This window comes from Microbulbifer maximicatervae (SeqCode) (genome assembly GCF_056231245.1).
This window is the reverse complement of record NZ_CP174334.1, coordinates 1,345,515-1,460,857: the sequence shown is the minus strand read 5'-3', so window position 1 is coordinate 1,460,857 and position 115,343 is coordinate 1,345,515. Positions and strand designations below refer to the sequence as shown.

General features: G+C 48.2%; 86 protein-coding genes and 3 tRNA genes (2 of these 89 cut by a window edge). 31 read left to right on the top strand and 58 right to left on the bottom strand.

The window, feature by feature from the left end; all coding sequences use genetic code 11:
* The 3 genes from thrS to uvrB all read right to left on the bottom strand — a co-directional run.
* A protein-coding gene (gene thrS, locus ACJJIS_RS06350) for a threonine--tRNA ligase (RefSeq protein ID WP_475709737.1) crosses the window boundary here: on the bottom strand, positions 1-1,358 show its 5' portion. 571 nt of this gene lie to the left of the window's left edge; only the first 1,358 of its 1,929 coding nucleotides appear in the window; the start codon lies at positions 1,356-1,358; its stop codon lies beyond the left edge, outside the window.
* Positions 1,359-1,468: 110 nt separating this feature from the next.
* A tRNA-Val gene (locus ACJJIS_RS06345) sits at positions 1,469-1,545 on the bottom strand.
* 176 nt (positions 1,546-1,721) lie between these two features.
* The gene (gene uvrB, locus ACJJIS_RS06340) at positions 1,722-3,731 is read right to left on the bottom strand and encodes an excinuclease ABC subunit UvrB (RefSeq protein ID WP_475709736.1); all 2,010 of its coding nucleotides are present in this window, start codon (positions 3,729-3,731) and stop codon (positions 1,722-1,724) included.
* Between the two features lie 241 nt (positions 3,732-3,972).
* On the opposite strand from uvrB, the gene ACJJIS_RS06335 reads away from it, so the two are divergent.
* Positions 3,973-4,048 (top strand) — tRNA-Asn (locus ACJJIS_RS06335).
* Positions 4,049-4,094: 46 nt separating this feature from the next.
* Positions 4,095-4,170: transfer RNA gene (locus ACJJIS_RS06330), tRNA-Asn, on the top strand.
* Between the two features lie 121 nt (positions 4,171-4,291).
* Here the strand turns inward: ACJJIS_RS06330 and ACJJIS_RS06325 are convergent.
* The 13 genes from ACJJIS_RS06325 to gyrA form a co-directional block, all read right to left on the bottom strand.
* Positions 4,292-6,244: a polysaccharide biosynthesis protein gene (locus ACJJIS_RS06325; RefSeq protein ID WP_475709735.1), complete on the bottom strand. Its 1,953-nt coding sequence runs from the start codon at positions 6,242-6,244 to the stop codon at positions 4,292-4,294.
* Positions 6,245-6,298: 54 nt separating this feature from the next.
* Positions 6,299-7,180: an MraY family glycosyltransferase gene (locus ACJJIS_RS06320; protein WP_475710336.1), complete on the bottom strand. Its 882-nt coding sequence runs from the start codon at positions 7,178-7,180 to the stop codon at positions 6,299-6,301.
* A gap of 353 nt (positions 7,181-7,533) precedes the next feature.
* Positions 7,534-7,842: a ComEA family DNA-binding protein gene (locus ACJJIS_RS06315; RefSeq protein ID WP_475709734.1), complete on the bottom strand. Its 309-nt coding sequence runs from the start codon at positions 7,840-7,842 to the stop codon at positions 7,534-7,536.
* 141 nt (positions 7,843-7,983) lie between these two features.
* Positions 7,984-8,691: an orotidine-5'-phosphate decarboxylase gene (gene pyrF, locus ACJJIS_RS06310; RefSeq protein ID WP_475709733.1), complete on the bottom strand. Its 708-nt coding sequence runs from the start codon at positions 8,689-8,691 to the stop codon at positions 7,984-7,986.
* 70 nt (positions 8,692-8,761) lie between these two features.
* Entirely contained in the window at positions 8,762-9,955 is a 1,194-nt protein-coding gene (gene lapB, locus ACJJIS_RS06305; RefSeq protein ID WP_413662668.1) for a lipopolysaccharide assembly protein LapB, read from the bottom strand.
* A 1-nt stretch (position 9,956) separates the two neighbouring features.
* Positions 9,957-10,265, bottom strand: coding sequence for a lipopolysaccharide assembly protein LapA domain-containing protein (locus tag ACJJIS_RS06300; RefSeq protein ID WP_413662669.1), 309 nt, complete (start codon positions 10,263-10,265; stop codon positions 9,957-9,959).
* Between the two features lie 92 nt (positions 10,266-10,357).
* Positions 10,358-10,666, bottom strand: a complete 309-nt coding sequence (ihfB, locus tag ACJJIS_RS06295; RefSeq protein ID WP_282932044.1) for an integration host factor subunit beta — start codon at positions 10,664-10,666, stop codon at positions 10,358-10,360.
* 141 nt (positions 10,667-10,807) lie between these two features.
* Positions 10,808-12,487 (bottom strand): 30S ribosomal protein S1, encoded by a 1,680-nt coding sequence (gene rpsA, locus ACJJIS_RS06290; RefSeq protein WP_413662670.1) that lies wholly within the window; start codon positions 12,485-12,487, stop codon positions 10,808-10,810.
* 168 nt (positions 12,488-12,655) lie between these two features.
* Entirely contained in the window at positions 12,656-13,345 is a 690-nt protein-coding gene (gene cmk / locus ACJJIS_RS06285; protein ID WP_413662671.1) for a (d)CMP kinase, read from the bottom strand.
* Between the two features lie 74 nt (positions 13,346-13,419).
* Positions 13,420-15,651 carry a bifunctional prephenate dehydrogenase/3-phosphoshikimate 1-carboxyvinyltransferase gene (locus tag ACJJIS_RS06280; protein WP_475709732.1) on the bottom strand — a complete coding sequence of 744 codons (2,232 nt, stop codon included), beginning with the start codon at positions 15,649-15,651 and terminating at the stop codon, positions 13,420-13,422.
* The gene (gene pheA, locus ACJJIS_RS06275; protein WP_475709731.1) at positions 15,651-16,754 is read right to left on the bottom strand and encodes a prephenate dehydratase; all 1,104 of its coding nucleotides are present in this window, start codon (positions 16,752-16,754) and stop codon (positions 15,651-15,653) included. Before pheA ends, ACJJIS_RS06280 begins: the two co-directional genes overlap by 1 nt.
* A gap of 46 nt (positions 16,755-16,800) precedes the next feature.
* On the bottom strand, positions 16,801-17,880 hold the full coding sequence (gene serC, locus ACJJIS_RS06270) for a 3-phosphoserine/phosphohydroxythreonine transaminase (protein ID WP_475709730.1): 1,080 nt from the start codon (positions 17,878-17,880) through the stop codon (positions 16,801-16,803).
* Between the two features lie 167 nt (positions 17,881-18,047).
* Positions 18,048-20,609, bottom strand: a complete 2,562-nt coding sequence (gyrA, locus tag ACJJIS_RS06265) for a DNA gyrase subunit A (protein WP_444933744.1) — start codon at positions 20,607-20,609, stop codon at positions 18,048-18,050.
* Positions 20,610-20,801: 192 nt separating this feature from the next.
* On the opposite strand from gyrA, the gene ACJJIS_RS06260 reads away from it, so the two are divergent.
* The 4 genes from ACJJIS_RS06260 to ACJJIS_RS06245 all read left to right on the top strand — a co-directional run bounded on the left by ACJJIS_RS06260 (position 20,802) and on the right by ACJJIS_RS06245 (position 24,378).
* Positions 20,802-22,127, top strand: coding sequence for a TRZ/ATZ family hydrolase (locus ACJJIS_RS06260; RefSeq protein WP_475709729.1), 1,326 nt, complete (start codon positions 20,802-20,804; stop codon positions 22,125-22,127).
* Between the two features lie 66 nt (positions 22,128-22,193).
* Complete coding sequence (gene ubiG / locus ACJJIS_RS06255) at positions 22,194-22,895, top strand: bifunctional 2-polyprenyl-6-hydroxyphenol methylase/3-demethylubiquinol 3-O-methyltransferase UbiG (protein ID WP_475709728.1); 702 nt, start codon at positions 22,194-22,196, stop codon at positions 22,893-22,895.
* A 12-nt stretch (positions 22,896-22,907) separates the two neighbouring features.
* The gene (locus ACJJIS_RS06250) at positions 22,908-23,567 is read left to right on the top strand and encodes an HAD family hydrolase (RefSeq protein WP_475709727.1); all 660 of its coding nucleotides are present in this window, start codon (positions 22,908-22,910) and stop codon (positions 23,565-23,567) included.
* A 52-nt stretch (positions 23,568-23,619) separates the two neighbouring features.
* Entirely contained in the window at positions 23,620-24,378 is a 759-nt protein-coding gene (locus ACJJIS_RS06245) for a YciK family oxidoreductase (protein ID WP_444907753.1), read from the top strand.
* Between the two features lie 91 nt (positions 24,379-24,469).
* Here ACJJIS_RS06245 and ACJJIS_RS06240 read toward each other — a convergent pair whose 3' ends face one another.
* The gene (locus ACJJIS_RS06240; RefSeq protein WP_475709726.1) at positions 24,470-24,778 is read right to left on the bottom strand and encodes a hypothetical protein; all 309 of its coding nucleotides are present in this window, start codon (positions 24,776-24,778) and stop codon (positions 24,470-24,472) included.
* Positions 24,779-25,055: 277 nt separating this feature from the next.
* Between ACJJIS_RS06240 and ACJJIS_RS06235 the strand changes: the two genes are divergently transcribed.
* From ACJJIS_RS06235 to ACJJIS_RS06225, 3 genes are all read left to right on the top strand, one after another.
* Positions 25,056-25,478 (top strand): hypothetical protein, encoded by a 423-nt coding sequence (locus tag ACJJIS_RS06235; RefSeq protein ID WP_475709725.1) that lies wholly within the window; start codon positions 25,056-25,058, stop codon positions 25,476-25,478.
* Between the two features lie 191 nt (positions 25,479-25,669).
* A complete protein-coding gene (locus tag ACJJIS_RS06230) occupies positions 25,670-26,818 on the top strand; it encodes a sigma-70 family RNA polymerase sigma factor (RefSeq protein WP_475709724.1) in 1,149 nt (382 codons plus the stop codon).
* 246 nt (positions 26,819-27,064) lie between these two features.
* Positions 27,065-27,502: an acyloxyacyl hydrolase gene (locus ACJJIS_RS06225; protein ID WP_444941201.1), complete on the top strand. Its 438-nt coding sequence runs from the start codon at positions 27,065-27,067 to the stop codon at positions 27,500-27,502.
* A 54-nt stretch (positions 27,503-27,556) separates the two neighbouring features.
* Here ACJJIS_RS06225 and ACJJIS_RS06220 read toward each other — a convergent pair whose 3' ends face one another.
* On the bottom strand, positions 27,557-28,654 hold the full coding sequence (locus ACJJIS_RS06220; protein ID WP_475709723.1) for a glycosyltransferase: 1,098 nt from the start codon (positions 28,652-28,654) through the stop codon (positions 27,557-27,559).
* A gap of 170 nt (positions 28,655-28,824) precedes the next feature.
* On the opposite strand from ACJJIS_RS06220, the gene ACJJIS_RS06215 reads away from it, so the two are divergent.
* Both ACJJIS_RS06215 and ACJJIS_RS06210 read left to right on the top strand, forming a co-directional pair.
* A complete protein-coding gene (locus ACJJIS_RS06215) occupies positions 28,825-29,715 on the top strand; it encodes a TraB/GumN family protein (RefSeq protein WP_475709722.1) in 891 nt (296 codons plus the stop codon).
* A 135-nt stretch (positions 29,716-29,850) separates the two neighbouring features.
* Positions 29,851-31,125 (top strand): OprO/OprP family phosphate-selective porin, encoded by a 1,275-nt coding sequence (locus tag ACJJIS_RS06210; protein WP_475709721.1) that lies wholly within the window; start codon positions 29,851-29,853, stop codon positions 31,123-31,125.
* A gap of 53 nt (positions 31,126-31,178) precedes the next feature.
* On the opposite strand, the gene ACJJIS_RS06205 is transcribed toward ACJJIS_RS06210, so the two are convergent.
* Positions 31,179-34,736, bottom strand: a complete 3,558-nt coding sequence (locus ACJJIS_RS06205; RefSeq protein WP_475709720.1) for an indolepyruvate ferredoxin oxidoreductase family protein — start codon at positions 34,734-34,736, stop codon at positions 31,179-31,181.
* Between the two features lie 277 nt (positions 34,737-35,013).
* On the opposite strand from ACJJIS_RS06205, the gene ACJJIS_RS06200 reads away from it, so the two are divergent.
* Positions 35,014-35,484 carry an Lrp/AsnC family transcriptional regulator gene (locus ACJJIS_RS06200; protein ID WP_020413378.1) on the top strand — a complete coding sequence of 157 codons (471 nt, stop codon included), beginning with the start codon at positions 35,014-35,016 and terminating at the stop codon, positions 35,482-35,484.
* Between the two features lie 63 nt (positions 35,485-35,547).
* Here ACJJIS_RS06200 and ACJJIS_RS06195 read toward each other — a convergent pair whose 3' ends face one another.
* Entirely contained in the window at positions 35,548-36,063 is a 516-nt protein-coding gene (locus tag ACJJIS_RS06195; protein ID WP_475709719.1) for a shikimate kinase, read from the bottom strand.
* Between the two features lie 19 nt (positions 36,064-36,082).
* Positions 36,083-36,805: an acyltransferase gene (locus ACJJIS_RS06190; RefSeq protein ID WP_475709718.1), complete on the bottom strand. Its 723-nt coding sequence runs from the start codon at positions 36,803-36,805 to the stop codon at positions 36,083-36,085.
* A gap of 116 nt (positions 36,806-36,921) precedes the next feature.
* On the opposite strand from ACJJIS_RS06190, the gene ACJJIS_RS06185 reads away from it, so the two are divergent.
* Positions 36,922-37,539: a class I SAM-dependent methyltransferase gene (locus tag ACJJIS_RS06185; RefSeq protein ID WP_475709717.1), complete on the top strand. Its 618-nt coding sequence runs from the start codon at positions 36,922-36,924 to the stop codon at positions 37,537-37,539.
* On the opposite strand, the gene ACJJIS_RS06180 is transcribed toward ACJJIS_RS06185, so the two are convergent.
* From ACJJIS_RS06180 to ACJJIS_RS06145, 8 genes are all read right to left on the bottom strand, one after another.
* Positions 37,468-38,580, bottom strand: a complete 1,113-nt coding sequence (locus ACJJIS_RS06180) for a prenyltransferase/squalene oxidase repeat-containing protein (RefSeq protein ID WP_475709716.1) — start codon at positions 38,578-38,580, stop codon at positions 37,468-37,470. The two genes, ACJJIS_RS06185 and ACJJIS_RS06180, sit on opposite strands and share 72 nt — an antisense overlap.
* Positions 38,577-39,338: a class I SAM-dependent methyltransferase gene (locus ACJJIS_RS06175; protein ID WP_475709715.1), complete on the bottom strand. Its 762-nt coding sequence runs from the start codon at positions 39,336-39,338 to the stop codon at positions 38,577-38,579. The genes ACJJIS_RS06180 and ACJJIS_RS06175 overlap by 4 nt, the downstream gene beginning before the upstream one ends.
* On the bottom strand, positions 39,338-40,714 hold the full coding sequence (locus ACJJIS_RS06170; RefSeq protein WP_475709714.1) for a glycosyltransferase family 4 protein: 1,377 nt from the start codon (positions 40,712-40,714) through the stop codon (positions 39,338-39,340). Before ACJJIS_RS06170 ends, ACJJIS_RS06175 begins: the two co-directional genes overlap by 1 nt.
* A 462-nt stretch (positions 40,715-41,176) precedes the next feature.
* Complete coding sequence (locus ACJJIS_RS06165; RefSeq protein ID WP_475709713.1) at positions 41,177-42,562, bottom strand: glutamine synthetase family protein; 1,386 nt, start codon at positions 42,560-42,562, stop codon at positions 41,177-41,179.
* 116 nt (positions 42,563-42,678) lie between these two features.
* A complete protein-coding gene (locus ACJJIS_RS06160) occupies positions 42,679-44,028 on the bottom strand; it encodes an aspartate aminotransferase family protein (protein ID WP_475709712.1) in 1,350 nt (449 codons plus the stop codon).
* 211 nt (positions 44,029-44,239) lie between these two features.
* Positions 44,240-44,905 carry a GntR family transcriptional regulator gene (locus tag ACJJIS_RS06155; RefSeq protein ID WP_282932023.1) on the bottom strand — a complete coding sequence of 222 codons (666 nt, stop codon included), beginning with the start codon at positions 44,903-44,905 and terminating at the stop codon, positions 44,240-44,242.
* A 2-nt stretch (positions 44,906-44,907) separates the two neighbouring features.
* Entirely contained in the window at positions 44,908-46,011 is a 1,104-nt protein-coding gene (locus ACJJIS_RS06150) for a hypothetical protein (protein ID WP_475709711.1), read from the bottom strand.
* 56 nt (positions 46,012-46,067) lie between these two features.
* On the bottom strand, positions 46,068-46,508 hold the full coding sequence (locus tag ACJJIS_RS06145; protein ID WP_444897960.1) for a VOC family protein: 441 nt from the start codon (positions 46,506-46,508) through the stop codon (positions 46,068-46,070).
* A 75-nt stretch (positions 46,509-46,583) separates the two neighbouring features.
* Here ACJJIS_RS06145 and ACJJIS_RS06140 point away from each other — a divergent pair, with 75 nt between their 5' ends.
* Both ACJJIS_RS06140 and ACJJIS_RS06135 read left to right on the top strand, forming a co-directional pair.
* Positions 46,584-47,750, top strand: a complete 1,167-nt coding sequence (locus tag ACJJIS_RS06140) for an aminotransferase class V-fold PLP-dependent enzyme (protein ID WP_475709710.1) — start codon at positions 46,584-46,586, stop codon at positions 47,748-47,750.
* Between the two features lie 161 nt (positions 47,751-47,911).
* Positions 47,912-48,622, top strand: a complete 711-nt coding sequence (locus ACJJIS_RS06135; RefSeq protein WP_444893270.1) for an SIMPL domain-containing protein — start codon at positions 47,912-47,914, stop codon at positions 48,620-48,622.
* A 183-nt stretch (positions 48,623-48,805) separates the two neighbouring features.
* Here the strand turns inward: ACJJIS_RS06135 and ACJJIS_RS06130 are convergent, their stop codons facing one another.
* Positions 48,806-50,170: a metal-dependent hydrolase family protein gene (locus tag ACJJIS_RS06130; RefSeq protein WP_475709709.1), complete on the bottom strand. Its 1,365-nt coding sequence runs from the start codon at positions 50,168-50,170 to the stop codon at positions 48,806-48,808.
* Between the two features lie 90 nt (positions 50,171-50,260).
* Between ACJJIS_RS06130 and ACJJIS_RS06125 the strand changes: the two genes are divergently transcribed.
* Positions 50,261-50,872: a glutathione S-transferase family protein gene (locus ACJJIS_RS06125; RefSeq protein WP_444897963.1), complete on the top strand. Its 612-nt coding sequence runs from the start codon at positions 50,261-50,263 to the stop codon at positions 50,870-50,872.
* A gap of 42 nt (positions 50,873-50,914) precedes the next feature.
* Here ACJJIS_RS06125 and ACJJIS_RS06120 read toward each other — a convergent pair whose 3' ends face one another.
* Positions 50,915-53,731, bottom strand: a complete 2,817-nt coding sequence (locus tag ACJJIS_RS06120; protein WP_475709708.1) for a M16 family metallopeptidase — start codon at positions 53,729-53,731, stop codon at positions 50,915-50,917.
* Between the two features lie 218 nt (positions 53,732-53,949).
* Positions 53,950-55,038, bottom strand: coding sequence for a Glu/Leu/Phe/Val dehydrogenase dimerization domain-containing protein (locus ACJJIS_RS06115; RefSeq protein WP_475709707.1), 1,089 nt, complete (start codon positions 55,036-55,038; stop codon positions 53,950-53,952).
* A 519-nt stretch (positions 55,039-55,557) separates the two neighbouring features.
* Between ACJJIS_RS06115 and ACJJIS_RS06110 the strand changes: the two genes are divergently transcribed.
* Entirely contained in the window at positions 55,558-57,525 is a 1,968-nt protein-coding gene (locus ACJJIS_RS06110) for a VacB/RNase II family 3'-5' exoribonuclease (protein WP_444907731.1), read from the top strand.
* Positions 57,526-57,649: 124 nt separating this feature from the next.
* Positions 57,650-59,122, top strand: coding sequence for an aminoacyl-histidine dipeptidase (locus ACJJIS_RS06105; protein WP_475709706.1), 1,473 nt, complete (start codon positions 57,650-57,652; stop codon positions 59,120-59,122).
* Positions 59,123-59,402: 280 nt separating this feature from the next.
* On the opposite strand, the gene ACJJIS_RS06100 is transcribed toward ACJJIS_RS06105, so the two are convergent.
* The 3 genes from ACJJIS_RS06100 to ACJJIS_RS06090 are packed head-to-tail and all read right to left on the bottom strand — an operon-like array spanning position 59,403 to position 62,282.
* A complete protein-coding gene (locus ACJJIS_RS06100) occupies positions 59,403-60,302 on the bottom strand; it encodes a polysaccharide deacetylase family protein (RefSeq protein WP_475709705.1) in 900 nt (299 codons plus the stop codon).
* On the bottom strand, positions 60,302-61,174 hold the full coding sequence (locus ACJJIS_RS06095) for a GNAT family N-acetyltransferase (protein WP_444914292.1): 873 nt from the start codon (positions 61,172-61,174) through the stop codon (positions 60,302-60,304). Before ACJJIS_RS06095 ends, ACJJIS_RS06100 begins: the two co-directional genes overlap by 1 nt.
* Positions 61,175-61,205: 31 nt before the next feature.
* Positions 61,206-62,282, bottom strand: coding sequence for a bile salt hydrolase (locus tag ACJJIS_RS06090; RefSeq protein ID WP_444933765.1), 1,077 nt, complete (start codon positions 62,280-62,282; stop codon positions 61,206-61,208).
* A 364-nt stretch (positions 62,283-62,646) separates the two neighbouring features.
* Here ACJJIS_RS06090 and ACJJIS_RS06085 point away from each other — a divergent pair, with 364 nt between their 5' ends.
* From ACJJIS_RS06085 to rdgC, 7 genes are all read left to right on the top strand, one after another.
* Entirely contained in the window at positions 62,647-63,045 is a 399-nt protein-coding gene (locus ACJJIS_RS06085) for a VOC family protein (protein WP_413662705.1), read from the top strand.
* A gap of 435 nt (positions 63,046-63,480) precedes the next feature.
* A complete protein-coding gene (locus ACJJIS_RS06080; RefSeq protein ID WP_444897971.1) occupies positions 63,481-64,575 on the top strand; it encodes an alpha/beta hydrolase family protein in 1,095 nt (364 codons plus the stop codon).
* 89 nt (positions 64,576-64,664) lie between these two features.
* Positions 64,665-65,186 carry a hypothetical protein gene (locus tag ACJJIS_RS06075; protein ID WP_413662707.1) on the top strand — a complete coding sequence of 174 codons (522 nt, stop codon included), beginning with the start codon at positions 64,665-64,667 and terminating at the stop codon, positions 65,184-65,186.
* A gap of 10 nt (positions 65,187-65,196) precedes the next feature.
* Positions 65,197-65,535, top strand: coding sequence for a hypothetical protein (locus ACJJIS_RS06070; protein WP_413662708.1), 339 nt, complete (start codon positions 65,197-65,199; stop codon positions 65,533-65,535).
* Positions 65,536-65,818: 283 nt separating this feature from the next.
* Positions 65,819-68,176: a TonB-dependent receptor domain-containing protein gene (locus tag ACJJIS_RS06065; protein ID WP_475709704.1), complete on the top strand. Its 2,358-nt coding sequence runs from the start codon at positions 65,819-65,821 to the stop codon at positions 68,174-68,176.
* 172 nt (positions 68,177-68,348) lie between these two features.
* Positions 68,349-69,473: an alkaline phosphatase family protein gene (locus ACJJIS_RS06060; protein ID WP_475709703.1), complete on the top strand. Its 1,125-nt coding sequence runs from the start codon at positions 68,349-68,351 to the stop codon at positions 69,471-69,473.
* Between the two features lie 187 nt (positions 69,474-69,660).
* A complete protein-coding gene (rdgC, locus tag ACJJIS_RS06055; RefSeq protein WP_444907720.1) occupies positions 69,661-70,653 on the top strand; it encodes a recombination-associated protein RdgC in 993 nt (330 codons plus the stop codon).
* A gap of 60 nt (positions 70,654-70,713) precedes the next feature.
* Here the strand turns inward: rdgC and gnd are convergent, their stop codons facing one another.
* The 3 genes from gnd to ACJJIS_RS06040 form a co-directional block, all read right to left on the bottom strand.
* Positions 70,714-72,234: an NADP-dependent phosphogluconate dehydrogenase gene (gene gnd / locus ACJJIS_RS06050; RefSeq protein WP_444933768.1), complete on the bottom strand. Its 1,521-nt coding sequence runs from the start codon at positions 72,232-72,234 to the stop codon at positions 70,714-70,716.
* A gap of 1,276 nt (positions 72,235-73,510) precedes the next feature.
* Positions 73,511-76,498, bottom strand: coding sequence for a TonB-dependent receptor (locus ACJJIS_RS06045; RefSeq protein ID WP_444907718.1), 2,988 nt, complete (start codon positions 76,496-76,498; stop codon positions 73,511-73,513).
* Between the two features lie 318 nt (positions 76,499-76,816).
* Entirely contained in the window at positions 76,817-77,332 is a 516-nt protein-coding gene (locus ACJJIS_RS06040; RefSeq protein WP_444907717.1) for an RNA polymerase sigma factor, read from the bottom strand.
* A gap of 2,317 nt (positions 77,333-79,649) precedes the next feature.
* On the opposite strand from ACJJIS_RS06040, the gene ACJJIS_RS06035 reads away from it, so the two are divergent.
* The 5 genes from ACJJIS_RS06035 to ACJJIS_RS06015 all read left to right on the top strand — a co-directional run bounded on the left by ACJJIS_RS06035 (position 79,650) and on the right by ACJJIS_RS06015 (position 84,161).
* A complete protein-coding gene (locus ACJJIS_RS06035; RefSeq protein ID WP_475709702.1) occupies positions 79,650-81,119 on the top strand; it encodes an alpha/beta fold hydrolase in 1,470 nt (489 codons plus the stop codon).
* 123 nt (positions 81,120-81,242) lie between these two features.
* The gene (locus tag ACJJIS_RS06030) at positions 81,243-82,337 is read left to right on the top strand and encodes a PaaI family thioesterase (RefSeq protein WP_413662716.1); all 1,095 of its coding nucleotides are present in this window, start codon (positions 81,243-81,245) and stop codon (positions 82,335-82,337) included.
* Between the two features lie 134 nt (positions 82,338-82,471).
* A complete protein-coding gene (locus ACJJIS_RS06025) occupies positions 82,472-83,005 on the top strand; it encodes a DUF2058 domain-containing protein (protein ID WP_413662717.1) in 534 nt (177 codons plus the stop codon).
* Between the two features lie 8 nt (positions 83,006-83,013).
* Positions 83,014-83,574: a DUF1415 domain-containing protein gene (locus tag ACJJIS_RS06020; protein ID WP_413662718.1), complete on the top strand. Its 561-nt coding sequence runs from the start codon at positions 83,014-83,016 to the stop codon at positions 83,572-83,574.
* Positions 83,574-84,161 carry an endonuclease dU gene (locus ACJJIS_RS06015; protein WP_413662719.1) on the top strand — a complete coding sequence of 196 codons (588 nt, stop codon included), beginning with the start codon at positions 83,574-83,576 and terminating at the stop codon, positions 84,159-84,161. The genes ACJJIS_RS06020 and ACJJIS_RS06015 overlap by 1 nt, the downstream gene beginning before the upstream one ends.
* Positions 84,162-84,229: 68 nt before the next feature.
* On the opposite strand, the gene ACJJIS_RS06010 is transcribed toward ACJJIS_RS06015, so the two are convergent.
* The 10 genes from ACJJIS_RS06010 to ACJJIS_RS05965 form a co-directional block, all read right to left on the bottom strand.
* Positions 84,230-85,099 (bottom strand): alpha/beta hydrolase, encoded by an 870-nt coding sequence (locus ACJJIS_RS06010; RefSeq protein WP_413662720.1) that lies wholly within the window; start codon positions 85,097-85,099, stop codon positions 84,230-84,232.
* A 129-nt stretch (positions 85,100-85,228) separates the two neighbouring features.
* Positions 85,229-86,527 (bottom strand): M23 family metallopeptidase, encoded by a 1,299-nt coding sequence (locus ACJJIS_RS06005; protein ID WP_444907714.1) that lies wholly within the window; start codon positions 86,525-86,527, stop codon positions 85,229-85,231.
* Between the two features lie 90 nt (positions 86,528-86,617).
* On the bottom strand, positions 86,618-88,105 hold the full coding sequence (locus ACJJIS_RS06000; protein ID WP_444907713.1) for a M56 family metallopeptidase: 1,488 nt from the start codon (positions 88,103-88,105) through the stop codon (positions 86,618-86,620).
* 3 nt (positions 88,106-88,108) lie between these two features.
* The gene (locus ACJJIS_RS05995) at positions 88,109-88,507 is read right to left on the bottom strand and encodes a BlaI/MecI/CopY family transcriptional regulator (protein WP_444907712.1); all 399 of its coding nucleotides are present in this window, start codon (positions 88,505-88,507) and stop codon (positions 88,109-88,111) included.
* Positions 88,508-88,722: 215 nt separating this feature from the next.
* On the bottom strand, positions 88,723-89,121 hold the full coding sequence (locus ACJJIS_RS05990) for an MAPEG family protein (protein ID WP_444907711.1): 399 nt from the start codon (positions 89,119-89,121) through the stop codon (positions 88,723-88,725).
* A 103-nt stretch (positions 89,122-89,224) separates the two neighbouring features.
* On the bottom strand, positions 89,225-89,692 hold the full coding sequence (locus tag ACJJIS_RS05985; protein ID WP_444907710.1) for a hypothetical protein: 468 nt from the start codon (positions 89,690-89,692) through the stop codon (positions 89,225-89,227).
* A 167-nt stretch (positions 89,693-89,859) separates the two neighbouring features.
* Positions 89,860-90,345, bottom strand: a complete 486-nt coding sequence (locus ACJJIS_RS05980) for a hotdog fold domain-containing protein (protein ID WP_413662726.1) — start codon at positions 90,343-90,345, stop codon at positions 89,860-89,862.
* A 1,087-nt stretch (positions 90,346-91,432) separates the two neighbouring features.
* Positions 91,433-92,404: a GlxA family transcriptional regulator gene (locus tag ACJJIS_RS05975; protein WP_444907709.1), complete on the bottom strand. Its 972-nt coding sequence runs from the start codon at positions 92,402-92,404 to the stop codon at positions 91,433-91,435.
* A gap of 1,296 nt (positions 92,405-93,700) precedes the next feature.
* Complete coding sequence (locus ACJJIS_RS05970; protein ID WP_475709701.1) at positions 93,701-97,693, bottom strand: DUF6531 domain-containing protein; 3,993 nt, start codon at positions 97,691-97,693, stop codon at positions 93,701-93,703.
* An 857-nt stretch (positions 97,694-98,550) separates the two neighbouring features.
* The gene (locus ACJJIS_RS05965) at positions 98,551-100,632 is read right to left on the bottom strand and encodes a neutral/alkaline ceramidase (protein ID WP_444907707.1); all 2,082 of its coding nucleotides are present in this window, start codon (positions 100,630-100,632) and stop codon (positions 98,551-98,553) included.
* A gap of 757 nt (positions 100,633-101,389) precedes the next feature.
* On the opposite strand from ACJJIS_RS05965, the gene ACJJIS_RS05960 reads away from it, so the two are divergent.
* Positions 101,390-104,413: a cellulose binding domain-containing protein gene (locus ACJJIS_RS05960; protein ID WP_475709700.1), complete on the top strand. Its 3,024-nt coding sequence runs from the start codon at positions 101,390-101,392 to the stop codon at positions 104,411-104,413.
* Positions 104,414-104,518: 105 nt separating this feature from the next.
* Here ACJJIS_RS05960 and ACJJIS_RS05955 read toward each other — a convergent pair whose 3' ends face one another.
* The 10 genes from ACJJIS_RS05955 to cysM all read right to left on the bottom strand — a co-directional run.
* Positions 104,519-105,649, bottom strand: a complete 1,131-nt coding sequence (locus ACJJIS_RS05955) for a tRNA-queuosine alpha-mannosyltransferase domain-containing protein (RefSeq protein WP_475709699.1) — start codon at positions 105,647-105,649, stop codon at positions 104,519-104,521.
* 66 nt (positions 105,650-105,715) lie between these two features.
* Positions 105,716-106,597, bottom strand: a complete 882-nt coding sequence (locus tag ACJJIS_RS05950; RefSeq protein WP_444917770.1) for an NAD(P)-dependent oxidoreductase — start codon at positions 106,595-106,597, stop codon at positions 105,716-105,718.
* 5 nt (positions 106,598-106,602) lie between these two features.
* The gene (locus ACJJIS_RS05945; protein WP_475709698.1) at positions 106,603-107,400 is read right to left on the bottom strand and encodes an undecaprenyl-diphosphate phosphatase; all 798 of its coding nucleotides are present in this window, start codon (positions 107,398-107,400) and stop codon (positions 106,603-106,605) included.
* Between the two features lie 6 nt (positions 107,401-107,406).
* On the bottom strand, positions 107,407-108,105 hold the full coding sequence (gene tsaB, locus ACJJIS_RS05940; protein ID WP_444897996.1) for a tRNA (adenosine(37)-N6)-threonylcarbamoyltransferase complex dimerization subunit type 1 TsaB: 699 nt from the start codon (positions 108,103-108,105) through the stop codon (positions 107,407-107,409).
* Positions 108,106-108,265: 160 nt separating this feature from the next.
* The gene (locus tag ACJJIS_RS05935) at positions 108,266-109,063 is read right to left on the bottom strand and encodes a hypothetical protein (protein ID WP_444897997.1); all 798 of its coding nucleotides are present in this window, start codon (positions 109,061-109,063) and stop codon (positions 108,266-108,268) included.
* Positions 109,064-109,329: 266 nt separating this feature from the next.
* Positions 109,330-110,328: a ferrochelatase gene (gene hemH / locus ACJJIS_RS05930; protein WP_475709697.1), complete on the bottom strand. Its 999-nt coding sequence runs from the start codon at positions 110,326-110,328 to the stop codon at positions 109,330-109,332.
* A 169-nt stretch (positions 110,329-110,497) separates the two neighbouring features.
* Positions 110,498-111,151, bottom strand: coding sequence for an adenylate kinase (gene adk / locus ACJJIS_RS05925; RefSeq protein ID WP_282931972.1), 654 nt, complete (start codon positions 111,149-111,151; stop codon positions 110,498-110,500).
* A 176-nt stretch (positions 111,152-111,327) separates the two neighbouring features.
* The gene (gene mazG, locus ACJJIS_RS05920) at positions 111,328-112,155 is read right to left on the bottom strand and encodes a nucleoside triphosphate pyrophosphohydrolase (RefSeq protein WP_475709696.1); all 828 of its coding nucleotides are present in this window, start codon (positions 112,153-112,155) and stop codon (positions 111,328-111,330) included.
* A gap of 19 nt (positions 112,156-112,174) precedes the next feature.
* A complete protein-coding gene (gene relA / locus ACJJIS_RS05915) occupies positions 112,175-114,421 on the bottom strand; it encodes a GTP diphosphokinase (RefSeq protein WP_475709695.1) in 2,247 nt (748 codons plus the stop codon).
* A gap of 639 nt (positions 114,422-115,060) precedes the next feature.
* Positions 115,061-115,343, bottom strand: the 3' portion of a protein-coding gene (gene cysM, locus ACJJIS_RS05910; RefSeq protein ID WP_475709694.1) for a cysteine synthase CysM. Its footprint extends 614 nt past the window's final position; 283 of the gene's 897 nt are visible here — the last part of the coding sequence; its start codon lies beyond the right edge, outside the window; the stop codon is at positions 115,061-115,063.

Below are 115,343 nucleotides of genomic sequence, written 5' to 3'. Positions count from 1 at the left end.
TCTTCCCACGGCAGGCCAGCGGCATCCAGTGCGTCGGCCAGGGCTTTCTCAGCCTTATCCCAGCTCTCATCGGAACCTACGCGCTTCTCCGGGCGAGTGGAGAGACGGTAGATAACATCCTGGAAACCGAAATCCTTATAAACGGAGTGCAGCAGATCCATAAAGTCAGAAACTTCTGACTGGATTTGATCTTCGCTACAGAATATATGGCCATCATCCTGCACAAAGCCGCGCACACGCATCAGGCCGTGCAGGGAACCGGAGGGCTCGCTGCGGTGACAGGAGCCAAACTCCGCCAGACGCAACGGCAGGTCGCGGTAGCTGCGCAGGCCCTGGTTGAATACCTGTACGTGACAAGGGCAGTTCATCGGCTTAATGGCGAACTGACGCTCTTCACTGGTCAGAGTGAACATGTCATCGCCGAACTTATCGGCATGACCGGACTTACGCCACAGACTGAAATCTACCAGCTGCGGAGTCTTGATTTCTTTGTAGCCGAATTCGCGCTGGCGGCGACGCATGTACTGCTCGATAGTGCTGTAAATGGTCCAGCCGTTCGGGTGCCAGAACACCATGCCGGGGGCCTCTTCCTGGATATGGAAAAGGTCAAATTTCTTCGCCAGCTTGCGGTGATCGCGCTTTTCTGCCTCTTCGATACGACGCAGGTAAGCTTTCAATTCTTTTTTGTTGGCCCAGGCAGTGCCGTAAACACGGGTCAACATTTCATTGTTGGAATCGCCACGCCAGTAGGCACCCGCCACTTTGGTCAGTTTGAACGCTTTCAACCTGCCAGTGGAAGGTACGTGGGGACCGCGACACAAGTCTTCAAAGTCGCCCTGGCGGTAGAGAGAAATATCTTCATCACTGGGGATGCTGTCGATAATCTCAGCCTTGTACTCTTCGCCCATTTCGCGGAAATATTTCACCGCTTCTTTGCGCGGCATCAGGCGGCGACTGACAGTAATGTCTTCTTTGGCCAGCACTTCCATACGCTCTTCGATCTTCTCGAGATCTTCCGGCGTAAACTGGCGCTCGTAGGCGAAATCGTAATAGAAGCCATTTTCTATAACCGGGCCAATGGTGACCTGGGCTGTCGGGTACAGCTGTTTAACTGCTTGTGCCAGCAAGTGCGCTGTGGAGTGACGGATCACTTCCAGGCCTTCGGGCTGACGATCAGTAATAATTGCCAGATTTACGTCGGTATCAATAACGTAACTGGTATCGACTTCCTTGCCGTCTACAACGCCAGCAAGTGCGGCTTTTGCCAAACCAGGGCCGATATCAGCGGCTACATCGTGTACGGAAACCGGAGCAGAAAATTCTCGACGGGAACCATCGGGGAGAGTAACAACGGGCATTGTTTATCCTTTGTTCTCAGTGGCGATCCCTACCAAAGACCGCATGAAACTATCCATGAATTTATTCATGGAACTCTTGATCGGGATGGGCAATCCATCCTTTTGAAAGGTGGTAGACCCGGGCGGATTTGAACCGCCGACCTCTGCCATGTCAAGGCAGCGCTCTAACCAACTGAGCTACGGGTCTAAAGCTCTACAGCGGGGGAACCCTGTGCTGTGAAGAGCGCGAACTTTAGCACCGCTTTTCAGTGTTTTCAACAACTTACTGAACTTTTGTGTGAAATTTTTTAAGAGCGACCAAGCACCAACAAGGCAGTGCGGGACTATCAAAATGTAGATCCAAGTCCCGCCCTTCAGCAAGGATTATTCCACACCTTTTAAGTGGGTAATCTCATCGCGCAATTTTGCTGCTGCTTCAAATTCCAGGTTCTTCGCATGTTGGTACATTTGCTCTTCCAGTTCGGCAATTCGGGCCCAGCGCTGCTTATCGGTAAGGGCCTCAACATCCACCTTGTACTCACCTTTACCCTCGGCAACTTTGCGACGCCCTTTCTTCGGCACACCGGGGGCCACCGCTCCCTCCAGAATATCCGCCACACTCTTGCGGATACCTTTTGGAGTAATGCCGTGCTCCTCATTAAAGGCCAGCTGCTTCTCGCGGCGGCGACGAGTCTCTTCGAGAGCGCGCTCCATAGAGCCGGTGACTTTGTCCGCGTAGAGAATCGCCCTCCCCTCCAGGTTTCGCGCAGCCCGCCCAATGGTCTGGATCAGCGAACGATCGGAACGGAGGAAGCCCTCTTTATCGGCATCGAAAATTGCCACCAGGGCAACTTCCGGCATATCCAGGCCTTCTCGCAGCAAGTTAATGCCAACTAGCACGTCAAACTCGCCAATACGCAGGTCCCGGATAATCTCCACCCTCTCGACAGTATCAATATCGGAGTGTAAGTAGCGGACACGAACACCACTTTCGGAGAGATATTCAGTCAGGTCTTCCGCCATCCGCTTGGTCAATACGGTAATCAGTACTCGCTGATCGGCATCCACGCAGCGATGAATTTCAGACAGGGCATCATCTACCTGGGTCAATGCTGGGCGAACTTCGACTTCCGGGTCCACCAACCCTGTCGGGCGAACCACCTGCTCGACCACTTGCCCCGCATTCTCTTGCTCATAGGCCCCTGGGGTTGCGGACACAAAAACCGTCTGGGGTGCCAACCCCTCCCACTCTTCAAACTTGAGAGGACGATTGTCCAGGGCCGATGGCAGACGAAAGCCATACTCCACCAAAGTTTCCTTGCGCGACCGGTCTCCACGATACATACCGCCGATTTGCGGCACTGTCACGTGACTCTCATCGATAAATAACAGTGCATCATTGGGCAGGTAATCAAAAAGCGTGGGCGGCGGCTGACCAATACCGCGACCGGAGAGGTAGCGGGAATAGTTCTCTACGCCATTGCAGTAGCCAAGCTCCTGCATCATCTCCACATCGTAGCGGGTACGCTGATCTAGCCGCTGCGCTTCGACCAGCTTATTGTTACCACGCAATTGCTCCAGGCGCCCTCGTAACTCATCTTTGATTTCATCGATGGCGCTGACGATGGTCTCTCGCGGCGTCACATAGTGGCTCTTGGGGAAGATGGTCACTCGGGGCACCTTCCTGAGCTGCTCTCCAGTGAGCGGGTCAAATATGGTGATCTCTTCGATCTCTTCATCAAAAAGAGACAGGCGCACCGCTTCCAAATCGGAGTCTGCCGGGTAGATATCGATAATATCGCCGCGCACCCGGTAAGTGGCGCGACGAAAATCTGCATCGTTGCGAGTGTATTGCAGTTCTGCCAGACGCCTGAGGATAGTGCGCTGATCAACGAGATCACCGCGATCCAGATGCAGCACCATCTTCAAATATTTGTCCGGGTCACCCAAACCGTAAATTGCCGAAACTGTGGCGACCACAATCACATCGCGTCGCTCAATAAGTGCCTTGGTGGCCGATAGGCGCATCTGCTCGATATGCTCGTTTACGGATGCATCCTTTTCGATAAAGGTGTCCGAAGAGGGAACGTAAGCTTCCGGCTGGTAGTAGTCGTAGTAAGAAACAAAATATTCCACCGCATTCTTCGGGAAAAACTCTTTAAACTCACCGTAGAGCTGGGCCGCCAGCGTTTTATTGTGAGCCATCACAATGGCCGGCCGCTGCAGGCGCTCAATAATATTCGCCATAGTGAAGGTCTTACCCGAACCGGTAACACCCAGCAGCGTTTGATGGCTGAGGCCATCATCAATTCCTTCTGACAACTGCTCTATCGCCAGAGGCTGATCGCCCGCTGGCTGATACTTGGATTCCACCTTAAAAGGTCGCGACTCCATACACTTCCCCCAACCGCTTAATCATTCATGCAACACAGGATTGTAGGCTGTCGTCATACGACCCACAATTGCAAGAGAATAGCGTCCTACCCTTCCCAACTCTGACCTGCAGCATTTTGCGCATGGCCCCAAAAAATAATTTCCTGACAAATCAATTAGTTAAAGATGAAAAAAGGGGTTGACCTGTTCGGAAGTGCTCTATAATATACGCGCCATCTCAACGGCACAGCCGAAAAGATATTCCGCCTTAGCTCAGTTGGTAGAGCAAATGACTGTTAATCATTGGGTCGCTGGTTCGAGCCCAGCAGGCGGAGCCAAATTTCAAAGCGCAGCTTAATTTGCGCTCTATAAATTAGATTAAATTCCGCCTTAGCTCAGTTGGTAGAGCAAATGACTGTTAATCATTGGGTCGCTGGTTCGAGCCCAGCAGGCGGAGCCAAACAAAAGCCCGGATAGATTCCATCTATCCGGGCTTTTTCTTTTCTGCTCAAATATTTTTAATCTATATGGAGATTGTGAGATAGCGGCCAACCGTATTAGTTAGCCGCCCAAAATATACACTAGCGGGAACCAGCCTCCCCAGCTAAAGGCAACCTCTCCACAGTCGCCCCTCCACTCGCCTTACGCACCTGCCCCTGCCTCGACCAGACAACATCGACCAGCCCCTGCTTGGGTGAATAGCCTTTTACTGCCCGACATAGAATCCTGCGGACCTGCTCGCAATCATGAGAGCCGCACGCATCCCTGAGCTCTGAAACCAGAAGCTGCAAAGCCTCACTGTCGAGACGCTCCTCTTCGGCGCGCATAATCATTGGGTGGTCCGTGCCCAGCACGTTATCCCCCAACAACAATTCTTCGTACAACTTCTCCCCAGGACGCAACCCAGTGAGCTGAATCTCAATATCACCATCAGGGTTTTCTTCATCCCTTACCGTGTGCCCCATCAAACGAATCAAGCGCTCAGCCAGATCGTAGATACGAACCGGTTCACCCATATCGAGAACAAATACATCCCCATTGCGCCCCATACTCCCAGCCTGCAATACCAGCTGAGCCGCCTCGGGAATCGTCATAAAGTAACGGGTTACTTTTGAGTGGGTCACAGTTACCGGACCGCCGGCATTGATCTGATCCGTGAACAAGGGAATTACCGAGCCGGAAGAGCCGATAACATTACCAAACCTGACCATGCACACACGCATCTTGTTGAAGCGGCGACCAAAATCCTGGCAAATCAGCTCAGCAAATCTTTTAGTGGCCCCCATAACATTGGTTGGCCGGACAGCCTTATCAGTAGAGATAAGCACAAACTGCTCAACCCCACACTGCTCCGCAGCCTCAAGCACAGAGAGGGTGCCCAGAACATTATTGTCGGCACCAATAACAACGTTCTGCTCAACTAAGGGCACATGCTTGTATGCGGCCGCATGGTAAATTGTATGCACGGAGAAGCCCTGAATAATTTCCGCCATACGCTCAGTGTTACGCACATCGCCAAGCAGCGCGGTTACTTCAAACTGGACCCCGTCATCCTGATGCTGCTGTCTCAACTCGCGCTCTATCTGATAGAGGGCATATTCAGAGGACTCGACAACAACCAGCCTGGCAGGCTTCCATTGCGATATCTGCCTGCACAATTCTGACCCGATGGACCCACCAGCACCAGTGACCAAAACCACCTTGCCACTGATAGAGCCAGAAACGAGCTCCTTTTGTGGCTCAACAGGAGCGCGCCCCAGGATATTTTCATAGGTTTGTGTGACATCCCCTGCTCGCCCCACACCGTCGAGTAGCTCCTCCACTCCGGGAATCGCCTTCACCACTAGGCCCCGCTCTCTGAGCGCCTTGGTTATCTCCCTGCGCCGCCGCCGGGGCACCCCCGGCATAGCCAAAATAACTTCTGCTATATCTTTACCCGCAACCACTTCAAGAATGTCTGCAGGGTTATACACGAGCAACCCATCAATAAAGGTCTTTTGTTTGGAGGCGTTATCATCAAAAAAAGCAACGGGCTTATATAGCTGCCCGTGAACCAACGCTTTATACATTTGCAGGCCCGCAGTACCAGCACCATAAATGGCCACCCGGGTTTTATGAATCTCAAGTGCTGTCTGATAGTAAAGGCGGACCAACCAGCGGGACCCACCAACCGCAATAAATGCAAAGCACCAGTAGATAACAGGGACAGAGCGGGGAACCCCTGCCGTAGTCAGGTAAGAAAAGAGCGCCAACATCACGGCAGAAAGAGTGACCCCCTGCAGAACCGCGATGATAGCTTTTTGACCCATGTACCGAATAATAGTCCGGTACAAACCGAGCCGTAAGAAAATAAAACTAGTAGCAACTAATGTTAACCCCAAGCAAGCAAACATTCGCCACTCAAGAAATTGTGCGACGCCATTGAGCCGGATTGCCATAGCTAGCAGAAAGGCCAAACTTAACATCAGCATATCAAATGCCAACATCAATACCGGCTTTTGGATTCTCTTTACGCCTCGCCAAACCCTTGTCACATGACTCCCCGAAATCTACCTACAAACAAAAAACCATCCTCTTGTAGAGGCTACTCAGATCTTCTCAAATACGGCAACCGCTAATGCCACTGAAGAGAAGAGCACCATCACACCCAACTGCACTACGAGCGCTTTTTTTACTCCAACCCGAATTGCATATCTTTGATAAAAGTGCTCGCGATGAGCCTCCCACCAACGCTGACCGCCCAACATTCGCTTTAATAGCGTGTAAGTAGCATCCAGCCAAAAAGGTGCAAATATAACCACCGGCACCCAAAGCCCAAACGCTCCCCGTTGCCAGCCATACAAACTGACAGCAACCACCGCCAAACCTATACCTGTTGAGCCGGCATCGCCCAAAAAAATCTTCGCTGAAGGCCAATTGAAGACCAAAAAAACAGATGCACAAACAGCCAACAGCGCACAGAGCCAAGCTAGCTCAACATCTCCATTTAAAGCGCAAACCAATCCCAGAGAAGAAAAGCCGACGAGCGTCATTGACCCCGCCAAGCCATCCATCCCATCCATAAAGTTATAGAGATTGATAGCCCAAGCACCAGCCAAAATGAATATTGGGTAAAACCACCAATCCAACCTTTCCGGCAACGCAATTAACAGCAAGGCTACCGCCAGAAGATGAGCTGAAAAACGAAAGTGTATAGCCACACTCCTCAGGTCATCCAGTGCGGATACAGCTAACAGCAGCGCAAATGCACCCAACACCAACGGAGACAAATTAAGCGGGCTAGCAACTACTGCGACCAAGCAGCCGAATAGGAAAGCCCACCCACCTGTACGAGGAACCGGCACCGAGTGCATCGAACGATTATTTGGAATGTCGAGTGCAAAATTGCGCATTCGCACGATAAACACTGAGGTGGCGCCGTAACTTGTTGCCACAGCCAACAATAACGGAACCACCCAATCCCAAGCCATACTACTCAAGCAATTAACCCTTCATAACTTCTACGCAAGCCAATCTTTCCAGTCACCCTTAACACGGCAAATGTTTGCCTGAAAAGCAATCACGACTTTCTACATCCCCTAAAGGAAAACCCTAGAGGTCGCCTAAACAGAGAACATTCGCCAATAATTAAAGGAAGATCAGAGCGGGAGGCAGAACACCATAAAATATGAGAATCGATGAGTGACACAATCCAAGCGTTACATCTTACCGAGAATTGCAGTTGAACGACACCAAGGCGACTCATCTATTACGACTCTCTTGTTCATCAGTTCAAGATCCCGACCGGAGGCTATAAAAAACCACCAATCGGGATCAGTGTTCACTAGAGCTGAATTACATCCCTGTTTTTATCCAGGGTTGCCGCACCTATCCCTTTGACATTCAACAACTGTTCCACAGAGGTGAACGGACCATGCTCTTCGCGATATTTGACAATCAATTGCGCTCGCGCTTCACCAATACCATCTAACTTCTCGGCAAGCTCAACAGCTGAGGCACTATTGACATTGACTGACAACACAATCTCTTTGGCATCAACACTGTCTGGCTCCCCTGCATATGCAGAAGGATTTAGAAAGAGCGAAACAGCTAATGCAAAAACAACAGAAAACAATCGGTAGGTCAATTTCATGACTAACTCCCAGTGAATTATGAGTTTCACTTTGGGACTACAATTACTTCCCCCAAGCAACGCCATGATATCAACAGGCGACATTCTGTCGGCTCAAGCCTAATTACACATCATTACAAGCTGCGAAGCAAGATAACCATCCTAATTTGCCAGTTCGGCCAGTACTGACTTTAGGGCCGCCAGGGGTTCAGCAGCAGCAGTGATGGGACGACCCACAACCAAATAGTCAGAACCCTGCTCCAAAGCTTCAGCAGGCGTCAAAGTGCGTCGCTGATCCCCAGCATCAGAGCCCGCAGGACGAATCCCCGGCGTCACCAAGGAGAAATCGGCCCCACATTCACTGCGCAGTAGTTGGGCCTCCCGTGCGGAGCAGACTACACCGTCGAGACCGCAGGATTTAGCCTGAGAGGCCAGGTGCAACACCTGCTTTTCCAGCGGAGTAGCCACGCCAACCGCAGCCAGCTCCTCTGCAGTTGTGCTGGTAAGTACGGTAACCGCAATTAATAGAGGCTTACCTTCGCCAAATTCCCGCAGGGCCTCGGCGGCAGCCAACATCATCCGCTCACCACCACTTGCGTGAACATTAACCATCCATACCCCCAATTTCGCAGCAACTTTAACGGCCTTTGCAACAGTATTGGGGATATCGTGAAATTTAAGGTCCAGAAATACCTGGAAGCCCCGGTCAACCAGCGTTTTCACCAGGTCTGGACCAGCGGCAGTAAACAGCTCCTTACCAACTTTGACCCGACACAGCGACGGATCGAGCTGATCTGCCATTGCCAGTGCAGACTCAGCATTGTCGTAATCCAGAGCAACGATAACCGGAGAAGAAACTTTAGACTGCAAGAAAAACCTCATTCATTTCAAAAGCCGCCCCGACCAGGCCGTCAGCCCGGTGAGCAGGACAGTCATTACTTTACTCGCCCTCAATCCCCTTAACGGAGCGTACCGAATCCCAGTGCTTGCAGCTCGGACACAACCAGTGCAACTGATTACCCGAAAACCCACAATTGCTACACCGGTAGTGAGGGCGGCTCGCTATAAGCTGGTCGATTAATGTCTTGAGTAGAGAGAGATTCTCTCTCGCCCTACCCTCTGTACTATCAATATGGAGGTCGAGAAAGCGTCCCAACCCCCTCAAAGACGGGCGCAGCGCCAGCTGCTTCCCCATAAATGCAGCCGCTGCAGCCTCGCTATCCTGCTGCTGAATACGCTCAGTCAGGGCAATCAATACACTATTAGAGGGGTGCTCTTTCAAAAGGGATTCAAGATAGCGATCCAACCCCTTGCCATCCCCTAAATCCCCATAACAAGTAATCAACAACTCAAGGATTTCAGGAATATAGTCCGGGCTCTGCTTGGGGATCCGCTGCAAAACCTTAATGGCCTCTCTTGGCTTACCAAGCAGATATTCGAGGCGACCCCACAGCAAATTTGCCCGCACTGAGCTGCGCTCATAACTCAGGGCAGAATCGATATGCTTCCTCGCACTTAGGTAATCCTTTGCCGCTATTGACTCCTCTGCCAATTCGCAGCAAAAATGAGCCTGAACCGGGGCCCAGTCAGCCGAGAGGCGCTTGAACCGTCGGCCATGCAACAGGTTTACAGCATGGATCGCTTTAGCCCATTCCCTTTCATCCCGGTAGACTTCAATCAGACGCTCAAGGCTAACAGCCTTTAACTCCTGAGAAGTCTCAACCAGCTCTTGTAGCAGACGTTCAGCTCTATCCAGCCAGCCAGCAGAAATATAGTCACAGGCAAGTTCAAGTTGAGCTTTGTTTTGACTAACTCTGGACAAGCTCGGGCGCCCGAGTAAATTTTGATGGACTCGAATCGCCTGATCGTACTCCCCTCTTCGGCGCAACAGACTTCCAAGAGCCAGGTGGGTGTCAAAAGTAGCCTGACTTACTTCCAAAGAGTCAATAAATTTATCGATGGTATCGTCGTGGCGCTCACTCAATAAATAGTTCAAACCCTGGGCATAAGACCTCACCAGCGCATGCTCTTGCTCACTATAATCCGCCACTTTCTTTTTGGCGCTGCCTCGCCCCAGCACCCAGCCGATCGCGATTGCCGCAAGCAGGAAAAAGAAATAGGTAAAATCGAGCAAATCAGTCTCCAGAAGCCTTGCGGTGGGCGGTGTGTAATTCCCGCTCCATTTTCTTCAATTGCTTCTCGAGCGACCGCACTTGGCGACGCTTGGCATAAACAGGCTGCAGGCTAACGACAAAACCCAGCAACAACCCCAGCAACAAGAAACCAATCAACCAAAAGCCTACACTTCCTGCCGGCAGTTGATAGCCCACAATATTTGGCTTGATAGTCTCCGGATTGGCAACTGCGAAATAAATCCCCAAGGCGATGCAAAGCAGGGCGACGACCCCATAGACGATGCGTGTCAGCCAACGCAAAAATGACAAGGGAACCTCCACGTTCCACAAAAACTTTATCGATTAACGACGAAGCTCACCCCGATTAATGGCAGTATTTATACTGCTGCCAGGGAATCTAATCATACTTCGATACTCGCCTCATCGTGCATACTTCGATTCACTCTGTCGCGCAACTCTTTGCCAGGTTTGAAATGCGGGACATATTTCCCGGCGAGATCAACCGCGTCCCCAGTTTTGGGATTCCGGCCCGTACGCGGAGCTCGATAGTGAAGAGAAAAGCTACCAAAGCCGCGTATCTCTATACGCTCACCCTGAGACAGGGCATCTGACATGGTGTCGAGCACCACTTTTACCGCCAGCTCTACATCCTTAACTGGCAGCTGATCCAACCTCAACGCAATCCTTTCGATCAGTTCGGACTTGGTCATGCGCTCCGCAACCTTTGTAAGTCATTGATTATTCTGGAGTAGAGCACCAATCATCTAATAGAAAGCCGGACTGGGCAACCCCAGTCCGGCTTTCGAGTCACTCCAAATGATCCATTTGGAGCTGTGAACACTCAAAGACAATTAGTCTTTGTTGTTCATTTGCGCCTTAATCAGGTCACCGATAGTAGCGGGCTGAACTTGTTCAGACTGCTTCTTGCTGTGATCCTTGATAGCTTGCTTCTCGTCGTCCTGGTCTTTGGCTTTGATAGACAGGCTGATCACGCGGTTCTTGCGATCCACACTGGTGATCTTAGCTTCTACTTCTTCGCCTTCTTTCAGAACGTTGCGAGCATCTTCAACCTTGTCGCGACTGATTTCAGAAGCGCGCAGTACGCCTTCTACTTCGTCCGCCAGGGTGATTACTGCTTGCTTAGCGTCAACTTCCTTAACAGTACCTACAACGATGCTGCCGCGATCGCTGGTGGTAACGTAGTCGGAGAACGGATCGGACTCCAACTGCTTGATGCCCAGGGAGATACGCTCACGCTCGGAATCGATGCCCAGGATAACAGTCTCGATTTCGTCGCCTTTCTTGAACTTGCGAACAGCTTCTTCGCCAGCTTCGTTCCAGGAGATGTCGGACAGGTGAACCAGACCGTCGATGCTGCCGTCGAGACCAATGAAGATACCGAAGTCAGTGATGGACTTGATCTTACCGGAGATCTTGTCGCCCTTAGCAAATTTACGCGCGAAGGCATCCCACGGATTTTCCTGGCACTGCTTGATACCCAGGGAGATACGACGACGCTCTTCGTCGATATCCAGGATCATCACCTCTACCTCGTCGCCAACCTGGACAACTTTGGACGGGTGAATGTTCTTGTTGGTCCAATCCATTTCGGAAACGTGTACCAGACCTTCCACACCTTCTTCCAGCTCGGCAAAGCAGCCGTAGTCGGTCAGGTTGGTTACAACCGCCTTCACGCGGCTGTTCTCTGGGTAACGCTGCTTGATGGATACCCAAGGATCTTCGCCCAACTGCTTCAGGCCAAGGGATACACGGCTGCGCTCGCGGTCGAACTTCAGTACTTTTACTTCGATCTCGTCGCCAACGTTCACGATCTCGCTCGGGTGCTTGATGCGCTTCCAAGCCATATCGGTGATGTGCAGCAGGCCGTCGATGCCGCCCAGGTCTACGAAAGCACCGTAGTCGGTCAGGTTCTTCACGATACCCTTGACGCTCATGCCTTCCTGCAGGCTTTCCAGCAGAGCTTCACGCTCTTCGGAGGTGGCAGCTTCCATAACGGCGCGGCGGGAAACAACTACGTTGTTGCGCTTGGAGTCCAGCTTGATAACTTTGAACTCGAGCTCTTTACCTTCCAGGTGCGCGGTGTCGCGAACCGGACGAACGTCAACCAGAGAGCCGGGCAGGAACGCACGGATATTGGCAACATCAACAGTAAAGCCACCTTTAACCTTACCGCTGATAACACCTTTAACCACTTCGTCAGCTGCGTGAGCTGCGTCGAGGATTTTCCAGGCTTCAGCGCGCTTGGCTTTTTCGCGGGACAGACGGGTTTCACCGAAACCGTCTTCTACAGCTTCCAGGGCAACCTGTACTTCGTCGCCCACCTGCAGCTCAACTTCACCTTTATCGTTGGCGAATTGTGCAGCAGGGATAACGCCTTCAGACTTCAGGCCCGCGTGAACGGTAACCCAGTCTTTATCTACGTCGATTACAACACCAGTAACAATTGCGCCCGGTGCCATTTCAACGCTTTTCAGGCTCTCTTCAAATAGATCAGCAAAGCTCTCGCTCATTACATTACCTATAGTGCTGGGTCCAGCCGTTGGTAACTGTTAAGTCTAGTCAACCGCCAGCCGCGACCCCAACCGCGCTGCCAGCACGCGGGTCGGATTACGATAACGGCCGGGCGATTCTGGCTGATCCCGGCCGCTGTCGTTAGAAAACTATTTACCGCCCGAACTTCAGGGTGAAATACGGTCCTGAACCAAATCGAGCACTTTTCGGAGGACTTCATCGATACCCACCCCCGTACTATCCAGCTCAACCGCATCCTCAGCGGGAGCCAGGGGGGAGGCTTTTCTGTTCATATCCTGTGCATCTCGGGCACGGATGTCCTCCAGCAGGTCGCGGAGGCTAACAGAAACCCCCTTCTCCTGCAACTGAGCGAAACGCCTGTTAGCGCGCTCCTCAGCGCTGGCGGTTAGGTAAACCTTGACCGGCGCGTCGGGAAACACGGTAGTGCCCATATCCCGACCATCGGCAACCAAGCCGGGGGCTTGACGGAAGTCCCGCTGGCGCTGCAGCAGCGCTGCCCGCACTCCGGGAATTGCCGCGACCTTGGAAGCGGCCATGCTTACCCGCTCCATACGGATATCTGCGGTGACGTCACTCTCTTCCAGCCACACCTGCAACTGACCGGCACTCACGGTAAAGCGCACATCGAGATCTTTCGCCAATTCGGTCAGCAACTTGTCATTGGAGAGGTCAACTTCCTTATTAAGTGCGGCCAAAGCTGCAGCCCGATAAAGGGCCCCGGAGTCCAACAAGGAAAATTTCAGGCGATCAGCCAAAAGCTTTGCAATGGTCCCCTTGCCCGAACCACTGGGACCATCAATGGTAACTACTGGTGGCAACCCGTTTGTATCACTCATATTATCTATACAACTCAACATCTCTGGCGGATGCGCTCAAACGAATCACAACCGCCCAAACCTGAATGTCCGTGTCACGCCAACTGCAACTTGAGACCCGCGCCCGTTGCCAGTTCGGCAAAGTTCGGGAATGAGGTCGCCACATTGGCGCAGTGAAGGATGCGGATTGTATCCTTTGCGCGCAGCGATGACACTGCAAACGCCATAGCAATACGGTGATCCCCCAAGCTATCGACGGTGCCTCCAGAAAATACCGCACCCTCTTTGCAGCCCTGGATCACGATACCGTCCGGTGTTGGCTCAGCTTTTACCCCAAGTGCAATCAAGCCATTTGCCATCGCCTGAATCCGGTCACTCTCTTTGACCCGCAACTCCTCCGCACCAGTCAGGACGGTCTCACCTTCTGCACAAGCTGCCGCAACAAACAATGCAGGAAACTCATCAATCGCCAGGGGTACCTGATCCTCAGGGATGCGAATTCCCTTCAAGGGCGCATAGCGAACACGAATATCCGCCACCGGCTCACCGCCCACTTCGCGCATATTCAGCAATTCGACATTGCCGCCCATTGCACGGAGGATATTGATAACCCCATCGCGGGTGGGATTGATCCCCACATGCTCCAGCACAACATCGGAACCGGGAGAGATAGCGGCAGCAACCATAAAGAATGCGGCTGAAGAAATATCGGCAGGCACATCGATGCGACAGGATTTCAGTGAGCCACCGCCCACCAACTTAGCCTGAGCACCATCCCGCTCCACCTTATAACCAAAGCCCTGCAACATGCGCTCGGTATGATCTCTAGTGGGCGCCGGCTCAACGGTAGACGTTTGACCCTCACTATAGAGCCCAGCCAGCAATACCGCTGATTTCACCTGGGCACTGGCCATCGGCAGCGGGTAATCGATCCCTTTCAACGCACTACTACCCTTAATCAAAAGCGGCGGACGACCTTCCGGGCCAGTCTCAATATTTGCACCCATCTCACGCAGGGGGTTAGCCACGCGATTCATCGGGCGCTTTGACAGGGACTCATCGCCAGTGAGTGTTACGTCGAAATCCTGCCCGGCAAGCAATCCAGCCAACAGGCGCATGGAGGTCCCGGAGTTACCGAGATATAGCGGTCCGGGCGGTGCCTGCAAGCCATTAAGACCCACGCCATGAATTACAACCCGACCGTTGTCCGGCCCCTCAATTACAACCCCCATATCGCGGAAAGCCTGCAGGGTTGCCAGTGCATCCTCACCCTCCAGAAAGCCCTCAACTTCTGTAACTCCCTCGGCCAGGGAGCCCAGCATAATTGAGCGGTGCGACATGGATTTGTCCCCCGGCACCCTGAGCTTGCCATTTACAGCATCGCCCGGCTGCACGATAAAAGTAATCTCTTGTTCTTGCATAGGTTCCGAATACGCTTGTTTTGCCAACATTTTGGTAAAGTGATCCCGTGCCGCTTTGGCGCGGGTAAAAACCCCCATCAGGGCTGCGCTATCACCGGAGGCAATAGCGTCGCGCAGGGAAGAAAGGTTGAGGCTGTATAGGTCGATAGCCTTTAAGATGGCATCCCGATTGGCGAGCATAATATCTCGCCACATCACCGGATCACTGGAAGCGATACGAGTAAAGTCACGGAAGCCTCCCGCCGCATAGCGGAAGATATTTTCGTTTTCCGCATCGTGGGCCAAAGTGTCCACAAGGCTAAAAGCGATGACATGGGGAAGATGGCTCGTAGCAGCCAGAACCTCGTCGTGCTCCTCCACTGACATTGTCAGGGGCTCAGCTCCCACGGCCTGCCATGCTCGCTCCACAAGCTGCAAATGAGCAGCCCCTGTATTCGCAAGCGGCGTCAGGATAATGCGGTGATCCCTATAGAGGTCATCTCTCGCCGCGGTAACACCACTTTTTTCAGAACCAGCGATTGGGTGCCCTGGCACCAGAAAACCTGGAGCACTCCCCCACACTTTCTCTGCCGCTGTCACCACGCTACCTTTTACGCTGGCACCATCTGTCACAGCGACTCCCGCCGGCAGGTGTTCTTTCAGCTGCGCGAATACAGACTCAATCGCCAGTGTCGGCACAGCCACAAACACCAAATCGCCCGGCTCCAGCTGCGGCAATACCAGCTCGAGACTGGTGCTGGCCCGATCAACAATACCGAGCGCCCTAGCTTCATCGCAGACACTCTCTTCCAGAGCGACCCCGATAACCTCTCGGCAAGCCCTGGCAGCTTTCAGTGCTAGGGCAAAGCTCCCCCCAATTAAACCGATCCCAACAACCAGCAGTCGGCCAATTTGAGCTTGCCCCATCACAGCACTCCGCGAGGGTAGGAACCCAGCACTTTCAGATCTGAGGCACAGCCTCCAACCTCTTTTAGCGCCTCGGCAATTCCCTGGGTATCGCGGTGGCCGCTAAAATCGATAAAGAACACATAGGTCCAATTGCCAGACTGCGATGGCCGGGTCTCTACCCGGGTCAAATCGACGCTGTAGCGACGAAACGGCTCCAGGAGATCGTGCAGAGCACCTGGCTCATTGCGCATTGATACCATCAATGAGGTCTTATCATCCCCACTCGCAGGCACTTGCTGGGTACCAATAATCAAGAAGCGGGTGGAATTATCCGGGCGATCTTCTATTTTCTCCGACAGCACCTTCAACCCATAGAGTTCCGCTGCCATATCGCCAGCTATCGCCGCAGTATTCCACTCACCCTTAACGCGCTTGGCCGCATCCGCATTGCTGGCAACTGCAACACGCTCCACATTGGGATAATGGGCATCAAGCCATTTGCGGCACTGCGCTAAGCTCTGCGCATGGGAATAAATACGAGTGATTGACTCTGGGCGCGTTACATCTGAGATCATCAAATGATGATGGATACGCAGCTCCACCTCACCGCAGATACTCAGGTTGGAGTGCATAAAGTTGTCCAGGGTGTGGTTGATCACCCCTTCGGTAGAGTTTTCTACCGGCACAACACCGTAACTGACGGCACCTGCTTCTACCTCACGGAAAACTTCATCAATTGCCGCCAGCGGCCGGCTCTGGGCAGAGTTGCCGAAGTGCTTTAATGCCGCCTGCTGGGTAAAGGTACCCTCAGGGCCCAGGTAGGCCACTTTGATGGGCTCTTCCAAGGCCAGGCAGGCCGACATAATTTCGCGAAACAGTCGCGCCATTTCTTCATCAGTCAGCGGACCATTATTGCGCTCCATAGCCTTGCGCAGCACTTGTGCTTCACGCTCCGGCCGATAATAGAGAGCATCCTCGCCAGTAGCTTTCTTAACCTCTGCAACCTCCAGGGCGCAGCGAGCCCGCTCACTAATTAAGCGAGCAATCTCTCCATCAATACTATCGATCTGATTGCGCAGCTCCAGCAGTCGCTGGTCACCATTCACAGTTTCCTCTGCCATTCGTTTATCTACTTTCTCTAGAAATCATCAAGATTGAATTAGCCACCTAAGCCTTGCGCGCTTCAAAATCCGCCATAAATGCCACAAGCGCCTCCACTGCCTCCATGGGAACGGCGTTATATAGCGACGCGCGCATCCCCCCCACAGAGCGGTGCCCCTTTAAGCTCAACAAACCCGCTTCTTCTGACTCAATCAAAAACTGCTTATCCAGGCGGTCGTCAGCCAACACAAAGGGCACATTCATGCGGGAGCGACTTCCCTCCTCAACCGGACTGGAGAAAAAGTCACTGCTGTCGAGGAAGTCGTACAGCATTTTGGATTTAGCATCGGCCTGCTTAGCCATCGCATCAACACCCCCCTGATCTTTCAACCACTGGAAGACAAGACCAGATAAGTACCAAGCGAAAGTAGGTGGCGTGTTATCCATAGAGCCCGCTTCTGCCGCCACCTTCCAGCTCAAACTGCGAGGAATATTTTCCAGTGAGCGATCGAGTAAATCATCCCGAATCAAGGCTACAGCGATACCTGAGGGGCCAATATTTTTCTGCGCGCCGGCATAGATAACGCCGAACTTTTCCACCTCAATCGGTTGAGACAAAATAGTTGAGGACATATCCGCCACTAGCGGGCACTCCACTTCCGGCACATAGCCAAACTCAACACCGCCAATCGTCTCGTTGGGGGTATAGTGGAAATAAGCCGCATCACCACTCGACTGCCAGCTGTCTGCCGCAGGTGCATAGCTGAAGTTGCGATCCTCACTGGATGCAACCACATTAACCTCACCGTAGCGACGAGCTTCTTTAATAGCTTTGGCCGCCCAACTACCGGAGTGTATAAATTCAGCTTTGGATGAGCCGGCACCGAGAAGATTCCAGGGCACGGCACTGAATTGCCCAGTTGCCCCGCCCTGAAGAAACAACACTTTGTAGTTGCTCGGCACACTGAGCAGATCGCGGAGATCCTGTTCGGCCCGCTCAGCTACCTCAACAAACTCTGGAGAACGGTGGCTGACCTCCATTACAGAGCAACCGAGCCCTTGCCAATTGAGCAACTCCCTTTGCGCCTGCTCCAATACGGGCTGCGGTAAAGCGGCAGGGCCTGCACAGAAATTAAACTTCCTCATGAGCTGATTTCCACAATACAAAAAAGGTTTCAAATACAACTAGATGTGTCTACGCACAAATTGCCATTCAGGGGGATAGATATCGCGCCTTTAGCGTTTTTCGCGGGAGCCAAAGGCAAGAAAGGCCGCGATAAACGCAGCCTTTCTTAGTGGTCTGAAGCGGTGGGTCACTCTTCCCCACCGTTTTCTTCACCGTCATCTTCGGTCTCTTCAATGCGACCGAGACCAACCAGCTTCTCGCCAGTCTTCAGGCGAATCACTCGCACCCCCTGCGTGTTGCGCCCAAGTACAGACACTTCATCAACACGGGTACGCACCAGAGTGCCCTGGTCGGAGATCAACATCATCTCCTCACCTGGGTGCACCTGACAGGCCCCAACCAAGGCACCGTTACGTTCACTTTCCGCGATCGCAATAACACCCTGGGTACCGCGTCCCTTAGTGGGGAATTCGCTGATAGCTGTGCGCTTACCGTAACCATTCTCAGTAGCCATCATCACAGAGCCACCCTCTTCAGGGATAACCATAGCGATAACCTGCTGACCTTCCTGCATACGAATACCGCGAACACCACGGGAAACACGGCCCATAGAGCGCACATTGGACTCGGAGAAGCGCGCTGCCTTACCGGCGCTGGTAAACAGCGCTACATCGCGCTCACCATCGGTAATCGCAGTGGCTACCAGGCGATCGCCCTCCTCCAGCTCAATTGCACGTAAACCAACACTGCGGGGGCGGGCAAAAGCGGTGAGGGGGGTTTTCTTCACGGTGCCATTGGCAGTGGTGAAGAAGATAAAGTGATTTTCGTCGTACTCAGACACCGGCATCATGCTACTGATACGCTCGCCCTCTTCCAGGGGCAGCATATTAACCATTGGGCGACCACGGGAGGCTCGGCCAGCGGTGGGCACTTCGTAGACTTTCAGCCAGTACACCTTGCCCTTATTGGAGAAGCACAGAAGGGTGTCATGGGAGTTGGCGATCAATAGATGCTCGACGAAGTCCTCGTCTTTTACCTGGGTCGCGGATTTACCCATACCACCGCGGCGCTGGGCCTGGTAATCGGTCAGAGGCTGGCTCTTGGCGTAACCACCGTGGGAGATAGTTACTACCTTGTCTTCCGGGGTAATCAGGTCTTCAACGGTCAGATCCTGGCGAGACGCAACGATATCGGTACGACGCTCATCGTTAAAGTCCTTTGACAGCTGCTCTAACTCTTCGCGGATCACTTCCATCAGACGCTCGAAGCTGCCGAGGATATGCAGATATTCAGCAATCTGCTCCAGTCGATCCTGGTATTCTGCCAGCAGCTTGTCGTGCTCCATGCCCGTCAGGCGGTGCAGGCGCAATTCGAGAATTGCCTGGGCCTGGGCCGGGGACAAGTAGTAAGCGTCGTCGCGCAGACCAAATTCTTGCGGCAGGTCATCTGGACGGCAGGCATCAGCACCAGCCCGCTCCAGGAACTGCTGTACATTGCCCACAGGCCAGCCTTTAGCCAGCAACGCCTCGCGAGCATCTGCCGGCGTGGCGGAAGATTTGATCAGCTCGATTACCGGATCGATATTGGCAATGGCAATCGCCAGACCTTCCAGAATATGACCGCGCTCGCGGGCTTTGCGCAACAGGTAGACCGTACGGCGGGTAACGACTTCCTGGCGGTGGCGAATAAAGTGCTCGAGCAGCTCTTTGAGATTCAATACCTTGGGCTGGCCATCGACCAGGGCTACCATATTGATACCGAAGACGCTTTCCAGCTGGGTCTGGGAATAGAGGTTATTCAGAACCACATCACCCAGCTCTCCCCGCTTAAGCTCAATCACTACGCGCAAGCCGTCTTTGTCGGACTCGTCGCGCAGCTCAGAGATACCCTCGATCTTTTTCTCTTTCACCAGCTCAGCAATACGCTCGATCAAGCGCGCTTTATTCAGCTGGAAGGGGATCTCAGTAATGATGATGGTTTCGCGATTGGTCTTGTCATCGCGGATCACATCTGCTTTGGCACGGACATAAATGCGCCCACGGCCAGTGCGGTAAGCAAGGAGAATACCGGCGCGGCCATTAATGATGGCGCCCGTGGGGAAGTCCGGCCCGGGGATGTACTCCATCAGGTCGTCGACGGTCAACTCGGAATTATTGATCAGAGCCAGACAAGCCTTGATCACCTCACCCAGGTTATGGGGAGGGATATTGGTGGCCATGCCCACCGCAATACCGGAGGAACCATTGACCAAGAGGTTCGGCACACGCGAAGGCAACACCTCCGGCATTTGCTCAGAACCATCGTAATTATCGACAAAATTAACAGTTTCTTTATCGAGGTCGGACAGCAGCTCATGGGCCAACTTGTCCATACGAATCTCGGTGTATCGCATGGCAGCTGGACTGTCACCATCGATAGAGCCGAAGTTACCCTGGCCATCTACCAAGGTGTAACGCATAGAAAACGGCTGCGCCATACGCACAATAGTGTCGTAGACCGCAGTGTCTCCGTGCGGGTGATACTTACCGATTACATCACCAACGACACGCGCTGATTTCTTGTACGGTTTATTCCAGTCGTTTTTAAGCTCGCTCATCGCGTAGAGCACGCGGCGGTGTACCGGCTTGAGGCCATCGCGTACATCCGGCAGTGCGCGCCCGACAATCACGCTCATGGCATAGTCGAGATAAGACTGCTTGAGTTCTTCTTCGATATTAATCGGAGAGATTTCTTTGGCTAATTCGCCCATGGCTTACGGCGTTCCTTTTATAGCGCGGGCGTACGTACTGTGCCCGGGATAAGCGGGCGATTCTACCATAGTTTGAGATGTTTGGAGCCGCAGGACTATGAGATATAAAACTGCAACCCAAACCACAGTTGTCGCCCCCTTTGACTGCGGCTACAGTAAAACACCCCCACAACAGCCACCAGATAAGTCCTCATGCAACAAGCTGTCGATACCCTGATCCACGCACGCTGGATCATACCCGTCGTACCCGAGAAAAAAGTGTACGAAAACTGTTCGCTCGCGATAGAGAAGGGCAAAATCTCTGCCCTGGTACCCACAGCTGAGGCCTCAATTCGTTTTCAAGCAAAAGATGAAGTCGACCTGGGGCAACACGCATTAATTCCAGGGTTAATTAATACTCACAACCATGCGCCCATGACGCTATTGCGCGGCTACGCTGATGACCGCCCACTTAAAGAGTGGCTGGAGCAGCACATCTGGCCGACAGAGCAACGCTGGGTAGGTCCGCAATTTGTAGCTGACGGCAGCCGGCAAGCGATTGCCGAGATGCTGCGCTCTGGTACTACTACTTTTTCTGATCAGTACTTCTTCCCGGAAGCCGTCGCCATTGCTGCGCGGGAAAGCGGAATCAGGGCCCATATCGCCTTCCCCGTGCTGGATGCCCCAACCCCCTGGAGCCGCAATAGCGACGAGGCTCTGCACAAAGGATTGGCGTTACGCGATGATTACCGTGCGCACGATCGAATTGAGGTGGTATTTGCACCTCACGCCCCCTACACCGTGGGGGATAAAACTCTGGAGAAAATTGCAGTCTGCTCTGCCGAAGCGCAGATCCCCATGCAAATGCACCTCCACGAGACCCACGCTGAAGTTGAAAGTGCCCTGAAAGCTAATGGAGAGCGGCCCACCGAGCGGCTATTCCGCCTTGGGCTATTGGGGCCGCAGACACTTTGTGTACATATGGTGGCCACTAATCAACGAGACATTGAGCTAGTGAGTTCAAGTGGCGCCCATGTTTCTCACTGCCCATCATCTAATCTCAAGCTCGCCTCAGGCTTCTGCCCAGCCTATGACATGCTGGAAGCCGGCATCAACGTATCCCTTGGCACCGATGGCGCTGCGAGCAATAACACCCAAGACCTGTTCTCCGAAGCCAACACAGCCGCACTACTGGCAAAAGCTGTTAGCGGGAACGCAGCAGCCCTACCCGCGCATCAGACACTGAGCATGGCGACCATCAACGGAGCCAAAGCACTGGGAATTGAAGATATAACCGGAAGCCTGGAAGTAGGCAAAAGCGCAGACATTGCTGCTATCAATCTCGGCGGTCTAGAACAGCAGCCTTTGCATGACCCAGTGTCCCAGTTGATTTATGCCAACGGAGGACACAATGTCAGCGATGTCTGGGTTGCAGGGCGACAACTTTTAAAGGAGCGCCAGCTACAAACCTTAAACGAAACTGAGGTTATCCAGCGGGCGCAAATATGGCGTGATAGAATCAGCGGAAATTTACGCTAGATAACTGATTCCGGCCCAATCACTGAAAAATGCCGGTTACGAGCGACGGAGTTTGCAGAGAAGTTCATGAGCAATGTAGATCCCTCAGAAATCGCCAAATTTGAGCAACTTGCCAGCCGCTGGTGGGACAAGGAAGGCGAGTTCAAACCACTACACGAAATCAATCCACTACGTGCAAATTACATTGACCGGTATGCTCCGGTTGCCGGTAAGAAGCTCCTTGATGTGGGCTGCGGTGGTGGCATCCTGGCTGAAGCCATGGCGCAGAGGGGAGCCGATGTCACTGGTATCGATCTAGGGGAAGCCCCACTCAATGTCGCCAAACTCCACGCCCTCGAAAGTGGCGTCAGCGTCAATTATCGCAAAGTGGCAGTAGAGGACCTGGCAGAAGAAGCGCCCGAGAGCTTTGATATTGTTACCTGCCTGGAGATGCTTGAGCATGTACCAGACCCCTCTTCTGTCATTCGCGCCTGCGCAAAACTTGTAAAACCTGGCGGCAAGCTATTTTTCTCTACGATCAACCGCACCCCTAAAGGGTGGCTGTTTGCCGTAGTCGGAGCAGAATATGTCCTACGCTTACTGCCCAAGGGCACTCATGAATACAGTAAGTTTATCCGCCCCTCAGAAATGGGCGCCTGGCTGCGCGATGAGTCCCTGGAAGCGCACGATATAACCGGTATGACTTATAACCCGGTTACCCGAAGCTACAAATTGACCCCCCGGGATGTCGACGTCAATTATTTGATGTATGCCAGCAAACCAGAATAAGTGAACTGCAAAATGAAAGCCGTTTTATTTGACCTGGATGGTACCCTGCTTGATACAGCGCCAGATTTTATTGTTGTATTAAATCAACTGCGCCAACAGGAACAGTTACCTCCACTGCCTGACAAGACGATCCGGGGAACTGTATCCAATGGTTCCAGGGCGCTAGTCACACTGGGGTTTAACAAAGAAGAAGGTGACCCCGCCTTCCCAGGATTATTGCAAAGGTTGCTGGACCTCTACTTGGCACATCTTGCAGAGAAGACAACCACTTTCCCCGGTATCGACAATCTGCTCGACAACCTGGTTCAAAAAAACCTTCCCTGGGGGATTGTCACCAATAAACCGGAGGCCTACACCACTCCTCTGATGGAGGCTTTTACCCATCTACCGCCAGCCTCTGCAATTGTTTGCCCTGACCACGTCAGCAAATCCAAGCCGGATCCCGAGCCCCTATTTTTAGCCTGCAGCCAGATTGGCTGCGCTCCCGCTGAAGCAATTTATATCGGCGACCACAAGCGCGATATCATCGCCGGCCAAAAGGCTGGTATGCCAACTATCGCTTGCGGGTATGGTTATATTGACTCTACAGACAACCCCGCCAATTGGGGGGCAGACCACCTGGTAAATTCCGCCAATGAAATTTGGCCCCTTCTAGAACAACACTATTTTTGAAACTTGAAGCAATACCGGGCACCCAAGCCCGGTGACAGTATCGGGATATTTCATGTCAGACTTTGTTGGCGACTATCAAGCGCCCTCCGACCTATTAAAGAGCAAAATTATTCTTATCACCGGTGCCGGAGACGGCATAGGTAAAACTGCAGCAAAGACTTTTGCCGCTTACGGGGCGACAGTAATTTTGCTAGGCCGTACAACTCCCAAGTTAGAAGCAGTCTATGACGAAATCGAGGCTGCCGGTGGACCACAGCCGGCTATTTTCCCCATGGACCTGGGTACGGCAAAAATAGAGGATTTCGAGAGCCTCGCAGAAGCTATTCGCAACGAGTTTGGCCGCCTGGATGGACTCCTGCACAATGCCGGCCTGCTCGGGCAACGCACCCCTATCGGCAATTACAATTTCAACACTTGGCAACAGGTAATGCAGGTGAATGTTAATGCGGCATTTGGACTAACAAAGGCAATGCTGCCCCTGCTAGAGGAATCAGAAGCCGGCTCTGTTGTCTTTACAAGCTCCAGCGTTGGGGTTAAAGGGAGAGCCTATTGGGGGGCCTATTCAGTATCGAAGTTTGCCACTGAAGGGCTGATGCAGGTACTCGCCGATGAACTGGAAGGGGTTTCCAATACCCGGGTTAACTCCCTAAACCCAGGGGCAACCCGTACAACAATGCGAGCAACTGCCTACCCAGCAGAAAACCCTCAGTCGGTAACCTCTGCAGAAGATATTATGCCCACCTATCTCTATTTAATGGGCAGAGACAGTAACGGAGTTAGTGGGAAGCACTTCAGCGCCCAGAAGAAATAGAGATCCCGCCCCATGGACAAGAATCTGAGCTTCGTTCTCAGACGCTTGTCCATGCAGTTCTTGATTGGCATCGTACTCGGTAGCTAATTAACTATTCACCGAAGCCCTTTTCATCACCATCTTTTGCACCTGAGCCCTCTCCAACTGGCGGCATATGCTCCGGAGCATCGGCAAATACATCACCTTCAAACTCCATCATATGCGAGCCATCAAACAACTCTATATCTTGAGCGTCTCCCGAGTATTGGTTGTAGTCAACAGACTGATCATCACGCTCACTAAGCATGATCTCCACAGCATAAGCTGCAGACCGATCAGACACCGCGAGACTTATTCCTTCGCAAGACACATACCCAATCACAACAGCAAGCAATGCTGCAGGTGTTAGCAACCCCTTCATCTTTCCACCCCTGGATAGTTAAATTTTATGGTTTCTTGATTATTGATAGTTTTCAGGCTTTAGAGGGATAGTTAGTCATCCCCCAACTACAATCCTGTCTCAGTATCTCAAATAAATTAGCCTTAAAGCTGCTTCTCAGGTCATCTGTGCTATTGCGCAAATTCTTTCATGTTGGCAAGCTGAAAAGTGTGAGCGTTTTCCCAAATCTATTTGTTCACGCCGACTATGTCAGGCAGAATAAAAGTCATAATTAGCAAATAAGTCGACACCTTGAATTATGAAAGCCTTCATCATTTTTGCCTTACTAATACTTTCCTCCTCGCCAATATTTGCGGATTCATTAAAGAACCAAGTCAAATCCTGCTCTGAAATTAAACCCCAGGAAGGTCGACTCACATGCTATGACCAGATCGCCAACTCCCTCGATCAACAAGAAGTTAAGGAGTTTGGCCAAGAACAAAAACGGATAGCTGAAGAGGCCCCCAACCAAATTGAGGCGGAAATAGTCGCAATCCAAATGGCCGCACACCAAAAACGAATGATTTCCCTCAATAACGGCCAAATTTGGAAACAAAATGACTCGAAAGGAGTAAATTGGAAAATAGGCGACCTTGTAGTCGTTGAGAGGGCCATGTTCGGCTCCTTTTTTATGAAACCTGCCGACGGTGGGCCAAAGCTTCGTGTGAAACGCATCAAGTAACATTCCGCGCTCCTCCCGGTGGGTGTTTTCACCCACCCCGCCCCATCACTTCAGTAATCCCTCCCCCTGATTTCAACCAACCCGAGCATTTCCACCAGCTCTCTTCTATAGTGAGAAAGGAATAGGCGCCAAAAGCGCCTGAGAGACTAAACAGCGTGTAGTACTTACACAGCCAACAAAGGTTTAAGCACTTGTCCCGAGAACATTTTTACTCAAGGGATGAAGAATGGCTGAAGGATACAGGCGAACCACTCTCTGACTCCTGCCAGGGTGCCAGCGAGCCCGACCCTCAAGTCGAGCGAGACCCTGACTCGGAAGAGATTCATGCAGCGGGTGATACCCTCTCCGAGAGCGGCACCACCCCAATGCAAAGCTATCTCAAGCACCTCTACCGGCTTGAGCTATTAACTCCGGAGGAAGAGCACAGTACCACCTGTCTATTACGCGACCTGGAAGAAAAGCTCATTTCCAACCTTCAGGAGAGCGGCACCGAGTTGGTCCAGCTACGCAGCGAAGGAGTGGAGCAGCGCGGAAGTACAGGCGCCTACGACCATGGACTTATAATTGCCCACACTGAAATCCTGCTTACCAGCAATTTCCTGGATAGGCGCGGTCGCAGCAGGCTGACCGGGCTCCTACAGCGCTTTCAAAAACAGAGGAAAAAACTAATCCAATGTAATCTGCGCCTGGTTATTGCCATCGCAAAACGTTTTCGCAATCCATCAGTTCCCTTTATCGATTTAATTCAAGAAGGCAATGTTGGATTAATGAAAGCCATTGAGCGATTCAAACCGCAAATGGGATACCGCTTTTCGACCTATGCCTACTGGTGGATTCAGCAAGAAATTCAATTAGCTTTAAGGCGCAACGAAGATCTTGTCCGACAACCAGCCAATGTCCAGGATGATTTAAGAGCGATTTACAGAGCCATTGGTGAAGTGCGCGCTCAGGGGCAACCTGCATCCGATGACAATCTGGCCCGCCACACAGGACTAGATATTGAGAGAATCCAGAGCTTATTAAAACTCCCAGGACCAACTGGGTCTCTCGATGACCCAGTCGCAGACGACCAGAGCAGTACCCGACTGGACTACGCACCTGCTGATGAACTTTACAATACCGATGAGCTTGTAACTAACCAGGAGCTAGCTCAACGCCTCCGTGAAGCTGTTGCCCGCCTCCCCGCACGACAAAGGACAGTCCTCAACTTGCGGTATGGATTAATTTCTGACAAAGATTGCTCTTTTCGAGTTATTGGCGAGCAATTGGGGCTTAGTCAGGAGCGCGCGCGACAACTTCATTCTGACGCACTTCGACAATTGAAGCGGCAGTGGCGTTAGAAAAGGAAGAAGTCGATGGCAAGCCTCTCCTGAGAGCTTGCCATCGAACCCTTTCCCACTAGTCTTTAAAACAGTTCTATCAGTTAGTACTGCGAAGTTATGCGTAAGTTAGCGGTCTTCAACGAAAAATACTGTGCCTTTAAATGCTGTACCTATTTTTTTGTCGGCGGACTACTTCTAGCCCCACCGACCCAAGCAGAATCCGAGCTCATCGCAAGCGCAGGTAAAGGGTTGGGAAATGAGTTAATGCAGTATCGCTCCATTTCGGCCTCAGAAATGGCTGGATTCAGCTACTCCTATCTACTGTCTTCATTTAGCCTTGGCGACAATTCACTTCAATGGTGGGGTCAAGGCAGCTACTCCCATATGCGGATTGAACACCACAGCGAGAAACAGCAACAAAATATTCTCGAAATTAAACCTATTCTACGCTGGTACCCCCGAGGTGAATTACGGGGCGGCTTTGCTGAAGCAGGCGCAGGAGCATCCTACTTAAGCCAAAAGAACTTCGGTGATATTGGATTGAGCACCAAACTAAATTTTGCCCTGCACTTTGCTTTCGGGTACCGTTTTTCCAGAGGCCACGTCCTTTCTTTAAGATACAGTCATTTTTCAAACGCCAGAACCAATACACCCAATCCCGGTTTTGATTTCGCCTCTTTGAACGGGCACCTTAACTTTTAGAAATTCAACCTTTCAATACTTTCCAGATTGCTAACGACTAAGATTGCTTTCAATTTAATTAAGCAAGCGCTGAAAAAAGTCTATGGTTTTTCCAGCTGAAGCTGCATAGCTAAACTTTTGTGGATTCGGGTTATTTGGCTTGCTCACCAAATTCAAACTCGCTTCCATTAAAGATTTCAGATCACCTTTCTTCACCAGCCCTTCAGGAAAATGTTTCTGTAAAACCTCCCCCGTACAACCTTCGGAATAAGCAATTACCGGGCGCCCCATCGCCAGTGCCTCTTTGGAATATTTTGCGTTCCCATCTTTCTCGCTGGCGAGCTGAAAAACCAGCTGAGAAGTTGCGTACAGTTCACGCATATCACGGCGTTCACCGAGGAATGTAACCTTACTACCGAGATCCAAGTCTTGTGCGAGCCCTTCAAGTTTTTTCAGATAACGTAAATCATCTTCAGCCAAAGCTCCTACAATCACTCCGTGAATATCATCGCTTTGTGCCGCAGCCTGGGCCAACAAATGTAAAAACTCCTCCTGGCCCCCACTTGCAGAGATATCTCCCGGCATTAACCACCAGTTTTTCCCTTCCAACTGGGGATAGCTATTCAAAAGCTTCAGTTGCCACTGGCTCGCTACCGGTTTTTCACGATCAAACTCGCGAATATTGATACCGTGATAAATAACCTCTATCGAGTCTTCTGCAATTTTGGGGGAGGACTTCTTAAGGTTCTCTGCAACCCCTCGGGAGCTTGCGATAATTCCATCTCCCGACAGCATACCTTTATTAAAATAACTGTTGGGGAAATCTTGATGCACGAGGGGCACCAGCTTAGGGCGACTTGTAGCTGACTCACTGTTTAAAGCGCGCCAAGCTAGAAAAGCCGTTGAGCGACCATAGGTATGGACAATATCCGGTTGCAACCTTGCGAGAATCTTACGCAGGCGGGATTTGTGCCGCAAAGACCAAATTGACTCACTGATTTTTGGAAAGCTGATAAAGTCACTACCGTGCAAACGAAACCGCGCCTCCAATGGTCCATCAGTAGAAATCACCAGGGACTCGTGGCCTTTTTTGACCAGTTCATTTGCAAACTCAAGCGCAAGAGTTGCTGTGATCCCAGGCTCTAGGCTGGGCAAAAACTGTACAACTTTCAATTTGACTTCCGTGAAACAGACCAAAAGGTCTATTTTGACTTCCTATAGGATAATTTCCCAGTAAATCATCACTAATTTACAAGTCAGTGACTTGATGCCTAAAAGCCCCTCTGGTACCTGAAGGTGTTAGTGATAGTATTTGCAAAGGCAAATTACTCAGGGACCCGACAATGCTTCAGCGACAAATAAGTTACTTTCTCGCCTTTACACTGCTTCTACTAACAATAGGAGCTTCAGCCGCTGAGAGTGATAAAGGCATCTTCTGGAAAGCAACTAAAGATAATAAAACCGTTTACTTATTAGGCTCGATTCACTTGGCAACTGAGGACTTCTACCCTCTAAGATCAAAAATTGAACAAGCCTACTCCAATAGTGATGCCATTGCCGTCGAGGCTGACATTCTCGCTGCAGAAGGCGACAGCCTGTTACAACAGCGAATCATGATGGAGTCTATCTACCAAGGTGAACGAACTTTAAAAGACGAACTTCCACCCGCGCTATACAGCCAACTAAAGTCGTGGATGCACAAGCGTAGTATGCCCGAGGCTATGTTTATCCGGCAGCGCCCCGCCATAGCCATGATCTCTATGAGCATGATTGAGATGCAAGCCCACGGCCTCAACCCAGAACTAGGCATTGATAGGCACTTTTTACAAAAAGCAAAAAAGGATGGGAAATCCGTTCTGGAGCTGGAAGGTGTCTTGCAACAATTCAAGATGTTAAACGACCTGGACAACCCTGCGCTCCTCTTCCAGCAAACCCTTGAGCAAGTTGGGGATATTTCAACCTTTTTACCCAAACTTACCAGCGCATGGAAGCGAGGAGATGAAGAAGCTTTGAATCGCCTTATTATCCTCGACGGCCTAACTGAAAACCCTGAATATAAGCCGCTCTATGACACACTTTTTTTTAATCGCAATGAAAGGATGGCTGAGAAAATTGCCCTTAAGGGGCCAAACTACCAGTCTCTGTTTGTCATTGTCGGCGCTGGCCACTTGGTGGGCGAACGCAGTGTTATCGAGTTTCTAGGCGACACTGGTTACAAATTAGAACGCCTTTAATCAACTATCCAGTAACCCTCGGCGCAGATTTTCTGCGCCGTCCCATCCCCCCTCCCCGTCCAAAGTCTTTTCTATTGCTAAACTCGAATAGCACTTTTCCCGTGACCAATGACAACTCTCAACTAGAGGCGTCCGATGAAATGCTGGGGAGCATACTGTGCCATATCAATTCTTTTTTTTAGCTTCCCGGCTATTGCTGATGAAGCCGAGACAAAAGGCGGGCTGAAAATTGTCTCTGACGATGGGGATTTCTCCGCACAACTCGGCGGAAGGATTCACTTCGATACATACATTTTTGACAAAGACCTAGAAGATCCGGTCAATACAACCGACTTCCGTCGGGTTAGATTGACAATGAAAGGCAATCTATGGAAGTGGAACTATAAGCTTGAAAGAGACTTTGCGGATGATGGAGCTGGGGGGTTGAGGGATGTCTACTTAGCAACAAAGTTCTCTACCGGAAAACTAACCATCGGCAATTTTAAACCCAGCCGCTCAATCAATGAGCTGACAAGCTCCAATGACCTAGTGCTTATGGAGCGGGCATTTACCAGCGCTGCAGGTATTTATTCTGGACGTGGACGTCAACAGGGTATCGACTGGCATAAGCATTGGTGCTGTTATACATTTGGTTTTACGTTATTCAATTTACGGGACCCCGGTGACCCCAGAAATTCTGGGTTTGGCGCAGCAACCCGACTGACCTGGGCCCCAATTAACGATGCCTTATCAACAGTTCACCTAGGTGTATACCGTAGCTACGAAAAAGCGAATCAAAACAGTCCCGATATCGTTGCTGAAGTTGCCTATGCGGGCCGACGAGGGCCGGAGCAGCTGATAGCAATCACACCTGGCGGATCAGATAATTTTTTTGGCGAGTTTGGTGACGATGAGTTTTTCCTTGGAGATGGCGGAGGCCGGGTCAATACTACTGGTTTCGAGCTAGCTGCGACTTACGGCCCTCTATTCGGCCAAGCGGAATATGCGTATGGTCATTTCACAGGGAAGATATACCTCGCTGAATTGACCTATGAGGAATTCTTCGGTCTTCCGCCAAGTTTTTTTTGCGATCCCATAAGCGGATGCTTTATTGGGGGGCAGGATGTTCACGCCTGGTACATTATGGGAAGCTGGGCAATTACCGGCCAACATAAACCCTACGACTCCAAGATCGGAGTATTTAAATCTATCAAACCATCTCCTCCAGAGGGTGCCTGGGAAGTTGCCGCAAGATATACCGCTATAGAGAATCGGGATTTTCGCCAGCTACGAGCCAGTAATTTTACACTTGGGGTCAATTACTATTTCAACCCAAAAGTCCGGGTAATGATGAACATCACCCTCGGCGATGACGATTTTACTGGAGATAAAACCAACCAATTCGCCATACGATTACAAGGGGTTTGGTAGGGGGGTATAAAGTGACTCAAGACAGTCCTCGAGCCACTTTATCAAACAGGCAATTAACCTACTTGCTGTGCCTTAGCTGGGTCAAAAACCTCAACTTCCGCTGAAAGTTTTATATCCCGAACCGGGTTTTCAAATCGATTTAATGCGATATTTCGCTGTTCTTTTGCTTTCTCAATATTGGCCTCCTTCACCGGGCCGTAGCCCCGGATGATATCCGGATATTGAAGTAGCTCAACTGCAGCAGCGTGATTCTGCGAATTTAATTGGCCCAGAACTTTCTTAACCAACTCTTCATATTCGCTAATCAGTGCCCTCTCCATTTTTCGCTCTGCTGTATAGCCAAAAATATCAAGCGCCGATCCGCGCAAGAATTTCAGCTTCGCCAAAACACCAAATGCCTTGTACATCCAACCGCCAAATTTCATTTTGCGGGGACGCCCCAAGCCTTTATCGAAGCGCGCCAGTAATGGGGGAGCCAAATTGAACTCCAGCGTAAAGTCACCACTGAAGTTTTCTTTTAGCGATTCGGTAAAGCGGCTATCGGTGTATAGGCGGGCCACCTCGTACTCATCCTTATAGGCAAGCAATTTTGCGTAATTGCGCGCAACCACCTCGGCCAACTGGACATTCCCGGGCACTTTTAAAATCTCAGCAGATTTCACCGTATCGACCAAACTGCGGTAACGCTCGGCGAGGTCCGTATTTTGATAACCGGTGAGGTGCTCCACCCGGTGAGCCACAATCGCTTCAAGAGTTTGTGGTACCTCTACTGCAACTTTTTCGTGGATTAACAGTTTGTCCAGAGCGTTGCGATTTTCTGCCGCCAATCGACCTGCAGCAAATCCCTGCAGATTTCCTTCCACAGCGACACCGTTTAAGCGGATCGCTTCCAGCAGGGAGGCTTCAGTTAGCGGAATCAGCCCTTTCTGCCAGGCGTAGCCGAGCATGAAAATGTTGGCGGCGAGCGTATCACCCAGAGCTGCTTTGGTCAGGCGATGCGCTTCCACAGAACTGAGCTCATTAACCGCGCCACTCACCGTATCCAATACCGCTTGCGGTGAATGGACATCCTCACGCCCGAGAACCGTTGCCGCAGTTGGGCTCAAGTGGGTATTCACTACCGCGCGACTGTGCGATTTATCCAGTTTAACCAAACAAGCTGCCACATTGCCGGCTGCAATCAGGTCACAGGCCATTAGGGCATCGGCACGACCGTCAGAAATACGTACCGCCTGCAAAGACTCGGGCGCAGCCGCAAAGCGAATATGGGAGTAAACCGCTCCGCCCTTCTGAGCCAATCCGGTCTGATCAAGGGTGCTGCACGCTTTGTCCTCGATATGTGCCGCCATCGCTAGCAAGGCGCCAATGGTCACTACACCCGTACCGCCAACGCCGGTAACCAGGAAATTATACGGCTGCTGTAAGCCCGGAAGCTGTGGCGAGGGCAACTTGGCCGCTTCAGTTCGCAACACGTCACCTACCCCGGCGCCCTTGGCAATATTGCCACCCTTCACAGTGACAAATGAGGGGCAGAAGCCGTTAACGCAGGACATATCCTGATTACAGCCGGTTTGGTTCACCCTGCGTTTATCGCCCAGCGCCGTTTCCACTTTCTCAACAGCGATACAGCTCGACTGCTGGACGCAGTCCCCACAGCCTTCACACACCAGCTCGTTGATGAAGGGGCGCCCCTCGGCTTTAGGCAGTAGCCCGCGCTTGCGCTTGCGGCGCAGTTCGGTGGCACAGGTCTGGTCGTAAATAATAACGGTACAACCTTCAACCTCACGCAGCTCATCCATTACAACGGGCAAGTAATCCCGGTGACGAATTTCAACTTCACTGGGGAAGGACAGCGCACCCTTGTATTTATCCGGGTTATCCATCACCAGGACAACTTTCTGCACCCCTTCTGCCAAAACTTGGCGACAGATCATATCCGGAGCCAACTCACCATCGTGGGGCTGGCCGCCGGTCATGGCGACCGCATCATTAAACAGGATCTTGTAAGTGATATTGACCTTGGCAGCCACGGAAGCGCGAATCGCCAAAATACCGGAGTGGAAATAGGTACCATCACCCAGGTTTACAAAGACATGCTTTTCAGTAGTAAACGGCGCCTGCCCTACCCAGTTGACCCCTTCGGCACCCATTTGGGTGAAGGTATAAGTCTCCCGGTCGAGCCACTGGGCCATATAGTGACAACCAATACCTGCTAAGGCTCGGCTTCCTTCTGGCACCTTGGTGGAACGGTTGTGAGGGCAGCCGGCACAGAACATAGGCAAGCGAGACACACTTGAGCCAGTCTGCTGGGAAATACGTTCAGCCAGCGCATTGAGACGCATCAAGCGGTGCTTGCCGCCTTCATCCAACTTGTCCTCACCCAAAACAAAACCCAATACCTGGGCAATAATCGCTGGCGACAGCTCGCCATAAGCGGGCATCAGCGGCTGATCACAATCGTCCACTTTACCGAGAATACGCGGGAAATTCGGGTCCTTCACGTGGACGTTGTACAGTTCCTCTTTCAGCTGTACTTCCATCAAACTGCGTTTTTCCTCAAGCACCAGCAGCGTATCCAAGCCACGGGCAAACTCCTGGATACCCGGCACATCCAACGGGTAGGTCATACCCACTTTAAGGATTCGGATACCGAGCTGCTTGGCCTTCTGCTCATCGATACCCATATCTTCGAAGGCCTGCATCAAGTCCAGATGGGCCTTACCGGTGGTGACGATGCCGAGGCTCGCCTCAGGATTTTCCAGTACAACCTTGTTGAGTTTATTGGCGCGGGCAAAAGCCAGCGCAGCAGGGCGCTTGTAGCGCCACAGGCGCTCTTCCTGCTCGAGAGGGTTGTCCTGCTTGCGAATATTCAGGCCGCCCTCGGGACGTTCAATATCCGGGTAGTGGAATTTGACCCGCTCAGGGTCCACTTCCACGGTCGCAGAGCTATCCATATTTTCTGCCAGGGTGATCATTGCCACCCAGCAGCCGCTAAAGCGAGACAGCTCCAGCCCATAGTGACCATAATCCAACACTTCCTGCACGGTGGCGGGGTTAAGTACTGGAATATGCATATCCACAAAGGCAAATTCAGACTGCCCGGGATAGGAGGATGACTTACAGCCGTGGTCATCGCCGGCAACGATCAGCGCGCCACCTTTGGGAGAGGAGCCAGCGGCGTTGGCATGGCGAAATGCATCGCAGGAGCGATCGACACCCGGTGTCTTGCCATACCAAATCCCGCAGACGCCATCCACTTCTGCACCCTGGAACAAGCCCACCTGCTGGGAACCCCAAACTGCCGTAGCCGCCAACTCTTCATTGACGCCAGGCTGGAAACGGATGTTGTACTCTCCCAGCAGTTTCTTCGCCCTGGATAACTGCAGATCGTAGCCACCCAAGGGCGACCCACGATAACCGGAGATAAACGTCGCGGTATTGAGATCGCGATCCCGGTCCATTCGCATCTGGTCTATGGGTAAGCGCACAAGGGCCTGGATACCTGAAAGGAGCACACGGCCCTTGAGCATGGTGTAGCGGTCGTCCAATGAAACCTGTTTTTTTACTTGGGAATCCGCCGTACTTTGAGGACTGGTTACTTTTTCAGTCATACACCTACTTCCGGTTAATTATTCTTCTCGAAACCCGGTTCGAGTTATTAGTCATTATTCTTCCGAATAGTCCGTTTTCCGTGGTCAGATGCGCCTGTTTTTATATTTGCCGCAAAGTCCCAGAGCGGCTCAGGGCACACTGCACCTATCCCGAAACGGTTTAGTCAGGTCATACTAGTTCGTTAAGCGCAATAGAGCATTGCTTTATTCACGCAAATATGCGTAAATTTGTGATAGAAGTTTCGATTTAGATAATTTTTATAGGATAGGAGTCTTTATGAAGCGTTCGACAGACCTGGATGATTTTGACCGTAAGATTCTGCGAGCGCTGCAGGAGAACGCAGATTACTCCATGGCAGAGCTGGGCGATAAAGTCGGCCTTTCGCACACTCCCTGCTGGCGCAGAATCAAGCGGTTGGAAGCCGAAGGTATTATCCGTGGCCGTGTTACCTTGCTGGACCCACGCAAATTGGATCTGGGTGTCACCGTATACTGCTACGTTACCATCCACAATCACGATGAGGAATCCCTGAACAACTTTGAATCAGCAGTTCAGGATGTCCAGGAGGTGGTCGAGTGCTATTCCACCAGCGGAGACAAAGACTATGTCCTGCGCGTTGTAGTGGATAGCGTGGAGCACTATGAGCAATTACTGAAGCGCTCCCTGGTACACCTGCCAAACGTGGCCTCAGTCAATTCCACCTTTGCCCTCAAGCAGGTGAAGTACACCACCCAGCTGCCACTTTAAGCCAAAAGTGTGAAAAGTAAAGCCCCTTGTTTTAACGCATGGGGCTTACAGAGAAAATTTCGGTTACTCTGCAACTTCCTGCAGCGCATTAAGTAAATGATCAAGCGTTTCCTGCAGTGATTTGCTGTCACATTCCACTGTTATTTCTGCATATTGCCGGTAAAGGGCCTGTCGCTCTTCAAATAAGTCCGCAAAAGACTGCCCGGGCGCCTTCGCAATGCCACGGCTTTCATAATTATGGATACGCCGGCGCAATTCCTCCGCTGAACACTGAAGAAACACTACCACACCCTGACTGCGTAGATTCGCCATGCCCTCTTCGCTATAGACTGCGCTTCCTCCAGTGGCAATAACATCACTGGGGAGGGTGGCCTCAGCTAATACCTCCCCTTCAATGGCACGAAGATTCAAGTAGTCACTTTCAGCCATAATTTGCTGCAAAGTCTTGCCCTCCCTGGACTGGATCAGAACATCAGTATCTGTAAACCCCAGTGCCAGCTCCTTTGCCAACAACACCCCCAGCGTACTTTTACCGGCGCCAGGCATTCCAATCAGGACAATACTCTTTCTTTTTTTCATTTTATTAATACTTGCACATTCAATCGCCACGGCGGGGAAAAAACACCGAGCGCAACCAGCCCAATAAGGTGTTCTCTCCCAACATCATCTTATCCAATTCATCCAGATTATGCGTCTGACGGAAGGCATCGGCAAATAATGCCTCGCGGGTAATCATTCGCCGCTTGGGGTTTATTGATTTAATGGGTCTTGCCGGATTACCGGCGACAACCGTATTTGCGGGGACATCCTTAGTAACGATGCTTCCGGCTCCCACTACAGAATTATCACCGATAGTGACACCTTTGCAGATAGTTGCACTATCCCCGATCCAAACATTGTTACCCAGGCGCACCGGGGAAGTACAACGGAAGGGCCGCGTGCGATTGTAGAGCCCATGCCAATCAGAATCGGAAATATACACATTGGCAGCAATCATACAGCCATCGCCAATCTCAATAGATTGAGCGGCAGATATACGCACCCCAGGAGAGATCAACACAAAATCACCAATAGTAATAAATGCCTCTCCGCCCTTGTGCCCAAAGGTGGTAAAGCGAATACATTTCTCGTTATTGGAGATTAAGTGAGGGTAATTTCCGAGCCGAACATTTCCGCCAAAAACATGGACAGAACCCGGGTCCATTACTTCCGGCTCAATCCCGACCGCATCGAATTGTGGCAGAAGGAAATATTCTGTTCGCCATTTGCGCCAACGGAGCTGCAGTCGCTTGAGCCAATAGGGCCTGTGATCCTTACGCATATTTTAATTTCTACTTTTATTTTCTGGGATTTACGGAGTCCTGAGTAAAAACCCAATTGCTTTTGTATTAGTGGCAGTTTAGTGTTTCGGCCACGAAAAATAGCAAGCGTTTACCCATGTCCCTAAAACTACCTATTGATATTCGAGCAATTAAAGGTTTCCTCGCTGCCCATGAAGGGGAAGCTCTCTACCACCTGGCAGCTGAAGCCAGCTCACTGGGCCCCTGCCTTGAAGTGGGCAGCTACTGCGGAAAATCATCAATTTACCTGGCCAGTGCCTGTAAACTGACCGATAACATCCTGTTCGCCGTAGACCACCATCGCGGATCTGAAGAGCACCAGCCCGGAGAGGAGTATCACGATCCCGAACTGTTTGATGGCCAAGCCAATTTAATGGACAGTTTCCGCTCTTTCCGCACGAATATTCGCGCGGCTGAATTGGATGACTGGGTTGTTCCCATCGTCGCGCCCTCCGCAACAGCTGCACGCTGCTGGAATACCCCTTTGGGTCTCGTATTTATTGACGGCGGCCACTCCCTGGAAGCGGCCATGACCGATTATCGCAGCTGGTCCCGCCATATCGTGCCCGGCGGCTACCTGGCTATCCACGATATTTTCCCGGACCCCGCCGATGGCGGCCAGGCGCCCTACGATATTTACAAGCTAGCCCTGGCCTCCGCTCAATTCGAGCTCGTCGAAACTGTCGACACCCTGGGAATCCTGCGCCGCATTTGAGGGCAGGCACACCGATGTAAACAGCTCGCTCGCTGGCGTTAATCCGGCGAGCGCATCGGCAGCCAAAAGCATGGCTCCTACAGTCCAGGTAGTTTTTTCCTCCGGCCAGATGGCCTCATCCCGGTAGACATAGCCGGTCCAGTAGCCCCCATCTTTATCCTGCCAGCGGTGCAAGCCGCGATACAAAATTTCCGCCCGCGAACGCTGGTCAGCAGCCATTAAAGACATGGTGAGTTCACAGGACTCTGCCACTGTCACCCAAGGCTCATCGCTGACACAGCGACACCCCAAACCAGCCACGACAAACTCATCCCAGCGCTGCTGAAGCCGCAACTGCGCTGCCTCACCAGAAAAGGCACCGGTTAATACGGGGTAAAACCAGTCCATTGAAAAGCGCGCCTTGCTTTCCCAGGTGCGATCAAAGCGCTCCGGTTTATTGCGCAGCGCATCGCCCAGAGCTTCCCGGGCAAGCATCCATTGCGGGCGAGCAACCCCTAGCTGGTGGGCAATATTAATTGCGCATTCCAGACTTTTATAAATGGAAGAGCAACCGGTGATCAGGGCATCTTCCATAGGGGCGCCCTCTGAATCTACCGCCCAATGAATTTCGCCAAATTCCGTTTGCAAGCGCAATACAAACTCGATTGCACGCTCCACCATCGGCCAATAGCGTTGTAAAAACAGTGTGTCTCTACTGATCAGGAAGTACTGCCAAATTCCTGTTGCCACATAGGCAACAAAATTGGTTTCACGGCGCTCCCGGTTGTCAATATCGCCATCTTTATAAGCGGCCCACCAGCTGCCGTCTTCCAACTGAATCTCTGCCAACCAGCAATAGGCGTTTTCAGCAGCACTAAATTCTCCGGCAATGGCGAGCCCCATAGCGGCTTCAACATGATCCCAGGGGTCGGCATAGCCCCCTTTAAACCAGGGAATTGAACCATCGGGGAGCTGCTGGGAGAGAATATAGGCGGCGCTATCCTGGATAAATCCTTCAGGGAAAAGACCAGAAGCTTTTGCCGGCATAGAAACTTTACTCATGCTTCAGCTCCCTCAGACAGGGAGAGAGGCGCATCCACTCGTTGTGTCGAACCAGCAGGTTTCACAAAATAAAGAGCGATACTTTTTCCCAACAGCGGGTTCAATAGTTTTTCGAGAATCCGGGTAAAGGCTGGTTTCTTCATCAGGTCCCACACCAATAGCCGGTGATAGGCAGAGACCAAACGGGAATCGGGCTTGTCCCAAAACAAACACTTTAACCACCAGTAAGGTGCATGTAACGCATGGGCCTTATGCCGGGCAAAATAGTGGTGCCCCAGCTTTTCAATATCCTCCCGCAGCTCGCGCTCGCGGAATATTCGGATATGCCCACCCTCAACCTGATGGTATTCATCGCTGAGTTTCCAGCACACCCACTCGGGGAAAAATGCCGGCACCGTCGCGGCAAAAATACCGGAGGGTTTTAATACCCGGTTAATCTCAGCCAAGACAGACTTGTAATCGGGGATATGCTCAAGTACCTCTGAGCAGATAACCACATCAAAACTCCCATCGGAAAATGGTAGTTTCAAGCCATTGGCAACTCCGAACTGCAAGCGACCCTTTGAATGTTCGGGAGAGCGGAAAGGTTCCGCTCGCTCACTGGCAGTGCGCACATCATCAAAACACAGGTCAATGCCGTAAACATCAACCTCATCAGTGATCATCAAGTGAATGGAATGGCGCCCTTCACCGCACCCCAAGTCGAGGACTTTTTGGCCGGGGCGCAGATTTAAGTGCTGGGGATCTACAGTAATCATTAAGCCGCCTCCGCACTGCGCATATTCGGAGTTTCTATTTCATGACTACTGGGTTGTTCCGCCAGTGTATGTCCGAGAATTTCCCGGTAATATTTCACCAAACTCTCTGCAGCGATTTTCCAGGAAAATTTATTTTCAATGCGCTGGCGACCTTTCTCACTGAGTTCTTTTCGCAGCGCTTCGCTGGATAAAACCTGGCGCAGGGCATTAGCCAAAGCTTCGTGATTTCCTGCAGGGACCACGATTCCGGCATCCCCAACCACCTCAGGCAAAGCACCCCCGTCACTGGATACTACCGGAGCACCACATGCCATTGCCTCCCCGGCAGGTAAACCAAATCCTTCGTAGAGCGATGGGCAAACTACCGCTGTAGCCTTGCGGTAATTATCGACCAGTTCTTCGTTAGAAATACCGGAGACAAACTGAACCCTATCCTGAAGATCCAGATCGTGAAGCAAGTGTTCCGTGGCGCCACCTTCGCGTAATTTGCCAACCACCAACAACTCTATGTTTTCATATTCCTGGCGTAATTCCGCCAACGCCTGTAATAAAAAGCGCAGACCTTTAAGCGGCTGGTCTGCCGATGCGGTGGTCATAATTCGCAGAGGCAAGCGCTTATTCTCTGCCCCTGGGTTGAATAATTCGGTATCAATACCGTTGTAAATCAGGTGAATCTGCTCGGGAGCTACGCCAAACTGCTCGATAATATCCCGCTCAGATTGCTTGGAAACTGTCACGATATGGCGAAGCTTCCGCGATACCTTAATCTGCATATTCAAAAAATTATGCCAGCGACGTACCAGCAAACGAAAACGCCAATCGGGGGCGGCATCTAATGCCAGTTGGCGATCCCGGGTAATGGGGTGATGAATTGTCGCGACAACAGGCAATCCATTTTTCTCGATATCCAGCAAGCCGTAGCACAGTGATTGGTTATCGTGAACAATGTCGTATTGTTTGCCGTGCTTGCGCAGGTATTTATTTACCCGACGGCCAAAGGTATAAGGCTCGGCAAAACCGCCGGTAAGCTTACTCCACCATTCAAAAAAATCCGCCCACGAGAGCAGGTGGCGAGGTTTCAAGGCCCGCGCTGGACGCTCAACTTCATAGAGGTTCAACCCTGGCATTTTGATGAGTTTTACGCGCTCATCGAGTTCTGGGTAGGGCTGGCCAGAAATAACATCCACGGAGTGACCAGCATCAACCAGTGCTTTACTCAGGTAGCGCAGGTAGATGCCCTGACCACCACTGTGTGGATTGCTGCGATAGCCTAAAAGGCATATTTTTAGTGGCCGCGTCTCGCCAGCCGTTGGACCGTCTGCACAATTTCCCAAGGCGGTCATAGTTTCCCCATCTGCAATATTCTTATACCCCATAACATTATCCGCTCTCGCACAGACATTCTGCGAATGCCAACGTCTAAGAGCCGACCGTCTTGGGTGTCTCGCTGGTAAAGCGGAAGAATACACTGGCGGAGAAATGACTGCTAGGCGGAAGCGGTCCACACTCTTGGTATCCTGGCCCAAGGATGTGTGCTCGCAAGCCAAAATAGCAACAAAAGCCCAGCAACCGCACACCGTGTCATTCGATACACTCAAGCCATGGCGACTTTAAAAGAAGGGATTAACACGAACAGGAAGTGGAAATAAGTCAATCGAGAATAAAAAAATGCCCGCCAAAAGGCGGGCCAGATTTCTCGAACACACTTTCAGGAGGAGAGTTTCAAGCACATTACGCACTTAAATTTAGGTATAGCAGAGGAAATACCCCCACTAACTCTCCTGTCGTGAAAGCCGTTCACTAAAACGGCAATCGGCGCTAAAGCACACCGCCAATGTTTATACCCGATGCAGATAACTCTGGTATTCAACATCGGTAACGCGGGCAGCTATCTCTGCTTGCTCCTGTCTTTTCAACAGAGAGAACAATTCCACAAAGCGTGGATCAAGATGCTCGCGCCACAAAGGGCTCTGCTCAAATCGCTCCAGTGCACCACTCCAGGTATTGATCAACTTCTCACTCTCTACCTGATAAGCATCGCCTTCCACAGGTGCAGGCGCTTCCATCTGGTTCTCAATGCCATGACACACACCAGTGAGAATCGCAGCTAACACCAGATAGGGGTTAACATCCGCCCCGGCAATACGGTGCTCGATACGCCGTGCCACAGGATCGCTGGCGGGCACACGCAAAGTTGTAGTGCGATTATCGTAGCCCCAGCAGAGATTCAGCGGTGCATGAGAGCTCTCTTGGAAGCGACGATAGGAGTTGCTGTGAGGTGCGAAAAACGCCATCGCATCGTTGGCAGTCGCCAGCATTCCTGCTGCGGCATAACGCAGTAAATTAGAGCCAGTATCAGAACCGTCATCAAAAACGTTCTTTCCATTGGCGTCGATCAAACTCATATGCACGTGCATTCCGTTACCCGCCTGATCCCCGAAAGGCTTGGCCATGGTACTCACGCGGAAGCCGTGACTGCGCGCCACCCCTTTTAACAAGCGCTTAAACAGTAATGTTTGGTCTGCTACTTTAACGGGATCGGCACTGTGCAACAGGTTGATTTCAAACTGTCCCGGCGCACACTCCGACAATACTGAATCTGCGGGAATACCCTGTGCCTCGCAGGCAGCTCGCACATCGGCAAAGAAGTGTCGCTGTGCATTGAGCTCGGACAGATCGTATACGTCGGTGGAAGGCACCAGCTCGGCGTCGTTATCGCTAACCGGGCGCGGACGCGCCAGGTGATCCACCTCATCGCGGAGCAGATAGAATTCCAGCTCGGTCGCACACACGGCCGTATAACCCAGTTTGCCGAGACGCTCTACCACGCGCTGCAACTGGCTGCGGGGATCGGCATAGAGAGAGGAGCCATCTGCCTCATGCAACTGCATATGCAGCTGAGCGGTGGACTCGCGATGCCAGGGCGCCAGGCTAATAGGCGAAACCGGCAGACAAACGCCATCGCTGTCTCCACTGGCAAATACCAGCGGGCTGTCTTCGATATCCCGCCCCCAAATATCGAGACTGACCGCGCTGCGCGGCATTTGCAGACTGCCCTTGAGCAATTTCTCCGCAGCTTCTGCCGGCAACCACTTCCCTCGCGGCACGCCATTGATATCGAACATAAAGCCTTCGATCCACTTTAGGTCCGAGTGCTCTGCCAGGAATTTTTGCGACTGCTCCAGCAGATCGAGCTGGGCAGTGAATTCTTTTTCTTGAGACATAAGGTGCCTGGGGTGATCCAATCTAAACGCAGAGACGGCTCCACACCGCTTTTCCATTCAAACTATGGAAAACGGGGTATCAGACCGCCTCTGCAACAGAGTATCTTGCCGCTATGTTACGCCAGTGCTTTAGCAGTGTCGTCCAGGGCGCGGTGCGCTTTTTCTACCAGCTCATCGACCTGTTCAGTGGTCATAATCAGCGGCGGTGCGATAACCATGGCATCGCCAACGGCGCGCATCACCAAACCGTGCTTGATACTCAGGTCACGACATACCGCACCAGCGGTGCAGTCATCATCAAAACGAGCGCGGCTGGCCTTATCTTTTACCAGCTCCAAGGCACCGACCATACCCAAACTGCGGGTTTCGCCAACGATCGGATGCTCCGCCAGTTCAGCCCAGCGCTTGGACAAATAGGGGCCGGTTATATCGCGGACATTCTCGATAATCTTCTCGTTGCGCAGAATATTGATAGTTGCCAGACCTGCCATACAGGCAGCCGGATGCGCGGAGTAGGTGTAACCGTGGGTAAACTCGCCACCTTTGGTTTTGATCACCTCAGCGACACGATCACTCACCATGGTACCGCCCAGGGGGAAGTAGCCATTGGTTACTGCTTTGGCGAAAGTCATCAGGTCGGGCTTCATGCCGTAATAGTCAGCACCGAACCACTCACCGGTGCGACCGAAACCAAAAATCACTTCATCCATCACCAGCAGGATGTCGTACTGGTCCAGCACCTTCTTGACTTCCGGCCAATAGGTTTCCGGCGGGATAATTACGCCGCCAGCCCCCTGGATTGGCTCAGCGATAAACGCCGCAACATTATCCGGGCCCAGCGCCTGGATTTTCTCATCCAGGCTGCGAGCCGCTTGGATACCAAACTCCTCTGGAGACATATCGCCGCCCTCACCAAACCAGTAGGGCTGCTGTACGTACTCAATGTAGTCGAGCGGCTGGAATTGCTTGTGCATACCACTCATACCACCCAGGCTGGCACCGGCAATGGTAGAGCCGTGATAGCCATTCTTACGGGAAATAACGATGCGCTTCTCCGGCTTTTCCTGGATATCCCAGAAACGGCGGATCAGGCGCAGGTTAGTATCATTTGCCTCGGAACCGGAACCCGTGAAGAACACATTGTTCATATGCGCCGGGGTCACTTCAGCCAAGGCGTCGGCCAGTTCAATCGAGGGCACCGTAGTGCACTGGAAGAAGCTGTTATAGAAAGGCAGGGTATTCAGCTGCTCGTAGATCGCATTGCTGATTTCTTTGCGGCTGTAGCCGAGGTTGCAACACCAGAGGCCTGACATGCCATCAAGCATTTTGTTGCCATCAATATCGGTGATGTAAGCGCCCTCGGCGCTGGTAATCACACGGGTCCCCTGCTGGCCCAAGTCATGGAAGTCAGTAAATGGGTGTAGCAGGTGCTCACGGTCGTGTTGCTGCAGCTCAGTCTTGTTCATATTTCTCTCCTGGCTTTCACAGGCCTTGCTCAGCGCCCACCAATCGGGCTCAAAAGGCCAAATCGTTACCACTAATTTGTGATCACATTCTAGTGGGGCCATCGACAGAAGCGCAAGGTCTATCTGCCCTTACCGAAAACATAAGGTCGAATCGCGCCAGTGCGAGGAGAAAAAAGGGAACTAAATAGTCAACTGGGGGGGAAAGGAGCCGCTACAGCAGCTCCTCTGCAGAGATAGAGCCGAGCCCCTCTTCAATATCCTGCTGAATGGCTTTGCGCACCTTCAACTCATCTTTACTGGCAATAGCTTCGAGCAGATCTTGATGCCGGTCTGGCAACTCCTGCACGCCAAAGCGCTGGAAAACCAAGTGCTGGAGGGGAGCTGTCTGTAGCCACAGGCTCTCGATCAGGGATAGGATGATATGGGGCTGCCCCAGGCGATAAAGGGTAAAGTGAAATTCCAGATTAGTGGTTACATAGCGCTCGATGTCTTTCTGAGCGAGAGCTTCTGTTACACGCTCATCCAGCTCCCGAAGTTGCGCTAATTCTGCATCCCCGACCAATGGCAGGGCCTGTTCAGCGGCCTGACACTCCAGGGCCACACGAGCGGCACAAATCTCTGCCAGTTTTTCCGGGGTCATTGTCGGCACCCTGACCCGGCGGGTATCTGACAGCTCCAAGGCCCGCTCCGAGGTCAGGCGACGCAACGCTTCGCGAACCGGCATTGGACTGCAATTAAGCTCCGAGGCCAGACCCCGGATAGTAATCGCCCTACCCGGCAAAAACTTTCCCCGCAGAATGGCATCCCGCACCTGAAAATAAACCCTCTCCTGGGTTGTGCGGTACTCTTCCTGGGGACTGTTAAATTCCTGCACCATACCTATGCTGCCCTGACCTGCTCCAACATATGAGGGACATCCTCCGCACCCACCTCAATTAAATGTTCAGCCGCCCGGCCACTTTGCCAAATTTCATAAAAATCATCTGCCACCCGGCGACTGAGATCAACCACCCGCCCCCAGTACTTCAAACGGTCTTCACGGTCGAGCTTGTAGAAATCATTGCGGTCTGGAATTTTTCCATAGGGCAAGGAGGCAACAAATTTGGGCGAAGGAGCCACAACCAGAGTGGATTGCATGGCATCTCCGCGAACCCGTCGCCAAGAGAGCCCTTTATCAAACCAGCCGGGCACCATATAGGGGAAAAAGTGCGGGTAGAGCACTAGGCCCTGGGGGTGGCGGAAGCGCAGATCAAAGTGGTAATCGGTGATACCGCCATCGCGATAATTACCCTGTGGAGCTCCCTCCGGTGTCTGCACCCCTGTCATTACCAAAGGGATACAGCCACTGGCCAGTACAGCAGCACAGGTATTCTGCTCAGTCAGCGGAATATTTTCGGTGCTCAGGTTCTGGAAGTGGATGCCTGCCGACTCTTGCGAATGAAAAACCACCCGCTCCCAAAAAGCGCTCAGGCTGTTGCGAGATACAGCATTTGCCAGTGCCGAGGCGAGTAATGCCGGCGCCAACAGCGCCTTGTTTTCACTGGCCAGTGGCCCCCTGCCCCTGACCGCCACAAAGTGGCTGTGCCAAATGGGATTTTCCACTACCTCGCGCGCACCTTCAGCACCCAACACTGCCTGCAGCATCTTGCGACCGCCGGCAGTAATCTCTTCAGGGGAGGGCTTGTCAGAATAGGCTTGGTAGATGTAGTGATGCTCTAATCGTTCAAGTGCTGATAGCGGCTCTGCCATTGCGTAACACATGTTGCGAAAACTACCGATAGATGATCCCAAGGTGACAATTGGCTCGCTCCGCGCCTTGAAGAACTCCCCCATCAATACCCGATCCAACTGGCTAATCACCAGCCACTTGGGACCGCCGGAAGCGCCGACCAGCGTCGAAAATTGTCTCTGGGACAACCCCTCTTCACGTATGCGCCGCGCAGCCGTCTCTCCGGCCAGTAGAATACAACTGGTATTTTTCACTCACTTTCTCTTTTTCTTGGCCGTCAGAATTTATCTCAGGCTTCAACTATCCCGGGCTACCACTCACCCTGATTATCCATAGACATCCAGGGCTCCTGGGGTGGGAGGGGCTCTCCACTTTGCAGCAACTCAATGGAAATCCCATCTGGGGAGCGAAGAAATGCCATATGGCCGTCTCTCGGAGGCCTATTGATGACCACCCCCTGATCCATCATGCGTTGGCACACCCCGTAAATATCATTTACCCGATATGCCAGGTGTCCGAAATTCCGCCCGCCAGTGTAGCTTTCCGGGTCCCAATTGTAAGTGAGTTCCAATGTCGGGGCCTTATTCTCCCTGGCCGCTTCAAGATCCTCGGGAGCTGCGAGATACACTAGGGTGAAACGCCCTTTATCATAATCATTTCGACTAACGACCTGCAGGCCCAGCTTTTCACAGTAAAACGCCAGAGATTCATCCAGATTGGTTACGCGAACCATCGTGTGTAAGTACTTCACCCTCTACTCCTTCTTGTTGCCAAGCTCTACAATCAGCCCATAACAAATAAATCGGCTTTTTAAAGCTAAACGCATATGTATAAAAAATTCTATCGCGAGTTCCTTCAGGCGCCCAGTGGCAGTCCCTCTTCCATGCTGCACATGGCTTGCCACTCCCACCACTACTGGCCCGATGTTACCCTTGATGCACTACAGCAGTACTGGCGCGATTCAGCACTTCTGGCCGATGAAAAATGGGGGCCAATTTTTGAGGAGAAGATACCCTCATGGCAAGCGGCGATCGCAAAATCCCTCAACTTGCCCAGGGCAGACTTGATCGCTATAGCCCCAAATACCCATGAACTAGTGTATCGGCTACTGAGTTCATTCGACCCCAGTAAACCATTGCGCATTCTCACTACAGACGGAGAGTTCTACAGTTTTACTCGCCAACTACAACGTCTGGAAGAGCTTCCTCAAGTAGAGGTAACGAGAGTTGCCAAAGAACCCTACGCCACCCTGGCGGAAAGATTTGAAACCGAACTACATAAAAATGAATACCATCTGGCCTATGCCAGCCTGGTATTTTTTGACTCCGGTGTGGTGTTTCCCCGGCTGCTGGAGGTTGCGGCACAGAAACCGCATGGCACACAATTCGTTATCGATGGATATCACGGTTTTTTTGCCCGCCCAATCGATCTTTCAACCGTTGCAGACAAGGTTTTTTTTACGGCAGGATCATATAAGTACCTAGGCGCCGGTGAAGGCCTGTGTTTTATGACAATTCCTGCGAACTGCACACTGCGCCCTGTAAATACCGGCTGGTTCGCAGAAATGGCTGAGCTGGAGAATCGCTCGGGAGAAGTCGGATATAGCGACAATTGGCTGCGCTTTGCCGGGGCGACCATGGACTATTCAACACTCTACAAAGCCCTGGCTATTTTCGATTTATTCCATCGCGAAGGCATTACCATCGAGAAAATACACGGCTATGTTCTCAATGCGCAAACCCGATTTCTGAATAGCATGGATAACTCAGACCACCCCATCTTGAATCGCAACAACTTGATTTGTCATGATCTGGAAGAAGGTCACGGCCACTTTTTCACATTTGACTGCTCACAACCAGAAATCTCACAGAGGGTTCAGGAAGAGCTCAAGGCTCGAGCAGTTCTGTGTGATCGCCGACAACAGTTTCTCAGGCTGGGATTCGCCATCTATCACGATAAGGATGAAACTTACCAGCAGGTTTTTAACTCTTAAAGCTTTAGAGCTAAGAGGACAGAGTGATTTTTACCACCGCCGCTAGAGCATATTTCACACCTAAAAGGCACACCGGCTCAGCTGCGGTTCAGGATTCAATTTATAAAATAATGGCGCCATTTTCGTCACAACAATCAGCACTCAATGGATAAGGAAGCATTATGAAAGCAGTAAAAATTTCAGTAATTTCCCTTCTCGCCCTGCTCGCCACCGCTTGTGGTAACGAGCGGGCTCCAGAAGACCGGGGGACCATGGTATCCATCGCTGCACGAGGGGAGGCAAGTCAGGTTCCTGATATCGCAAAAATTTCTGTCGGAGTGGTAACCGAGTCAGAGGACAGCAAACAGGCAATGCGCGATAACGCCAATCAGATGGAGTCTTTAATGGCCGCCATCAAAAAATCGGGTATCAACAAGAAAGATATTCAAACCACAGGCGTTAACCTGTCTCCGCGCTACCAGTACCAGCAAAACAAAAAACCCCGGATCACTGGTTACACCGCGCGAAATACCGTCAGCGTGAAGGTTCGCAAACTGGATGAACTCGGCAAGGTCTTGGACAACCTTACTGCCGCTGGCGCCAACCAGATCAACGGTCCGAGCTTCGAAATTGGTGAACCTGCTCCAGTTCAAGCCAAAGCCCGGGAAAAAGCCCTTGAAGACGCCCAGGAACGTGCAGAAATGTACGCCAAAGCGCTGGGTACAAAAGTACGTCGCATTGTCAGTATTTCAGAAAATGGCAACGGCGGTATGCCACGCCCCATGTACCGCACTGAAATGGCGGCCATGAAAGACAGCGCTTCCACCCCCATTTCACCGGGAGAAACCACTCTTACCGTCAATCTGGATCTGGTATACGAACTCGAGGACTAATACGGAGCAATAGCTACTCACATACGAAGACAGGAAGGATACACCGCGCTTGGGGCCGTTCGGGGCTTGAATATATCCACAGTGCATTTCGATTCTTCCCTGCTCCCCCTCAGTAGCTGATGTCTTGCCAGCAGTGAAACAGCACAACAGCCTTGCTGTTTCACTGCCATTCTTCTCTACCGGCTAACCGCTGATATCTTGCTCAAGAAACACATCACTTGGCAGCTCGCTGGACTCTTTGTAAATAACGCCTTCTTTCATTACAAACAGAACCCGTTGCATTTCCGAAATATCTTCCAGGGGATTTCCAGCCACAGCGATAATATCAGCTATCTTGCCCTCGCTAATGCTGCCCAGTTCATCCTGTACTTGCAGCAGCTGGGCCGCATTCCAAGTCGCTGAACGCAATGCATCGGCCGGGCTCATTCCACCCTGCACCATCAGTAAAAATTCACGGGCATTATCGCCGTGACGGGTAACACCGGTATCCGTTCCAAATGCAATTTTTACTCCGCGCTTGTGAGCGCGGCTAAAAGTATCCTGCATTAAAGGCCCCATTGTCGCGGCTTTCGGGCGCACCAGGTCCGGCAGGAAGCCTTCAATCGCCGATTTTTCTGTCACCCACTCGCCAGCCATTAGAGTCGGCACAAACCAAGTGTTGTTACGGCGCATCAGGTCCATCACTTCATTATCCATATAGGTGCCGTGTTCAATGGAGTCCACTCCAGCACGAATTGCGCGGATCATTCCCTCCTTACCGTGGGCATGTACTGCAACCGTGAAACCATAGTCCTTAGCAGCCTCAACAATTGCCTCCAACTCATCCTGCATAAATTGAGGGTTCTGGCCGCTCTTTGCCACACTCAAGACTCCACCAGTCGCGGTGATCTTGATCAGGTCAGCGCCGTCCTTATAGCGCTGACGAATCGCTTTGCGCGCGCTGATAGGCCCATCAATAACACCATCCACCGGGCCAGGGTTCCCCATCAGGTCCTGCCTGAGCCCATTGGTGGGGTCAGCGTGCCCACCGGTAGTTGCGATTGTCTTTGCCGCCGTATAAATACGCGGACCTTCCACCAGGCCTTTGTTGATTGCATTACGTAAACTCACAGTCACGTTGTCGTGATCACCAAGATTTCGAATCGTGGTGAATCCAGCCTGTAGAGTGCGATGTGCAGCATCCACGCCGCGCAAGGTAAAATCGGCAGTATTCCAGCTGAAAGACTCCATATAAGCACGCGGCCCAAACTCGTAAGTGAGATGGCTGTGCATATCCATCAAACCTGGCAATACCGTATATTCTCTCAAGTCGACCAAGCGCTCTCGATCGCGCTTGGCAAACCCTTTCTGCACGGACTCAACCCGTCCGTCGACAATATGAATGGTGCGGTCTTCCAATAATTTTCCATTACTGCTATCAAATAATTTGCCAGCGTAAATTGCGATGCTCTCAGCACTCGCCTGCAAACTGAAAAGCCCGGCAAATACCGACAAAGCCACGGCGGCTGCGCGGTTGACAAAGTAGCTTCGGTTGGTCTTTGTTGTCATTGTCGTCCCCAGTAGATCTCTTTTAGATTCTTAACGTCCTTTACCAAGATCGCACAATCTACGCAATTACCCAGGCGAGAGGAAGCCTCTATGAAAATCTATGAGTTCGCAGCAGCACCAAACTGTCGACGTGTTCGCATGTTTATGGCAGAAAAGGGGTTAGATGCAGAATATGTCGGAATAGATATTACAAAAGGGGAAAATCTTAGCTCAGAGTTTCGAAGCAAAGATATCAATAAAAAAGTACCCGTAATGGAGCTGGATGACGGCACTTACATTGCGGAATCAGTGGCCATTCAGCGTTATTTTGAGGAGCTACACCCAGAGCCACCACTCTTCGGCCGCACCCCCAAGGAAAAAGCACTGGTGGAAATGTGGAATCGCCGTGCCGACTTTAACCTTATGTTTCCTGTCGGGATGTGTTTCCAGCACGTTTCCGGTTTCTTTAAGGACCGGATGAATGTTTACCCCGATTTTGGTGAGGATTCAGGCAAACGAGCCCTGAAGTTTATGGATACCCTCGACAATCACTTTTCAGACCATGAATACCTGGTTGGTGACTATTTTTCAGTGGCCGATATCAGCATGGTTTGCGGACTGGATTTCGGCAAAGTTCAAAACCTTCGACCCGATCCGTCCAAGCACTCTCACCTAATCAGGTGGCGTGAACAACTTAAAGAGCGCCCCAGTTTTAAAGCTTAAACTCTATTTCCCCGCCCAAACAGGGCGGGGAAATAATTTCAATCAGTCCTTTGCAGGAAGCACCTCAACGGGGCCAATATCCAAGGCTTCAACCTCGCCTTTAATCTTACTCAGATCCCCAACAATCACCCAGGTGAATTGATCTGGCGCAAGATACTCCTTCGCGGAGGCCTCCACTTTTTCCTTATTCAGTGCTGAAACCCGCTGTGGATATTCAGCAATATATTCCTCTGGAAGCCCCTTCTCCACCTGCCAATTAATACTGGAAAGCAATTGCCCTTTGGTCTGGAATCGAGCACTTTGCTTTAGGACTTCATCATTCTGGTAGTCCTCAAGCTCTTTTGCAGTGATAGGACGCTCTCCTAAGTATTCCTCATACTCTTTTACCAATTCCTTAATGGCTGGAGCTGTTTTATCAGTTTGCACAGGAGCAAAGAGGATATAAGGACGCTGCCCTTCTGTATCGAGGGAAACCGCGCGGGCACCATAGGACCAATGCTTGTTCTCACGAAGATTCATATTGACCCGGGAAGTGAACTTTCCGGCAATAATATTTGTCATCGCATCAAAAGCTTCAGCTCCCTGCGGCTGCCAAGGCGGCATCAGCAAACCCGCCATGATATAACTCTGTTGTGCGCCGGGGCGGTCAAGCAAATAAACTCGAGCCTTTTCCGGACGGGGCACCTTGGCAACGTCAATTTTGGGAAGCTCTGATTTAGGAGCAGTCCACTTTCCGAGTGTTTCATTCAGCAGAAGCTCTATTTCTTTTTCAGTAACATCGCCCACGATCGTCAGGGTTGCATTATCCGGTCGCACCCAGGTCTTTTGGAAATTAACCAGATCCTCACGGGTTATGGACTTAATTCCCTCAGGAGTACCCGATCCCGTCAAGGGAGAGCCATAAGGGTGGTTTTCTCCAAATAGCAGCGGCGGCAGTTCACGCATAGCCAAGCCCTGAGGCTGGGCTTTTTCCTGGGCTATTGCATCCAGGCGATTGGACTTAACCCGCTCCAGGTCGGACTCGGGGAAACGAGGTTCAGTAACCACCTTCTCAAATAGCTCCAGCGATGGCTCCAGCTGCGTCTTAAGGGCACTCATGCTGATATTGTTATAATCAAGGCCGCTACCACCACCAATATTTACACCAAGCTCTTCTGAGCGAGAGCTAAATTCCAGGCTATCCAGATCACCCGCACCTTCGTTCAGCATTTGCGCCGCAACTGAAGCCAGACCCGGCTTATTTTTATCTGCGGAGGCGCCACTGCGAAATTGCAGATTCATCAGTACCACGGGAGTGTCATGGCGTTCAGCCAGAACAACTTTTAATCCATTTTTGAGAGTAAATTCTTTTTGTTTTGGCAGTTCCAGCTCTACATTTTTATCCACCTCGGGGAGTTTGCTGCGGTCAGCACCTTCCGCCGCTGCCGTATACTTCTGCTTCGGCTCCATAATTAAGGTGTAGGAGTCCTCTTTCAACCACTGCTCAGCCACTTCCTGAACTTCGAGAGCGGATACTTTTGCATAATCCTCCACGCCTTCTATCAAGGCTCCGGGATCACCAAAATAAAACTCCGACTGGGCAAGGATGTCACTCTTACCACCAAAACCACCGGTTTTTTCCAACCCCTTTACCAGCCCGGCAAACTCACTCTGTTTAACCCGGCGCAGCTCATCAGCATTCACACCATTTTTTGCGAATTGCTTTAATTCTTTATTCAGTAAGTCTTCAACTTTTTCTACGGACTGCCCGGGTTTCACGTCGACGATAATCATCAACTGCCCTGCAAGCTGACGGCCATAATAAAAAGCGCTGACGCTGGTAGCCACTTGCTCATCACGAACCAAACGGCGGTAAAGAAGAGAGTTTTTTCTATTGGCGAGAAGGGAAGTCATTAATTCCAGCGCGTCTTCCACTTCGCTACCCACTGCAGGTACATTCCATACCTTGTAAATTCGAGTTTGGGGCACCTGATCGTAAACTACCTCTCTCTTTTTCACTTGGGTGGGTAGTTCCCAATTCTTAATACGCGGTTGTACACCTGTGCTCGGGATATCACCAAAATATTTGCGCACCTTGGCCATCGCATCTTTGACCGTAACATCACCCGCAATTACCAAAACTGCATTAGCGGGCTGATAATGGTCCTCAAACCATTTTTTGACATCTTCAAGACTGGCGTTGTCCAGGTCCTCCATCGAGCCAATCGGCGTCCACGAATAGGGGTGTCCTTTGGGGAAGGTGCTCTTGGCAATAATATCGAACGCTTTGCCATAAGGTGCATTCTCCCCCTGGCGCTTTTCATTTTTTACAACACCGCGCTGCTCATCCAAAACCTCCTGGGTAATTGCACCTTTAAAATGCCCCATTCGGTCGGACTCCATCCACAGCGCCATATCCAGGGCGCCTTTGGGCACAGTGACAAAATAATTGGTGCGGTCATTGCTGGTGGTGCCATTCATATCGGTGGCCCCAGAGCGCTGGAAGGGTTCGAAATATTCCCCTGGGAAGTTTTCGCTACCGTTAAACATCAAGTGCTCAAATAAATGAGCAAATCCGGTTTTACCTGGCGGCTCGTCCTTAGAGCCAACTTTGTACCAAAGATTGGTAGAAACAACGGGGGCTTTGTGGTCTTCATGCACAATCACCGTCAGGCCATTGGGCAATACTTCCTTATGGAAAGGAATCTCCAACTTGGGTGGCGGGACATACGCCTCTTTATCGGATGCAGCAGCCTTACTACTGGCTGCTGCTTCCTTATCCACCGAAAGCGCATGAGGCGTATCATCGGTAGACTTTCCGCAAGCGGTAAGGCCAGTAATAGCGATGGCAACGCTGATAAGTAGCGGACGCAAGTCCATATTGTCACTCCCTTTTAAAAAACCGCAATTTCAGGATGGCAAGTTTAGGCCAGCTTTCCTCCAGAGTGTCAGCAAAACCTTTTACCAACCGCAATTTAGCAAATATTCCAGGCAAAAAAATGGGCACCGAAGTGCCCAAATCAATACATCACAGAGAGAAGCGAGATGACAATCGCCCAAGGAATCAGGTCACCAGCTCTACTCCTGCGCTGAAAACATTACGCTGCCACAGTACCAGACTTGTCTTCGGCCTCGCCTACAACCGTATGGTGACCAAAGCGCTCCTCGGCAACACGGTCCGCTACGTGAGCGGTGGTCTGGCCGGTTTCATCGGCACGCTCGAACACTTCTTTCATAGTGTTGCCAATCTCTTCGATATGAGCGCGCACTTCTGCAGCGTCGTAATCGCCTTTCTGCTGGTAGTAAACATCGATAATACCGCCAGCATTAATGACATAGTCCGGTGCGTACAAAATACCTTTCTCGCGAAGCACTTCAGCGTGACGCTCTTCCGCCAACTGGTTATTGGCCGCGCCAGCGATCGCCTGAACCTTCAAACGGCTGATGGTGTCATCGTTGAGAATTGCACCCATCGCACAGGGGGCAAACAGATCTACGTCCAGGTCAAAGATTTCGTCGGCAGTTACGGCTATGGCACCAAGCTCTGTAACCGCACGATCAATATTGTCTTGGAAAATATCGGTGACAAACAGTTCCGCACCGGCATCCTTCAATAGTTTACCCAGGCGGAAACCGACGTTGCCCACGCCTTGAATAGAGACTTTTAAGCCGGTCAGGTCAGTCTTGCCCCAGCGGTGTTCTACCGCAGCTTTCAGGCCGACAAACACACCGTAAGCAGTCGAAGGGGAAGGATCACCACCATACTCGGAGCCCGCAAACAGGCCGGAGACAAACTCGGTTGTCTCACCGATAACACTCATATCAGACACACTTGTGCCGGAATCTTCAGCAGTGATATAACGGCCGCCCAAGGTATTAATAAATTCACCCATAGCGCGCAGTAACTCAGGAGTCTTTTCCTTGCGCGGGTCACCAATAATTACGGACTTGCCACCACCCAGCTTGAGACCGGCCATTGCGGACTTGTAAGTCATACCCCGGGAAAGACGGAGAACATCATTCAGGGCCTCGCCATCGTCGGCGTAGGGCCACATACGGCAGCCACCCAGTGAGGGACCCAAATTCGTATTGTGTACCGCGATAATGGCCTTCAAGCCACTCTTTGCATCTTGGTAAAACGCCACTTGTTCGTGTTTATCGTAGGCGGAATGGGAAAAAATACTCATTAACTGTTCCTCTCCGGAAGGCCGGTTCTACAGCTGGGGAACAACCACAGCCCTTATCTGTTTTTATCTGGAATAAGATTATATCCAGCTCCCACAGACAAAGTTTGCATATTTTGCACACATGAGCATTAGAATAGCTAAAGCATCACACCAAAATATCATTTTTAGGATATTCGTTTGCCCCGGAATAACTTGGGCCGCCCAGTCATTAATCTAGGCGGCTAGCTCTACGCTCTTATTTCTCCATCAATTGGCATTGAATACCGGGCCCTCTCCTACCGCTGGCGGCTCTCTTATAAATTTCCTATAACTGCCCCTCAAGAGAACACGATTCCTGTATAAATCTTCTGGCAAAGAACCACTTTTTGAAGCCTTCCTTAATATGTCTACTTTTTCAAAAATTTTTGAAAACCTCACAACACTGACAACTAAGATCATTTCCACCGCCTAAGCGCGTTACATCCTCTGCGTATGGTCTGGTAGAATCCGCGCCCAAATCGACCCATAGAGATAAACTCGATGCTGAATGCCGACGCTCTAAAACAACTTTCGCAACTGAAAACAGATATTCGCTCCAGTAAGGAGTTTGCCGAAGGCCGGGTTCGCGGCAGTAACGGCAAGTTTGGCTTCGTTGAGTTGGATGACGGGAGGGAAGCCTTCCTGCCTCCCAATGAAATGGAGCGTGTATTTCCCGGTGACCGGGTTCGAGTAAGTCTCTCAGAGGAGAACAAGGGTAAACTCGCGGCGGAGCTCGATGCATTGATCGACAGCCAGCTCGACTACCTTGTTGGCCAGTATGTACAGCGCGGCCAGGGCCACTTTATCCAGCCCACGCAAAATGGCCTGTCCCGCTGGATTTTTCTCCCTCCCAAGGCTCGCGGCAAGGCCCAGCCGGGAGAGTTTATTGCCTGCAAAGTAAACCGCCATCCATTTAAAGACGGCAGAGCCCAGGCCAAGGTGGAAACCGTTATCGGCAAGCCCGATATGCCCGGTATCGAACACGCCTATGTTGTCGCCCAATTCAAGCTGCCTGAGCAATTTGGTGCCGCTGCACAAAAGCAGGCGGACACAATTGCGGAGAAACTGACAACAGTTACCGGTGAGCGCACCGAACTTTCCGAGCTGGGCTTCGCAACTATCGATGCGGAAACCACTCGCGATATGGACGACGCTCTGGCCGTAAGCAGCCGTGACGGGGGCTGGACCCTGCACATTGCTATTGCAGACCCATCGTCGCTAATTGATGAGAACAGCCCCCTGGATAAAGAGGCGTTTAATCGGGCCCACAGCCAGTATTTACCGGGCGAAACCCTACCCATGCTGCCCCGCAACCTGTGTGAGAACCTGTTCTCCCTGGTTCCCGGCGAGCTGCGCCCCGCCCTGGTTATCCATATCGATATCGATAACGATGGCACCATTGGTAATAGCCGCTATGAATTTGCCGCTATTCGCTCCCTGCACAAACTGAGCTATGAACAAGTCAGCCGCTTTATTGAGGGTGACGACTCCGCCGTGCCCCAGGAGCAACAGGACAGTCTGCGTAATTTGGCGGCGATCTACGAAGCGCGCGCCGCATACCGTGCCAGCCACTCACTGGCAATGGAAGATCGCCCGGACTATGAAATCCGCTTGAACGATCAGCGCAAGATCGAGCGTATCGAAAAGCAGGAACGCAATATCGCTCAGCGAATGGTCGAGGAAGCCATGCTCGCTACCAATATCAGCATGGGTGGCAAACTCGCCGAGATTGAGCAGGGCTGCTTCTCTGTTCACTTGGGCTTCCGCGAAGAGCGCATGGGAGAAGTTCGCAGCCTGCTGAAAGAACTGCTACCTGAGCATGCAGAGGCCGATCTGGGGCAACTGGAGCATTACCTTGCACTGGTTAAGCACCTGGAAAACCATGAAGAGCCGCAGATGAACAACCTGCTAGCCGTGCTCAAGCGTATGCTGCGCCCGGGCCAGCTCGATAACAAGGTAGGGGCTCACCTGGGACTGGGCCTCGAGGCCTACGCCACCGTCACCTCGCCAATTCGCAAGTACAACGACCTGCACAACCACCGCGTTCTGCGCGCTGCTGCGCAGGGAGAGAAAGCCTCCACACTGGCCGATGATAAAATTGAATCCCTGCAGGAAAGCCTGATTCGCGGTCGCCAGGCCAACCGAGCCCTGGAGCAATGGCTCTACGCTCAATTTATCGAGAAGAAAGTTGGCCAGGAATTTACAGGGAAAATTACCCTGGTAAACGGCGCAGGCATCGGCGTGCGACTCGACGACTTTGGTATTGACGGCTTTGTGCGCATGAATGGCGATAAGAAGAACCTGCCCACCTTCGATGGCAAGCACCTGGTTCTTACACACAATGAAAAACGCTTCCACCTAGAACAGGAAGTTTCAGTTAAAGTAGCGTCTGTCGATGTAGACAAACGACGCATCGCCTTTGAACTGAACGCTGAAAAAACTGAGGCTGCCGACGCGGCCCAGAAATAAATTCCTGCACATTTACCCAAGCCCGGCGCTCGCCGGGCTTTCCTGCCGGGGGCCAAAGCCCACCGCCTTTGATCGGCCAGCTAGCTTATAGCTCCGGCACCAATAGAATAAATCGAGGCCACTCATGAGCAATATTGCTGAATTGAACCCAACTCCACTGTGGGCACACTTTTCCAAGCTCTGTGAAATTCCACGCCCATCCAAACATGAAGACCGCGTAGTGGAGCATATCGTTAACTTCGCTAAAGCACGCGGCCTAGGCGTTCAGCTGGATGAAATCGGCAATATTGTGATCAAGAAGCCGGCCACTCCTGGTATGGAAAACCGCAAGACACTGGCCCTGCAGAGCCATGTGGATATGGTGCCGCAGAAGAATGCCGACACTGAGCACGACTTTCTCACTGACTCAATCAAACCCTACGTGGATGGAGACTGGGTAACTGCGGAAGGCACCACACTCGGCGCAGACAATGGTATTGGCGTTGCCGCAATCCTGGCCCTGATGGAATCTACTGATATTCCCCACCCCGCCTTGGAAGCCCTGCTGACAATCGATGAAGAAGCGGGCATGACCGGCGCCAAGAATCTTAAGCCTGGCTACTTTGAAGCTGACCTGCTCCTCAACCTGGATACTGAAGATGAAGGTGAGCTGTATATCGGCTGTGCCGGCGGTGTCGACGTCAATGTCAGCCTGCCCTATACGCCAGAAGCGATCCTGCCCGGTGCCGAAGCAGTAAAACTCTCTGTTCGCGGCCTCCGTGGCGGGCATTCAGGCTTGGATATCGACAAAGGCCGAGGCAATGCCAACAAGATCGCAAACCGCATTATCCACGCCGCTCTAACCCAGGTCCCCGAGCTGCGTATTGCCAGCCTGGATGGCGGTAGCCTGCGCAATGCGATTCCCCGCGAATCCTTCACAACCCTTGTCGTGCCTTCAGTAGCGGTCGATAAAGTACAGGAAATTGTAAAAAGCGAAAGCGCTCAAGTTGCCCGTGAACTGGACAATGAAGCGGCACTGGACATCACCCTGGAAGCTACCGAAACTCCAGCCAACACCCTCGACGCAGATAGCCAGTTGACCCTTATTCGCGCAATCCGCTGCTGCCCCAATGGTGTTGAGCGAATGAGCACTGCTCTCGAAGGCATTGCTGAATCATCCAACAATCTGGCCCGTGTTGTAACAATGGAGGAGAACGGTGAGCATCGAGTAAAAATCCAATGTCTTGTACGCAGCCTCTCTGACAGTGCCCGCGACCAACACGGCCTCAATGTCGCCGCCACCTTCCAGCTGGCAGGTGCAGAAACAACACTGGACAACGACTACCCTGGCTGGACACCAAATCCCGAATCACCGCTGCTGGCGATGATGAAGGATGTCTACAAAGAGATGACTGGCGAGGAAGCTGAAGTAAAAGTTATTCACGCCGGCCTGGAGTGCGGATTGCTGGCCAAACCCTACCCCAACTGGGATATGGTTTCCTTTGGCCCAACCATTCGCCGCGCTCACTCTCCTGAAGAGAAGGTACATATCCAGAGTGTCGCCAATTTCTGGGATTACTTTATTAAAGTGGTCCAGGCAATTCCCACTCGCGACTAATTGCCCAATCGGGCCTCGGGTTACCCCGAGGCCCGACACCTTGCCTTTCCACGCCGCCCTCCAATTACTACACCCAACGTATCAATCACTCTAAAAACTGCTTTCTAGCTATTGTTAGAGAGCCACTGGGCTATTTTAATATTTCCTAACTCCACAGGTGGCCGGGGGAAGTTGCAAAAGCCTCAGAGCAGAAACGGCTGCTATAACAGAGGAAAACTTACGGGTATACATAAGGCCTAAATTTTCCGCACACAAGCAATTTGGAAAGCTACCACCCAAGTTATCTAGCGGTAGAGAAATTGGAGATCCAATGTTGCGCTACCTCATTGCGGCGACAAAGCCAAATGGGTTCAAATCGCTGGATATATTTCAAAAAACGATAAACTCCAGCAGCCCTGGCAGGGTGGCCGCTGACTCGCCCATGTAGTCCAACACTCATCAACTTAGGACTCACGCTCCCTTCCCGCCAAAGCTGATCGAAAGCATCTTTTAGCAATAAAAAGAAATCATCGGCAGTCGCGCAGCCACTGGGCAGCAGGTACTGAATATCGTTATTCACCAAGGTGTAGGGAATCACCACCAATGAATCTGATTTCTGTTCCCAGAATGGCAAATCATCACTGTAGGAATCTGACGTATACAGTAATCCATCAATTTCTCGTACCAATGACCTAGTATGGGAGCTTACCCGGCCTGTATACCACCCAAACGGAGGCCTACCGGTTAACTGCTCGATTATCTTAACAGTGAGCTGAATATCGTGTTTTTCTCGACCCTTAGGAGTATCTTTATAATCAATCCACCGGTATCCATGGCCAGCAATCTCATGTCCCATTTCAATCAGGGCCAGCGCTAAATTCGGATTAAGCTCTAACGCCTGACCGGTAGCAAAAACTGTTAAAGGTACGTTGTAAGTCTTAAAGATATCGAGAAGCCGCCAGACACCAGCCCTTGAACCATACTCATACATACTCTCTACACTGAAATCCCGCCCTCCAACCCGTGCAGGCCTGCCAGGAAGTTCATGCAGGTAAGATTCAGATTGGGTATCGCCGTTTAACTTGGTGGATTCTGACCCCTCCTCTAAATTCAAGACAAACTGAATTGCAATGCGGGCCTGATCAGGCCAGCGGGGATGAGGCGGACGCCCAGCGTAACCCTCCAGATTTCTCTTGTGCATCAACCCAGCTCAAATGTCGTTACACCAAAAATTCGGTCCCGCGCAATATCTGGCATTGGCCCCAGGTACATCCTTGCGCAGCCAAAAACTTCCTCCATTCCATAGTGCTTGGCCAGCGACATAGCCGCAGGATTATTTTCCGGCACATCCAGAAAGATAGGTCCATCATCTGCAAATGAGACCAGTCGCTTCAGCAACGTATCTGCCACTTTATAGCTATTTGCAAACAGAGGACCGACTTTACATCCATTGCGGCAGCGCCTGATTACACCATAGCCACAAAGACTTCCAAATTGGACATAGCCCAAACTCAGAGCCTCTGGCAGGGAAATCCATGCTTTCAGAAATACCCGTCTACTTGCGGGAAAGCAGGTCCTGTCGTAAGCAATTATTTGATCCAAAGAAACTTCACTAAGCGGGATAATTTCATCAGGGCATTGAGCACTCACACCCTCAAAAGCAGAGTGCTCGACTCGATAACGGAGATTCCGATGGGAGAAGTTAAAACCGCCGCGGGCATAGTAATCCTGCATCGCAAATACCCCATCCATACCGATGCTTGCATCAGGTCTCAACCGGGTTTTTAAGCGGTCCCGTCGGATATACCAAAGCCTGTTACCAAACCCATGACCTCTGAATTCAGGCCTAACGATAAAGAATCCCATAAAACCGAAATCATCACCGTACGCAGTAATTGCCCCTCCTCCGATCAAGTCGCCCCGAACTTCCGCCGCAATGTAAGCTTCTGGATCTGTTTTCCAGAAAATTTCTGCATCGTGCAACCCCGGATTCCAGCCTTCAAGTGCAGCCCAGTCAACCAGTAAATCCACTTCTTTACGTGTCATCTCCCGAACAGTAAATGATTCATGCATTGACTTAGACTCTTCTCGTTATCGTATTTATTCAGCTACCTGGAGCGAGGAACTTAAAGGGTTCTGAAGGACTCAACTTAGATGCCACTTCCCCACCAGTGTCCATTGGAGTATCTAATTTCATTGTCATTACTTTAGATCCCGGCTCAATAGAAACATTATCCATATCCAACCAAATTACTGATGGATTAATAACAGAGTCGAAATAGTAGCGGCTACTTTTTTGATCAATAACCGACCGCCACAATGTTGAAGCTATATTGGGTTTATCGGGATCATCCATTCCCAGCGGCACGCTGACAGCACGAATTTGGGAGAATGCGGATGCCAATGCATCGCGATACTTTTTATATTCTGGTGATGTTTTTAAAGCATAACTCGCCCGTACAAACCTGTCCGCCGCACTAATTGTACCCGGTAGAAAGTTTTGGCCTCCAATTGAATTCCAATAGGAATTGATTGCCAGTTGCTGATCATAAGGAGGAGAATTAGTCATTACCGTAAACTGCTTACCGTGATGGATCTTTAGCACACCATCAAGATATTCAAAAATAGCGGAATCACCACTGGGGTCTGAAATTGCAATATGTGTACTTGCCGGTCTCCCATTGGGAAGATCTGCGCCAACCACAGTGAATGGGTCACTCTTTAACCCCTTTACCGCAGCATCAACCGTTGCGTAGTTATCCAGGATGTATTGCAACCAGGCCCCAACAGAGATAGTCGGCTTATCCCTATCGGCAGCACTCCCATAATCTGCCTCAGCCAAGTATAAAAGGTTGCCAACGAGGCCCTTTTCATTGAGCCCATCAGTTGTAGCCGCATCGTAAATACTGATAACAATTGAGCCAAACTTCGATGTCCAAGTAATAGATTTTGGGCCCAAGCCACCATTGCGCTCCATCCCCTGAGGGAAAACCCAAAATGCCATAGCTGCATCGGTATCACTCCAGTCCATGCTACGGGCAGTAATATAGGTCTTATCACCAGTTTCATAGAGTATTCGGGTACAAGCAATCGAAGACCTGGGCTCGAGTAGGCACAGCACTACAACAACAAAAACCATAACGGAGTTTATAGCTTTAGAAAAACATGAAATCCTTTTCACTTTGCCAACCATCCCTCGAAATCATTAATTAATATACTGATCGTTTACAGTCACTATAATCGGCTATAAACAATAGAAAGTCCGGTTTCCATCATAGATGGCCAACAATGGTGAGACTGTCTTTCAGTCCAATACTTGGCAACCTTGGCGTAAAGGTCCAGAAACTGACACCGCTTTCAACATGTACAGTTCAAATATCTTGTAACTTCAGTAAACTTTTACAGCTAATCAGATTCACGCTAAAAGCATTCATTTTGGTATAGGCTACTCAAATAAAAACTATTTGAAAAACTGTACACCTATTAACCAAAAAGAAATAATCCCTCTTATCGAAGTAGCAATAAGGCCAATCACGGAGCCCCTAATGAACTCAATTGGCAGACTGGTAATCCTAGTCAACAACTATGAAGAAGCTATTGCCTTTTATCGTGACAAATTGGGGTTTGAAGTATTTATTGACACTCAAGCAGCACCGCATCGATTTGTTCATATTCGACTTCCGGCACAAAAAGATATGGGTATATGGTTACTTCAGGCAACTTCTGAAAGCCAGCAAAAGAAAGTGGGAGCACAAACTGCAGGGCAGCCTTGTGCCGTTATTTATACAGATAATTTTGACAGAGAATATAAAAAACTTGCAAAAAATGGCGTTCACTTCAGCAAGCCACCCACTTCTGAAGGGGGTGCAGAGTTTGCCCACTTTGAAGATCTCTACGGCAACGAATTTATTTTAGTTGAACTACAAAAAGAAACCGTAGAGTAAATTTTAACCTGTCGCTTCTGATTCCCCCATAGAGTGCGGTGTAAGCAGCAACAGATCTTCACCTTCGCTAGTCTCCCCCCTTAACCGCGATGAAATAACTTCCGACAAGTAATTTAAGAAAAGAACCACGAAGCGGCTTTTCCCCTCCCAATCAATAAATCTTTTTCTTTTCTATATTTACATCTCATTTTGTATCACATATAAATCGAGTAACATTCAGTTGACATGCACCTATATCCAATGTCCTTCGGTTAGTATAGAGCTGGCCATCGCACAAAATTTCACCACTGAGATACACCGCAGCTAGCTACTGGCTAGCGTACTTATATATGGAAATACTCACTTACTGAAACGATTTTCACACAGAAAAAACAAAGGCAGGAGCAAACCTTGGCAGAAGGTTATATCTCCAGAATAGAGCCAATTGGAATAACAATGAGAAGAAGCTTAATTATGCTGGTGCCTGGATTGACACGAGTCACCAGCACCGCCCAACTGTCAGAGTTCACCGAGGGAATGATCGCAGCCAGTGAGCGTATGCCTCTCACTCAGATTTCTGATCCTACCGTCCCTGCCGGCATCAACCGCCTGAGGGTCAACGATAAACAGGAGCTTGATCTGGTTGAAGCTTACTGGAACGACTTGGTTCCTAGCATTACCCAGCAGAGCCTGAAAGTCCGCTTAGCCCGAGGCTTCTCCCTAATCTGGTTCTGGCTGGCCAACCTCCATATTTGGAAAGGAGTGCTTAAACGAAAGTACCTGACATTTGGTCTAACCCTCTCAGCATTAGCCTTTATTGTTTGGTACATTGGTACCATCATTTTGTTTGTCGAAGCTGTTGAGCCCACCAGTGACAGCCCGTTTTATCCCGCAGTACAACAGCTCAAGCAAGGTGTTGAGTATATAGGGGGCTGGCGGATCTGGCTGATTGCTACTGCCGTTGTTGCCGTTATGCCGGTTGCCTTACTAGTAGATATTTCTGACTTTTGTAAGCGCTATCTCACCAATGAGCCGGCGGCCAAGGGCAAGCCTGCAGTCCGCTTTGAGATTATCCGACGGGTCAGAGAACAGCTCGAAAACAGTATTAAACTATACGACTACGATTCCGTAACTATTGTCGGACATAGTTTTGGCAGTGTTGTTACTGTAGACCTTTTTGCCGATCTTCCGCCAATCGGTAAACCTATCCGTATCCTAACAATGGGGTCCCTAATCGAAGTTCTGGGTAAGCAGGCTCCTTGGCTGCAGAATGAAGTAGAACAACTGTCACAAAGAAAAGATCTAATCGAGTGGATTGATATCAAATCTCACTCAGACTGGTTTGCCAGTGGTTCTGCGGTCCCAGCACGTCACCACTGTTATGAGAGAATTATCGGGTCTTACGGTACTTTTCCGGACAAACTGGCAGCCCGAGTTCACTCCCGATATTTCGATAATCAGGAGGCTGTTCGCTTACTGCTGACTTACTTTGAAAAGAAAAATGATCCCAGTATTTCGCCGACCTCGCATGAGATTTTGGAACCGGTATAAATGGGTACCCAGACGAAAAAATTGGAAAGAACTGTATATCTCTCAGCCACCCTTTAGGCGGCTGAAAAGAGCCGAATTGAACTATTAAAATGAAAATTAAAGGGGGAGTTGTCATGATAAGGCAGCCAATAGCAATCTTTGCAGTTTTAGCCTTTCTTACCATTCTAGTTAGCGGATGCTCACAAATGGCGCCGCGCTATGATGCCGCGCTATACTCAGATTTAACCACTGTCAATGTAGAGATAATGGAATTTTTCTCTTCAGTTTCCAGTGGAACTAACAAAGATTCTTACTCAAAAAGAGATGAGAGATACCATGCATTGATCGGCAAAGTAGATGCGCTGGCTATGCAATCGAAAACCCGCCCTGCGCCTGAAAGTAAACTACTCAAAAAGATTAACAACTATTTGGAATCTTCTGGCAGGAATATTAGCTTTGAGCGGGAACCCCCCAGTGTTGCGTCACTGGAGAAAATTTCAGAGAGTTTGAACATGATGCGCACGGTAGATGAAGATAAGGGCCTAAACGCAACCGCTGTTTCTCTATTCAAAAATGAAATTGTTGTTTCCATGGACCAAGCACTCACCTATGAGTCTTTTCTGAATCGCTGAGGAAATTACTATGTCTATTGACGTTAACCAACTCGTTGCCGATATCAAAGGGGCAGCTTCTGCGGTAATCAACAGTGATATTTCTGAACTCAGGGGATTTTCCGAGCGCCAGTTATCCGCAATGGCTCAGCAAACAAAAATGATTGCTAAAGCAATTGCATCTGATGAAATATCTGGCGACCTGCAAGATTACTTTCTCGACTCCCTGGAGGATATGGCCAAGAACTTCGCCAACACTTTACGTGGACTCCTGTTAGTCACCATTGAGAAAGTCTGGAATGCAGTTTTGGGAGTTCTTTGGGGAACAATTGAAGCTTGCACCGGCATTTCCTTGAAAGCTGCTATCTGATTTCTATTTAAATTGGGCTGGGGTAACTCAGCCCTCCCCCCTACACTCAATCAAGATTACTCACCGAATCACCCCCACTACTAAGGACACTATTTAGTCAGTCTGAATCAGCTCATGTTTCTGGCTCTCAGGATTTATTGAGCATTCACCAACGGGTAAAAAGAGTTTAACCCCCCTGTAAAGAATTATTCATCAAGACGCGTCAATGTACGCGCGCAAATAACCCAAGCCACTAACCAGGCTGGTTAACACTTGCTGAATCACTACAAACTGGGGTATCCCGATGAATACTAAAAAGACCTACCTGGCAGCCGCCATTTCAGTGGCCACAATAATGAGTGCCAGTCCCGTGACCGCTGAAGACCTCAGCAACGCACAAATTGAAGAAGTAATGGTTCTGGGCTCCGGTAGCACTTTTAACAGCAGCGAAGTATCTGAGGCAATGCGCAAGCAACAGTCCTCTATCACCAGCGTTAATGCATTGATCGATAACCTCCCCGGTGTCTCAGTCAATGAAGGAGATACTTACGGCTTTGACGACTGGTCAACCAATATCAGTATTCGCGGATTTACTAACAGCTTAGATGAACAGCAAATTGGCACCACCATCGATGGTATTCCCAATGGCGGTTCGAATTACGGTGGAGGCTCAAAAGCAAACCGCTTTGTTGATCCGGGTAATATCGGTTCAGTAGAAGTATCACAGGGTACTTCAGATATCGCTTCACGTTCCCACGAAGCCCTGGGAGGCACTATTGATTATCGCACTGATGATCCTTTGGACACACAGCGCAGTCGAATAGAACTGTCCACAGGCGAATTTGATGCACAGAGAGTATATTTTCGCTATGACACTGGTATTTTTGCCGGGAACAGCAAAGCCTGGATCTCATACTCTAACCAGGAAGCGACCGACTGGATTACTGAAACTGCTGAGAATGAACGAGAGCACATCGCGGCAAAACTAGTGACCAGCTTGGAAGCTGGTACCATCAAGGCCTACATATCTTACGACGATATCCACGAAGATAATTATCAACGAGTCTATTCGGACGCCCAATTTGAAGAGTACCCTGAAAACGATTTCCTTACCGGCAACTGGTCCGGTATTCCCTATATCGATCAACTCTATCGCCGTGGCTGGTCTACCTTGCGCGAGAACCTGCTGGCCTACACCCAGTTCGATTTTGACCTGACAGACTCATTCAATCTACAGGCCGGACTCTACTACCACAGCAACGAAGGCCGTGGGGACTGGGTGCCCCCTTACCTGGTTGATATTACAGATGACAGCGAACAGGGCGAGTCCGAGTTCCTCGGCGGCTCAACTGCCTATGGCGGTAGCCAGTCGGGCATCATTTATTTTGTTGATGCCAATGGCAATGCCCTTACTTATGATGAAACATGTACAGCGTCAGTCACCAATATCTATGGCGATTCAGGACCGGCCTACAATCCAGATTGCTATGCAGAGGGCGCCATACCCACGATGTCTTATCGGCACACTCATTATGAGAAAGAGCGTGCCGGACTGACTCTAGACTTTACATACGCTACCACCATCGCCGGGTTGGACAATGAGCTACGAGGCGGCCTCTGGTATGAAGACTCCACCCGTGACGAACACCGCGATTGGCACAAAATCACTGATGCAACTCAGGGTGCCAGTTTCAATTCAACACCCTACTGGGTGCAATACGACCGCAGTTATCCCTCAACCAGCACAAAGTGGTATTTACAGAACTCCCTGACCATCGACACTCTCACTTTGACACTGGGCGCCAAGCAGTTCTTTGTCGATGTTGAAAGGGAAGATCTGTTTCAGGAGTCTTCCGATGCAAGTGTTGACTCTGATTCAGATATCCTGCTCTCCGCCGGTTTGATTTGGGAAACACCCCTGGAAGGTGCAGAGCTGTTCGCAGGCTACGCTGAAAACTTTAAGGCGATTGGAGACAGCGTATTAGAGCGGCCCGATTCAGATCTCGACAATATCGAACCGGAAACCTCAGAGACCACAGAGCTAGGGCTTCGCTATACCGCCGATAATTTCTCGGCAACTGCCACCTATTTTCAAAATGATTTTGAAAACCGGATCATTTTCCTGGATAACAATACTTCCGCAGGTAATAACTATTTGATAGGTACCAATGGGACCTATTTTAATGCCGGCGGAATCGAATCTGATGGTCTGGAACTTTTCCTGGACTACGATTTATCAGAAACTCTAAATCTCTATACATCCTATACCCTGCTGGACACTACCTATATTGGCTCAGGAAACTCAGCAGTAGATGAAACTCAAGGAATAACACCAGGGAATGACGTAGTCGGGATAGCTGATCAACTCTATGTGATTGGCCTGGATTGGAATTCTGAAATATTTTACGGTGGCATCTCCAGTAAGTTTACCGGAGATCGCTTTGTCGACTTAGACAATAGCTGGACAGCTGACTCCTATGTAGTTGTCGATGCCTACCTGGGCATGAATCTGGGAGAATTTAGCCCGGCACTACGGGGAGCCAACCTGAATTTAGTGATAAATAATTTACTGGATGAGGATTACTTAGGAACTGTCGTTTCTGACGGTGCCTGGATAGGTGCTCCACGGACAGCTTCACTCTCTGCAACTATTGATTTCTAAGATTTTTTTGGCAGCCACACAATCGGCTGGAAATGCTAGCCGATTGTGCGTATGTTTAGTCAAGCAGTAGATTCAAAAATAAAGTGCAATAAATAATAAATATAGTCGAAAAATAATTTTGATTATTTGCGGCAAATATAAATAATCCAAAAATATGCAAAGAGCTCTTTCAATGAACAGATTGACTACAGCAATCCTGACCCTGTTTCTTTCTATTCAATCCCTTGCCGCAGACAACCTCGTATTAGTTACTATCGACGGTTTGCGCTGGCAGGAAGTGTTCTCCGGTTATGACCCTGAACTTCTCAACCACACAGAGTTCACTGAAAATAAACAAGACCTTATCAATCACTTTCACGGCGATTCACTCATCGAAAAACGTCAAAAATTATTGCCTTTTATCTGGCAAACAGTGGCTAAAGAAGGGGTTTTAATTGGCAATCGCGACAAGGGGTCTAAAGCACAAGTTACCAATAGCTGGTGGTTTTCCTATCCCGGTTACAATGAGATTTTAACCGGCTCCGCCGACCCCAAAATCAATAGTAACGACCCAACTCCCAATGCCAATACTACCTTTCTCGAGTGGCTAAACAGCAAATCTGAGTACAAAGGCCAAATCGCTGCATTCGGCAGCTGGGGGGTATTCTCCTCGATACTTAATCGTGATCGCAGTGGTATTTACATTAACGCGGGGCTGGAAGCTGCCGATTGGCCAAAATTGAGCCAAAGAGCAGGGTTTCTCAATGATTTGCAGGGGCAACTGCCGGTTTTCTGGGAAAACGTGCGGCCCGATGCATTTACCTATGGATTTGCAAAAGAGTACTTAATTAGCAAAAAGCCCAAGGTAATGTACATTGCCCTGGGTGAAACTGACGATTTTGCCCACGATGAGGAATATCATCAGTATCTCCACTCCGCACATCGGAGCGACATGATACTCGCCAAACTCTGGCAGACACTGCAATCTCTTGATCAATACCGAGACAATACCAACCTACTCATTACCGTTGACCACGGGCGTGGCAACACCGCTGAATCCTGGCCCCACCACGCCAGTGGCCCTGCACTGACCCAATACTTCGGTAAAGAAGACCACCCCCACAAAGCGGGTATACCCGGCTCCAATGAAATCTGGATTGCCGCACTGGGCCCAGACATTAAGGCCTTGGGAGAAGTATCCAGGGGAGAAGCCATTTTTCAGGATCAGATAGCCGCAACCGCACTACAACTGCTCGGCCATAAGTCAGAAGAGTTCTCGCAGGATAGTGGCAAAGCAATAGACAGTATTCTCAAATAAACCTTTGTTCAGCCAGGCCTGACAAGTTCGGCTGAACAAATTTTCACCGCCTTGGACCAGTAATATTCTGGAGCTTGATAACAACTTAAAGAACCCATCAATTAAGTGTTAACAGGCTCTAGCTGCCCCGCCCCGGTTTCCGCATAATGCAGGCCGCACTCGCAACTGAAAACAGATGGCCTGATGTATGTGGTTTAAAAACCTCCGTATTTATCGTTTGACGAAAGAATTTTCCCTGGATGCTGAAAAATTGAACGAATTGCTGGAGCCCCATGCATTTGTTCCCTGTGGCAGTCAGGACAGCACTCGCTATGGGTGGGTGCCTCCACTAGGGCGCCACGGCAGCCAGTTGGTGCACGCAACGAATGGCTACCTAATGGTCTGTGCTAAGAAGCAAGAAAAAGTGATTCCTGCTGCGGTAGTCAATGAGAAAGTTGAAGAGCTGGCACAAGCTATTTCTGAAAAAGAAGCCAGGCAGGTAGGTCGCAAGGAGCGGCAAAACCTTAAAGACGAGATTCTCCTTGAAATGCGCCCCAAGGCATTCGCTCGCTCCCGTCTGCAATATGCCTATATTGCACCTCAGGATGGTTGGGTAGTGGTTGACGCCTCTTCTGCCTCCGCCGCCGAGGAACTGCTGGAGAACCTCCGCGAGGCTATCAGTAGCCTTGCCGTGGTACCACTCTCCGCTAAGAACCTACCACAGCAAACGATGACCCACTGGCTCAGTGCCCCTGAAGCACCGCATCAGTTTGATTTTGGCCACGAATGCGAGTTGCGCGATCCCAAAGACAGCGGCAGTGTTATCCGCTGTAAAAACCAGGACCTCTGTGCAGAGGAAATTCACAATCACTTGGTGGCGGGACTACAAGTGCACAAGCTGGGGCTGACCTGGCGTGGGGGCGTTGAATTCCTGGTAGATGATCAGTTGTCCCTAAAGCGTATCAAGTTCAGTGACGAGCTTCTGGAGAAGGCCGATAGTGCCGATGCAGAAAGTGCAGCCCAGCGATTTGATGCAGATTTTGCGGTGATGACTCTGGAGATCTCAGCCCTGACCAAAGACTTGCTCTCCGCCTTCGGTGGCGTCAACACCGAGTCGGCTAGCGTTGAGGAACTGGTCGCCAAAGCCAGCCGCCAAGAAGCGGAGGCCCTGGCCAAAGAGGTAGAAGAGGTCGTTCTTTAGGGAACTCACATTGTGATGCGTACCTGAAAGGCACGTATCAACTGCCCCCTACCCCACCAATCAGATCTCAACCATTGGGCGGCCAGGTTCGGTCCACTGGACGTGATACTTGCGCTGCTCAGGCTGGTCCACACGCGCAAAGGTATGGGCTCCAAAGAAATCACGCTGTCCTTGTAGCAGGTTCGCCGGCAGCGACTCGGTGCGGAAGGCATCGTAGTAATTGAGCGCCGATGACAGGGCCGGCACCGGAATACCATTCAGAGTGGCGCTCGCCACCGCTTGGCGCCAGTTGGCCTGGTGATCGGCAATCTGCTGGGTGAAGAAATCATCCAGTAGCAAGTTGGAAAGCTTGGAATCTCGATCGTAAGCATCGCTGATAGATTGCAGGAACACTGCTCGAATGATGCAACCTGCACGCCAAATTCTGGCAATTTCAGAGAAGTTCAACTGCCATCCCTGCTCCCGCGCAGCCAGCTTCATCAAATCGAAGCCCTGAGCGTAAACACAGATCTTTGCGCAGTAGAGAGCGTCGTGCAGCTGTGCAATCACTTCTTCCCGTTGCTCTGGAGCCACTGGTGTCAACTCAGGCCCTTGCAGTTTCTTCGCTGCGCGGGTACGCAATACCTTCCGGGTAGATAATGAACGGGCGTAAACCGCTTCGGCAATACTCGGGGCCGGACAGCCCACTTCCAGGCTACTCATGGCTGTCCAGAGACCAGTACCTTTTTGCCCTGCTCGGTCGAGGATAACGTCTACCAGCGGTTGTTCTGTCACGGAGTCCAAGGTAGAGAGCACTTCCGCACTGATATTGATCAGATAGCTGTTCAGCGGGCCTCGATTCCACTCGCGGAATACCTCTGCAATTTCCTCTGGGGCCATACCCAGCGCCGTGCGCATCACATGGTAGGCCTCACAGATCATCTGCATATCGGCATATTCAATACCGTTATGCACCATCTTCACATAGTGGCCTGAGCCTATCGGGCCGATATAAGCCGCACAGGGCTCACCTTCGCGAACCGGATTGCCAGGCTCAAAGCGTTCAATCGGCTGGCCGCTGGCTTTATCCACTTTGGCGGCAATAGCATGCCAAACTGGCTCAATACGACTCCAGGCATAACGGTCGCCGCTGGGCATCAGGGATGGCCCAAAACGAGCACCCACTTCGCCACCGGATACTGCGGTGGTGAAGAAGATCAATTTGCCTTCATACCGTTTAGCCCGCTCCACAGAGTCAGTCCACAGGCTATTACCAGTATCAACAACGATATCGTCAGCCTTTAAGCCCGCATCGAGCAACTTGCTGCATACATCATCAACGGGGTCTCCAGCCGGAACCGAGAGAATAATCAAGTGCGGGGCTTTAACCTTCGCCAACAGCTCTGTGTAAGAGTTGCAGGCTTCAACACGCGCAGGCTGGTCTCCACGCTCTTTCTTGTCCTGCTCCAGCAGCGCATTCAGCCGGTTGTGATCCAAATCAAAGGCACAGACCCTATAGCCATTGTCGGCCAGGTTCAGGATCAGGTTCTTACCCATCACACCGGCGCCGATAAAGCCAATATCGCACTGTGAATCAGACATCAAGTTCTCCATATAAAGACAGGGGGCTTTCAAGGGCGTGGAGTATAGCAATATGAATCTGGAGCAGGGAGAGCAAAAACCAAACAAAATTGCCCAGAGGGCAGCAAATACAGCCTACAAGGTGTAGAAGCCGATAGCAGGTGGTCCGCTATGGGCAAATACTCCCGACCTGGCGCACCTTATCTTTTGGTGCCAACCGGCAATTCAATTGCCCCGACACCAGAGCTCCATAAGTTATTTCAAGTCTATGACGCTTTATAAGAAAAGCTGATAACGAACTGTAAGAGCAAGGACATATCCGCCCAATACGCTAATTGGGGAAATCGCTTCCGATGAGGCTGAGTTTCCTAACGATAACGCAGCCGGTTTCCCCATGTACCGTAAGTGGCACTATCATTACTAACCCATAATCCTCCATCACAACTACTTAATCTGCCTATAAATCCATTTTATCGATTAAATTGAATTTTTAACTAAATCAAGGCATGTGAATTTTAATAAAGCAAAACCCATATTCTTTGGAAATTTGACTGAGAGGGATGACCTTGGACACCCTACTTAACTGAGCTTACTAACAAATGAAAGCCAACAATAAAATAAACCATAAAATACAATCAATCCATTATTTGGCCTTCCAGGATTTATCGCCGATACCTCGATACTGGAATTTCAACATTCGCTTCACTACAGCAAAGCGCAAAATAAAAGCTCTTAACCTTACTGAAAGCAAGAAGTAAATGATGAAAATAAATTGATTTTTTCAGCAAGATGGAACCTCACGATTTATCCTATAAGTGCATGAGCAATACCATGTTCATTAAAAATAGACTTATTAAGACGACAGTCGGTGAATATGCTGGAGACCTCATAAGATCATTGAATCAGCCAATGGAAAAACTATCTTCAACAGCGCCAAAACTCCCAGCGCAGGTTCAGACAGCTAAAGGAAAATTAATAGTGTAATTTCAACAAGCTCTCATTTCAGCTATACAGCCTCTAAGTCTATCCCGCCTTAATTAATAGCCCTAGATGCTAACAACACTAGCATTACGGAAACAGTTAATTTATATACCTGCCAACAATAATCAATGACTATTTTTGTAACCCAAAACTCATATGCAGCACGAAAACTGGCAGCGCCCCCTAAAGCCAAGACCGCTAGACTTCAGAAGACATCTATAAAAATGCAAAAATAGGTTGGCAAGAAATCCCCTCACCAACCTACATATTCATTCAATCAAATCTAAACAATGAATCACAGATTTCACCGGATTAATCAAAACCCTTTACTAACACTTAAGCCAACAATACGAGGCTCTAATGTAAACACATTAGTAGTAAGACCTGAATCATCACTATTAGTGAACATATCAGTGATAGGCGCATCATCAAAAATATTCTTCACGTAGAGCTGCATATATAGATCAGAGTCAGGATTGCTGAGGCTAACTGAAGCATTGAGATTACTCCAAGCCTTCAAACGATCATACTCAGTGTTATATACACGAGCATAACTTTCCGACTGGCGGTAGTAATCTGCTCGTAGAGTTAAATCCCAATTCTCAATAGGAATCGTATGTTCCACTCCGAAATTAACGGTGAAACGTGGTGCGTTGGGCAACTCATTTCCACTTAAATCAGCAGCAAAACCACGCCCCCCATTAGGTGCATCGGTTAGCGGGTTGTAGGGATCAACTCCATAATTGATATCATGGCGCAATGCATCCGAGACTTCGATTTCTGGAGAGAATGAACCATACTGGGCGGAACCCGCACAAAGCGACCAAATAGCGAAAATATTAGGCGCAGCCATAACCGCTTCAACTAAATCCACAGGTGCAATACAGTTAGACGGCACCTGGATGCTAGGACGAACCAGTACCCAATCTTCATTGCCCTGAGTACGATCCATCACGTCAACAGATTCCTCTCCGTCTGCAATTCGGGTTTTTAGGTACCCTAAATTCATATCTATTCGTGTTGCATCTGTAAGCTGCCAAGCCAGCTCAAGCTCAAGCCCCATAGTTTCCGCATCAAAATTCTCATTGAGAGAAATTCTGTCAACAATTTGAGAGACTTGATAGTCGGTATAATCGTAGTAAAAGGCACTAGCATTAAGCGATAAGCTACCATCGAAAAGAATGTTCTTACTGCCAAACTCAATTGCGTTGACAAACTCCGGCTCAAAAGAATCTTCCAGGGGCTGAAACTGTACTATTGCTGGATCAACCTCGGCTCGGGGAGGGTTAGTACCACCACCTTTATAACCGTGCGCAAAGGACATATAGAGCATAGTTTCATCCGTAAAGGGCAGATCCGTTCTCCAGTCCAAAACTGCACGCCCGGTGTACTCCTTCCAGTTCTGAGTAGCCGGATCACCTTCCGGATAGCCTCGATGGACAAGCCCCCCGGAGACTTCACCGGAGGAGACTTCCCCCGTTACCGGATCATAAAAAGTACCTAACAACAGCTGACTGGGTACTGGAGTAGAGCGCTTGCGATCATTTGTATAGCGAAGGCCGGTAGTTAGCTTTACATCATCATTAATTTGCCAATAAGTTTCACCAAATAATGCCCAAGAATTAACTTCCACCAAATTTCGGCTCAAGAAATAGTTATGTCCTTCCTCATCAATGTTTTCTATCGAATTAGGGTCAACATAAATACAATCTGAACCAACATTTACTTCTGGATCAGTACAGTTTTGAAATACTAAGTTGAAATTTTCATCGCGGTCGGCATTATATAGATATTGCGCCACCATACTAAATATATTATTGAATACAAAATAGTCATCTTGGGTTTTAAAGTCTAAATAGTTTGTGCCCACTGAAAAATTCCAAGGACCATCGAAAGATGTCTGCAATCGGAATTCCTGGCTCCACTGTTTATTATCTGATCGACTAATATCAACTGCCAACAGTCCTTCAGAGGGTCCCAACTGTGGATCAGTAAAAACTCCCCCCGGTGTAGGTTCTAAATTACCCCCATCATTAAAGATGGGATCTGAAACATAACGATTATAATCTTGGGATGAATAGTAATCGTCCTTAGCATAAGTCGACTGAGAGTAAAATGTAAGAGAGTCTGTCAGGCCCCATTCGAAGTTCAGTTGCACTAAGTCATTCTCTGCGCGGAATACCGGATCATAACTGGTTTCAATTTTACGAAGATCACGTGACTGCGTTGAATTCGCATAAGGGTCAGTAAACCAGTCAATAACCTGGCCATAGCTCGTGACAATTAACCCGGTAGCCAAAACGCTTGCAAAACCCTGGGCATTGGGTGCGCTGTAAGCGTCATCACTATAAATCGAGCTAGGCAGACAACCCTGACTAAAAAACACTGGCGTAAAGCCTGTTAGTTCAGTATCACCAATATGTGTTCGGCCTGGATCTTTTGTACAAAGTTGCTTGCCCGTGCGTGAGCGCCGATCATCTTCTTCAAAGTGTTGCCATATTAAATTGGCACTAAAGGATTCACTGGGCTCCCACTCAAAGATTGCACGAGTAGAATATAGATCGCGGTCATTAACATCGTTACCGGTATAAGTGTTGTAATCAAAACCATCACGCTTAGTCATGGCCCCGGAGAAACGCAACGCCATGGTCTCCCCCAATGGCATATTAAACATTCCGCTGGCGCGCTTGGTGTTATAACTGCCCACCTCCGCCTTGATCTCAGAGGCAAACTCATCTCCAGGCATAATTGGCAACATATTAACTACGCCAGCTGTCGCGTTGCGGCCATAAAGTGTACCTTGGGGGCCACGCAAGACTTCAACCCGTTGCACATCAAAGAACTCTTGCTCAAATAATCGATTGCGAATTAAAGGAGTATTGTTGAAGCTCACAGCAACCGCCGGGTCTGAAGCAGCAGAAACAGCTTTAGTGCCTATACCGCGAATAGAGAAGTTATAGGTGCTGAAGTTGGATTTAGAAAAATTGGCATTTGGGACAGCTCGTAGCAACTCTTCCCCCCGCTCAATTTTAAGGTCATCCATACTGTCACCACTGAGTGCAGATACTGCAATGGGCACATCTTGAATACTCTCTTCAATCTTCTGCGCAGTAACCGTGATCTCCTCAATCACCTGTCTTGGGTGTTTACCTTCTTCACTCTCCTGGGCACTGGAAATGGTAGGAACAACTGCAAATGCCAAAGAGGCAACAATGGAGCTGTACCAGGGAGTAATTTGGCATGAATGTCCAGATTGATAAATCGCTTGTGCAATCAATGTTTTCTTTTTGACAGGTTTCATCATCACACTACGTCTCTCTTTATTGTCGGTATTATTGGGTTATTGACCTGATATAAACCTATTTCAGGCTCAACAACATTTAAGACGCGAGAGCTAAAAGAAAGGGGGGATAAAAAATAAACTTTATTTTTGGCGGGCTAAAGCAGAATTATTAACTAAATATTTAGAAAGCTGCAACAGTTAGAACTAAAAAGCCAAACCTCTGGCGTAGCGCTAGCAGAATCACTCACCAAAAAATTTCTAGTTGAACTTGTTGTCCCGTTAGACATCTACTCGAAAAAAGGTCACAACCTACAGCACAATATGACCTATTTTGCGCCATCAAGGAGCTTCCTCTGCCACCTGCCTAACCTTGGTCAAAGCACGCTGTATTAATTCTTTAACCGAATCCTTAGAGATTCCCATTTGCTCCGCAATTGCTTGATAAGTCATTCCCTCAAAGCGATGATAGCGAAAAGCTGTACCAGCTCTTGGCGGCAATCCTAAAATAGCTTCCAGAACTCGGGTATAAGCCTGTATTCCCATCACCGTCCGTTCCGGACTAATCATGTAAGGGATATCGACTTTGTGATCAATAGAGTCATGTAACCCTCCACACCTAGACTTTTGACGCCTACCATGACTAATCAAAAGATTTCTTGCCATGGCATAAATGTAAATTCTTGGGTTTTCGATTTGCCCTCCATACTTTTTGATACGAATATATAACTGAATAAAAACCTCCTGAACTAGATCATCAACATCAGATAGATTAACTCGGGAAGAAAAGTAACGTTTCAAATCCAATCCATACTCACCAACCCACTGCGTCACATCATCCTGATAAAAGTTTTCCATTTTTCTAGTAAACCATCTCGCGTGACCGACCGGTTTCCCTGAGCTTCTGGAAAATTTTGCAATACTTAGTACAACTTACAGAGGCTCTCTAGAGACAATGAACAAAACAAACCATCGATCAATTATTTTTTGGTCAAATTATTTTTGTAGTACAAAACCAGCCTTCTTTTCAAAATCGAGTATCAACTAGCTAAACCGATATAAGTCTTTAGTTTTACTAAAGTTAACTTCCCCTAAAAACACAGAGAGTAGACAAAAAACATACGATAAACGACCACCTCCAGTGACTGGAAAAAAGTAACGCCTAAATTACAAGCATAGAGAGGTATTACTATGAACTTCAGCGCCTAAAGGCTAATCAAATCGTAGACTATTAACCTTCAAAAGGAGGGAAAATAAAAGAGGGGAAAATGGAACAAGTACTTGGATAATTGTAGATATGAAAAAGTTACATTACGAAATATAAAAATAGAATTACTTACTTCTTCCGTTTTTGTAGTAGTAAAGTAGATTTTTACACTTCCACAGAAACATTGAGAGCTTCATACTCTTTATCTTATTACAAAAAAAATTGCTATCTTTTGAATAAATCTTATGCGAACAGTTTTCAAGATGAATCATTTCTATATGCTAGAGTACTTTCCTGACTTTTTGTTCACGCCGGCATAGTCGCAACTGGGAAAGAAAATGACACTTTCGTTTATAGAGCCTGTCAAGCCACTATACAAAAAGTACAAGCGTTTTATCCGTGCTAAAGCCCTGAGAGGGCCCTAAGCAACCTTGTTTTGCACTCTCAGCCTTTGTTCAGCCCCTTCACTTTCATTGAACGCAGACATCTCACCGTTCCAAATTCCTCGAAGCAGCAGCCTGGAGTTAAAGATCCTATCAGTACTAGGTCCTATTCACTTTACGTTAAGTTACCTAAGAGTTACGAAAGTACCCTCGACTAACGATATCCTTTAGTGCTTATGACAGATGCAGACTCAGCCTTTCAGGCCACTTCAGGTACAACTCAAGTGCCGATGGATTTTGGCAAACTGCAGGAAGTCATTTTAGTTGGACTATCTTACTCAAAAGGGTCAAAAATCATGCCAGCCGTCTTCGGGACTTTACCCCCATCAGCGATAAAAACTGGAAATATTTAACTGGCAAGGCCTATGCGCATGCCACTTTTATTCATGACGTCATTTTGCCCCTCCTAGCAAGATCACATAGCCTATCTGACATCGGACACACCTTTATAGCGCACTCTCTAGGCGGGCTATTTGGCACATATATGTTGCTTACCAGGCTAAGCGGCTTTGATGACTATATCCTCAGCAGGATATCGGTGTGGCACGATCGTGCAAGAATCTTTAATATGAAAGCTACTTTCAGCTCTAATTACCGAAAGGTGTTTATTGGATTTGGTGCTATAGAAACTCCAGAAAAAAGCCAAATTCGCAACGACATGGTAAGGGGAGCGAGGCAGCCCCAAAGAAAATTAGTCATTGAAGAAGGCTAGAGATAAGCCCCCGACTGCTCATTATTCCAGAAGCAAATCATGGCACTTCATTTCCAACTACTGCCATTTAGGACTTGGCTTGCTATACAGAACGAGAATGTAAGAGCAATAAAAATATGAGCTACTAGATGACAGTTTTATCAATACAAAGGTCTTTTATATCAACGATATACAACCACTAAAATTTATAAAAATCTCATAGGTGTGATGAACAAACCAAAGATAAAAAGGCTATCCTTATTGTTATAGCTGGCATTTTTTCATTGACACTATAGCCTCACTTTACCAAAGCTATTATCTAGGGATGATAAACTTCAAATCGCCATACGATCCTCTCTCAGACACCCTGCTTCAGGTAAAATATCTACATCAGAGGCGCCCCATGAATCTGAGCATAATGATTTTATATAACAACCCATAATACCTGAACACTTGCCACCCCAGGCGTAGAACCATTTTTTAGTTATTTTAGAGCAAGAGCTTAATTGCTATATAGTGAATTTAAGGAAAGCTAGCTTTCATAGAGTAGCAATATTGCCTATCATTGATTATAACCTTGCACGGACCCTATAAGCCCATTAGTACTGGGGTTTAAACATCCACCTACTATTTTCCGGACTTCTGTCTGACAGCCTAATTAAATCGAAACCCCTAGTGAGAGGTTAATAGCTTATATTACCGATATTCACGGGGTATCTATATCGAGAAAAGCCCCATGAGCTCTCGAATAAACTATTTATCCACTTGAAAATAAGAGCCCAATCTAAAACAATAACATTCGCCTAAGTTCGACAATAAGGAAGTATCGAAACAATGAAAAATAATGCCAAAAAAGCACATCTTTTCGCTCCGCTAATAATAATGCTATCACTGAGCCCTGTCAGCGGATCAGCAAAGTCCATTAACAATGAAAAACCGCACACCTTTACTACATGGAGCAAACAAACTGCAGAGGGCTATCAAGGCTTTATTGAGGTACCAGAAGATCGCACTAAGAAAGATAGCCGTAATATCACCCTCCAATATGTAAGGTTTCCTGCAACAGGAAAGAAAGTGGGCCCACCAATAATCTACCTGGCAGGCGGCCCTGGTGGCTCAGGAATTACGGCCGTTAACTATCGCTTTGATATGTTTATGGCGTTGCGACAATTTGGTGATGTTATCGCATTAGATCAACGTGGTAGCGGCCGCTCCAATGACCTTCCCAATTGTGAATCCAAGCAAATTGTACCTTCCCTTGAACCAATCACCGATACCCAGTATATCAACTACCACCGCAAAGCCCTAAAAGAGTGCTTACATTTTTGGGAGCTTACTGGTGTAAACCTAAATGCCTATAATACTCTCGAAAATGCCCGAGATCTTGATGCCATACGGAGCCATTTGGGTGCAGAGAAAATAGTATTGTGGGGAACATCTTATGGAAGCCATCTCTCTTTGGCAGCGGTAAAGGAGATCGAAGGTTCTATTGATAAGCTAATTTTATCCAGTGCAGAGGGTTTGGACCAAACCATCAAGCTGCCCGCCCGAACAGATTACTATCTAAACCGTCTACAACAGGCAGTCAATCAGCAACCCGCAGCAAAAAAAGCCTATCCAGATATTAAAGCACTTATAAGCCGAGTCCATAAAAAACTTGAGTCACAACCATTGAAAATTAAAATGCCTCAACGGGATGGCAGGGAAGTCGAATCCCTCCTACAGCGTAGGGATATGCAACAACTAGCCTCGGCATTCATTGCGGACCCTAAAAGTGTCAGCCATCTACTCAGGTTTTATCGCGATTTGGACCAAGGAGCTACATTAAGTTTCGACAAGGTGCCCAGACGTTACTTCCCCGATGAATTTCTGCAACCAGGCATACCCATATCCCTGCGCCCGATGCCTACGGCGATGGATATAGCCTCTGGAATTGATATGAAGCGTAAAGCACAGGTTGTTGAGCAGGCACAAAAATCTCTACTGAAAGACTACCTAAATTTCTCTCTGCACTACGATAATTTGGCGCCAGAGTTAGACCTTGGGGATAAATTTCGAGAAAAGCCAGTCAGCAATATTCCGGTATTACTATTTAGCGGGACCTTGGACGGAAGAACTTATCTGGAAGGTCAATATGAAGCCATTTCAGGGTTCAAAAACGCCACTAAAGTAACAGTCGAAAATGCAGGGCATAATTTATTAATGGCTTCTCCTGAAGTCCAGGATGCGATAAATCTATTTATGGAGGGGCAGCCTATCCCGAATACCCATATCGTAGCCAAACTACCCAACTTAGCTCCATAACCAGTATCCGCCGATCGATAGCTGCGCTGTTAGGGTAAAAGACTCTTCCGCAGCTTTCTCCCTTTCTCGCATCCAACAAACCCTCACATTACCCTTGTCCTAGAAGCAACTGGAGGCTGGGGGATGACCAATATCACCGACGAAGTCCATCGTGGTGCCATCTGTGACCTCAGGGCGTTGCAGCAACCTGGTCTCGACACCTTTAAACGTTACATTCGCGGCAGCTTACCCGGGCCCCCTTTTTGGCGACTAACGGGTATGACTCCCACCGAGGCCGGCCTTGGTAAGGCCACCTATTCTATGCCTATTACGCCGTGGCTAGCTGATGGGACCGGGATCTATTGGGGGGGTATCTATGCGATGTTTGCAGACGCCCCCTTGGCCTCCGCAATATGGACAACCTTGCCAGCTGGTAAAGTCTTGAGCACATCAGAATTAAATATGTGCTTTATTCGACCCATCACTAGCAGTACACAAAATATTGTTGGTAGAGCTACGACCGTTCATTCAGGCAACCAGGTGGGGCTCTCAAGTATTCAGATTAACGATCAGGAGGGGAGAACCCTCGCTTTCGGTAGCACTCGCTGCCTTATTGCCGACTTTCCAGTCAACCCAGATCAGGAGCTTCCAATTCCCGACCTAGGACCAACAGATACACCTGACCCTTATCTTCGCCCTCCTCCAAAAACGTTCTTTTGCGACATGGCACACTTACCGGAGCAAGTCCCTATCGAACTGCAGAGAACCACGATTAGTGAGGGGCGAACTCACCCTATCTGGATGCTCACAGGTTACCGCGCAATAGAGGTTGAAAATGGTCGCTGTATCTCGACTATGCCCTCCTCTCCCTGGTTCTCCAATGGGACCCTTTCTATATATGGTGGACTTTTGGCATGGGCCGCAGATTTCACCATGGGAGGCGCGGTCTACTCCACACTGCCTGCAGGATCTATATTCGCTACTCTGGACATGCATATCCGCTTTGCTCGCCCAGCCAAGCTCAACAGTGGCGACTTGATTCTGGAGGCGCAGGTACTCCACCGCGGCCGGCAGCTGAGAGTATCCTCTTGCAACATTGATACTCCCAGTGGCAAGCGGGTGGCTATTGCTACTGGCTCAGCCCTGGTAATTCCAGGGGGCGCTCAAATGCTGAGTGACGGCAAGGAACCCGATGAAATCATCGCAACTGCTACCTCCGGTAAGCCTTGGACACCATAAAAATCTTTAGCGGTAGTTGGACCATCTTCAGGTAAAATACCCTCACAAACTATCAACCCATATGGTTGGTGAAAATTTGATCAGGCATACCTGTAAAGGCTGCCGAAACTTTAGACTTTCACGGGGAAGAGACTATGGCCTCATTGCAAGACCAACTACTCCAAGCAGGACTTGTCGATAAAAAGAAAGCCAAACAAATCAGCAAAGATAAACGGAAGCAACAGAAAGTTGCGAAGAAGTCTTCACAACCCCAGATTGATGAAACAAAGCTAGCAGCACAAAAGGCTCAAGCAGAGAAAGCCGCTCGTGATCGCGCCCTCAATGCTGAGCGCGATGCGGCTGCACAGCAGAAAGCTATTGCCGCGCAAATCAAGCAATTGGTGGAAAAAAATCGCCAACCTTATTCTGGTGAAATTACTTATAACTTCACTTTCGACAAAAAAATCAAAACCATCTATGTCAGCGAAGAATTAAGGGATCACTTGATTGCGGGGCGCCTGATGATTGTTGTCCAGGGAGAACAATTTGAGTTGGTTCCACGGGTTATTGCCGAGAAAATTGCGGAGCGCAATAGCGATATCGTAATCAGGCCTGCTGAAAGTTCAGCAGTGGTAGATGAAGATGATCCCTATGCAGACTTTCAGATCCCCGATGATCTTATGTGGTAAGCAGTCAAATGGAAAAAGCTGTTACTCAGGCGGTAGAACAATGGCTTACTGATGTGGTTGTCGGTCTCAACCTCTGCCCTTTCGCACGCAAACCTCTGCGTGCAGGGCAAATTCGACTCAAGGTGAGTCCTGCCACAGGAGACGAGGCGCTACTCAGTGATCTATTGTCGGAATTACGTCGGCTCGATACCACTTCGGAATCTGAATTGCTTACCACCTTATTGATTATCCCTAATCACCTAGGGAAATTCAGCGACTACAACCAGTTCCTGGATTTAGCAGAGTGGTTACTGGAACGCAACGACTATGTAGGAACCTATCAATTAGCCAGCTTCCACCCAGATTATCAATTTGCTGGCACTGCAGCCGCCGATGCGGAAAACCTAACTAATCGCGCACCCTATCCTATCTTACACCTGCTGAGAGAAGAGAACCTGGAAAAAATGATTGATCTATATCCAGATCCAGAGAGTATTCCAGAAAATAATATCCGTCGTATGGAATCATTAAGCCATGAGGAAAAACTAAAGTTATTTCCCTACTTATTTCTTCAGGGCAACAAGAAATAATGAAGCCTCTGGCAGAATTATTACGATTAAGGAAGCAGATCCGAGTTATCGGTTTTGATGACGCCCCTTTTGAAAAACGAAGGGGCGCGCCGGTAAAAGTAAGCGGTATTATCTGCACCAAAACTCGCTTTGAGGGAATGCTTTGGGGGCAGGTAAGCAAAGATGGGATGGAAGCTACAGAAACTCTTGCCACACTGCTGAAAGAAAGTAAATTCTACAGCCAGGTAAATGTCGTATTGACCGATGGAGTAGCAGTGGGTGGTTTCAATATTATTGATCTGCCCAAGCTGGCCGATATCTTACAGCGCCCTTGTATCGCGTTAATGCGAAAACCACCAGACATTCAAGCCATTGATAAAGCGCTGCAAAATTTTCCTGACTATCTACTGCGTAAAGAGACCCTGATGAAAGCTGGGAGTATCCATAACTACAATAACTTCCATTTTCAAGTGCAGGGATGTGAACCGGGGATTGCCGCCCAGGTGTTAGAGCAAACCACTGACACTGGGTATGTCCCTGAAGCTCTACGTTTAGCCCATATGATTGGCGCGGCAGTAATGACCGGACAAAGTGGCAAACGCGCATAATTCCAATAGCACAACAGATCTACCATTTGTCGCGGGCAGCTATAGCTCTTCTTTTACCGCGAGAATTATTATATTGCCCACAAATCCTGATATACCCACCTTAAACCTTTTGCCAACCCCACCGGGAAAGTGGAATAGTGGTCCGTACCGCTCACCACCTCTCCACTAAGCTTTAATCCACGATAATTACGCGACTGTAATTTAGCAAGAAATCTCTTATGCCCATCTACCATATCATTACGCATGTGGCTCTTTTGTATTGTCTCCAAAGCGCCAGTGGCAATATAGACGTTTACAGGCAGTGTGTTGTTATGGCTTGCATATTTATTCTCCAAATCAAAGATCATTTCATCCTTAAACCAAAGAGAAGGACTTGTCAGGATATAAGTGGAAAACAACTGTGGATTGGTAAGTAATACCCAAGCACCAAAAGATCCACCCAATGAATGACCTGAAAGAATCCTACGTGTGGGATCCCCCCTAAAACTCCCCTCAATAAAGGGCATTACTTCTTTTTCAATAAACTGTAAGTACTTACTGGCTCCACCAGTTGTATAACGCTTCCACCCACTATCGACTACGGGCGTGAGATCTCGAACTCGACTATACTGCCCGTTTTCTCCGTGAGCGAATGAAATAGCAACTACGATGGCTTTATCCATATCCTTAAAGTGTGTAACACCCGAGGCAACCTTAAATGTATGAGGCCCATCATTAAGGTAAATTATCGGGTAGGTCTTATTTTTATTGTCATCGTTCGAGTAACCTGATGGTAACTTCACATATAAGTCGTATTTGCGTTTGAGAATATCAGAGTCAACTGTGTATATTTTAGATCCACTTAACTCAAAAGATTCAGAAACCTTGGTAATGAGGGGCTCTGCAATTAGTGAATTAGACAGCACCAGAATGGCTATCAGCAGAATAGCTCTAATCATATTTAACCTAGTTTAATTTTATACTCAATATTGCTTTAAGAAAAAATTCGCTACCAACAAAATGTAATTCAGTTAAACCCTGAATATAATAAGGTGAGAGAGAAATAAAAAAGATAAAGAAAAGCTTAATTATGAATCAAACTGATTTGGTTGAGCGTACTTTATCAATTCATCTTGAATCTTTTGAACCTGTTGAGAAAATTGATTTAAAGAATCTCCTACCAGCCCCTTACTAATAGGGAGGTCAAGCCTTAATGGATCAACAGCCGTACCATTTTTATGAATCTCATAGTGCAAGTGACGCCCCTGCACACGACCTGTAGCGCCAAGGTAACCGATTACCTGCCCCTGTTTTACTCTTCCCCCTTTACTAATTCCTTTCGCGTACCCCTTAAGGTGCGCATAAATAGTCTTTATCCCGGAGCCATGGCGAATACGAATATAGTTGCCGAAACTACCAAAATAAGAAGCTCGCTCAATAATACCATCACCTGCAGCCAATATCGGCGTGCCCAAAGGGGCTCCAAAGTCCAAACCTTTATGTACTCGGGTATACCCTAGGACTGGGTGCTTGCGACGCCCAAAATAAGATGACAACCTTGCATTCTCTAACGGAGTACGCATTAGAAACCCTCTAGAGCCTTGGCCATCAGGGTAAAAATAATCCACCCCCTGAGGTCCCTCAGTAGAAAACCGATATAAACTTATCTTTTCTCCACTAAGAATAAGCTCAGCAAATAAAATTCTATTTAGTTTTTCCTTTCCAGTTTGGCTATTGAACAAGGTATCATAGAAAACAGAGAATTGATCACCTGCTCGAATCTGCCGTTGAAAATCTACGGAATAACTAAATATTTCATTTAGTTTTGTGAGTACAGAATTAGATAGGCCAGACTCTTTTCCACTTTGGTATAAACTGCCCGAAATTTCACCTTTAACATAGTATTTCCTGGCATCGACAGGAGATTCAAATTGATTAGTTCTATAATTGTCTCCATGTCTAACCAACTCCAAACTCTCTGCAAAGCCAACAACCAAGGTAAGCTTATTAAGCTTTCCAGTGGTATCTATTGTTAAGTTAAATTCCTTACCAACTGGTAGGATACTGACATTGACATGTTCCGATAAAGCCTGAATTATTTTATACGCTTCTGCACGATCGACTCCACTATCCACCAATAGTGATAAAACCCCTTGGTTTTTAGCTAGTTGAACTTTTTTTGTGCGCTCTAGATATTCTTCCTCAACTCTATATGGAGGGGCCACCTCCCTACGCTGCATCCCTTCATCTTGATGTACCAAGGATAGATCATTGAGTAGGGGCATTGTAAAAGATAAATCATATTGTACCGATTTAACATTGGAATGGTTTTCCAATAACGGCCCTGCTATCGCCAGTAATTGAATCGATAAAAGAACCAGCAACAAAGCCATCCTCCAGATATCGATCAGAAAGAAAATAGTTAATCGCCTCACGGGTAACCCTACTTTTCTTAAGTAATAAATCACACTCCCCCCTTACTTCGCAAGCAAAGTGTCTGGGTTGATTCGCTTGCCTTCTTTGATAAGTTCAAAGTGAAGATGTGGCCCTGTTACACGCCCTGATATACCCACAGTTCCTATCGCCTGGCCGGCACGTACTGACTGCCCTGCCTCAACTTCCCGCTCATTTAAATGGGAGTACAGAGTTTTCGTATTATTACCATGATCAATAATTATGATTTTCCCATAATTTTTATGCTTATAATCATCAGTAGAGACTATTACAACACCACTTTCAGCTGAAACCACCGGAGTGCCAATCGGTGCCGCAAAGTCAGTACCTTCATGGGTTTTTTTGCGAATTTTACTGAAATCACCAAAAGGGCTACTAATACGGGCACTCTCAACCGGGACTGTCAATTTGGTAATCTCCACTGAAGCCATTGTTAATCCCGGTTTTAACAGTAGCCCTCCGAGTATTAAAATGGTTGAAAAACTGCAGAACAACATAGCGCGTAAATAGACACCTAACTCGCCATTATTAGCCCCCGCCCTTGAGGCTTCCATAATATTCAAAAGTCTGCGTCGGAAAAAAGGAGCCTGACTCCTACCACCAGAGAAAGAGAAAGCTACAACCCAGTCACTTGTTCTTTGTGAAGAGTTCCGTCGAAGAGTGTCAATCATTGCTTGTGCATAAACACGGTATAATTCTCGCTTACATGACTTTAGAACTTCGCGATCGCACCCCAACTCTATCGCCCAGCTGAATCGAGACTTCATCCAACCTAAGAAGGGATTGAACCATAGGATGCAAGTAAATATATGCACAATCAGAATCAACAAGGGGTCAAGCCTTTTCAAGTGCATAATTTCATGCTCAATGATTAGATGACGCTCCGTTTCATTCATTGATAAAATATAGGAGGGAAGCACCAATTTACGACTGAATAGCTGCATCACAAATGGTGTAATCGTTGAGTGTGTTATAAACACCTGAGTTTTACTTCTGATTAGAAAATCACTTTGAGATGAAGTAAAAAACTGGTCAAATTTACCAATAGAAAGCTTATTATTTGCTATTAAACGCAATTTCTTGCCATAGAAAAACTGACTTACTACCACTTTAGATAAGGTAAAAAACACCCCGCACAGATATATAAGCAACCAAAGAAAAGCCAGTAATTCAACAGAACTCAAAGAGGTAGATACATACTCATGCAGAACTACGTTAATTGGTGGTATAGAGGTAACCTCATAAGCTGGCGGTAATTCAAAATTCAGATCCGGAGCAATACCCAACGTTAACTGATCGCTCAATTGCGCAAGAAAAAATGGGGAACCGGCAGCAACCATTGCACACAACCAGAAACTTCGCCAATGGTATATCGCATTAAAGCTGTCTTTATTTCTAGCTGTTGCCAGCCAAATAACAATGAAAACCAACCCCGCCCACAATATTGAGAAGAAAGAAGTAGCTAGAAAATCCAGTGCAAATGGTAGAACTGTAGAGACTATCTCGGCCATAGCCTATTCACCATCCTTGCTGACCGGCTCAGAGTCAGGCCAGGAATCGAGTACTGCCTGAAGCTCCTCGATATCTTTATCACTCATTAACTTACTGCCGGCAAACATCGACACAGGAAGGGGACCATCAAGCTCTAATACTCTTTCAGCGAAATCTTTTGCATATGACGCCAGAGTTTCCACCTTCTCAATCGCAGGGCTATAAACATGGATTCCATGGATCTCAGATTGAGCCACAAACGACTTATCCCGCATCCGATCTAGTGTCTTTCGAGTAGAGGAGTATGACCAACCCAATTCAGGTCCTACCCGATCATGTAACTCTCTGGCACTCAGCGGTTCTCGCCTCCAAAGGGCTTTCAACAGCGCAAGTTCTGATGGGGACGGTTTTACCTTTTTCATTTTATCTTCCCGTGTGACAGTCAGGGCTAGTGTGCGACAAGCGTCGCATTCGGTCAACCACCCTGCAGGGAAACTTGTTAGGTTGTTTTTTATACAGCCAGGATCGTAAACAGTTTTTGCCGGCTGGCAAAAAGTTAAAAGCTATCGATAGACCAATCGATTTTGATCAGTTTAAGCACCAACCAATATAAGGTTTGAAAGCGCTTGCAACCAACTCAAAACCTCAGGGCTTGCTGCACCAGTGCCAAGCAAAGCCCCAATCCAAAGATATAAGTGCCTACGGCACCCAAGAAGCGCATTGGGTTAGGCTTTGCCATAGTGGAGGGAAATAAGATGCCTGCAACAAAAAGAAATCGACAGGCGGTCAGCAGAATAACAAACCACCAAACCCAGGTAGAAGACTGCCCTAAGCTCACTAAGTAAATAAGTACCATCAAGAGGGGAGCATATTCTGCTGTATTTGCATGGGCCCTTACCCATTTGTGTAGGGTATTATCGGGGTCGAAGGAATGCCCAACTAAAACCTCATACTTACCGCGCCCAACAGTAACCAAGGCGCCGAGCAGAAAGGATAATGCCGCTAAGAGCCCAATACACAAATAGTAAACATTCATAGAAATCTCCATTTCCTATGTTATTTGTACAGGGAGGGCATTTTAAGCCTCGCCTCCCCGCCCTAGTTGTTCACACTATATAAGCATCGTTTTCAGCTACATTTTAAAGAATCACAGCAGTAGCTCTGGAGCCTGTCGCGAACAATGCAACCAGAGAAAACTGTGAAAAACCTTGATCAGTAGATAGATACTCTTTACACCAAAACCTAAGTTCATCCGACCATTTAACCAAAGCTTCCTGCCTCTTCGGCTCAGCATCATATTGGGAAGCCAGTCCAGCAAAGTGACAGTGCACAACTACTTTAGAGTCATTGCTTCGGCTATCATCAACTACAGATACCGTCATAGAAGCAGATACAGACTCCCAACTAATCAGGAAGTACAGAGAAGTATCACTTACATTTTCATCAAGCTTGGAAATTGCGAGCTGTAATACCTCGGAAAGGTCCTGATAAATATCATCATTCGCCAAGGCAGTACTTTCCGATCGGTGTAACTCATGCTCCGTAGCAGTTTTATTTTCACCACCAAAGAGGCATGTCGACTTTTCTATCTGCCAAGCCAATCTCATAAACCCTCCAAATACATCAAGACTGAACAAAGAAATATTCTACGAGATTTATGAGTAGAGCACACTTCATCCCCTCCCAGCCTGCATACTCTTCTCCATATTCAAGCTCAAAGTAAGGCAATTCCCCTTGAAAATACACCAAGAGTTGACCTCAAATGACAACTCTACTACTTCGCGTTGGGGCGCTCTGATACACGCATGGTAATATCGGCATGAAATACTTCCTCTCCATTAGTATCAATAACGCTCACAGGCATAACAACATCGCCAGCCTCAATGGTTTTAAACCCTGGATACTCACAAACGGCTCGTAGATTAGTCTTCGCCATCTTTAAGTACTTGACTTCCATCCCTACTGGTATCCAGCGAAAGCGTCGATCCAAAGACACATCCAAACAAACACCGCCAGCTAATTCAGCGGCGTTACACATAGCGATAGCATGTACAGTACCGATATGATTTGTCACGCTCCAACGCTTATTCAGTAAAACCTCCACTTTACCCGGTGATAATTCCAGGAAACGCGGCTTGATTGAACGAAAATACGGTGCCTTAAGTGCCACTAATTTAGACACCAGCCAGCGGCCCAATGCCGAGCCGCCAAGTCGCCCCCACAGATTAAGTACCGGGCTTTTAGAAGATTGATAGTCCATCTTACCTCTCCATCCTATACATCGAACCGCCACTCTATATGGGCGGTCTTAAGCTATTTAGGCCACTATATATCAACTTCCGGTAGTCCAGGGTAATCAGATCTATCAGCTTTATTGACATAGGCTATTCCAAGCGCAGAAATGCCCAAGAGGAGATTTGGTTCATAAGCGAGTGCAACTAATAAGGCTAGAGCTAATAATTTGTATCCCTTAAAAGCATATCCATTAATAGGTAAAGTAAGTATATCTGCAAGCTGAGAGGCATACTAAATGGCAATCGCTACTGCACACCTTGAAAGATTGTTTTTGATGTCCAAAAAATTCTCTCAGGCAATCTTTTATAGAAAAGCTTAGACTGAGTAGCTAATTATATGTCAATTAATACTGAAGATTAGATGTCGGAAATTGTCAGGCCAGAAATCTTAGATTAAATTCTAACTATACTTCTCGCTGCAGCACCTGCTTTTCCCATTTCTAAGGCATCTAACTTTCAATATATCCACCATAATTAAGGGTACATTATAAATTTTTCAGAAATTTAATATTGCGAAGGGTATGATCGCGACTCCCACAACGCACCAACAATATTAGATTCCCAGAATATCTACACCACTAAAGGGCTTCCGTTCATGGGTCTAATTTTATTTAGCCGCAAATCTATCACTATTTTTTCACCACACCTATATATATCGGGATATGATTTTATGCTATATCACTTACCAATTGCTACCGGCCTGGTCCTAATAGAGACCGAGAAGCTCGCAGTCTACCGGTGAAAATTGGAGCTTCTAGTTAACACAACAAATTAATTCCTATTCATGGGAGCGACTCAATCAACCCTAGCAAGGTTATATAATGGAGAGAATCAAGCTGTGTAAATTATCGAGTAAGAATAAAAAGCCAGCTAAAAGATTTTTTCCCAGATGTAAATCTAGTGGAGGCATCTACAAAAGGAAAGACAAGCAAGAATTAGGTAAGAAGAACAAAAATCTCTAACAGAAAATGTTATTTATATTTACATCAAGGATAAAAATATCTTTTATGAAAATGAGACAGCCCTACCGAATAGACTGTCCCATAAATTATCTCACGACGACTTTCGACGGTATTCCCTCGGCAACATACCCTTATTTCGGCGAAATGCCCTTCTAAGCTGCTCTTGAGACTTAAAACCACAGATAGTAGCTATACGCTCCTGAGTTAACGCTTGAGTTGCTAAAAGCTGGCAAACCTTTTCAATGCGAATTTTCTCAACGAATCGACCTGGAGTTACTCCCATATCCCGAGTAAAGCAGCGAGCAAAGTTTCTCGGGCTCATAGATGTCTTTTCCGCGAGACTATTAACGCATAAAGTTTTATCCAAATTACTATGAATCCATTGCACCAGCTCTAAAAAACGATCACTCTTTAACTGGCTCATAAGATAAGTGCTACTTTGTTTATGATCTCCATCTCTCTTGAGATATAAGACCATTAATTGAGCAACAGCTAAAGCAATACCACGACCAAAATCATCCTCTACCATTGCCAAAGCCATATCAACCCCCGCACTAACACCTGCAGAAGTATATATATGATCATCTTTGACAAATACAGATTCTGAATCGACATCCACTTCTGGGAATCTCTTCAGCTGATCAATATATCTCCAATGGGTAGTGGCACGCCGACCATTTAGCAAACCTACTTTTGCGAGAATCAGAGCTCCATTGCCAATAGAGCCTATACGCTTAACTAAACCAGACTGAAGAGAAAGCCATCTACTCAAACATTCACTGATATTCAAATCATCAGCAGCATTAAGATTACCACTCACAAGGAGAGTATGAATTCCTCTTGAATCAGTAAAACATCTATCTGAGCATATCCTTAAACCTGATGAGATTTCCTTGGTATCTCCATCTTCGGCTAAGAATTCGACCTCATACTGATCATCACAACTAAAACCCCTATCCTTTAGCTGCTGATTTGCCAGCGAAAACACTTCTGCGGGCCCCATTACATCTAATGAGTGTGCCCCAGGGTAAAATACGATAGATACTTTCTTTTTACAGTTCATTTTAAATTGCAGAATAAGCGTAAAACTATATACCAAACTCAAAAATCACTGTGCGGATTACTAACTTATTAAAAGAAACTTCAGGAATACTATCTTGGGTAGCCCAACCACCTCAGAGGAAGGTGAAAAAACGCCATAGCGGAAGCTTAATAAAACCTAAATAAAATCCAGATTAACTGGAAACACTACTAATAAGTTAATTCTTCACTTGATCCGAGTAATATACCAGGTGGCTACTACCCAATAGTGAGAATTGATCACACGATGATTCTTACCCCAATTAGAGACTACAGGCAAACACACTATCCATCAGCCATACTCTCATCATCCATATACATAAAAATGCTATTTAATAAGGCACCTTCAGAACCAACATCACAAACTGTTAATCCTGTATAATTAAGCAATCCTGACCCTAAGGTACCAGCTTTTTCTATTCTGTAAAGTAATAACGATATTTTTTTTCGGAATATATAGTCGTATATGAAACAGCCCTGCATCCTGCCAAATAAACTTTGATTGCGGCCAATAATTACAACAAAGAAACACTACCCAGCCACATCAACAGAAGAGCCACTTCAAAGACCTAACGCCATTAAAGGAAAAAGATAATCATTCCTAGTAAAAGGAGCTGTAAATATCTAAAGTCCTATTCATCTCAGCTAATATGAATTGATTCAAGGCAAGAAACAAAAGAAACTCACATTTATCGCCTAAAGCCTTCGCTCTATCGTATAACGACCTAAAAGCCCGCAAGAAGTGTACCGCCGTACCACTTACTTATTCGTTCATATGAGCATCAAAATATTGATAATCTCATAGAAATTTAAATAATTTATCGACTCAAATACCCCCAGGCTTAGTAAGCTCTCTAACATATTGTTACAGTCGGTTGGGTGCTGAGCCCCATAGCTGGGACTTTCGAGGGTTATTAAATATAGATAGGTTTCAGGCTACGCATGGTAATCTGCTACTTCCAGGGCGGATAAGCAATGACTACCGACAACCTTGGCAGGATAGCCAAGACTTCAGAAAGTGAGTTTTCATTATTTATGGAAAATAACACACTAAAGCTATTGCCCTTTATGTTGCCGAAAGCCCTATCTAGCAATTTAACCCGCATAGACTTATATAAGTTAAAAAGGACAGCAACTTGTCTTCATGTAAAGAAGCACTGAATATGATTTATCTCAAAATGCAATACTGCTGTAAAAACTTACGCAAATTAACGTATTCAAGCTTTCGAGTTAACCCCCTATATCACAGACAACTTATAAGCCTTTACGAAATAATACTTCATTTACTTTGATCGTCATTCTTAAGCTGTTGAATAAGCGTATCACCAGACCAAAAGAATCTGACACAACCATCATAATTTTCTTTTCTTACACATCGCCCCAAGGGGTCGTATTGATACCGAATCACATCCTGAAATTTCTCTACACCTTTTTCTACTTTTAGATTTTCTATTTTTATCAACTTTTGCTGACAATTATAATGGTATCGAATCCTCTGTGCCCCCTCCCCTCCAACTTCTTCAACACGACCTGTAGAAGAGGTATAACCACGGGATATATTGCCATTATCAACGATTCTATTCTCAATAACTTCTTTGCCAGGAATCTGACTATCAAGCTTACTCGTCGAGTTAAGCTTACCTAGGAGACTATCAGCGGGGTCATAAATTAAGAAGGCAAGAAACTGATCTGAATCACTCTTACAAAAGTTATGAACATTAAAGATATTTTTATTAACCTTGCCGGAATAATTAACTCTGGCAAGTGAACAGCTACTATTCGGCAATAAATTCAAAATATTTGTAACTGTATCAATTGGCCTTTCAAACTTACTGACAATAAAGCCTTGCACATAAACCTGAGGATCATAATTGTCCAGAGGTTTCAACCCTTCGGTTGTTTTTATCAACAAAGAATTGAAATTTCCATTTACTGAGGAGAAGGGTGAATTCTCAGATTCCACAGAATGATCAAAGATAAATTTAACATCTTCTTTTCTGGGTAGTGAAGTTGCCGTAAGATTACCTAAAATATCATACTTATAACTGAGCTTACCATCATCTTGCCATTCCGCTACAATACGACCACTAGCATCATATTCCCACTTCAGACTACAGTAATTATTTTTAGCTTCGATCAGTTGCCCTAGGCAATTATATCTAAAGCTATTAACGCCCTCTAGCGTAGTTTCTTTTATTAACTGGCCCAGCAAATCACGTTCAAAGTAGATATCGGTACCAATGCCTGATTGAGAAGCAATTACTTCCGTAGAATTTACTAAGTGGCCAGCGACATTATATGCATAGTGGGTAACACGACCATAGAAATCCTCCTCTTCTATTAATCGGTTATTGAGATCATATTTCAGCCGATAACACTCACCCTTTTCATTTATAAGGCAAATTAAATTGCCCTCTCCATCATAATGATATTCTAATTGACTGCCACTGGAACTAGTCTTGCTCTTTATTTGATGGAGTGCGTTATAAGAATAACGCGTATAATTCCCATCCTTATCTAATATTTCTGAAACTAATCCATGCTGGTTAAACCTGCACTGAATATCTGTATCTTTTTGAGCAACCTTAACATTGATCCGACCCTGATCCTCATTCTTGCAAGAAGCCTCTTTCGTCTCAGCAGGCGTTAACAATTCCGTGCGAATATCAACATCATATCTACAATCAATAGATCGTCCGAAGGGGCAACTTATTCTTAATAGCTTATTGCTGCTTCCCCACAGATAACTCGTAACATTACCTAATGAGTCACTAATAGAATTAATCATGCCAGCAGAGGTATAGTCATATTTCACTTGGTTGCCGAGCGGGTCTTCAGCTAGCACCAGCTGTCTTTTTTTGTTGTAACTATACTGCCAACTGCTATCTGATGGATCAGTATACTTTGTGGCGAGACCTTCATTGTTATATTCAATTTGATAATTATTACCGGCCACATCTATCTTCTCGGTCAAGCGACCCTGATTGTCATATCGGAATAACTCCTCACGTATAGTCCCATCAGTACTGGGTAGCCGTACCTTTGTAACGTGACCTAGCTCGCTGTATTCATACCACGTTTCTCCACCTTCAGCATCTTGATGGAACGTGAGTAATCCGCGATTATTGAAGTGAAAACGTTGCCGCCCGCCTCTCGTGTCACACATCGTTGCTCCGTGACCACTTTCCTCCCAGATAAATTGATAACTGTAAGCAGCTTTTTCGTCAATAGGGTCCCCCCACTGCCGTATACAATGAGCTGAACTACCCTCAGCATCCCACTGAAAATAGAAACTATAACCAGTTTTTAAAGTTCTTTGTTTAATAAGGCCTTTGTGATAAACATACTTTTCATTATTGCCAACACTGTCTACAGCTTCAGTCAGATTATTTTCACTATCAAAGACATATTGAGCTACTACCTCAGAACTTCCCGAATTATTTTCTTTTGTCAAAGTATTTATAAGGTGACTTTCAGGAGATTCATCAAGCGAGCTAATGTATAAAATTTCACCGGAACTACTCTCGACCGATCTTAAATAATCCCCTGAGTAGTTGAATAAATAAAAGTTATCGTTATCATCCCGAATCTCAGCGAGCTTTAACGCACCAGTTTCACCAGTAGCTTTAAAATGTCTTTGTACTCCATTGGAAATTCCATATGTCGTAATGATCCAATGCTCATCGTTTACTCGCGTGAGAGTTAATCTCTCATAAATATTATGACTGCGCGAGCTATTTCCGGGAGCTGGCAAGCTAATTATTCTACCTTCAGAATCAAAGAAGAGTATGGGTTTGCCTGGACGCCAAACCAAGCGCTCGCTAAATGTATGAGTCCAGCCACAACCCAATCCGAAATTTCTTGAATTACTACTGCGATAGGTACGAGTTACCGATAAGGGTAGTGACCCCTCCAATACAAAATCTTCTAAAGTAAACTGAACCTCTCCAGTTTTTAGATTTACAGACCTAGTTACTTCACCAGTAACATTATCGCTCTGACATATATCGGAGTTATAATTTTCACCTACTTCGCTAATGTGGTTATCAGTATCATATGAATAATCCCTGACACAATTTATCTTATAAAATTCAGACTTTACATCATGGGGCACTGTGAAAGCTTGTTCACTACCCCTTTTATTTTCTCGCAGCTCGTTACCCACTTTGACTTGCACTAAATTTCGACTATTTTTTCGGGGTGCAGCTATTTTGGGGGTTTTCTTTCCGGATACAGCAGTGCTTTTGCCTACTGTCGGATATCCTGAATTTTTAGCAAGTATTTTCCTTTGCTTTTTTGTCCTGGCAAAATCAAACATTAAATCGCCAATATTACGAAAAGCATTCACTAAGCGCTTATTCTTAGTTAAGGATGTTATAGCTACATCTCCCTCAGTCAATGCCGCAAGTGCTATAGTCAAAATGATCTCAAAAGTACCACTTGCAGTTAAGTTTGTGTGCTGCAAGCTATGTTGTGTTTTAATGTAGTCCTGGGCAAAATGAAAAACTGCTCCCCGAAGAGTTGGGTCACTATAAATAACCTCGGCTATGTTGAAACTCAAGCGGAGCTGCTTTTTTGAAACAGAACTGGGATTAAAGCCTAGTACATCAATCACACCTCGATACAGGGAGGTTACACATTCATCAGCTTCTTCTTCTGGAGTTTCTTCATATAAGACATAATTGATTGCCGCAGAGCTAAACTCAAATGATTGACGTGCTGGACTTACTATCTTCTCAACATCAACAGCACTCTTTGACCAAATCGATAAGCGCCACACAGAGCTGTCAGTTTCTTTTACTTTCTTTTTTGCAGTTGTTACACGCTTCACCCAACTCCAATCAGTTTGCTGGCTAATAAAAGCCTTATCTGCAACTTCCTGCGTAATAATTTTCTGCAAGCCCATACGAATCTTAGCAACCAACTCTGTTTGTAGATCCCCCAATGCCGAATATGGCAATGGGGCCTCTTCAATAATCAGTTGATTCTGAGCCAATGCCCGATAAATGGCTTTATCCCGCTCATTAAGATAGCCAGGCACATTACTTAATCGCGATTGAGATGGGGGACGCTCTTGCTCAGGGTCTATATCTGGCGCAAAGGTTGTGTATAAGCCAAGGTACTGGTCATACACTAACTGAAGAGTGTTAGTATCGAACATCCTCAATAATTCAGCAGCATCAATCTTTCTAGAGGGACCCGTCTGGCATATCCATCCAGGCCGCACCGCATAACGAGAGCCCTGAGAGTTTTCGATATAGAGCTGTATCAAAAGTTAAATCCTATCAACCGCTGACCGACTATTCTGCGGTCATCAAAAAACGAATCCATTCAAAGCACCTAAACTAGGTGCTCAACTTCGACATAATCATTTCTACTGGGACGATTTTTCTTTCAAAGGACAAAGAAATATATTTCAGCCTTCTTACATCGGTTTTAAAAAATCGGCTGAACCAAGAACAGTTTCTACGTCCAAAATTTTGACAATGAGTGTGAAGTTTAGTAGTGCGTGTTTCAAAGCCGGGAACAATAAGCTCTCGATTCACATTCAAGTCTTCACTATCACAAGCAAAATATTAAAAGTCAAAATAGCAACATCAAAAGCTATACCAATAGGAAAACCATAATTCATCCACATCTAAAGACTTTTCAAATGATCTAAACGAAATAGTTATAATCCCTATCTAATAGCTACTAAGCCAATCCTCCAGGATACCTAACATACCACCATCTTTCGGAGTAACTAGAAATTAGGTGAAAGCTAACTTAATTTGTATTGTTGCGATAGGAAAAAACGATTACAGGAGAGTACACTGCATATAGTGCAATTAAATTTGACTAGGGTCAAAGAAAGAAAATCACAGTCAAGCGATATATGGCGGCATATTCTGACAAAAAAGTACCATTTAGCGACATTAAATATAGTTTAAAGTTATGGATGGTAAACTAATCTCAAAGAGAGCACTTGAGTCCCATTAAATTGTCAGCGTAAATTATAGTATTCGCTCAAATAATATAATACAAAATTGATAACGATTCAGCAGTCGAATATTTATATATAAAGGTACGTCTGTTATGGGTATAGACATAATAGATCGGCTGGATTATCCAACCGATCTGTAATGAGCACTAATTGCTAACAGTAAAGCTACTCGACTTACCTGAATAGCTGGAAATCTTTCCAGTCCAACCACTCTTCCAGTTACCAAAGTGCTTTATTCGGTAAGTGCCTGATGGCGTATCCTCTCCAATGATCCACTGTCCTTCAGCAAAAGAACAGGCCATACAATCAATAGCTGTATCTCGCGTCCAAATAAAGCGTGTATCCAAATCATCATCGGTAAGATAAGTTTCCCAACTACCATTAACTTTACGCTGTACCTCAATGAACGTACTCTCAGTCTTCAGGTCATTACGGGGATGGCCAGAACGGAAAGTGACAGATACAGTATCGCCAGCACTGTAGCTGGTACCTACATCATCCCAGACTTGACCAAAAGACTCCCACAGGCGTTTGTCATCATAAACAACCCCAATTACATTAATGATTTGGTCATCAGACAGATCTTTCGGAGTAGGCCCTGCAGCAATATCTACGCCATTGACCATAGCATGTGTCATTTCGGTATAAATCTGTCTATAGGCTGCAAGGGTATTGGGGCCGTATATGGTATGTGCTCCCTCATAGTGCTGCCTATCAAACTCTTCAGGGGTAGTTATGTAACCGGAATAGGCATTTGCCAAACCGGCAATCACCACAGTGTTTACACCGCTTCCTTCAAAAGCTGACAAGACTTCTGCTTCAAGACGTCGGCCTGCCATAGTCGTCATTTCACCCGGCGCGGCGACCAAAGCAAGTGAGCCTATGCGAAACATTTGGAAAGGTAGGTAAGGGGTATAAAGTGCTTGGCCTATTACCTCACGCTGTACAAATGTAGGTTTGGGGTACTGGCAGGGGTCATCCTGAGTATCCTCATATACAGCGGCTGCAGAAAATGCACTCATCAGGCCAAAAAGTGGATAACCATTAATCGCTGATTCGAATAGTCCCACATCTCTATCCCAATCCACCCCCTCATTTTCAACAGACATTCCCTCAAAAATACCATCAATATTGCTGGGACCGTCCCAACTTGATCCTGCAGTAAATGACCAGCCAACAGCACCTTCACAAATATCTATTTGCCCCTCACCGGTAAATTCACCTGCTACAGTATAGCCAGGGAAATAGATATGTTGATGTCGATAATCTAATCCACCTTCAAGTTTCACAGTAGCTGATTGGTAAAGAGACTGAGCTTTTGCAACTTGCTTTTCAGCAGATAAAAGTAAACTTTCATACTCAGAATTTCCGCATCCATCCCTAGGGCCACAAATATTCGGAGACGCATCACCTAAATTACTATTGGCAAATGCCGCAGTAAATTGACTTGCAGCACCCTGCTCGGCAGCCCAAGACTCCAGCAACTGACTCGCCGCCCCCTTATTATCCCCGCTAAGTTGCCGCTGCCCTGTCCCTAAAGAGACATTGTGTACTGCAAACCAATTAATAACTCCCAGTGCTTTGTTGTTGGCATCAACCAACTTGAGTTGGGTCATGGTTTTATTGGTATCGTATTGATAGTCGCTTGCATCAGTATTTTCTGAATAAGGGTCTGGGTTTCGATTGATACTGGTATCGAGTAGTATCCCCTGCTCAATAAAGATATCACCTGGAGTTAGTCCACTATCTGCTTCAACGATTGACTGAAAAATACCATCAACAATAGCGTCATAGTTATCTTCCGCATAACCGAGAGCACTCATATTCAACATGACATAATGATCATACCCGCCAGGACCTACATGGGTATGTGTAGCAGTCAGCATCACATTCTTTTCGGTGTACTTACTATTACCATAGAGATTTTTTAATTTATCAACGACACCCTGCTTCACGCCCTGCGGAATACCTTGCAGATCTGCTGATACGAATACCAAACGCTCATTTTCAGAGCTATCAGAAATTATGAATGCGCGGGACCATAAACGGGTATGAATTCCCTTGGTTGTCTGCCCCGTTTCTCCATATCCTACCATTCCAACATCTGCTGCCGGGCCAGTTATATCATACTTACCAACACCAACACGCCAGTCAGATGCTTTAACAGTGGAAGAAGCTCCAATAAATACTATTAAAGCAATGACGTAACCATTAATTATTTTTTTCATTTTTTCTCCAGAATCTATACACGCAGGAGTACATTCGCCAGTTCACAGAAGTGAAGGCGTATCCTTTTCGTTGAAAGTTGATACCTGAATAAGCCACTTCCGATCAACTCGGACGCGACTCTCTAGATAGTTAGCCAATGTAATCTTGGCTTTTATTATCTCATCCTGAAAAGCGGCTTTATTATTTTAAAAATACTCATAGTAGCCATAACCTCCCTGCTGTCAGCACACTAAAACTGAGAGTACAGCTCTAGTACGCATGTTCAGAATACCCTAACTGGCTGTATTTGGTAGCACCCACAGAGTAATTGCCCGCCATAAATCCGTTAATTTAGAGTCGAAAGTAAAATAGTTTTAAATATACGAAGATTTTCTGAACTACAGCAAACCTAAATATTTACAATTTAAGCAAGCACAATCTAAAAATGACTGTAAAGAAAGGATAGATTAGGGGATTTGAATTGCGTTTAGAGAGGAAATGTAAAAAACTTTCGTTATTCAAAATTAGCACTCAACCAGTTTCCAATTATATTCTATAGATTGACCTCTTGTTCACAAAAACAATTAAATTAACAATTAATTAGGCAAACATCTGTACTTAACATTCAAAGTTGTCTTGACAGGAAATAAGGTGGAAGTTGGATAACATTGATAATCGGCCCTTTTAGCATTTGACGCCCCTGACTATAAATATGTGAACTTTATGTAGCTATCAATATCTGATTACTCTGCAGTAATCCATATAGATACATAAATAATGCACGCTAAACTTCTCCCCCTCTCAGTTTTTTCCATATTGACCTTCTTATCCCTACCATCCCTGGCCGGTCAAAAGTGCGATGTACAAATGACGATACAGAGCGAATGGGAAGACGGATATATGGCTTCAGTGGTTGTACGTAATACAGGTACCGAGCCAATAAGTGACTGGGAACTTTCATGGCAATGGCCCTCAGACCAAGAAGTCACACATATATGGAATGCTACTTCAGCCCAGGATGAAAACCTGATCTCTGTAGTTGGAAAACAAGGCTATGTAAGAGTACCCGTTGGCCAAGCCCAATCTTTTGGTTTTAATATTCGCTACTCGGGTGGTGAAAAGACGCCTACTCATATTAACGCTAGTTGCAACAACACCATCAATAAACCAGATCCGACCCCACCTTCACAAGACCTGCTAGACCCCCTTTCACAATACAATTTAATTTTAGGCACTCAAACGATAAACCCTAGGTATACATTTACAGATAAGGGATCACTTGTTGAAAGTGCTGAAGCCATTTACTCAATGGGCTCTAACTTACTCAAGATTGCCCTTTCTCCGAGCCTATATAGCGAGCTAAGTAACTCTGGACTCGACTATCAATTCAAGCGAATACTGAAAGAAATACCAGAATTTCAGCAAGTCTTGGAAATGGATTTCTCCATCTACATGTTTTGGGTTGAGGACTCAGGTTCCTGGATGGATAACAAAGGAATGAGTGAAGAAGAGCTAAACTGGCAATATGACAAAATTTATTCGTTGGCTGAATATTTACTAACTGAATATAACGGCTCCGGTAAGACATTCATGATCGGGCATTGGGAAGGCGATTGGAACCTGGTTCAAAAAACTGATGGTACTAGAGATGACAGTCAGGAAACTATCCCTCCTAAGCGTTTACAGGGTCTAATTGACTGGATCAATATTCGACAAAAAGCCATTGACGATGCCAAAGCAAATATCACCCACTCTGACGTTAACTTATATCACTATATTGAGGTCAATAGGGTTGAATCTGCAATACAGGGCAAAGAACGGATAACCAATGCCGTACTTCCCCATACTAATGTAGATTTAGTGTCTTATTCAGCTTACGATCTCACTACCAAAGAAAAGCATTCAGATTTTGCCACTCTACATAGTGAGTTGACTTCAGCTCTAGAATTTATCAACTCAAATCTTCCCAAAAAATCTGGGCTGCCATTTGAAAAGCGGGTTTTCATTGGCGAATATGGTTACGGAGAGTCCTGGTTTAAGGATTGGGGAGCCCGCTCTGGCGAAGCCCAGGATTTGCTATCACGCAATGTAATAAAAACGGCGCTCCAGTGGGGTGCTCCATTTATTTTGTACTGGCAAATGTATGACAATGAATATGATAGCTGGATCAGTGAATTCACTGGCTACTGGCTGATTGACAAGGATGGTAATAAAAAGGAGATTTATAAGACTCACCAAGAGTACTATAAGGATGCGAGAGCATTCTTAGATAACTATTATATGGAAAACTCCTCCCTTCCGTCAGAAAGTGAATTTCGAGCCTATGCCTTAAAATGGTTTGAATCATCGAAAACCCCACCACCACAGCCCAAACCTGACACTCCCCCTACTGTACCGGAAGAACCCGGTGAACCTTCAGGCCAGTGTAATGTGGAATATACAGTTCAAAACGATTGGGGGAATGGTTTTATGGCAAATGTGGTTATTTATAATAAAGGAAAGACTTCTCTTGATAAATGGCAGCTACAGTGGAACTGGCAAGGTAACCAATCAATCACACACTTCTGGAATGCACAAATCGCAGAAAGTAACGGGACAATAACTGTTACTAGTGAATCATCTATTCCGCCAGGAGAGGCCCAGGCTTTTGGGTTTAATGCAGATTACTCTGGAGAAAACATCCCACCAATTATAATTGGCAACTGCACGGGTACACTCACAACTGAACCTTCACAACCTAGTCAGCCCCCCAATCAGCCCAATGAACATTCAGATAATAGCAGTATTAAGCTATGGTTTATTGGTGATTCGATTACTTACGGCATGACAACACTCCCTTATAATTCAAACGGATTTCGTAGCCAGATCTGGGGCTATCTTGCCAAAGCGGCCGATGGCAACTCAATCTTTCCTATAGATCAAGAATCTACCAGTGAGCAGCTAATTCTAAAATACAATGGAAAACAACTAGAAACGATTGGCACTATCACTGGACCAACAGGCCCTGATGATATGTCTCAACAGACCAAGAATTACTGGCACTCTGGGATACCTGGAGCTACAACCAGCGATTTACTTTGCTATCTTGATCCGATAGGCCATCAAATCACCCCAGGCTACAATTTCACCAACTGCCTCAATTCCATCAAGAACTTCAATCAATTTCTCAGCGAAATGTGCATGGAGGGCGAAACTAGTTCTGGCTGGCTCACTAATCAAGCCTGCAATTTAACGCGGGATATAACCTCTGAGGATAGCGTTGTCATACCTATACAGCTCGGGACTAACGACATCACCTTCCTTAGCATGAATAATGCGATTGATTGTAGCCTTCCTATAGAAGAAAATAGTGAATCCGCCCAGAAGCTAAATATGGTCGTTAGTAAGATAATATCATCACCCAATAATATTCAAGGCATATCAATAACAGATAGAATACAAAATTACTTTGAGAGCATAGATATTCCAACAGAGAAAATTGCATTCGTAATTTCAACTATCCCTCGCCGAAGTGATTTAGACGGACAAGATCCGAAAAATTACTGTACGGACTTTTATAATCAAAAAATCAGGAAGTCACTATCAGAGGCCTCCAATACCAAAAATATTTTCTTAGCAGACCAAGAAAATATTGTCCCAACTGGAGACCCGGTACACCCTACAACTGAGGGCCACAAGATTATGGCTTGCAACTTACTTTATGGTAAAAATCTTGGCCATTCAGATATTCCTTCTTGTATTCTTCCCAGTAACATCCCAGATAAAGGGCTATTGAAAGCAATAGATCATGTATCCAATTAGCTAGGATTTCGCTTAACAGGCCCTGATTAAAAATTTTCAGGGCGCTGCTTTTACTCACCAATAACTTTGGGAGCCTTTATAAACCCGCCTTCTATAGTAGCCGGCCTAACTCTGAACCAGATTTAATAACTGCTTCCTATATTCTGCCCAAATCACTTTCCCTGAGAAATTACTTAAATCAACTTTTTTTAATTTTGAACCCGATAGAATTGACAAAAACATTGATTCCAGCTTTTTTACTGCATCATTACAGTCTGAATAACAGAAGTTCTCGGAATAGAACTCTGGGTAGCACTGTTCATCTGGCACCAGTGGAGTCGCACCGAGAATAGCTGCTTCCATCACCGCCAGCCCCTGGAATTCATGGTAAGCCGTAGAAAGGAATATATGGCTATGTCGCAGTACTTGACGATAGTCTTTAGCGCTTTCGAGATACCCGAGTACCAATAAATGGTCGGCAAACTCTTCTTGTATTTGAGCAAACTCAGCAGGGCTATTACGAAATGACTGCCCCATTAGATTAACAAGAAACTTAACATTTCTGGCTTTCAAGCCCCGAAGGATATCCAGCAATCGGTCCGCGCCTTTGTCATATTCCCAACGGGCCGCCCAACTGATAATCAAAGTATCTTGACCTATCTCGCCCCCATAAATGCTCTCTGCGCAGGAGCTCCAGGAAAAGGCCTCTTCAGTTTTCGCACTATCAAAAACGATGTCTTCTATTGGCACAGGAAGAACTCGCGACTTTTCCTCAATCTCCTCACAAATTCCGGGAGGAACACAATCAGGAAAGCGCTTGAGTAATTTCTTTACTCCTCCTAACAAGGTACTGCGGTTGTATTCAGAGTTGAACAAGACCAGATCACCGGACAAGGCCGTGTAAATATTCAACAACTGGGGTTCTACCGATCGAAACGCATCAGAGCTCACTGGGTAAGCAAATTGATTCTCATGAAAATATACAACTGTAGGCACCCTAACGATTTCAGGAACTAAACCGCACAAGGCACTTAGATCGGTCATTGAGGTTGTAACAATAAGGTCCCAACGCTGCTTCAATATTTGCGCAGTTTCCCCACGGCCCCAGGAAAGGCTATTACCGCGAATTCGCCAGCTAAAGTATCGCGGTGGTAAGGTTAGTACGGTCCATTGCCAATCAGAAAATGCCGCTACCAGCCCTTTACGCCATCGCTTGTGACTGTCCGCATCATAAGCGGAGAGTAATAAAACTTTCATTAAATAGTAACAAGAAGAAGCGGCACCGGGATCAAACTTAACCCCGGTAGCTATTGATCGGAGGGGTTAATCGAAAGAGCGCACATTCATTAATCGTGCAAACAAGCTGGAAGTATCCCAACGAGCACCACCAATAGCTTGTACCTCACTATAAAACTGGTCTACCAGGGCAGTTACGGGCAGTAAAGCTCCGTTATGTTGTGCCTCTTGAAGGACTATAGCCAAATCCTTACGCATCCAGTCCACAGCAAAACCGTGGTCATACTCGCCAGCTAACATAGTTTTTGAGCGGTTTTCCATTTGCCAGCTCTGTGCCGCCCCCTTGGATATCACATTGACAACCTGCTCTCCATCGAGGCCAGCTGCCTTGGCAAAATGTAAACCTTCAGCAAGCCCCTGAACGACACCCGCGATACAAATTTGATTGACCATTTTACACAGCTGGCCGCTACCTACTGGCCCCATCAGGTTACTCGCCCGCGCATAACAGTCGATAAGAGGTTGCACTTTATCAAAGTCTGCCTTATCGCCCCCAAACATAACCGTTAAAGCACCATTCTCAGCGCCGGCCTGGCCTCCAGAGACAGGGGCATCCAGAAAACCGATTCCCTTTTCGCCAGCTGCAACTGCCAATTCCCGAGCAACATCGGCAGAGGCTGTTGTATGATCTACAAACAAAGCCCCGTCACCCATACTCGTGAATGCCCCCTGCTCTCCTGTCACCACCTGGCGGAGATCGTTGTCATTGCCTACACAGGCAAAAACAACCTCCGCGCCCTTTGCGGCTTCAGCGGGCGTTGCAAAGCTCTCTCCATCATATTCTTGTAGCCATTGATCCGCACGGCTAACAGTGCGATTGTAAATTCGCACCATGTGGCCAGCATTAGAAAGATGCCCCGCCATGGGATATCCCATCACCCCCAAGCCAATAAATGCAACTGTTGCCATTTCCTCTACCCCCATACCATCCAAATAAGTATTACACCGAGAACCAAGCGATAAATCGCGAATGGAGCCATCCCAATGCGGCTAATAAATTGAAGGAAAAAATGAATACACAAATAAGCACTAATACAAGATAAAACGGTACCAAGCAGCAAGTCATTCCATGGAACACTTTCCAGCGCAAGTAATTCAATCGTTAACAAAATAGCGCTGAGGGCAATAACAGGAATAGACATCAGGAACGAAAAGCGCGCTGCAGCCTCTCTCTTCATGCCAAGCATCAAACCAGCAGTCATTGTGATACCAGAGCGGGAGGTGCCAGGGATTAGGGCCAACACCTGTGATAAGCCAATCAGAAGTGCTTTTTTCCAATTTAACTGGGCTAGAGATTCGACCCTGCGCCCCTTTGCATCAGCCCACCACAGTAAAATACCAAAGCCAATAGTCGTAGCAGCGATAACACCGGCTGAACGCAGGTAAGTTTCTATGAACCCTTTGAATACCAGGCCTATCAGTCCCACAGGTATAGTGGCGAGAACAATTAACCAGGCCAGCCGCCCCTCATCGGTAAATTGTTTATCCGTAAATCCTCCTAGACCATCCCTAATCAGCACCCAAATATCTTTGCGGAAATAGAAAACTACTGCCAGTAAAGAGCCAAAATGAACAGCAACATCGAAGGCCAGCCCCTGGTCCTGCCAACCCAATACCTCAGAAGGTAAGATCAAGTGCGCGGAACTGGAGATGGGCAGAAACTCTGTCAGCCCCTGTATCAGGGCCAAAATTACAATCTGAAATGTTTCCATGTGTTATTAAGATCGGATTTTTTGTCTTTTCTTCCAAGTCACTTCATTGCGCAAATAAACAGGCTCAAGCTCTTCAGCGGTCACTGTATGACCCTGCTCCCATAGTGGTACTGCCAGCTGCGCTATATCCCGAGCGTGAATGAGACTGGCTTGATCAACGGCAGCCAATAACGCCCCTTCAAAAGCCTCATAATGTAATCCCGGGCCCGCCCCATAGATCGGAGTACAAATCTCCGATTTCTCTAAAGACAGCAGAACCTCCTCCGGGTTCTGTACCGCCTCCGGGATCAAGCTATCGCAGGGAGAGTCACTGGAGTAAACCCCCCAATATACTTGTTGCATACGAGCATCCAGCATTGCCACGACCGGTGACTGTCCCCAGTCCGGGTGCGATCGCCGAGCTCCAAGTGCTAGGGCTGCGAGGCTGGAAACCGGAACCACTGGTAGATCTGCAGCATAAGCCAACCCCTGCACACTACTAATTGCTATACGGAGACCAGTAAATGACCCCGGCCCGCGGCTGACAGCAAGAGCATCCAGGCCTGCCAGCTTTATGCCGGCTTCTGCGAGAACGTCATCCACCATTGGCAAAAGGCGACGAGTGTGATCGCGCTCTGCCTGTACAAAACGCTCAATCAGCTGGCCATCAGATATGAGAGCAACAGAACAGGCGCCCGACGTTGTATCCAGGGCAAGTATTTTCACAGCGTTCTTAATCCTGGTCATAAAAAAGGGAGGGAATTGTGGCACGGGAGCGGAGGGGAGTCATGCCCAATATCGCAACCCGCAACTAAAAAACCCCGGACTAACCGGGGTTTATGAGGAGCCTGCCAAAGTTCACATCGTTGAGCCCATATATATGACCCTAGGCGGCCTTTTTCGGTGGCCGACCTCGACGGGCAGCACCAGCCTTCGGTGGACGGCCGCGACGGGCTGGAGCCTTCTTAGCAGCTGCTGTCGCAGTCGCTTTCTTGGGTCGTCCGACTCTTTTTGCTGGCTTAGCCGCTGAAGTTGCCTTCTTTGGACGGCCGGCTTTTTTCGCCGTCGCTGTAGCGGCCTTCTTGGGGCGTCCGGGCTTTTTCGCTGCTGTGGCCTTGGCTGCAGGTTTCTTCTTGGCCTTTTGAGTTTCGGCTTTTAATTTGGCTTTAGCCTTCTTCTCTAACTCTTTAACTTTAGCGGCAGCTTTCTTTGCAGCTGCTTTAACCTTAGCTTCAGCCTTCTTCTCAGCAGCCTTCAATTTCTTGGCATGAGCCTTTTCTTTGGTTTTTACCCAGCGTGTTTCAAATGCCTTGAGTGCGGCAGCTAACTCTTTATCTGCTTTGCTGGAGAGGCTCTTAGAGAGACTTTCCACCTTTTCTTTTGCAGCAGCTTCAGCCATATGTACGGCATCCATAGCCTTAGCTTTGGCAAGATCCATCTTTGCCGCTGCCAGCTTGGCGCGTAAATCCTTTGCCTTACTATTGGCACTGGCCAGCGAAGTTTTCGCTGTTGCCGCATTACTTTTCTGCGCTCGAGCCTTAGCCTTAGCAACACGGTCCATTTGCGCATCCAGCGATTTGGTCGCTGAATCTACCGCCTTCTGCGCTTTCACGACCGCTGGCGACGCTGCGGTCGCACTAGTTGCTCGTTTCGCGCGTGTACCTTTTTTTACTACTCTTGCCATCCCTTGTCTCCTCACTGAAAGAAGAAGTACATCCAAAAGTGTGCCGGCAGCATTGCCTTTTAGCTATCGAATAAAAACTGGAATCGGCCGTTTTTATTACTTATGCAGAGCGCCGCACCGCCTATTTCGATACAACTTTATCAAAGTTAATAAAAATACCCGGCATTGCAAGTAAAAAAGCGAAAAATGAGAAACTTTTTATAAAAAAAGTATATTTTTCTTATCAATTTTCACTTTTGGGTCCCGTTTTAGCACTTTGGTAGAAATTATTTTGTCCCATTGAGCTTAGTTTGCACAATTCCCGCAAGCGCCTCTATATGATCCTCACGCAAATTTAATGCGGGAATATATCGGTAGTCACTGCCCCCAGCATCAATAAAATTAGCGCGATTCTCTACCGAAATTTCTTCCAATGTTTCCAGGCAATCCGCAGAAAAAGCCGGGCAAATTACATCGACACTACTAACTCCTGTTTTACCCCATTCAATAAGGGTCTTATCGGTGTATGGCTGCAACCACTCTGCCTTACCAAAGCGCGATTGAAATGTGACTTGCCACTTATCCTCACTGATTTCTAGTTCATCCGCTAATAACCGTGCGGTTTCCATGCAATGGCGATAATAGGGGTCCCCCTTATCAACATTGGCTTTTGGGATACCGTGAAATGAAAGTAACAATTTTTCCGCTGGCCCTGCTTTTTCCCAGTGTTCTTTTACTGAATTGGCCAGGGATTTTATGTAGAGGGGATTTTGGTAATAATCTCGAATCAGAGAAATATCCGGAATATCGCGACTATTGCGAAAAATTTGCGCCACCTGATCATAAATTGCTGCAGTTGTGGTAGCCGAATATTGGGGATATAGGGGAAGCACTATAAAAGACTCAAAACCTTTCTTGCGCAGAGTTTCTATGGTGTTGTCGAGGCGGGGCTCACCATAAGTCATGGCATATTCAACAGCGACATCGCAACCTTTTACTTTTAAACGCTGCTGCAACAGCTCTGCTTGCTTCTGCGTATAGTAGAGAAGCGGCGATCCTTCCACTTTTGTTTCATCTGCACTGCTATTCCATATTTCCGCATAGGCAGGGGCAATACGTTGTGGACGAAAAGGCAGTACCAAGCAGTTCAATATGGTCAGCCAGATTGGCCGCGGTATCTCGACAACCCTCGGATCTGAAAGGAATTCCCGCAAAAAACTTCTTACTGCTGTAGGTGTAGGCTCAGCTGGAGTACCTAAATTCATCAAAATTATTGCCGTAGACATAAACCGCCCCGTTAGAAATCTTATCCTTTCAAGAAATCCTGCCAGTTATCGGGCAGGGAAGAGCGCATACTGCCAGGCCAATACCGCCGTGATCAACTCGCTCTATATCACTTCTGGAGATACAAAAAAGCCCCCAAGTGGGGGCTTTTAAAAAATGTTAGCGATGATCTCAGCTGAGAGCTTCCAACACTTTCTCGCGAATCTCATCCATACCGCCAACACCCATTACCTTGCTGTACTTGGGAGCCGCTTCAGGAGAGCGTGCTTCCAGCTCGCGATAGAAGCCTACCAGCGGTGCCGTCTGCTCGTGATAAACCGCCAAACGGTTGCGAACAGTTTCTTCAGTATCATCTGTACGCTGGATCAGTGCCTCGCCAGTCACATCATCGACACCCTCAGCCTTGGGCGGGTTGTATACGATGTGATAGACGCGACCAGAGTTTTCATGAACCCGGCGGCCCGAGAGACGCTTTACGATTTCTTCATCGTCAACAGCTATCTCCAGAACATGATCGATATGTACATCGGCTTCCAGAAGGGCTTCAGCCTGAGGAATGGTGCGAGGGAAACCATCGAACAGGAACCCTTTAGCGCAGTCTTCCTGGGCAATGCGCTCTTTAACTAACGCAATGATCAGGTCGTCAGAAACCAATTTTCCCGCGTCCATAACATCCTTGGCCTGTAGGCCAAGAGGGGTACCCGCCTTCACCGCAGCGCGAAGCATATCGCCGGTGGAGATCTGCGGAATGCCGAACTTCTCTGTTATGAATTGAGCCTGAGTGCCCTTGCCGGCTCCCGGCGCGCCCAAGAGAATAATTCGCATGTTCAGTAAGCCTCCAATACTATCGACGAACCAAAAGCCGCCGCGCTAAAAGAGCGCTACCTTACACTCACACCTCAGATTGGGCAAGATTGCTACCGATACCCCCACAATCCATACAAACCACAGAGTACTAAAAGGGGCTTAAAGCTCCGCTCTATGTAAGCCTGTTAAGATCCCTAGCTATCAGCACCGGGCTCCCGCTGAACTTTGGCCTTGTCCCAAAGTCTGTCCAGTTCCTCCAGCGTTGCCTCTGATACTTGCCGACCTTCACTGTGTAAACTGGACTCAACATAACCAAAACGCCGCTCAAATTTCCTGCTACACCCCCGCAAAGCTGCCTCAGGATCAACCTTCAGGTGGCGGGATGCATTCACACAAGAGAAAAGCAGATCCCCCAGCTCCTCCTTTGCATGCTCCGTATCCCCATTTGTCACGGCCTCCCGCAACTCTGCAACCTCTTCCCCAATCTTATCGAGGACACCATCAATATTGGGCCAGTCAAAACCGACACGGGAGGCGCGCTTCTGTAATTTGGCTGCACGCGTCAAAGCCGGAAGACCCACAGCTACTCCTGCCAGGGTTCCTGCATCCCCTTTGGCAGTGCGTTCGGCCTCTTTAATCGCCTCCCAATTCCTCTTTACTTCAGCTTCATCAAGAGCTTCGGCAGAGCGGTCGCCGTAGAGGGTTCCACTTGGAAAGACATGGGGATGCCTGCGCACTAGTTTGCGTACCAAAGTGTCAACAATCTGGGGGAAATCAAAGTGGTCTTTCTCACGCCCTAACTGGGCATAAAAAATGACTTGGAAGAGCAGATCTCCGAGCTCTTCGTGCAGGTGCTCAAAGTCTTCCTGCTCAATAGCCTCTGCTACCTCATAGGCCTCTTCAATCGTAGAGGGGACAATACTGGCAAAGTCCTGTTTCAGGTCCCAAGGGCAACCGCCCTCAGGGCTGCGAAGCTGAGCCATCAAGTGGAGGAGGTCCTCCACAGAATAATTATTTTCCACGTTATTCCTTACTCAGCGTTCAGCGCAGAATTCGTCGCTTTGCCGCTGCCACATTGGGCAGTTGATTGATCCGATGTAAAACCTGGCTCAACTCTTCAAAGTTGTGGATCTCAGCAGTCACGATCATTTCTACCGTATGCTTGTTCTTATTAGAGCGGGTTTGCATAGCGGTAATATTAATTTTCTGACTGTCCAGCATCACTGTGACATCCCGCAACAGGCCCTGGCGATCGTAGGCTTCGATCATAATTTCAACGGCGTAAAGTTCGCGGGGTTTTTCCGCCCAACTTACCTGGAGTACCCTTTCAGACTCCTCAACCTGCATACGCAACATATTTGCGCAGTCTTTACGATGTATTGAAACCCCGCGCCCAAGGGTGATATATCCCATAATTTCATCGCCTGGAACGGGGTTACAACAGCCGGCAATGTGGGTGAGCAAATTACCCACTCCGTCGATATAAACATCTGCCTTGCCTTCTCCCCGGGCAACTGGAGCCGTCAGCGATGGTACCCGAGGCACATTGTCGACCTTCACCATTCGCTGGGCTGCGTTGAGAACCTGACCCACGCCTATATCACCGGCACCCACTGCCGCATAGAGGTCCTCTAGGGAATGCATGTTGAGCTTGGCTGCCAACTTATCGAAATCGAAATCACTCAGCGCCAGCTGCTTAAATTCCCGGTCGAGAATACTGCGGCCATCGGCGATATTCTGATCCCGAGCCTGCTGCTTAAACCAGTGAATAATCTTGGCTCGGGCACGGGAGGTAGTGATATAGGCCATGCCCGAAGAGAGCCAATCGCGACTCGGCGCTTCGAGTTTTCCTGTGAGGATTTCAACCTGATTGGCTGTCTCCAACCGGTGGTTGAGCGGCACGATTCGGCCATCTACTTTAGCCCCGCGACAACGGTGACCAATTTCTGTATGGATCTTGTAGGCAAAATCTAATGGTGTTGCACCCCGAGGCAGGTCTACAACATGACCGCCGGGGGTAAATACATAAATACGTGAATCTGCCTCACTGGAGCGCAAATCATCTTGTAGTGGGTTACCTCCCACCTCTTCATGCCAATCGAGCACCTGACGCAACCAGGATATTTTTTGCTCGTAGCTATCTTTACTCTCGCTCTTAAGATCAGTGCCCTTGTAACGCCAGTGAGCACAAACACCGTATTCCGCCTCTTCATGCATAGCAAAAGTTCGTATCTGAACCTCGAGCACCTTTCGTTCAGGGCCAATTACAGCCGTGTGCAGAGAGCGATAACCGTTTTCTTTGGGGGAGGCGATATAATCATCGAATTCATTCGGTATGTTGCGCCAGAGGTTGTGCACTATACCCAAAACCGCATAGCAATCCCTTACAGTTGGGACAAGAATACGTACTGCGCGAATATCATAAACCTGGGAGAAGCCGATATTTTTCCGGCGCATTTTCCGCCAGATACTATAGATATGCTTTGCTCGCCCGTAGACATCACCTTCGATATGCGCGCGCTCGAGTTCAGAGCGCAATAGCTCCAATACTTCGTCGATATACTGCTGCCGAGCCAGTCTTTTCTCATCTAACAAGCGAGCAATCTGCTTGTAATCTTCCGGCTCAAGATAGCGAAATGATAGGTCTTCCAATTCCCATTTGATATGACCAATTCCCAGGCGGTGGGCAAGGGGTGCATAAACATCGGCCACTTCACGAGCAACTCTCTGGCGTTTAGCCGGCTCTGAGTTTTTTGCAGCACGAATAGCACAGGTACGCTCAGCGAGTTTGATCAAAGCGACTCGCACGTCGTCGACCAATGCCACCAGCATACGCCGGATATTCTCTGAATGTTCCTCTACCGCACCACTCGGGCTTTCTTCTCCGGTATCTGCGCTGCGACTGCGAATCGCAGCCATACGCAAAACACCACGAATCAGCTTGGCAACTCGCTCACCAAATTCTTTTTCCACAGCTTGTAGTGGCAGGCGTTTTTCACGTACGGCACGGTACAGCACCGCCGCGACAAGTGCTTCTGAGTCAATTTGTAAGTCGGCGAGAATCTCAACCATCTCAAGGCCTGTAGCAAAACTGCTAGCGCCCTCAGCCCAGATATTTTCCGCCTCAATTGCGCGCTGTTCTGCTTCGGCACTCACCTCAGCTGCGCGCCGCAAAGTTACTATCGCAGAACCATCCAGGCCCGCGAGTTTCTGTACATGGCGCAACCAGGATTCAAGGTCGAGTTCACCTTCTCCACCAAAGGAATGATGCTTTCTTACTTGAACCATGTTTTAACAAGAGTCATTTGTGTTATTGGCATAATTTTGTCGTTACCTGGCTTAGCAGCACATTTACTCAGTGCTCATGCTGGATTAAGCGCTTCTCTATCATAGGTTTGAACTCACCAAAGTCCATGATTTTCTGTATACATTTCAATAAGCTGCGCGAAATTCAGCAGTTTTTCGTACCAATTTGAGTGGGAGGGTATAAGTCTTGTGCAGCTTGTTGACCTTTTAACCAACAGTAAACCTGCAAAACCAATGCCTATAGAAAACCAAAATTGTGATATTGGGGAAATCGATAGAAGTGGACAGGTTACATCTATTACTTAAAAGTGAATTTCTCCACCTCTACGTGAACATAAAACAAGACTTTACCGAACTTTACAAACTATCAGTTTTTTGTATTTACCAGCTTAGTTATTGCTTTTTTTAACTGGCAATGCACATATAGCAAGAGGATTAGCGGCCCCCCCCCAAAAAAAGGGGCAAAAGAGATGATTGTAAATTGATTGGGAAATCACTTTACAAAGCTGCAAATCTCACAACGTTTTTGCTAGTAGATATCAGGAACAATACTGGAATTAAGGTACTTTATTTCCAGCATTGTTCAATAAAATAAGATAAATTAGAGAATAAAAGTAAGAACTATTTTGGGGCGGCAAAAAGCCCTGAAGATAAATAACGATCTCCACGATCACAGACAATTGCAACAATCGTCGCTTTTTCTAGCTGCGCAGACAGCCTTAAAGCACCGGCTACCGCTCCTCCAGAGGAAACGCCACAAAAGATACCCTCTTCTTTCGCCAGCCTGCGAGTCATATCCTCAGCTTCTCGCTGGTCCATATCCATGACCATATCCACTTGCTCAGGAACAAAAATCTTAGGTAAGTATGCCTCCGGCCAACGGCGAATCCCCGGAATACTGGAG

Bases quoted from the DNA above. Each gene is read 5' to 3' on its own strand.
- uvrB (WP_475709736.1), bottom strand. From the start codon at position 3,731: ATGGAGTCGCGACCTTTTAAGGTGGAATCCAAGTATCAGCCAGCGGGC.
- ACJJIS_RS06320 (WP_475710336.1), bottom strand. From the start codon at position 7,180: ATGGCTTGGGATTGGGTGGTTCCGTTATTGTTGGCTGTGGCAACAAGT.
- ACJJIS_RS06315 (WP_475709734.1), bottom strand. From the start codon at position 7,842: ATGAAATTGACCTACCGATTGTTTTCTGTTGTTTTTGCATTAGCTGTT.
- ihfB (WP_282932044.1), bottom strand. From the start codon at position 10,666: ATGACCAAGTCCGAACTGATCGAAAGGATTGCGTTGAGGTTGGATCAG.
- rpsA (WP_413662670.1), bottom strand. From the start codon at position 12,487: ATGAGCGAGAGCTTTGCTGATCTATTTGAAGAGAGCCTGAAAAGCGTT.
- cmk (WP_413662671.1), bottom strand. From the start codon at position 13,345: ATGAGTGATACAAACGGGTTGCCACCAGTAGTTACCATTGATGGTCCC.
- ACJJIS_RS06280 (WP_475709732.1), bottom strand. From the start codon at position 15,651: ATGGGGCAAGCTCAAATTGGCCGACTGCTGGTTGTTGGGATCGGTTTA.
- pheA (WP_475709731.1), bottom strand. From the start codon at position 16,754: ATGGCAGAGGAAACTGTGAATGGTGACCAGCGACTGCTGGAGCTGCGC.
- serC (WP_475709730.1), bottom strand. From the start codon at position 17,880: ATGAGGAAGTTTAATTTCTGTGCAGGCCCTGCCGCTTTACCGCAGCCC.
- gyrA (WP_444933744.1), bottom strand. From the start codon at position 20,609: ATGGGCGAATTAGCCAAAGAAATCTCTCCGATTAATATCGAAGAAGAA.
- ACJJIS_RS06260 (WP_475709729.1), top strand. From the start codon at position 20,802: ATGCAACAAGCTGTCGATACCCTGATCCACGCACGCTGGATCATACCC.
- ubiG (WP_475709728.1), top strand. From the start codon at position 22,194: ATGAGCAATGTAGATCCCTCAGAAATCGCCAAATTTGAGCAACTTGCC.
- ACJJIS_RS06250 (WP_475709727.1), top strand. From the start codon at position 22,908: ATGAAAGCCGTTTTATTTGACCTGGATGGTACCCTGCTTGATACAGCG.
- ACJJIS_RS06245 (WP_444907753.1), top strand. From the start codon at position 23,620: ATGTCAGACTTTGTTGGCGACTATCAAGCGCCCTCCGACCTATTAAAG.
- ACJJIS_RS06240 (WP_475709726.1), bottom strand. From the start codon at position 24,778: ATGAAGGGGTTGCTAACACCTGCAGCATTGCTTGCTGTTGTGATTGGG.
- ACJJIS_RS06235 (WP_475709725.1), top strand. From the start codon at position 25,056: ATGAAAGCCTTCATCATTTTTGCCTTACTAATACTTTCCTCCTCGCCA.
- ACJJIS_RS06225 (WP_444941201.1), top strand. From the start codon at position 27,065: ATGCAGTATCGCTCCATTTCGGCCTCAGAAATGGCTGGATTCAGCTAC.
- ACJJIS_RS06215 (WP_475709722.1), top strand. From the start codon at position 28,825: ATGCTTCAGCGACAAATAAGTTACTTTCTCGCCTTTACACTGCTTCTA.
- ACJJIS_RS06210 (WP_475709721.1), top strand. From the start codon at position 29,851: ATGAAATGCTGGGGAGCATACTGTGCCATATCAATTCTTTTTTTTAGC.
- ACJJIS_RS06205 (WP_475709720.1), bottom strand. From the start codon at position 34,736: ATGACTGAAAAAGTAACCAGTCCTCAAAGTACGGCGGATTCCCAAGTA.
- ACJJIS_RS06200 (WP_020413378.1), top strand. From the start codon at position 35,014: ATGAAGCGTTCGACAGACCTGGATGATTTTGACCGTAAGATTCTGCGA.
- ACJJIS_RS06195 (WP_475709719.1), bottom strand. From the start codon at position 36,063: ATGAAAAAAAGAAAGAGTATTGTCCTGATTGGAATGCCTGGCGCCGGT.
- ACJJIS_RS06190 (WP_475709718.1), bottom strand. From the start codon at position 36,805: ATGCGTAAGGATCACAGGCCCTATTGGCTCAAGCGACTGCAGCTCCGT.
- ACJJIS_RS06185 (WP_475709717.1), top strand. From the start codon at position 36,922: ATGTCCCTAAAACTACCTATTGATATTCGAGCAATTAAAGGTTTCCTC.
- ACJJIS_RS06180 (WP_475709716.1), bottom strand. From the start codon at position 38,580: ATGAGTAAAGTTTCTATGCCGGCAAAAGCTTCTGGTCTTTTCCCTGAA.
- ACJJIS_RS06175 (WP_475709715.1), bottom strand. From the start codon at position 39,338: ATGATTACTGTAGATCCCCAGCACTTAAATCTGCGCCCCGGCCAAAAA.
- ACJJIS_RS06170 (WP_475709714.1), bottom strand. From the start codon at position 40,714: ATGGGGTATAAGAATATTGCAGATGGGGAAACTATGACCGCCTTGGGA.
- ACJJIS_RS06165 (WP_475709713.1), bottom strand. From the start codon at position 42,562: ATGTCTCAAGAAAAAGAATTCACTGCCCAGCTCGATCTGCTGGAGCAG.
- ACJJIS_RS06160 (WP_475709712.1), bottom strand. From the start codon at position 44,028: ATGAACAAGACTGAGCTGCAGCAACACGACCGTGAGCACCTGCTACAC.
- ACJJIS_RS06155 (WP_282932023.1), bottom strand. From the start codon at position 44,905: ATGGTGCAGGAATTTAACAGTCCCCAGGAAGAGTACCGCACAACCCAG.
- ACJJIS_RS06140 (WP_475709710.1), top strand. From the start codon at position 46,584: ATGTATAAAAAATTCTATCGCGAGTTCCTTCAGGCGCCCAGTGGCAGT.
- ACJJIS_RS06135 (WP_444893270.1), top strand. From the start codon at position 47,912: ATGAAAGCAGTAAAAATTTCAGTAATTTCCCTTCTCGCCCTGCTCGCC.
- ACJJIS_RS06130 (WP_475709709.1), bottom strand. From the start codon at position 50,170: ATGACAACAAAGACCAACCGAAGCTACTTTGTCAACCGCGCAGCCGCC.
- ACJJIS_RS06125 (WP_444897963.1), top strand. From the start codon at position 50,261: ATGAAAATCTATGAGTTCGCAGCAGCACCAAACTGTCGACGTGTTCGC.
- ACJJIS_RS06120 (WP_475709708.1), bottom strand. From the start codon at position 53,731: ATGGACTTGCGTCCGCTACTTATCAGCGTTGCCATCGCTATTACTGGC.
- ACJJIS_RS06115 (WP_475709707.1), bottom strand. From the start codon at position 55,038: ATGAGTATTTTTTCCCATTCCGCCTACGATAAACACGAACAAGTGGCG.
- ACJJIS_RS06110 (WP_444907731.1), top strand. From the start codon at position 55,558: ATGCTGAATGCCGACGCTCTAAAACAACTTTCGCAACTGAAAACAGAT.
- ACJJIS_RS06105 (WP_475709706.1), top strand. From the start codon at position 57,650: ATGAGCAATATTGCTGAATTGAACCCAACTCCACTGTGGGCACACTTT.
- ACJJIS_RS06100 (WP_475709705.1), bottom strand. From the start codon at position 60,302: ATGCACAAGAGAAATCTGGAGGGTTACGCTGGGCGTCCGCCTCATCCC.
- ACJJIS_RS06095 (WP_444914292.1), bottom strand. From the start codon at position 61,174: ATGCATGAATCATTTACTGTTCGGGAGATGACACGTAAAGAAGTGGAT.
- ACJJIS_RS06085 (WP_413662705.1), top strand. From the start codon at position 62,647: ATGAACTCAATTGGCAGACTGGTAATCCTAGTCAACAACTATGAAGAA.
- ACJJIS_RS06080 (WP_444897971.1), top strand. From the start codon at position 63,481: ATGAGAAGAAGCTTAATTATGCTGGTGCCTGGATTGACACGAGTCACC.
- ACJJIS_RS06075 (WP_413662707.1), top strand. From the start codon at position 64,665: ATGAAAATTAAAGGGGGAGTTGTCATGATAAGGCAGCCAATAGCAATC.
- ACJJIS_RS06070 (WP_413662708.1), top strand. From the start codon at position 65,197: ATGTCTATTGACGTTAACCAACTCGTTGCCGATATCAAAGGGGCAGCT.
- ACJJIS_RS06065 (WP_475709704.1), top strand. From the start codon at position 65,819: ATGAATACTAAAAAGACCTACCTGGCAGCCGCCATTTCAGTGGCCACA.
- ACJJIS_RS06060 (WP_475709703.1), top strand. From the start codon at position 68,349: ATGAACAGATTGACTACAGCAATCCTGACCCTGTTTCTTTCTATTCAA.
- rdgC (WP_444907720.1), top strand. From the start codon at position 69,661: ATGTGGTTTAAAAACCTCCGTATTTATCGTTTGACGAAAGAATTTTCC.
- gnd (WP_444933768.1), bottom strand. From the start codon at position 72,234: ATGTCTGATTCACAGTGCGATATTGGCTTTATCGGCGCCGGTGTGATG.
- ACJJIS_RS06045 (WP_444907718.1), bottom strand. From the start codon at position 76,498: ATGATGAAACCTGTCAAAAAGAAAACATTGATTGCACAAGCGATTTAT.
- ACJJIS_RS06040 (WP_444907717.1), bottom strand. From the start codon at position 77,332: ATGGAAAACTTTTATCAGGATGATGTGACGCAGTGGGTTGGTGAGTAT.
- ACJJIS_RS06035 (WP_475709702.1), top strand. From the start codon at position 79,650: ATGAAAAATAATGCCAAAAAAGCACATCTTTTCGCTCCGCTAATAATA.
- ACJJIS_RS06030 (WP_413662716.1), top strand. From the start codon at position 81,243: ATGACCAATATCACCGACGAAGTCCATCGTGGTGCCATCTGTGACCTC.
- ACJJIS_RS06025 (WP_413662717.1), top strand. From the start codon at position 82,472: ATGGCCTCATTGCAAGACCAACTACTCCAAGCAGGACTTGTCGATAAA.
- ACJJIS_RS06020 (WP_413662718.1), top strand. From the start codon at position 83,014: ATGGAAAAAGCTGTTACTCAGGCGGTAGAACAATGGCTTACTGATGTG.
- ACJJIS_RS06015 (WP_413662719.1), top strand. From the start codon at position 83,574: ATGAAGCCTCTGGCAGAATTATTACGATTAAGGAAGCAGATCCGAGTT.
- ACJJIS_RS06010 (WP_413662720.1), bottom strand. From the start codon at position 85,099: ATGATTAGAGCTATTCTGCTGATAGCCATTCTGGTGCTGTCTAATTCA.
- ACJJIS_RS06000 (WP_444907713.1), bottom strand. From the start codon at position 88,105: ATGGCCGAGATAGTCTCTACAGTTCTACCATTTGCACTGGATTTTCTA.
- ACJJIS_RS05995 (WP_444907712.1), bottom strand. From the start codon at position 88,507: ATGAAAAAGGTAAAACCGTCCCCATCAGAACTTGCGCTGTTGAAAGCC.
- ACJJIS_RS05990 (WP_444907711.1), bottom strand. From the start codon at position 89,121: ATGAATGTTTACTATTTGTGTATTGGGCTCTTAGCGGCATTATCCTTT.
- ACJJIS_RS05985 (WP_444907710.1), bottom strand. From the start codon at position 89,692: ATGAGATTGGCTTGGCAGATAGAAAAGTCGACATGCCTCTTTGGTGGT.
- ACJJIS_RS05980 (WP_413662726.1), bottom strand. From the start codon at position 90,345: ATGGACTATCAATCTTCTAAAAGCCCGGTACTTAATCTGTGGGGGCGA.
- ACJJIS_RS05975 (WP_444907709.1), bottom strand. From the start codon at position 92,404: ATGAACTGTAAAAAGAAAGTATCTATCGTATTTTACCCTGGGGCACAC.
- ACJJIS_RS05965 (WP_444907707.1), bottom strand. From the start codon at position 100,632: ATGAAAAAAATAATTAATGGTTACGTCATTGCTTTAATAGTATTTATT.
- ACJJIS_RS05960 (WP_475709700.1), top strand. From the start codon at position 101,390: ATGCACGCTAAACTTCTCCCCCTCTCAGTTTTTTCCATATTGACCTTC.
- ACJJIS_RS05955 (WP_475709699.1), bottom strand. From the start codon at position 105,649: ATGAAAGTTTTATTACTCTCCGCTTATGATGCGGACAGTCACAAGCGA.
- ACJJIS_RS05950 (WP_444917770.1), bottom strand. From the start codon at position 106,597: ATGGCAACAGTTGCATTTATTGGCTTGGGGGTGATGGGATATCCCATG.
- ACJJIS_RS05945 (WP_475709698.1), bottom strand. From the start codon at position 107,400: ATGGAAACATTTCAGATTGTAATTTTGGCCCTGATACAGGGGCTGACA.
- ACJJIS_RS05935 (WP_444897997.1), bottom strand. From the start codon at position 109,063: ATGGCAAGAGTAGTAAAAAAAGGTACACGCGCGAAACGAGCAACTAGT.
- hemH (WP_475709697.1), bottom strand. From the start codon at position 110,328: ATGTCTACGGCAATAATTTTGATGAATTTAGGTACTCCAGCTGAGCCT.
- adk (WP_282931972.1), bottom strand. From the start codon at position 111,151: ATGCGAATTATTCTCTTGGGCGCGCCGGGAGCCGGCAAGGGCACTCAG.
- relA (WP_475709695.1), bottom strand. From the start codon at position 114,421: ATGGTTCAAGTAAGAAAGCATCATTCCTTTGGTGGAGAAGGTGAACTC.